This window comes from Pseudochelatococcus sp. (genome assembly GCF_050946405.1).
Taxonomy (GTDB): domain Bacteria; phylum Pseudomonadota; class Alphaproteobacteria; order Rhizobiales; family Beijerinckiaceae; genus Pseudochelatococcus.
The window spans coordinates 1-114659 of record NZ_JBMNUS010000006.1; the positions used below are offsets into that span (position 1 = coordinate 1).

Consider the following 114659-nt stretch of genomic DNA (forward strand, 5'->3'; position numbering starts at 1 on the left):
GACGCAACCTAAAGAAAAACCAGTCCGTCGCCGCAAAACTCGTAAGCCGCAGCGCCGGTGTGACCCCTATCTAGATCACACAAATATCCATGTCAATCCAAAAATGAAACTTTCTTGACGAAAGGAAATGCGAGACGCCCAAAATCCTTGGCTGGCAACGAATCCGGCCCGATTTTTTGCGATCCGACCCTGCCGGAGAGCCGTCGCACCCGATATGAATGCGAGAATCGCGATTCCCGGAAGCGCATCGCACCCGCCCCGCAGATCAGGCGGCAAAGGCATGCTGGGCGGACGCCATTGCCTCGACATGCCACGGGCTCGCCTATATCTTCATCCATATGGAATATGGTGAGCGCAGGCGGGGAATGCCGGCGCCGGGTGATCGACGGGAGTGAGGCGCGCTGATGCTGCAAAGGACGCCGGTTGCGTTTCGGGCCGATGCGACGCCGCGTCAGCAGGCGATTCGTGCGCACGGACATTCCGAGCAGGCTTCCCCGGAAACGTTTCCGCCGCTGGACCCGAGCGGCATCGCCATCATCAATCAGGACCGGCGGCGTGTAAGCCTGCGCTGGCTTGTGGGCAGCGTTCTGACCGCCCTGAGCGGCGGCGCGCTTATCGGCGGCGCGATCATCATCGCCCTTCAGGGGGAGATCGACCATGTCGCCCGCCCCCAGAAGGCCGCGACGCCCGGCAGCAGCGAATCACGCGCAACTGTCGGCAAGGCCGACAGGCTGGTCCGCCGGGAAATCGCCGTCAGCTCCGCCCGGCACGAATTCAAGGCCCCCATAACGGTGCGGGTCGGCGACCGCGAGGTCATCAAGACGCGCGACTTCGTGCGAATCAGCGCCCCGTTGTCGCTCACCGCCGGCACCCATGCGCGCGCGATTCCGCCGTTCAACCCGCTGAACATCTTCGCGGAAACGGACGATGGCCGCGAAACGGCGCTGAGAGGGGCCGCGCCCGACACTGCCGATGTCGATGTTTCCGTCCTCAAGCATCCGCTCGCCGGCATGAATTTCCCGCCTGATTCGCCCGGCCTCGACGCCGAGGAAGCGCTGGCGCAAATCCTGGCCGAAGAACGCCTGATGCACAGCATCGGCGGCGCTTCCCAGCCGGAAACGGCACGCATGATGCTGTCCTATTCCCTGCGGCAGACGACCGCCGCGCCGGTGCAAATGGCTTACACCGCCTTGTCCGATGCGCCGTTCAACGACATCGACGTGCGTGTCATCCCGGAAAACGTCACGCTCCTGCCCAAGCGCGAGGCAGTTCTCCTTCCCCCGGCGGCGGAACGTGACATGGAGGAACGAATCGCCGGGCGTCCGGGCGACGTCATCCTCAAGATCATTGCCGATCAGGGCGCGGAGCGGGGCGCCGCGCGCGCCATTCTCGCCGCACTCGAACTCAAGGAGCGCGACCGGCTACGGGAGGGCCAAAGCCTTGCCATCCTGCCCGTTTCCGGGCCTGCATCCGATGATTCGAGCGCTGGGGAGCGGATGATGATCGGCCGCGTGACCTTGTGGGACAACGGGGCGATTCGCGCCGGGGCTGCGTTGACGGATGACGGCCGCTATGTCCCGGTCTCCTTGCCGCGCGACGCATCGGTTGCCGCGAGCCACCGCGGCGAATCGGGCGCCGAGCCCGTGGATGGCCCCGGCGCCCCGCTTTACGAAAGCCTGCACGAAACGACGGCGCGTCATGAAGTGCCTGCCGAACTGGCGCGGGAGATGATCCCGCTGTTCGCTGCCGATGTGGATTTCCAGCGCCGCGTCGGCACGGGCGAATCGCTCGAAATGCTTTACACGGCCGCCGAAAACGGCGGTGCGCCGGAACTGCTTTATGTAGCGCTGACCGTCGAGGGCGAAACCAGGCGGCTTTTCCGCTTCCAGTCGCCGAACGGCGGGGAAATCGCGTTCTACGACACTGAAGGGCGTTCGCTGCAAAAATTCCTGTTGCGCAAGCCCATTGCCGAAGGGCGGCTGACCTCCGGCTTCGGCATGCGCTATCATCCGATCACGAACTACGCCAAGATGCACACGGGCGTGGACTGGGCCAACCGGATCGGCACGCCGATCGTCGCCGCCGGCGACGGCACGATCGTCAAGGCCCAGTGGGATTCGGGCTATGGCCGGCGAATCGAACTTCAGCATGCCAACGGCTATGTCTCGACCTACTCGCATATGTCGAACTTCGCTCGCGGCATTCAGCCCGGCACGCGCGTGCGGCAGGGGCAGGTGATCGGCTATCTGGGCAATACCGGCCTGTCCACCGGGCCGCACCTTCATTACGAGGTCATGGTCAACGGCCGCTTCGTCGATCCGATGAAGATCAAGCTGCCGCGCAGCCACGAACTCGATGGCGCGGACCTGGCCGAGTTCGCCCGCCAACGGGAACAGGCGCAGGATCTGCTCGCCCGCGCCCAGATGCCGACGCCGACCGTCGCTACCCCTTAAGAGCGCGCTCCGATCAAATGAAAGCAAGCATCCCGATGAATGCGGAGCGCTCCCGCCATCGTCAGCCCGTCCCGTCTTTTTCGACGGTGTCCGCGCCTTCCCGATCCAGACCGAATTCCGCGCGGAGATCCGCCGCACGCACGCCCGATTCGCGCAGCGCCCGCAACGAAAGGGAACCGCGCGACTTCGCCAGCTTGTCGCCGCCTTCATCCTGAATCAGCGCATGATGGTGGTACACGGGAACGGGCAGGCCGAGCAACGCCTGCAACAGGCGATGAATATCGGTCGCCGCCTCGAGGTCGCGCCCGCGAATCACATGGGTGATGCCCTGAAGCGCGTCGTCGACGACCACGGCAAGATGATAGCTCGCCGGCACGTCCTTGCGGACCAGCACGACATCTCCCCAGCGCGCCGGCTCGGCGATGCGCCGTTCGACGGCTGCCGTCTCCGACAGCGCGGGAAAGGCGAGATCCTCCGCATGCGCCGCCACGACGGCAAGCGCGCGGCGCATGTCGAGACGAAGGGCGAAAGGCGCGCCGGCCAGTTCGCGACGCTCCTCCTCCCGCCGCGTCAGAACGGGAATGTCCCGCCGGCGCAGCGGCGCGCCGTCTGGATCGTGAAGGCCATCGGCAGCGGCCGCAATCTCGGCGCGCGAGGCATAGCATTGATAAAGCAGGCCCTGCGCGCGCAATTGCATCGCGGCAGCGGCATAATCGGCAAAGTGCCGCGACTGGCGGCGCACTTCCCCGCACCAGTCGAGGCCCAGCCATCGCAAATCCTCGATGGCGGCGGCGGCGAGCGAATCGGAGCAACGCGCGACATCGATATCCTCGATCCGCAACAGGAAGCGCCCGCCCCACGAATGCGCCAGATGCCGGTTGAGAAGGGCGGAGAAGGCGTGGCCGCGATGCAGAAGCCCGTTGGGGCTCGGCGCAAATCGCAGCACCGGCGGGCACGGGCCGCCGCCCGGCGCCGCGCCCGCGGCGGGCAGCAACGGCGAAAACGCCTTCCAACCCGATATCGCTCTCATCCCCACCCTGCCCGTTCCCTCAAGCGGCCGCCGCCTGAGCCGGAGGCCGCGGACCTGCCGCTGGCCTCTGCCCGGCGATTCGGCGCCCTATTTTTCGACACACGGATTTTCTTGCACACGGATTATAGTAGCCTTATCCAGATTCCTTTCCGCGATCGCCGCCCGCGAGGAAAGAGCTTTCAGGGGATTGCGCGGCAGGATGAGCATACCGGCATGAGCGATCTACCGCCCGCCGTCACGGTGGCCACAGCAGCGGGAGCGGCGCCTTCCACCCAACCGGCGCGCGCGCCTCGGGTCGCCGTGATCATGGGCAGTCAGTCCGACTGGCCGGTCATGCGCCACGCAACCGATACGCTGGCGGAACTCGGCGTGCCGTTCGAGGCGCGCATCGTCTCGGCCCACCGCACGCCCGAGCGTCTCTACGGCTTCGCCCGCACGGCGCGGGAGGCGGGGTTTCACGTCATCATCGCGGGCGCGGGCGGCGCGGCGCACTTGCCGGGCATGACCGCGGCAATCACCAGCCTGCCCGTGTTCGGCGTGCCGGTGGAGACGAAGGCACTCGGCGGGCAGGACAGCCTTCTGTCGATCGTCCAGATGCCGGCGGGCGTTCCGGTCGGCACGCTCGCGATCGGGCGGGCCGGAGCGGTGAACGCCGCCCTGCTGGCCGCCGCCGTTCTCGGCCTTTCCGATCCCGGTCTCGCCGCGCGGCTCGATGCGTGGCGGGCTGCGCGCACGGCCGCCGTGGCGGATTTCCCGGTGGACGAGACATGACGATGCTGCCTCCCGGCTCCACCATCGGCATTCTGGGCGGCGGCCAGCTTGGCCGCATGATCGCCCTCGCCGCGGCCGAGATCGGCATGCATGCGCATATTTATGCGCCCGAGAAAGAATCGCCCGCCTTCGAGGTCGCCGGCCGCCATACCGTCGCCGCCTATGACGACGGAGCGGCGCTGGTGGCGTTCGCCGGCGCGGTCGATGTCGTCACCTACGAATTCGAGAACATTCCGGCGCAAACGGCGACCTTGATCAGCGCGCACGCGCCGCTGCGGCCGGGGGCGCAGGCGCTGGCCATCACCCAGGACCGGCTGGCCGAAAAGACCTTCGTCGCCGGACTCGGCATCGGCACCGCGCCTTTTCGCGCCGTCGGCGACGGGACGGATCTCGAATCGGCGCTCCGCGATCTCGGCCGCCCCGCCGTGCTCAAGACGCGGCGATTCGGTTACGACGGCAAGGGGCAGGCCATCATCCGCGCGGAAGACGATCCGGCCGCCGCGCTGGCGGGCCTTGGCCGCGCGCCGGCGATCCTCGAAGGGTTCGTGCCGTTCCTGCGCGAGATATCGGTGGTGGCCGCGCGGGGGCAGGATGGCTCTTTCGTGGCTTATGAACTGTGCGAGAACAGGCATCGCCACCATATTCTGGATGTCACCAGCGTGCCGGCCCATGTCTCGCCCGAGGCGCGCGCGCAGGCGCTGGATGCCGCGCGGCGCATCGCGGCGGCGCTCGATTATGTGGGCGTGCTGGCGGTGGAATTGTTCGTGATCGCCGACGGCAGCGGCGAATCGGTGCTGGTCAACGAGATCGCGCCGCGCGTGCACAATTCCGGCCACTGGACGATCGAGGGCGCGCGCACCTCGCAATTCGCCCAGCATGTCCGCGCCGTCTGCGGCTGGCCGCTCGGTCCGGCCGGGATGACCGGCGCGCAGGCGACGATGACGAACCTGATCGGCGACGACGCCGGCCTCTGGGCCCGGATCGCCGCGGAACCCGGCGCCAGCCTGCATCTTTACGGCAAGCGCGAGGCGCGGCCGGGGCGCAAGATGGGCCACGTCACGCGCGTGACGCCGGCCTGAGCCATGCTTGTTGTGGACAACGCCGACCTGATCTGTTATCGGCAAGGATCGATCATCGGCGCGCTCCTCGCGCCAAGGGGCTTTGTGCCCTTTTTCATCTTTCAAGACTACGGGAAGACAAAGCGTGCAGGTTCTCGTTCGCGATAACAATGTCGATCAGGCACTCCGTGCCCTCAAGAAGAAGATGCAGCGTGAAGGCATCTTCCGCGAGATGAAGCTTCGCGGCCATTATGAAAAGCCGTCCGAGAAGAAGGCCCGCGAGAAGGCGGAGGCCGTGCGCCGCGCCCGCAAGTTGCAGCGCAAGCGTCTCCAGCGCGAAGGGCTGCTGCCTTCCAAGCCCCGCACGGTTACGCCGCGCTGAGATCGGGGCGGCCGGCAAGTCGGCGGCGCGGCAGCGGCAAGGGATGCGTGACGCCCCTTCTGTTTCGGGTTTGCGTTCCGGTCGATGAGCGCGGCGGCGCAAACCGTTCTCGTTGTTTACTGTTTTGCGCGACTCGCGTTCAGTTTGACGATCGGATTGAACGTGAGCCGCCTTGGCGTTCGTCTGCCGGCAGGTTCATGCCGACTTGAACAGGACCGGTGTCAGATGCGCTGCATCCGCGGCGTAACGGATTCCGCAACATGGACTTGGGCCATGACTGAGCGTTGGGCCATGACTGAGCGATTGGCGTTCGAGAGAAGCGGGTTCGGCCTGTCCTTCGCGTCGCGGAGGATTCCGGTCGTGTTGGCGTTTGGCATGGCGGCGCTGTCGGCCGCCTGCGGAACGGTCGGCTCGTTGGCGCCGACGCAAAACATCGCGGTGGTCGACAAGGCCAACCCCGACTCGCAGGTGAATATCGCTTCGCTGTCGAATGTCATCAAGGCGAACCCGCGCGATCCCGTCGCCTACAACACGCGCGGCGCGGCCTATGCGCGGCAGGGGCAATATGCGAACGCGATCCGCGATTTCTCGCAGGCCGTCGCTCTCGACGCCAATTATGCCGCCGCCTATACCAACCGGGCGCTGGCCTACCGGCAGACCGGCAAGGACGACGCCGCGCTGGGGGATTTCACGCAGGCCATCACCGCCGATCCCCGTTATGCGCCGGCTTATGTCGGCCGCGCGAATTTGCTGCGCGCCAGGGGGGATACGAATCAGGCGCTGGCCGATCTGTCGCGCGCCGTCGCCATCAACCCCGAAGCCGCCGAGACATTCCATGCCCGCGGCCTGGTCTATCAGCGCCTCGGGCAGCATCAGAACGCGATCCGCGATTTCGACGCGGCCATCGACCGCAATCCTTTCGTCGCGGCGCCCTACACCGCGCGCGGCCAGAGCCTGATCGAGGTCGGGCGCTACGACAAGGCGGTCGAGGATTTCAACGCCTCGTTGAATGTCGACAATCAGAACGCCGACGCATGGGCGGCGCGCGGCGTGGCGCTCGAACGGCAGAGCAAAACGCGGGAAGCGCTCGAATCCTACCAGCGGGCATTGAGCATCGCACAGGACAATGCCGTCGCCCGCGACGGCGTGTCGCGCCTCAGCCGCGGCGCGCGGCTGCTCTGACCGCGCACGAGCCGGTCGCGCGGAGTCGACGCAACGGCGAAACTCTGGCAGGATGCCGGCAAGTCATTGTTTGCAGCCGGTGCAGTTCGCGGCGGTGTATGTTAGTCCGCTCGTCCTGTCGGCGGCGATGGTAATCTTTAGGTAACGATGCGCGGCTAGAATTCGCAGGTTGGGTGCGTTCCTGCATCGACGCAGAGATCGGGTGTCCGAATGTTGAAGCGGCTTGTCTTGTTCGTTGGCGTCGGCATGGCCCTTGCGGGGTGCCAGGAGAATGCCAAATTCAGCAGCAATGCCCGCGCCCGCGCGCCGATCCCGGCGGAAACGCAAGCGCTCATGCGGGAAAAGAACATGAGCCAGGCGTCCCCGATCCTGGTCCGCATCTTCAAGAAAGAATCCGAGCTTGAAGTGTGGAAAAAGGGCAACGACGGACGGTTCGCCCTGCTCAAGACCTATCCGATCTGCCGCTGGTCTGGCCAGCTCGGCCCGAAGAAGAAGGAAGGGGACCGGCAAGCGCCGGAAGGGTTCTACACCATCACGCCGGGGTTGATGAATCCGAACTCGTCCTATTATCTCTCCTTCGACATGGGCTATCCCAACGCGTTTGATCGCGCCAATGGCCGCACCGGCAAATATCTGATGGTGCATGGCGCCTGTTCCTCCGCCGGCTGCTACTCCATGACGGACGAGCAGATCGCGGAGATTTATGCGCTCGGGCGTGAGGCTTTCAACGGCGGACAGCGCAAGTTCCAGGTGCAGGCCTATCCCTTCCGCATGACGCCGGAGAACATGGCCAAGCATCGGCTCGATCCGAATATCGCATTCTGGCGCAATCTGAAGGAAGGCTCGGATCACTTCGAGACCACCCGCCTCGAACCTGCCGTCGGCGTGTGCGGCAAGCGTTACGTCTTCAACGCGCGCAACGGCAATGCGCTGAACCCCGCCGGCGCGTGCCCCACGCTTGATATCGACAGCGACGTCAGGCAAGCCGTGGCGTCGAAGCAACAGGCCGACGAGGCGAAGATCGCCGATCTGCTTTCCAAGGGCACGCCGGCCGTCCGCGTCGTCTATCAGGACGGCGGACAGCATCCGGTATTTCAGGGTGGCCGCCACCCCGAATCGGCCGTCTTCGCGCTCTCCCGCCGCGTTCCCGGCTACGACCCCACGCTCGTCAGCCGCCCGGATGCGCTGGCCGCCGGGCCGCAGGAGATCGTCATGAACGACGAAGCGCCTGCGCGCCGCGCGCCGGTCACACAGGTGGCCACGGCCGTATCGGAACCGGCGCGAACCGTGACCGCACAGCCCGCCCGCGTGCCGGCCGTCGCTCCGGCGGCGGTTCCCGTGCCCGCTCCGCGGCCTGAGGCTGTCGCCGTCGCGGATGCGCGACCGACGACCGGCGCCACGCCGACCGGTGATTCGCAATCGCTGCTGCGCCGCATGATGTCGTTTTCCGGCTTCGGCATCGGCGGCGGTTCATCGGCCGACGCAGCCGCACCGGGCGCAACCCCGGCCGCTGACGCGATCGTGACCGCCGCCACGCCGACGCCTGCCGCGGCGGACCTGCCGCCCGCGCCCGTCCGCCCGGCCGATACGTCGCCGACCGGCCTGTGGTAAGCCTGACGGCGCGGATCAGATATATCCGATCGACCGACAGATGCCCTGCGGCCGGTAGACCTCTATTTCCTGCTCGAAACCATCGAGACGAAAAGCCCCGAGGTGAACCGTGTTCTCCCGGAGATGGTCGCTGAAGGCGCGCGACATCAGCAGCGGCTCGTCGAGCACCTTGTTGAGCTGCGCCAGGCGGCTCGTCAGGTTGACGTCGCGGCCGACGACGGTGAAATCGAGCCGCGCGCCGGACCCCACATTGCCATAGGCGGCCTCGCCATGATGCAGCGCGACGCCGGCACGGATAGCGGCGCCGAATTCGGTGCCGATCCGTCCGACGCGGGCAAGCGCCTCCACGGCCGCCGCCAATGCGGACCGGGCGGCGGCGCCCGTATCGTCGTCGCGATCGCGAAAGATCGCCAGCAAGCCGTCGCCCATGTATTTGAGCACTTCACCGCCCTCCGCCTCGATGGGCGGCACGAGGCAGTCGAAATAGCGGTTCAGCAACTGCACCGCTCGTTCCGGCTCGATGGCCGAGGTAATGCGCGTGTAGCTGCGCATGTCGGCGAAAAGGATGGCCGAACGGATGCGGCTGACCTGCCCGCGGCCGATGCGCCCCGCCAGAATGGCGCGGTGGGGCTCGTCGCCGACATAGATCCGCAACACCTCGTCAAGCGATTTGTATCCCGAGAGGATTTCGAGCGTCGCGGTCAGGGCCGGCAGCAGCGCCGCGATCACGGCGCAGGCCGCCGATGGAAAACCGTTCCCGCTGCGGGTCGCGAAGGTGACGGCATTGTTGTGCCCGTTCGCGAAAAAAACGGGAAAGCACAGGTAATGCTTGTAACCTTCCCGCCGCAGATCCGGCACGATGCCGAAGCGCTCGTCGGGCGTCTCGTCGATCCACAAGACGACGGGGAGGCCAGAGCGGTGCGCCGCCGCCAGCGGGCTGCTCTCATATCCCGCAGCGTCGTCGCTGCCATGGGCGCGCAGCTTCCACACGCCGGGATCGTCCTTGGTCCATGTTCCCGACACCGCCGCATGCTCGGAATGCAGCGCCTTGGCCGAAAAGGTCAAGCGGTCGACGGGAACGCCGGCGGCGTTCAGCCGGTCGGCAAGGCCCGCCACGGCGCTGCTGATGTCGGCCGTCATGCGCGCCTCGGTCAACAGCCAGTCGCGAAGGCTCGCCACCACGATATCGGCTGAATCGATGGCAAGGGCAGGCGAAAGTTCCACGGTTCATCGCCTCTTGGTGACTGCGGCAACGCACCGCGACGGCACATCGGCCGTCCCGCCGTCCGTATTGTTGAAGCGCCCGGCCCGGACATCCTGTCGCACCGCGACTCCGTCATCCGCATGGCCGGGGCTTGACCGACTTCCGGCACGGTGCGCCCATCGAAACCCGTATAGAGCGACTTTGCGGCGGCGTGAAGGCTTTCCACCCCACCGGAAAATCGCATTCGGGGGGCTGGATATTTATCCGACGAAAGCCTAAGTTCCTCATGCGGGCTCTGCGAGGTTCGTCAGGAGACACATTCCCCGGGGCCTTATTGATCCCTTGGGAGCTGTCCCTGCCCCGGTCCGAGGACTTGGGCACATGGCGCCCACCTACGTTGTAGGTTCCCGGGATCTTTCTCCAACGGCCATCGTGGACCCGCACCCCTTTTGCCATCCTTTCCGCCTCGCCGCGCGTCGTCACCCATGGACACCTGCCTCGATACCGGCCCGTCAGCGCTGGCCGACGAAAAGAAACGGCTGCGGCGGGAAACGCTGGCGCGGCGCGATCTTTTCGCCGCCGACAGCGAACGCGCGGCAAGCGCCGCACAGGCGCTGCGCCGGCTGGTGTTGTCCGACTTTCCACTGCTCCTGCAAAACGGCGTCGTCGCCGGATACTGGCCCATCCGCAACGAAATCGATCCCCGCCCGCTGATGGCGGCGCTTGATGCGCGCGGCGTGCCGCTGGCGCTGCCGATCGTTGCGCCGCAGGGGCTCGTTTTCCGCCGCTGGCGGCCGGGCGCGCTTCTCGCCGGCGCCGGCTTCAGCACGCAGGGACCCGGCGCGGATCAACCGGAGGTCGATCCCGATATCCTGCTCGTTCCGCTTGCCGCATTCGACCGGCGCGGCAACCGGCTGGGTTACGGACGCGGCTATTACGACGCGGCCATCGCCCGCCTTTCGGCCCAACGGCCGCTCGCGACCATCGGCCTCGCCTTCGACGTGCAGGAAGTCGGGCAGGTTCCCGCCGAGCCTCACGATCGGCCGCTTGACGCCATCGTCACGCAGATGCAATCGATCAGGATCAGGTAATCATAGGCGAATGTCCCGGCGGCGAGACCGGCCGCCCGCGCACCTACCGGAGGTTTCATGCGTCTGTTGTTTCTTGGCGATGTCGTGGGACGGCCGGGACGGACCGCCATCGTGGACCAGCTCCCCGATCTTCGCGCACGGTGGAAGCTCGATCTCGTCGTCGTCAACGGCGAGAACGCCGCCGGCGGCTTCGGCATCACCGAGGCGATCTGCGACGAGCTTCTCAACGCCGGCGCCGATGTGGTGACGCTCGGCAACCATTCCTTCGACCAGCGCGAGGCGCTTGTTTTCATCGAGCGCCAGCCGCGCCTGCTGCGGCCGATCAACTACCCGCCCGGCACGCCGGGGCGCGGCGCGACGGTGGTGGAGGCCGCGAACGGCGGCCGCGTGCTCGTGATCAACGCCATGGGCCGCATTTTCATGGATGCGCTCGACGATCCCTTCGCCGCCGTCGACCGCGCGCTCGGCGAATGCCCGCTGGGCGAAGCCGTCGACGCCACGCTGATCGACATGCACGCGGAGGCCACCAGCGAGAAAATGGGCATGGCGCGCTACGTCGACGGGCGGGCGAGCGTCGTCGTCGGCACCCATACGCACGTTCCCACCGCAGACGAGCAGATTCTTCCCGGCGGCACCGCCTATCAGAGCGATGCCGGCATGTGCGGCGACTACGATTCGATCCTCGGCATGCAGCCTGACGAGCCGATTCGCCGCTTCATCGAAAAAACGCCCGGCTCCCGCCTCGAGGCCGCCACCGGCCCCGGCACGCTGGCGGGCCTCGCGGTGGAGACCGACGACGCCGCCGGCCATGCGCTGCGCGTGTCGCCCGTTCGCATCGGACCGCACCTCAGCCCGGCCCGGCCGCATTTCTGGGAAGCATGAAGCGATACGCCGCAGGCGCCGTTCCGCCTCCGCCGGAATGCCCGAGCGGCCTTTCATCCATGCCGTTTTCAAAGCGAGACGTTTCATGACCGACGGCCCGGCGCAACATTCCGCTTCGCGGCAATCCGATCCGGCCCGCTTCGACGTGGCCAACCGCCTGTTCTTCCGCCTTTATCAATGCGCCAACCTCATGCACAAGGCCGGCGCGCATTTCATCGGCGATTTCAACAGCACCACCCAGCAATGGGCGGTGCTCGGCGCGCTCGCCCGGCCCGACCCGCGCGAACACGGCATGACGGTGAAGGATCTCATCGGTTTTCTGCTCGTCAGCCGCCAGAACATCACGCCCGTGCTGGACAGGCTGGAGACGCGCGGCTGGATCAGGCGCGTCAAGGATGCACAGGACGGACGCAGCCGCCGCGTCGTCCTGACCGAGGACGGCGATACGGCCTGGGCGCAAATGCAGGTGGCCATCGACATCTTCTACCGCGAAGCCCTCGACGGCCTCACCATCGATGAACAGGTACTGCTTTTCCGTCTTCTCGATCGGCTGAAGTCGCGTCTCAACACGCTCTGATCGCCGCAGGCGCGAGCCCTCCGGGTCGCCGCCGGCTCGCAGTCCCCTGTCCTTGCCTAAATTTACATTATATTTTTGTTGTTTAATTTATTTGACATGCAAATTTGAATGATAGACTATAATTCCCATCAAAATGCATCAGATTGGGAAGTGTCGTTTATTTCCCGGTGAAATTCGATGCAACGACCGAGGAGACGGAGCGGCGTCCCTGCGCCCGGATTGAGGCCAGCCGCTCCGACGGATGTTTTCGTCGGCTGATGAAGACGCTGCCCGGACCGCGATCCTGTCGGACCGGCCGCTGCATGATTGGGGGGTCACATGAAATCCGTCGTAACCATATTGTCATCCGGCGCGTTCGCGCTGCTTCTGGCGGCGACAGCCGCCGTGCTGCCCGCCAGGGCCGAAACGCCGGCCGGGCCTCTCGTCACGACAGAGTGGCTTGAAAAGAATATCGACGATCCGACGCTGCGCGTCGTCGAGGTGAGCGTGGAACCCGGCCTGTTCGAGCGCGGGCACATTCCGAATGCCCAGAACATCGTCTGGCACACCGATCTCGTGGACACCGTGCGTCGCGACATCGCAAGCCGCGAGGACTTCCAGGCGCTCGTGCGCAAGCTGGGCATCGACAAGGACAAGACCGTCATTCTCTACGGCGACAACAACAACTGGTTCGCCGCGTGGGGCGCGTGGATTTTCGACACCTACGGCATCGACGCGAAGCTGCTCGACGGCGGCCGCAAGAAGTGGGAAGCTGAAAAGCGCCCCCTGTCGACGCGCGCGGCGACCGTGGCGGCGAGCACCATCGCGCTGCCGGAGGCGAATGCCGCCATCCGCGCCCGCCTTGCCGACGTGATCTCGGTCGTCGATGGCAAGAGCGACACCGCGCTGGTCGACATCCGCTCGGCCGACGAATATTCCGGCAAGCTCTTTTCCGCTCCCGGATCGCAGGAACTGGCCATTCGCGCGGGCCACGTGCCCGGTGCGAAGAACGTGACGTGGAGCAAGGCCGTCGCCGAGGACGGCACCATCCGGCCGGTCGAGGAACTGAAGAAGCTCTATGCGGATGCGGGCATCGACGGCAGCAAGCCGATCATCGTCTACTGCCGCATCGGCGAGCGCTCCAGCCACACCTGGTTCGTGCTCTCCAAGGTGCTGGGCTACGACGTGCGCAACTATGACGGCTCGTGGACCGAATACGGCAATACCGTCGGCCTGCCGATCTCCAACCCCGCGGGCACCGTGTGGGGCGTGAAGTAACGCGACCGCTTCGCCGCACGTACCGCGCTGTGAACGGCGGCCCAGGGCCGCCGTTCTCGCATTGACGACCCTTTGCAGGTTGCGTTCGTTCCACCGCAGGAAATCCGCCGTGTCGCAAACCTCATCCGGCGCAACGCCGCCCGCCGCCACCGGACGGGCCGGCATCATCGCCGGCATTGCCCTGTTCCTGGCGCTGGCCTTTTTCGCGCATCGCCTCGCCGGCGACGGAGCGGGAACCGATCCGCTCACCACGTCGCTCGTGCTCGGGGCGTTCTTCGGCTTCGTCCTCCAGCGCTCGCGCTTCTGCTTCTTCTGCGCCATCCGCGATTTCCTGGAAGAGCGCAAGGCCGATGGCGTTCTGGGCATCGTGACGGCGCTCGCAACCGGCCTGCTCGGCTATGCGGTCGTTTTCGGCGCGTGGCTGCCGGACCCCGCCACGGGAAGGCTGCCGCCGGACGCCTTCATCGGCCCGGTCAGCATCGTGCTGGTGGCGGGGGCTTTCGCCTTCGGCGCCGGCATGTCCGTTTCCGGCTCCTGCGTCAGCGCCCATCTTTACCGGCTCGGCGAAGGATCGCCCACCGCCCCCTTCGCCCTTGTCGGCATCGTGCTCGGCTTCGCCGCCGGCTATGCATCGTGGAACACGCTCTATTCGTCGTTCGTCGCCGATGCGCCGGTCATCTGGTTGCCGAACCATCTGGGCTATGCGGGATCGCTCGCCGTCTCGCTCGGCGTGCTGGGCGCGCTGGCGCTGTGGCTGCTGAAGCGCGACCGGGGCTACGCACCCTCGCCCGCCACGACGGCGCGCCCGCTGCGCGCCGTCTTCACCGGGCGCTGGCCCGGATGGCTGGGCGGCGCCGCCGTCGGGGCGATCGGCACGGCCGCCTATCTGCGCGTCGCGCCGCTCGGCGTCACCGCCGACCTCGGCGAACGCGGGCGGCAGCTCGGCGCATATCTCGGCTTCGTCCCCGAACGCCTGAGCGGACTCGACCGGCTGCGCGGCTGCGCCGCCATCGCGCAGGACGCGCTGATGACGCCGAACGGCCTCTTCGTCGCCGGCATGGTTGTCGCGGCGCTGGCCGGCAGCCTGATCGCCGGCCAGTTCCGGCCCTCCGTTCCCACTGGCGGGCAGGTCCTTCGCGGTCTCGGCGGCGGCTTCCTGCTCGGCTGGGGCGCGATGGTGGTGCTGGGCTGCACCGTCGGCACCCTGCTCTCCGGCATCATGGCGGGCGCTGCGTCCGGCTGGGTGTTCGCGCTTGCCATGCTGGCCGGGATCATGGTCACGCAGCGCATCAAGCGTGCATTCGCCGGCGCGTGATATCTCATACCGACATTCCCGGTCCGCGACCGGCCGCGTGCCGACCGTGCTCAAGCGCCGCACGGGCTTGACCTTGTCCCGATGAGGCATGCTGATCGAGACAAGGTATCAGCCGCCGCGCCGGTCGAGCACGGCCAGCAGCGCGTCGAGTTCTTCCGCCGTCAAGGTTCCGATCTCGCCGGCGAGGCGATTGGCGAAAAGCGTCGCCGCCGGAGACAGGCCGGCCGTGTCGATGACCACGCGCGGATCGGACATGTCGGCGAGCTTGATCAGCGCATCGGCATCGTCCCAGATCAGGTTGAAGTAGTTGAGGATCGCCTGGATCAGCGCCCAGGTCGGCTTGCCGCGCTTGCCATGCTCGAGCGCGGAAAGATAGGCGCTCGATACGCGCAGCGCCTGCGCCATTTCCTTCTGGGTGACGCCGCGCGCCGCCCGCAAGGCCCGCAGCCGCATGCCGAACGGCGTCATCAACTCTCTCCGCCTGCGGAATCGCCGGCAGCCCGGCGGCCTTTGGCACTTCGGCGCAACCTGACATACAGCGCACCCTCGCCGCCATGCTCCCGGCCGGCCGTGGAGAACCCGACGACCACCGCCCGCAACTCCGCCAGACCGAGCCAGTGCGGCACGAGGCGGCGAAGCACCCCGCGCTCGCTGAACGGATCGGCGATGGCGGCCGAACCGCTGCCCTTGCCCGTCACCACGAGCACGACCCGCGCATGCCGCACCTGTGCCCGGCGCAGGAAACCCGTGAGGGCGTGATAGGCTTCCTCCTGACGCATGCCGTGCAGATCGATGCGCGCATCGATGCGATCGACCCCGCGCCGCAGATCGCGCATCAGCCGACGTTCCAGCGGCACCAGGGGCGGCGGGGCGGGCGGGCGGCGCTCGATCTTGGCGGGCGACGGCAACGGCTTTTCAACCGGCGGCGTCTCCGGCGCGCCGGTTTGCGGCGGCGGCGGAGCGGGCGCCGGCGCATGCCCCGGAAGCGGCCTGACGCTGCGGATGACGTGGTGCCACAGCTTCGCCTCTTCCTCCGACAGGCGTCTGCCGCCGCGCCGTCTCATGTTCCCCGCTCCCCTGCCCCCGGCCCGCCGTCGGCGGGCAGGAGCACCACGAACTTTTCCGGCGCATGACGCACCACGCCGGCCCGTGCGCCCGCTTCCCTGCCGGAACCGAAGAAGATATCCGCCCTCGCCGGACCGACGATGGCCGAGCCGGTATCCTGCGCGATCATCAGCCGCCGCAGCGCATAGGCGCCGGCGTCGGCATGCGGCAGCCGTGCCTCGATCCACACCGGCAGGCCATAGGCCCAGACACGCCGGTCGACCGCGAGCGACCGCCCCGCCGTGAGCTGCACGGACGCGCCGCCGACAGGGCCGTCATCCGGCGACAGTTCGTCGGCGGGGCGAAAGAAGATGTAGGAGCGGTTGCGGCGCATCAGGCGGCGGGCGGCATCGGAATGCGCGCGCAGCCAGGCGACGAGCCGGGGTGCGGTGAGATCCCGCGGCGCCATGCCCGTTTCGGCGACGACGAGCCGCGCCACGGACGTGTAGGGATGGCCGTTGCGCCCCGCATAGGCGAAACGGCGCACCGCGCCATCCACTCGCACCCGCACGGAGCCCTGGACATGGGCCATGAACGCATCGACGGGGTCGAGATAGACGAGCGCACGGGCCGCATTCCCCAAAGCGCCGTCCTCGATCGCCGCCCGTTCGGGAAAGGGCTCGAAGCGCGCGCCGGCCGGCGTCGCGACCCGGCGCGCGGCCCGCAATTCGGGATCGAGGCCGCCGATGCTCTCGCCTTCCGCGATGGTCACGAGATCGTCGGGGCGCGCCAGCAGCGGCGCATCGAAACCCGCAGCGGGCGCAAGCCGGCCGGGAAACTCCGGTTCATAATAGCCGGTGAGGAAGCCGCCGCCCGTCGCGGGGCGCACGATGAAGGGATGGAAATGACGCTCGAAAAAATGCCGCGCCCGCATGCGATCGGGAGCAGGCGTCAGGGCAAGCGCCGCCGCGCAGGCGGTGCGCAGCGCGGGCGGCGTGGACGCACCCCGGCGCACGACGGCCGCGTCTTCCACGACGGTCGCACAGGTTTTTCGAAAAGCGGCGAAAGCGGCGGCATGATCGTCCTCCCGCCATCCTTCAAGCGCGTCGAAGGTCAGCCGCTCGAGCGCCGCGCCGTCAATGGGCGGCGCGGCGGGCGCGGCGGTGGTTGGCATATGGACCTGCGTGGCGGCGAACATGGCGGCGACGGCAAACACCAGAGCATTCCCGGATCTCGTCGAAACGAGGAAATGCCCTCTCTCCCTGTTTAGACGCGGCATGCGCCGAGCCGGCGCGCAAGGGCCGTACCAGCCGGCGCGCGCCGCAGTCATGGCCTACTGGCCGGATTCGGTCGCGATCAGCAACCAATTGGGATCGCGGCTGCGCAGGGTCCGCGAGAAGGTCCAGGTGTCGCCGACATCGGCCACCTCGTCGGGCGCGCCGTCGATGACCTTGCCCTCCACGTCATAGGTCGCCGTGATCAGCTTGGAGGAGAAGCGCACGGTGATCTGCGCAATCTGGTTCTGGACGTCGACCGCCTGAATATCGGCATTGTCGACGGACACGAACGTGGTGTTGACGACCTCGCCGCGACGCTCGCGCTCGCCGATGGCGCGGTCGAAGCCATCGAACACCTCGCGGGACAGGAGCCCCTTCAGCGTCTTGCGATCACCCTGCGCGAAGGCAGTGACGATGATCTCGTAGGCGGCCTTCGCCCCTTCCTGAAACCCCTTGGCATCGAAAGCCGGTTCGAGGGCGGCGATCGCATCGAGCCCGGCCGCAATCGGCGAGCCGGCTTCCGCGACGCCCTTCCAGCGGTCGGGATCGGCGGGCCGCTCCGGGCCGGTCACGTCGTTGGCGGGGCCGGGCAGATGCACGACATTGCCGCCGTCGCCATTCGCCGGACGCACGGCCCGCTCCTGCTGGCCGGCCGGCGCGCCCTTGCGCGCGCCCGGCTCGCCGTTGCGGGCATCCCGCCGCGCGAAGGGATCGACCGGCGGCCGCTCGCTGCCGGTGCGCTGGCCGAGCACGGAGCGCAGCCTCCAGATGACAAACACCGCGAGGCAGAGAAAGACAATGGTCACGATATCAAAACTGTCCTGCATGTCTCTGTCGTCTCTCTCTATCGCTCGGAACCAGGTTCGCCCGCCCCGCTATATGGGGCTTCATGCTCGTAACATCCACATCCCGCGCGAACAAGAACGCGGTGCTTCGCGGCGATAGACATATCGGCGCCGCATAGTCTTCTTCGTAACACATCGTAGCCTGTGAAAGGCATTCGGAAAACGCTTTTGTCGCCGGAATCCGCACCCTTCGCCCGGCAGGTCTGACGACCCGGCGGACGCGCCGACGGAAATGACGCGCACGCCTCCCATAACCGGCTTGCGTTCAACGGCATTCCGCGTCACACGTCTAGGGGACCCATGAACGGCGATGATTCTGATCAGCGGAGAAAAGCCATATGACCGACGCAGCAATCAACAGTGAGGCAACCGGGGGGCCGGTGGTCAACGCTCTCGCGCAGTATATCAAGGACTTCTCCTTCGAGAATCCCAATGCGCCCCGCTCCCTGGCGCCGCAGGAAAAATCGCCCGAGATCTCCATTCAGGTGAATGTCGGCGGCAACCAGATCGGTGAGGAAGACTACGTCGTCGACCTGACGCTCGAAGGCAAGGCCGCCGTCGGCGATGAGGTGCTGTTCGCGTTCGAGCTCGTGTACGGCGGCGTCTTCCGCCTGCGCAACGTGCCGGCCGAGCACATTCACCCCACGGTCATGATCGAGTTCCCGCGCCTGCTGTTCCCGTTCGCGCGGCAGATCATTGCGGACGCCGTGCGCAACGGCGGCTTCCCGCCCCTGTTCATCGATCCGATCGACTTCGCGGCGCTCTACCGCCAGAAGATCGCTGAGCTGCAAGCCGAACAGGCGGGCGCCAGCGTTTCCTGATATCGATCCGACAATCCCGCATCGCTGCCGGACCGGCGCGATGCGAACCATTTCAGGCCGAAGCGGAGTTGAATGCTCCCTTCGGCCTTTTTGGTGGCCATTTTGGTCCTGCCGCCGGTTCCGCTTTCCGACCGCTTGCGTGCGAGCCTTGCCCGGACGCCGCACCGTCTCAGCGGTCTTTCTTCTCCTCGTTTTCCCCGAGATACTTTTGCCACAGGCTGCCGCTGCCGAGACCGGCGACGAACGCCGCGTGGGCCTGCCGTTCCGCCGCGCTCAGGCGCGGCGGCAACGGTACGGGCCGCGGCGGCGCGGCGGTGCTGCCGCCCGCGCGCGCGGCGATGCGGGTGGCGGGGGCGATGCTCAGGTCGAGGCCGGCCTGCCGCCCGCCGAGCAGCTCGATATAGACCTCGGCCAGAATCTCGGCATCGAGCAACGCCCCGTGCTTGGTGCGCTTCGTATTGTCGATGTTGTAGCGCGCGCAGAGGGCATCGAGGCTGTTGGGCGCGCCGGGGTGCTTTCGGCGCGCGAGCACCAGCGTGTCCACGAGCCGGCCCGGCGCGAGAGGCGCGAGAGACAGACGCTGGAACTCGGCATTGATGAACATGGCGTCAAAGCTGGCATTATGGGCCACCAGCGGCGCATCGGCGATGAAGGCGATGAAGGCATCCGCGATGGCGGCGAACACCGGCTTGTCGGACAGGAAGGCGTCGGACAGGCCGTGGACGCGAAACGCTCCCTCGCTCATCGGCCGTTGCGGATTGATGTAGGCATGGAAGTGGCGGCCGGTGGGCACGGCGTTCACCAGTTCCACACAGCCGATTTCGACCACACGGTCGCCGGTCGCCGGATCGACGCCGGTCGTTTCGGTATCGAAAACGATCTCGCGCGACACGATCACGCCTCCCCGCGGCCCGTGCGGCCGGCCAGCGCCCGGATGACGTCGCCCACCTGCCGTTCGGCCGCGTCCAGTCCTCCGGAGCTGTCGACGATGAAATGCGCACGGCGGCGCTTCTCGGCATCCGGCATCTGTTTCACGTGAATCCGCTCGAATTTCTCCGGCGTCATGCCGGGGCGGGAAAGGACGCGCGCGCGCTGCACCTCCGGCGGCGCGCTCACCACCAGCACGGCGTCGCAGCGGCCGGCCTGTCCGGTCTCCAGAAGCAGCGGACTGTCGATGACCGCGAGCGGCGTCGCCTTCTGCCGCGCCTGCGCCAGAAAGGCTTGTTCCGCTTCCCACACCAGCGGATGCACGATCGCCTCGAGACGCTTCATCGCCTGCGCATCGCCGATGACCCGCGCGCCGAGTTTGTCGCGATCGACCGCACCATCCACGACGACGCCCGGAAAAGCCCGTTCAACGGGGTCCGCCGCCTTGCCGCGATAAAGTTCATGGACGGTGGCGTCGGAATCGTGCACCGGCACGCCATGCTTGCGGAAAAAATCCGCCGTCGTCGACTTGCCCATGCCGATGGAGCCCGTCAGCCCGAGAACGAAGGTCATGCCTTTCCTCCCTTCGCCGCTTCCTGAAGATCGGCGACGACATGATCCTGGAGCGCCTGCGAGACGACCGGCATGACGCCGAACCAGCGCGCAAAGCCGGACGCCGCCTGATGCAGCAGCATGCCCAGCCCGCCGACCGTCCGCAGTCCGCGCCGCCGCGCCGCCACGAGCAACGGCGTTTCGAGCGGCACATAGACAGCATCCGTCACGACCGCACCGTCCGGCATCGGATCGGGATCGACAGGCAGCGGCGGCTGGCCGTGCATGCCGAGCGAGGTCGTGTTGACCAGAAGGGCCGTATCCGGCAGCAACCGGGCGAGACCGTCCCAATCCGCAGCTTCGATCCGCCCGCCGGACAGACCTTCGAAATGATCCACAAGGGCCTGCGCCCGCGCAAGGGTGCGGTTGACGATGACGACACGCCCGACGCCGCGCGCCAGCAGACCGTAGACGACGGCGCGCGCGGCGCCTCCCGCCCCCAGCACGGTGGCGACTGGCGTCGCCTCCTGCCATCCCGGCGCGCCCGCATCGAGATTGGCGAGAAAGCCGGCGACATCCGTGTTGTCGCCCCATAGCCTCCCGTTCTCGAACCACAGCGTATTCACCGCCCCGAGCGCCCGCGCCGTATCGGTCGCCTCATCCACCAGCCGGAAGGCGGCTTCCTTATGAGGCACGGTGACATTCGCGCCGACACGGCCGCCCGCCGCCAGATTGCGAATGAAGGCGGGAAAATCATCCGGCGATACTTCGGCGATGTCGTAATCCCCGGCAATGCCGTGCTCGCGCAGCCAGAAGCGGTGAATGAGCGGCGAACGGCTGTGCCGCGCCGGAAAACCGATGATGCAGGCTCTGGGAAAGGATTGCGGCGACGATTGCGTCATGAAAATGATCTCGACAAGAAGAAACGCCCCTGTAGATCGGAGGCGAACAACGGCTTTTTCGACGATCGCCTATTCGGCCAGGCATCCCTATTCGGCAAGGCATCCCTGTTCACGCAGGAACGTGAGAATGGGCAGCAGGGGCAGACCGAGAATGGTGAAATGATCGCCGTTGACCCGCGAGAAAAGCTGCACGCCGATCCCTTCGATCTGATAGCCGCCGACGCTCGACAGAACGGCATCGCCCACGGTCTCGATGTAGCGATCGATAAAGGCGTCGCCAAGCGGGCGCACATCGAGATCGGCCGTCGAGATCACCTCGAACACCGCTTCGCCGTCTTGCGCCAGCACCGCCGCCGAATGAAGATGATGCGTTTTTCCCGACAAGGCGGCGAGCTGCGCGCGTGCGCGAACGGCATCGGCCGGCTTGTGGAACTGGCGCCCTTCGCATTCGAGCGTCTGATCCGCACCGAGCACCAGACGCCCCGGTTCGCGGCGGCTGACGGCAAGCGCCTTCTCCCGCGCCAGCAGCGCGGCGAGATCCTCGATCGGCGCGCCGGAGGCGGCGAACGGCTCCTCTATCGCCCGCTCGTCGACGCCGGGCTGGCGCGTTTCGACGACGATACCCGCAGCCTCGACGAGGTTGCGCCGGGTGCGGCTGGTGGAAGCCAGAATGAGCGGTTGGTCCGCTATCCAGAGAGTTGAAGGTGCCGGCTCGGTCATCGGTGTTCCCTCCTTTGCACACTTGGCCAGATTCCGGCTTCTGCTTCCGCGCGTCAAGATGTCGATGCCGCCCGCCCCCGGTCAGGACAGCGCGATGAACTGCATGCGATGCGTGCGCAGCAGATCCATGATGGCGGCGGCGGTTTCCTCGATGGAGCGGCGGGTGACGTCGATGACGGGCCACCCGTTGCGCGCGCAGAGTTTTCGCGATTCGGCGATTTCCGTGGCCACGGCATCCCGGTCGACATAGGCCGTGTCATCGTCCGCGTTGAGACTGAGCAGGCGATTCTGCCGGATCTGGACGATGCGATCGGGGCTTGCCACGAGGCCGACGATCAACGGCTTCCTGATCTTCGCCAGCGCTTCGGGCAGCAAAACGCCCGGCACCATCGGCACGTTGGCGGTCTTGATGCCGCGGTTGGCGAGATAGATCGCCGTCGGCGTCTTCGACGTGCGGCTGACACCGACCAGTATCACGTCCGCCGCGTCGAGATCGCCCGCCGTCTGCCCGTCGTCATGGGCGAGGGTGTAATTCATCGCGTCGATGCGCTTGAAATACTCGGCGTTGAGCGTGTGCTGCGCACCGGGGCGATCGATGGTTTCCGTCCCGAGATAGGACTGGAACAGGTTGACCACCGGATCGAGCACGGAAAGCACCGGGAGGCCCTCGGCGCTACAGGCGCGGTTGAGCTTGTCGGCCAGTTCGTCGTTGACGAGCGTGTACAGCACGATGCCCGGCTCATCCATGATCGCAGCCATCGCCCGGTCCAGCTGAGCGCCGGAACGCACCAGCGGATAGATATGCTCGATCGCGGAGATGCCTTCATATTGCGCCGCAACCGCCCGGCTGACGGCGAGAAGCGTTTCTCCGGTCGAGTCGGATACCAGATGCAAATGGAAAAAACTGCGGCTCACCTGATCCCCCATCGGTTCCTTCCTTTCGTTTAACACCTGCAAGCGCGGGAGCGAACACCTTATTGACGCGCCGGCGCGTCGCAGGCGCCACCAGGGGCGGATTCACGTGAAACAGGGCGGAGGCGGCCGGGTTTCCAACAGGGGAGTCGATGCGTGTGGATAACAGACCGTTAACGGGCCGCCGGAAACCGGGCCTGTGGATCACCCGCCAAACGTTCAACACGCCCGTCGATGTGCCCGGATTCAGTCACCGGAATCTCGCGGCCGTGGACAAGATCCGCGTCCGCGATCCCGCGAGAAGGTTAACGGTTCCTAAACGTTAACGATTCGTTAACGATTCGGCGAGTCAAGCGCCCATGGCCGCAACCCCCTTTCATCCGTGCGCGGCATGAGCGAATCTGGGGATGGCATGTGGAAGGCGCTGGGGCGCGACAATCCGCAGCCTAACAAGAACAACAGAATCCTATTAATAGACATTCTTTGATTCAAAACAGGAGGTTAGGACTGTGAGCCATCCCTCTGGACCTGCCGGTCCTGCCTTCGGCCAAACCGTGTCGCAGGCTGCGCCTCTGCTGCGGGTGTTGTCCGGCGAAACCCGTGAGAAGCCGCCGCTCTGGATGATGCGCCAGGCAGGGCGCTATCTGCCCGAGTACCGCGCGCTGCGGGAAAAGGCGGGTTCGTTCCTTGATCTCTGCTACGATCCCGAAAAAGCCGCCGAGGTGACTCTTCAGCCGATCCGCCGTTTCGGCTTCGATGCGGCGATCCTCTTCAGCGACATTCTGGTCGTGCCCGACGCGCTGGGTCAGCGCGTGCGCTTTCTGGAGGGCGAAGGCCCGCAGCTCGATCCGCTGACGCCTGAAACGGGTCTCGCGCCGCTGGCCGGCGAACTCGATGCCGAACGGCTTGCGCCCGTCTATGAGACCGTGCGGATGGTGCGCGCCGCCCTGCCCCCGCAAGTGGCGCTGATCGGCTTCGCCGGCGCGCCCTGGACGGTGGCGAGCTACATGGTCGCCGGCAGGAGCACGCCGGACCAGGCGCCGGCCCGTCTGTTCGCCTACACTCACCCCGTGCTTTTCGGCGCGCTCGTCGACAGGCTCGTGGATGCCACGGCAAGCCATCTTCTGCGGCAGGTCGAGGCCGGCGCGCAGGTGCTGCAAATTTTCGAGAGCTTCGCGGGCGCCCTGCCCCCGCCCCTGTTCCGCCGCTGGTCGCTGGAGCCGGTGTCGCGCATCGTTTCCCGCATCCGCGCCCGATATCCCGCAATCCCGGTCATCGTCTTCGCGCGAGGGGCCGGCGCAGGCGTGGAGGAACTGGCGCAATCCGGCATCGCGGATGGCGTGGGGCTGGACTGGACCATCGACCCCTGGCGCGCGAGCGACGCCATTCAGGTCCATCGTCCGGTGCAAGGCAATCTCGATCCGCTGGCGCTGGTCGCCGGCGGCGACGTTCTCGCGCGGGCCGTCGACGATATCCGCGCGGCGCTCGGCGGCGGACCGCACGTCTTCAATCTGGGGCACGGCATCCTGCCCCAGACGCCGATCGCTCATGTGGAACAACTGGTCGCGAGGGTTCGCGGATGACGATCGAAGGAAGGGGCGGCGCTCCCCCATCCGTGTTTTGTCGCAATAAAGTGTTCGGATCGCGCTTGCGGGAAACCGCCATTCGCGGAAAATGGCTGGTCAGCGTGGACGGGCGATCGATTCTGAAGGGCGCACGATGCTTTATGAATGGCTGAAAGCCTTGCATATCATATCGGTCATCGCGTGGATGGCGGCGATGCTCTATTTGCCGCGCCTCTTCGTCTACCATGCCGAAGCAATACCGGGCTCGGACCGCATCTCCGCGTTCAAGGTCATGGAGCGCCGGCTTTACAAGGCGATCATGACGCCGGCCATGATCGCGACGTGGATTTTCGGTCTCGTCATTGCCTATCAGGGAGGCTGGTTCGTGTCGGGATGGCTGCACGCCAAGCTGTTGCTGGTCGTCATTCTCTCCGGTCTGCACGGGTTTTTCGGCGCCGAGCTGCGCCGCCTCGCGAATGACACGGCGCCGCGAAAGCCGCGCTTCTACCGCATCGTCAACGAAGTGCCCACGCTTCTGATGATCCTGATCGTCATTCTGGTGGTGCTCAAGCCTTTCTAGATTTTTCGTATTCCGACTGAATCGGGAAGCGGGAAACTTTTAAACCTGAGCGGCAATCGGGCATTGAAAAGAAGCGCTTTTTTGCAGGCGGACCATCATGCCGGTGTGCTTTCGTCTCGATGGGAAACGCGCCGGCATTTGCCTTTGGCGGAAAAAGCGCCGTGGCCGGGCTTGTAACCGGGGGGCAAATCCTTTATACAGCTCCTGCCTTCCTTAGAGCAGGATGGCGGGCACGCGATCTGTATGCAAAAGTTCGCCCCGCGTAGCGTTTTCATGCGCTTTAACCTGCAATTCTTCATAATCCTTCCGGCTGCCTCGTCAGCCCTTATCGATCGAGAGTTTTTCCCCGATGCGGGAGATCAAGCTTCAGGATCTCAAATCCAAGACGCCGACCGAGCTTCTGGCCTTTGCCGAGGAGTTGTCGGTCGAAAACGCCAGCATCCTGCGCAAGCAGGAACTGATGTTCGCCATACTCAAGCAACTGGCCGCCGCCGATACCGAGATCATCGGGGAAGGTGTGGTCGAAGTATTGCAGGATGGCTTCGGTTTTCTGCGCGCGCCCGATTCCAATTACCTGGCCGGGCCAGACGACATCTACGTCTCCCCTTCCCAGATTCGCCGTTTCGGATTGCGTACCGGCGACACGGTGGAAGGCACCATTCGGGGACCCAAGGACGGCGAACGCTATTTCGCCCTGCTCAAGGTCAACACGATCAATTTCGAAGACCCCGAAAAGATCCGCCACAAGGTTCATTTCGATAACCTGACGCCGCTCTATCCGAACGAGCGCCTGCGTCTGGAGACCGAGGAACCGTCGAAGAAGGACTTTTCGTCCCGCGTCATCGATATCGTGGCGCCGATCGGCAAGGGGCAGCGTGCCCTGATCGTCGCGCCGCCGCGCACCGGCAAGACCGTGCTGTTGCAGAATATCGCGCAGTCGATCACCACCAATCATCCCGAATGCTATCTGATCGTGCTGCTCATCGACGAGCGGCCCGAGGAAGTCACCGACATGCAGCGGTCCGTGAAGGGCGAGGTCATTTCCTCGACCTTCGACGAACCGGCGGCCCGCCATGTTCAGGTGGCCGAGATGGTGATCGAAAAGGCCAAGCGGCTCGTGGAACATGGCCGCGATGTGGTCATCCTGCTCGATTCGATCACGCGCCTCGGTCGCGCCTACAACACGGTGGTGCCGTCTTCGGGCAAGGTGCTGACCGGCGGCGTGGACGCCAATGCCCTGCAACGTCCGAAGCGGTTTTTCGGCGCGGCGCGCAACATCGAGGAAGGCGGCTCGCTGACCATCATCGCGACGGCGCTGATCGATACCGGCAGCCGGATGGACGAGGTGATTTTCGAGGAGTTCAAGGGCACCGGCAATTCGGAAATCATTCTCGACCGCAAGGTTTCCGACAAGCGCGTGTTCCCCGCCCTCGACATCACACGCTCCGGCACCCGCAAGGAGGAACTCCTCGTGCCGCCGGATATTCTCAAGAAGACCTACGTTCTGCGCCGTATCCTCAACCCGATGGGCACCGTGGATGCAATGGAATTCCTGCTCGACAAGCTGCGCCAGACGCGCCGCAACGCCGACTTCTTCGATTCCATGAATACGTGATCGCACAAGACGGCATACGGCGCGGAAATTTTCTGGCGCTTTAAGCCGAAAGAGCGCGTATTTTTCGATAAACGATCGTTTTTCAGATCGGCTCATGCAAGGGTCCTTCGCGTTGGTGGAGGGCCCTTGCTGCTTTTCGTGCTATATCTGATCATTGCCTGAATGAAGAGACGGCTATCATTCTGTTGTTTCAGCGCATGAAGCCGGAAATCGGAGATGCATTTGTGAATCGAGTCGATACCATCGTCGCGCCGGCAACCGGCGGCGGGCGTGCCGCTATCGCGGTTTTGCGTCTGTCCGGCAGCGGGATACGGCGGATTCTGGAGGCCGTGACAGGCTCGGTTCCGATGCCTCGCGTTGCAAGCCTGCGTGCGATTCGGGATACGGACGGCGCCGTGCTCGATCGGGCGCTCGTGCTCTACTTCCCTGCCCCGGCCAGTTTCACCGGTGAGGATGTCGCGGAACTGCACCTGCACGGCGGTCAGGCGGTGGTATCGGCGGTCATGTGCAGGCTTTTGGAAACGAACCTGTGCCGCCTTGCGGAAGCGGGCGAGTTTTCGCGGCGCGCCTTCCTCAATGGCAAGCTCGATCTCTCCGAAGCGGAAGGTATTGCCGATCTCATCGATGCCGAGACGGAGGCGCAGCGACGGCAGGCCATGCGTCAGCTTGAAGGCGCATTGTCGTCGGCGGTGGAAGATTTGCGAGAGCGCTTGCTGAACGTCATGGCGCTTGTGGAAGCATCGCTGGATTTTTCCGATGAAGGCGACGTGCCGACCGATCTGATGGCGGAGGCCATATCGGGTGCGCGCCGGGTTCATGACGAGATTACGGCTGCGCTTGATGACGGCCGGCGAGGCGAGCGTCTTCGCGACGGTTTGACGGTGGCCATCGCCGGCCCTCCGAACGTGGGCAAGTCGACCCTGCTCAATCGTATTGCAAGGCGCGATGTCGCAATCGTATCGCCGATAGCGGGGACGACGCGCGACATCATCGAACTGAGGTGCGATCTCGGCGGCATGCCGGTTGTGTTTCTGGATACGGCTGGACTTCGCGAGACCGATGATCCGATCGAAAAGGAAGGCGTGGAGCGCGCCAGGAGGCGCCTGCGCACGGCCGATCTGGTTCTTCTTCTATCGTCCGGTGATGACGTATCGGAGGATCATGAAGCCATTGAGTTGTCTTCCGGCGCGGTGATGAAGGTTCGCACGAAATCCGATTTGCTTCCGGTGGAATCGAGAGACGCGGGGGAATGGGCGATCTCGGCGAAAACCGGCGCCGGGATCGACGATCTCCTGGCGGAGGTCGAGCGCCGTCTGAATGCGGGATATGATGCGCGCGTCGCCGTCATTACACGCGAACGTCACCGCTCGGCGCTATCGGATGCCGCGTCGCATCTTGAGCGTGTATCCGCATACCGGCCTGATGCGTTGCCGGAGTTGGTCGCCGAGGATATTCGTCTCGGCATGCGTGCCCTGGGCCGCATCACCGGACGGGTGGGTGTCGAAGAGATTCTGGATCGTTTGTTTGCGGGTTTCTGTATCGGAAAATAGGCGCGATCGCCCGCAGGCGCGTTTCACGTGAAACGTTGCGGGACACCATGCAGAGCGGATATAAGATGATCGTGAAATGTAATCTCGGTGCATGCAAAAATGGGTGAGTCGAGGAACGGGGTGGGCCGGCGGGCCGATCATTCACGTCGTTATGACGTCATTGTCGTTGGCGGCGGACATGCGGGAACGGAGGCCGTCGCCGCTGCCGCGCGGATAGGTGCGCAAGTGGCGCTGGTCACGCATCGCTTCGCAACGATCGGAGCCATGTCGTGTAATCCTGCAATCGGCGGGCTCGGCAAAGGCCATCTGGTGCGCGAGATCGACGCTCTCGATGGAGTCATGGCGAGAGCGGCAGATCTCGGCGGCATTCAGTTTCGCGTGCTCAACAGACGCAAAGGACCTGCCGTTCGTGGTCCGCGTGCGCAGGCAGACCGCAAGCTTTATGCGCAGGCCGTGCAGAATGCGATCGAGGGTATTGCCAATCTGACCGTGATCGAAGGCGAGGTTTCCGATCTGGTCATACGGAATGGATACGCGGCAGGCGTCATTCTCGCGGATGGCCGCGAGTATGACGCCGGCGCGGTCGTGCTGACGACCGGAACCTTTTTGCGGGGTTTGATCCATATCGGTGAAAAGCAGTTTCGGGCCGGCCGTATCGGCGAGGCGCCGGCCGATGCCTTGTCGGCGACGTTGCTCCGTCACGGTCTGGCGCTGGGTCGTCTGAAAACCGGCACCCCTGCCCGCCTCGATGGACGGACAATCGATTGGAACAATCTCGAACATCAGGCCGGTGACGAACAACCAGAGCCGTTCTCACTTTTGACGGAAAGCCTGCCGAACAGACAGATCGCCTGCGGGATCACGCGGACGACGGCTGAAACGCATGCCATCATTCGTGCCAACATCCATCGTTCCCCGCTTTATGCGGGCGTGATCGAAAGCCGCGGGCCGCGTTACTGTCCATCCATAGAAGACAAGGTCGTTCGATTTGCAGATCGGGAAAGCCATCAGGTTTTTCTGGAACCGGAGGGCTTGGACGATTTCACGGTATATCCGAACGGGATTTCGACATCTCTGCCGGAAGACGTCCAGCAGGCTTTCATCCGTTCCATGCCCGGACTGGAGAACGTTACCATTCTGCGGCCGGGATATGCGATCGAGTATGATTACGTCGATCCCCGCCACCTGGATGCAACGCTGGAAACGCGGGTGCTGCGCGGTCTGTTCCTTGCCGGGCAAATCAATGGCACAACCGGTTATGAAGAGGCAGCGGCTCAAGGCGTCGTCGCCGGTATCAACGCTGCCCGTAAGGCCGGGGGTCGGCCGTGTGTGACTTTTGATCGCGCCGATGGTTACATCGGTGTCATGATCGACGATCTGGTGACGCATGGCGTCAGCGAGCCGTATCGGATGTTTACGTCCCGATCGGAATACCGGCTCAGTCTGCGGGTCGACAACGCGGATGAACGTCTGACGGGCAAAGGAATAGATCTTGGTTGTGTGGGGTCACGGCGCCAGGCGCTTCATGCCGAGCGAATGCAGCTTGTCGAGACGTGGAGAACGCGCTTGCAGCAGCTGGAAGTGACGCCTCAGGCTGCATCGAGGCATGGCCTGCAACTGAATCGGGATGGGCAACGGCGTTCGGCATTTCAACTGCTCTCGTATCCCGATATATCGTTTGAAACGCTTGACCGCGTCTGGCCGGAGCTTGCGTCAGTACCCGCTTGGCTCAGGGAGCGTCTGGCAACGGATGCTGTCTATGCCGTCTATCTCGACCGGCAGCGGGAGGATATCGCAGCCTTTCGCCGTGATGAGCAACTCGAACTTCCGACGGAGCTGACCTTCGATACGCTGCCAGGTCTGTCCGGCGAACTTCGGCAAAAGCTGTCTCAGGTTCAGCCCCGGACATTGGGGCAGGCAGCGCGTATCGAAGGCATGACGCCGGCGGCGCTTGCCATTCTGTCCGGCCACGCCGGCAAACAGCGCTGGAAGAAGCAGCAACAGGGATATACATGACGGAATGAATGCCAAACTTGAGTCGCCCCATGTGGACAGAGGGAAAGCCGAAGCTCTCGCGCCTTTTTTTGTTTCACGTGAAACATCAGATCGCCTGACGATCCTTGTGCATGAATTGCGACGCTGGCAGACGATCAAGAATCTCGTCGGTCCGGGGACGTTGGATGATATCTGGACGCGCCACGTCGCGGATTCATTGCAATTGTTCCGCTGCGCGCCGGAGACGCGAAATTGGCTGGATCTTGGCTCCGGCGCCGGGTTTCCCGGTGTCGTGCTGGGAATTCTGTTGCGGGAACACGGCGAGGGGCAGATTGATCTTGTCGAAAGCAACGGTCGCAAATGCGCGTTCTTGCGCCATGCCATTCGTGCGACCGGCGCCAGCGCAAAGGTGCATCAAGGGCGAATTGCCGATATCTTGCCGATGATGAAGGCCGGGCAGATCGAAGTTGTAACGGCGCGGGCGCTCGCACCTCTTCATGACTTGCTCTCCATGGCGAAAGACCTGTTGAGAAGTGGAGCAACGGGGGTGTTTCCGAAGGGGCAGGATTGGGAAGCTGAATTGACGGAGGCCCGCAAATACTGGAGAATCACAGTGGATGTGCAGCCGAGCCTAATTGATTCCCGCGGCCGCATCCTGGTGGTGAGGGAACTGCAAGAGGTTGATGGCGATCATGGCCGACGTTAGTCAGCTTACGGGGCCTGCCGGGGGTGGTCCTTCGACGCGTATTCGCGTGCTCGCGCTCGCGAACCAGAAAGGTGGCGTCGGTAAAACCACGACTGCCATCAATCTGGGTACCGCACTGGCCGCGATTGGCGAGCGCGTGCTGATCATCGATCTCGATCCGCAGGGTAACGCGTCGACGGGACTCGGGGTTGATCGGAAAAGCCGCAAGATCTCCACCTACGACGTGATGGTGGGGTCGGCGACGTTGCAGGATGCTCTGCTGGAAACGGCCGTGCCGGGGTTGGCGGTCGCGCCTTCGACATTGGATCTGCTGGGTGTGGAACTGGAAATCGCTTCCGCCAAGGACAGGGTGCATCGGTTGGAGCGCGCCATCGATGTTCTCGGTCGCGACATCCAGCCGGATGGCTTCACCTATGTGCTGATCGATTGCCCGCCTTCCCTCAATCTGTTGACCATCAATGCGCTGACGGCGTCAAATGCCGTGCTGGTGCCCTTGCAATGCGAGTTCTTTGCGTTGGAAGGTTTGAGTCAATTGCTCCGCACGGTGGAACAGGTGCGCGTATCGCTCAATCCGGGTTTGGGGATTCACGGCATCGTGCTGACGATGTTCGATCCGCGCAATAATCTCTCCAATCAGGTTGTGGCCGATGTGCGCGAGTTCATGGGCGCCAAGGTTTACGATACGATCATTCCTCGCAATGTTCGCGTTTCGGAAGCTCCTTCTCACGGCAAGCCCGTGTTGCTTTACGATCTGAAATGCGCCGGATCGCAAGCCTATCTGAAACTGGCTTCTGAAGTGATTCAAAGAGAGCGGGCTTTACGCGCCGCTTGACGAAGCGATTGCCTGCGCGATTCAACGGCTCGCATGACTTGAAGGCACATGCTTGGCGGGTGTGTTCCGGCGCATGTCTGTGCCTGAATGCTTGTCGGCAGGCTGCATCGACGCATGCGGAAATTGACGGGCCGATTACGGGTTTTGGTGATGGAGATAGATATGGCCGAGGATTCCAACCGTTCCCGTCTGGGGCGGGGGCTTGCCGCGCTGATTGGCGATGTCGGGGATGAATTCTCGGCGCAGGCGCGTCAGGTCGGCGCGAGCACGCAGAAGGTTCCGATCGAGTTCTTGCGCCCCAATCCGCGCAACCCGCGCAAGATATTCAACGCCGAAGCGCTGGAGGATCTCGCCGCGTCCATTCGCGAGCGCGGCCTTATTCAGCCCATCATCGTCCGCGCGGTGACGGGGGTTGCGGATGTTTATGAAATCATCGCCGGCGAACGACGCTGGCGGGCCGCGCAGCGCGCCAATCTTCATCAGGTGCCGATCATCGTCGTGGAAGCGGATGATCGCGTTGCGCTGGAAATCGCCATCATCGAGAATGTGCAGCGGGCCGATCTCAATCCGCTGGAAGAGGCCGCCGGTTACGAACAACTGATTGCGGAGTTCAGTTACTCGCAAAATGATCTCGCGCAGGTCATCGGCAAAAGCCGCAGCCATGTCGCCAATACCCTGCGGTTGACGCGCTTGCCGGATTCCATCAAGCAGCTCGTGAATGACGGCACGCTTTCGGCCGGGCATGCGCGGGCGCTGTTGACGGTGGCGGACCCCGATGCCGTGGCGCGGCAGATCATCGCGCAGGGGCTTACGGTGCGCGATGTCGAGAGGATCGCGCAACGGGAGACGCAGGGAGATGCGCAGGAGAGCGGTGCTCGTCGCGCCGCGCGTGCGAAGCCCGAAAAAGACCCCGATACCCGCGCGCTGGAACAGGCGTTGGAGGAGGTGCTGGGGCTCGTGGTGTCCATCGAGCACAAGGCCAACGGCGGCGGCGAGGTGAGGGTGCGATACAGGACGCTCGATCAGCTCGACAGCCTTTGCCATCGGCTGCGCGGATAAATCCTTGCGCTGATCGGGTGGGCGACGGGCATTGCGAGGATGCCCGCATACCTGACGCATCGCCGCCCGTCTACGGGCCGCAGCATTCCGAATGACTGCGGCCCGTTCGGTGTGAGCCGGGTGGTTTCGGCTTACTTTTCCGCGGTTGCGCGTTCGATGGCTTCGAGAATCAGCGTGCGTGCTTCCTCGGCGGTGCCCCAGCGGATGATCTTGACCCACTTGTTGGGCTCAAGATCCTTGTAATGCGCGAAAAAGTGCTCGATCTGCTTGAGCGTGATTTCCGGCAGGTCGGTGTAGTCCTGCACCCGATCATAGCGCTTGGTCAGCTTGGAGGAGGGAACGGCGATGATTTTTTCATCCTGGCCGGATTCGTCTTCCATGATCAGCACGCCGACCACACGCGAGGAAATGACCGCGCCGGGGATCAGCGCGCGCGTGTTGACGACGAGCACGTCCGCCGGATCGCCGTCGCCGGACAGCGTATGCGGGATGAAGCCGTAGTTCCCCGGATAGCGCATCGGCGTGTAGAGAAAGCGGTCGACGAAAAGGGTACCCGATTCCTTGTCCAGCTCGTATTTGATGGGTTCCCCGCCGATCGGCACCTCAATGACAACGTTCACGTCGTGGGGGGGATTCTTGCCGATGGCAATAGCGTCGAGACGCATGTCGAAAACTCCTTGCAGGAAGGATCATGATACGACGTTCCGGCAGCGCGTGCGGTGATGGCCCGACGGCGACCGCGCGGACGCAGGTGGATACGGCGTGCCGCGAGACCAAGCGGGTATTTCGCCGCATGGTACCGCCGCGACGACGGCGGCTTCTTACTACAGCATCGGCTATAAAAGTGAAATCAGCATTTTGGCGCGGTTTGTGCCGATCCCGACGCCGGATCAGGGAAACATGAATGCGGTGCGAACCAGTGAGATGCCGCTGACGCGGATGGTTTCGTGCGCTTGCGCGCGCCCTCCGAGCCGCTCATAGAAGCGTGCCGCCCGATCATTGTCCCGCAAGGCCCACACCACGAGCCCCTTGCGGCGTTGCGCCGCGAGTTCGCGCCGGGCCGTGGCGAAAAGTTGCGTGCCGAGACCCAACCCCTGAAACACGGGGTCGAGATAGAGTTCGTCTATTTCGCCCTGCTGGGGCAGGGAGAGGCTGCGGCTTGCGCCGAAGCTGGCATAGCCGGCGATGCGGTCGCCGATGTCGAGCACGATGAGGGAACGGGAGCGGTTGACGGCCTTCTGCCACCAGCCGGGGCCGCGATAGGCGATCATCCGTTCAAGCGCGACGCCGGGAATGATGCCCCGATACGCCTCGCGCCACGAGACGTCGTGGACCGCCGCCAGAGCCGTAGCGTCTGACGGTCGTGCGGGGCGGATGCTGATGACGACCTCGTTCATGGGGGAAAGTCTAGGATGCCGCGTCGTTCGCGGCAAGATACAAAGCTGTTGCGGATTCGAACATGGACAAGATTTCATACGTGTTGTCGCACCGCGCGCGTCCTGCTATGGCGTTGGGTGACCGCAACGACATCCGGGGCCCCGTGTTCAATCGTTTTCTCAAGCCTGAAGTGCGCTATGCGCGGCGCATGGCCCGTATCAAGCGCTGGGATGCCCCGCTTGAGGGCCGCTGGGCGCGCGTCAGGGCCTATGCCAACATGCTGTTTGTCGATCACGGCGTGTTCCGGGCGCTTTATCTCAACCGGCATCGGGTAACGCATCGTTTCTGGCGGGCGGCGCAGCCCTCGCCGCGTGATATCGACGCCATCGCCCGGCTTGGCGTGCGCACGGTCGTCAATCTGCGCGGCGGGCGGGAGTACGGGTCATGGCCGCTCGAGCGCGACGCCTGCCGCCGCAACGGGCTGACGCTTGCGGAGTTTGTGGTGCGATCGCGCGAGGCGCCTTCCAGGGAAACGATTCTGGCGGCGAAAAGGTTCTTCGAAACGGTGGAATATCCGGTTCTCGTGCACTGCAAGTCCGGGGCCGACCGGGCCGGTTTCATGGCGGCGCTCCATCTCGTGTTGCAGGAAGGGCGCTCCGTCGACGAGGCCGCGGCGCAACTCTCGCTGCGATACGGGCATTTTCGTTTCGCCAAGACGGGCATTCTCGATGCTTTCTTCGCGCTCTACAAACAGGAAGGCGAGGCGGCGGGGCTGGATTTCATGACATGGGTCAGCGAGGTTTATGAGCCGGATCGCCTGCGGGCGCGCTTTCGTCCTTCCTTCTGGTCCGCGCTGCTCGTCGATCGCGTCTTGCATCGCGAGTGATTTTCGGGACAACCGGTCATTCGCCGCCGGCTGATGGAGACAAGGTTGGTCGTTCAGATGGGTGATGCCGATCCCGACGAGAATGAGGGCCACTCGCCGCATCTCGTGTTTCTGGTGACGGAGGATTGGTTCTTCGTCTCGCATTTCCTGCCGATGGCGCGGGCGGCGCGCGAGATGGGCCTGCGCGTGACGGTGATCACCCGTGTGCGCGATCATGCCGCCGCTATTTCCGCCATCGGCGCGCGGGTGGTCCCCATGCAGGCGGAGCGGCGCAGTCTGAACCCGCTGGCGGTTGCGGCGACGCTCCGTGCGCTGCGTCGGATCCTTTGCAGGGAACGCGCCGACATCCTGCATTGCGTCGCGCTGCGTTCCATCGTTCTCGGCAGTCTGGCGGCGCCGAGGGGCACGCCGGTCGTGCATGCGCTGACGGGCCTCGGCTTTCTCGGCGCGCGCGCCGATGCGGTCGGCCGCGCGGCGCGGGCGGGGCTGCGTCATTTCCTGCGCATCGTCGCCGATGGTCCCGCCGCCCGCTTCCTGTTCGAAAACGAGGATGACGCGCGGATGCTGGGTTTCGATCCCGGCGACCCCGGCAAGGTCGCCATCGTGGGTGGCGCCGGCGTCGATCCGGCGGCGTTTCCGGCCGCATCGCCCGAACCCTCGCCGTCGCTCAGGATCGCCGTCGTGGCGCGCATGCTGTGGTCGAAAGGGATCGATCTGGCCGTGGAGGCGGTGGGACGCGCGCGCGCGGCGGGTGCGGACGTCACGCTTTCGCTTTATGGCGCGCCCGATCCGTCGAACCCGCGTGCGGTGCCGGAGATAACGCTGCGGGAATGGGGTGCGCGGCCGGGCATCGCGTGGCACGGCGCAACGCGAGACGTTCCAGCCGTCTGGCAGGCGCACGATGTCGCCTGTCTGCCTTCGCGCGGCGGCGAGGGATTGCCGCGCACGCTGCTGGAGGCGGGGGCGAGCGCCCGCGCCATCGTCACCACCGACGTGCCCGGCTGCCGCCGGCTGGTGCGGGACGGCATCGAAGGGCTCGTCGTGCCGCCGGACGATGCCGGGGCGCTGGCCGACGCGTTTATTTTTCTGGCAAACAATCGTGATGCCGTTTCGCGCATGGGGCAGGCGGCCCGCGCGCGCGTGGAGGGCGGCTATACCGAACGCCACGTCATGGAAACGGTGAAGAGCCTTTATGGGGAACTGCTCGGGCAGCGCACATGACGATTGGCGATCACGATACGTTCATTCGCACGCACACGCGGTTGCTGCCCGTGCCGCATGCGCCGGAAATCAGCCTGTTCGTTGCCGACGAGGCCACGGCGCTGTGGCAGAAGACCGAGGATGAACTGGGCGCGATCGGCCTGCCGCCGCCGTTCTGGGCATTTGCCTGGGCCGGCGGGCAGGCGCTGGCGCGTTATGTTCTCGATCATCCGGGCGATGTCGCGAATCGGCGCGTGCTGGACTTCGCGTCGGGCTCCGGCCTCGTGGCCATCGCCGCCGCAAAGGCCGGCGCGGCGCATGTCGAAGCGGCGGACATCGATCCCTTCGCCATCAGCGCCATACGGATAAATGCGCTGGCTAATAATATCCGGGTGACGCCGCGCGCCGACGATGTGATCGGCAAGGACGAGCATTGGGATGTCGTGCTGGCGGGGGATATATGTTACGAGCGCACGCTTGCGGAGGCGGTTTTCGCCTGGCTGCTGCGTTTGCAGCGGCGGGGCGCGCGGGTGCTGATCGGCGATCCCGGCCGCAGCTATCTTCCGAAAGACCGGCTTGAATGCCTCGCCACCTATCGCGTGCCGGTCACGCGCGCGCTGGAGGATGCGGAGATCAAGACCAGCCATGTCTGGCGGCCGCGCGCCGCCGTGCTGAACCAATGACGCGAGTGCGCCCATGATCGATACGCCCCAGCCGCCTCGAGAAGCGCCGCGCCCGCCCGCGGGTTTTCCGCTGTCCCTTTTCAATCGCATTGCCGGCAAATCATCCATATTGACGCGCGGCGATACCGCGCCCACGATCCGGCGGTTGTGGCGGGAGCAGGTGCGGCCCCATCGCGGCGCGCTCGCGGTGGTGCTGGCGCTGATCGCGGTCATCGCGGGCACGTCCTCCCTTTATCCGATCCTGATCAAGGAGGCGTTCGACGCCTTCACCGCGCGCGACGCCCACGCCATTGCGCTGGCGCCGCTCTTCGTCATCGCGGTCACGAGCATCAAGGGTTTTGCGCTGCTGGGGCAGACGGTGCTGACCAACCGTGTGATCTCGCGCGTCGAGGCGGACATGCAGACCGCGCTTTACGCGCACATGATCGACGCCGATCTCGCACAGCTCGAACGGGAGAGCCCCGCGAGCCTGACGCAGCGTTTCACGACCGACTTCGCCTATATCAAGGAGGCGCTGACGCGGCTTTTCACCGTGCTGCTGCGCGACGGCGCGACGGTGATCGCGCTGGTGGGGGCGATGCTGTGGATCGATCCTGTGCTGACGATCGCCGCGGCGCTGGTGGCGCCCTTCGTGGCGCAGCCGGTGGCGCGGCTGGGCAAGAAGCTGCGCCGCGTCGCCACCTCCACGCAGGAGGAAATCGGGGCGATGGCGAATCTCGTGTCGGAAAGCCTCGCCGGCGCGCGCGTGGCCAAGGTTTTCGCGCTCGAAGGCTATCTGAAGGGCCGCGCCGCGCGCGCGTTCGAGCGGGTGCGGGAACTCAAGATGCGGGCGGCCAACGCGCGCGGCCGGCTCGATCCGCTGCTGGAGATCGGCGGCGGGCTTGCGGTCGCGGGTGTGCTGGTGCTGATCGGCTGGCGCATCGTGGAAGGCGGCAGCACGGTAGGCGAGTTCACCGGCTTCATCACGGCGCTGCTGATGGCGGCGCAGCCCGTGCGTTCCATCGGCAATCTCAACGCGATCGTGCAGGAGGCGATGGCCGCCCTGCGGCGCTATTACGACATACTCGATCTGCCGCCGACCATCGTCGACGCGCCGGATGCGCCCCCGCTGGCGGTGACGCGGGGCGAGATCGCCTTTCGCGGCGTGCGCTTCCGCTACCGCGAGGATGTGACGGCTCTCGACGGCATCGACGTCACACTGCCCGCGGGCAAGCTCACGGCGCTCGTGGGGCGCTCCGGTTCGGGCAAATCCACGCTGATGTCGCTTGTGCCGCGTTTGCATGACGTGAGCGAAGGCGCGGTTCTGATCGACGGGCAGGATGTGCGGCAGGTGACGCTTGCGGGCCTGCGGGCGCAGATCGCGGTGGTCAGCCAGGAAGTCGTGCTGTTCGACGACACCATCCGCGCCAATATCGGCTTCGGCCGCCCCGGCGCGTCGGACGCCGATATCGTCGCGGCCGCGAAGGCGGCGGCCGCTCACGGGTTCATCGCGGCGCTGCCGGAAGGCTACGACACCCGCGTCGGCGATCGGGGGTCCCGGTTGTCGGGCGGCGAGCGTCAGCGCGTTTCCCTCGCACGCGCCATTCTCAAGGACGCGCCGATTCTCCTGCTGGACGAAGCGACGAGCGCCCTCGACGCCGAGGCCGAGCGCATGGTGCAGGACGCGCTGGCGGTGCTGACGCGCGGGCGCACGACACTCGTCATCGCCCATCGCCTTTCCACCGTGCGGCGCGCCGATCTCATCCTCGTGATGGATTGCGGCCGCATCGTGGAACAGGGACGACACGACGATCTCGTGGCGCGCGACGGGCTCTATGCGCGCTTGCAGCGGTTGCAGTTGACGGATGATACGGAAAAGCACGATCTCGTGTGACGATGATTAGAGCGGCGTGCATTCAAGTGGAATCGTCATGCCGCTCCAAGTTCTATATTTTACCGCAACTTGCGTTCAAATCGATCAATCGGTTCGAACGCAAAATGCTCCGGAGCGGACTGAACCTGCTGAAATTTACAGAATTGTGACGTGGCTTGTCGACCGGCAGTGTTTCTTTTGCTGTAGCATTGGAATAAATTTGTGGTGCGAACGGCCTGCTCCCCTTAACGTTAATCCATCGCTAACCATGGGAGCTGTTCATGCTTGATGCAAAGAAGCTACTTGATGCGCTCATCGGTTCCGCCGCCGCCGGCCCTTCCGCCGCCGGCCCGGCCTCCGCACATGTCAACGCCGATACGCAGGCGACTTCCGGGGCCGCGTCGGCGGCTGCCGGGTTCGGCGGTGTCGGTGATCTGCTTGGCAGCGTCATCGGCCAGTTGACCGGCGGCGCCGGCAGCCGGCCGGGTTCTGTCGCCGAAACCGGCGCGGATCTGGTTGCCCAGGCGCGCCAGTATCTCGATACGCCTGAAGGGCGCAACGTGGCGAGCGCTGTCGCCGGCGGTCTGGCGGGCCTGCTGCTGGGCTCGCGCGGGGCCGGCAAGTCCGTCACCGCCTCGGCCGCCAGCCTCGGCGGCATCGCCCTGATCGGCGGCCTCGCCTACAAGGCCTATCAGGGCTGGAAAAGCGGACAGCCGGCCTGGGCCGATGCCTCCGCGATCGCTGCGCCGCCGCGCGATTCCGCCTTCGGGGCGGATGCGGTGTCGCAGGATACGGCGCTTGTGCTCACGCGTGCGATGATCGCGGCTGCGGCATCCGATGGCCAGATCGATACCGAGGAGCGCGGCCGCATCATCGGCAATCTGGCCAAGGCCGGTTTTCAGGCGGAAGCCGTGCAGTTTCTCGACCGCGAGTTCGCCAATCCCGCCTCGATCACGCAACTCGCCGCCGCTGCGACGAGCGAGGAGCGCGGCGTCCAGATCTATGCGGCGGCGCGCCTCGCCATCGAGCCCGATACGGAAGCGGAGCGGGCGTTCCTGCATGAACTGGCCGACGCGCTGTCGCTGTCGCCGGATCTCGCGGCCCATATCGATGCCGCCGCCGTCGGCGCGAAGGCCTGATCGCTCTCCACGGGGCGCATGCCGGTCGGGCGGCGCCCGTCCCGGCCTGAAGGCGTTTCCCGTCGTCATTCCGCAAGGCCGACGCGGCCTTCGGGAGCCGATGAAGCGTCAATGAATGGATGCAATGGCATGCGGGTGAAGCGTCCGTCTGTTCGCATGGGCGGAGCGCGCGGGATGAGCATGCCGGGCGGAAGCGCCGGATCGTTTCACCGTTTCACGGAAGCGCTGAAACGATCCATGCCTGTCCGCCTTGTTGCGGAACGTCTGACGACGCGCGCCGTGCTCGATCGATAAAAACACGTGAAATCAGTGAATTGACGTGCGTTTTATCGTTTTGCCGGGCGTCCTTCGCGCTGTCGCGATGTCTGTTCTATCGCGACAGCGCAACCGTGAACAGCGCTGCGCGCATCGCTCCGGCGGTTGATTTGCGCGGCTGATGCGCGCAAAGGTGTTGACGGACGGAAACATGACAAGGGCACGGCAAAGCGCCGGGAAAACGCCAATGACGCCGGTGCTTCCTTTTGCCCAGCCCGTTTCCGCCGCCATCGCCGGCGGGCAAGGCTTGCTTCGTCCGGCATCTCCCATTTTCCGGCGACGCACGCGGATGACGTGACAATTGATTGCTGCATCGGGAAACGACGGACAGGTGAGGATGGAACAGATCGCAGACCGGCGCTGTTTCGGGCGAGATATCGGGCAAGGTATCGGGGATGCGTCCCGATGGTGGAGCGGGCCGGGAATGACAGCATGGGGGGAATGGGCGGCATGAGCACCATTCACGAGCGCCGGCGCGCATTTCGCAAGCTGCATGAATCCTCCGGCACCCATGTCCTGCCGAATCCCTGGAATGTGGGCACGGCGCGCTATCTGGAGCATCTCGGTTTCAAGGCGCTGTCGACCACCAGCGCCGGCATCGCCTTCGCGGACGGCTTCCCCGATACGGATTGGGCCGTGCCGCGCGGCGTCATGCTCCAGCATATCCGCGACATCGTCGAGGCGACGGATCTTCCCGTTTGCGCCGATTTCGAATCCGGCTACGCGAACGAGCCGGAGGACGTCGCCCGCAACGTGGTGATGTGCATCGAAACCGGCGTGGCCGGCATCATGATCGAGGACACGACGCCCGACCACCAGCATCCTTTCTATCCGCTGGAACTGGCGGTCGACCGCGTGCGGGCGGCCCGCGCCGCGATCGACGCGAGCGGCACCGGCGTCGTGCTGACGGCGGGCGTGGAGCGCCTGACGAACAATCACGAGGAATCGCTCGCCGGCATCATTCGCCGCCTTCAGGCTTACGTGCAGGCGGGGGCCGAGGCGGTTCACGTGCCCGGCGTCGTCAATCCGGCGGATATCACCGCCATCGTGAAGGCTGTCGCGCCCCATCCGGTCAGTATCGTCGTGGAACCGGAATGCGGGTTGAGCATGCGCAATTATGCCGATCTCGGCGTGCGCTGGCTGAGCAGCGGGTCCGGCATGTGCCGCGCCGCATGGGGCGGCTTCATGCGCGCCGCCGAGGAAATCGCAACACGCGGCACGTTTTCCACCCTCACCGACGCGGTTCCGTTTCCACAGATCAACCAGTTCTTCCGGCAGGATCTGCGCAAGGGGCGCAAGCGCATCTCGTCCTGACGGCGGGCAACGGCGTGAATTGACGGGTGCCGCGCCTTCGGCGATAGTTGTTTCGCTGAGGGCGCTTTCCGATCGAACGGGATCGTTCGATCGACGAGAAGTGGCTCGAAATCAAAAACCTGGAGGATTCTCGCGTTGCAACGAAACGCGGAAAGCCTCCATGTCTTCGGCCCTCGCGCCGGTTGTGCGAAAGGCCCGCAGGCTCTCGGAGAGGAGAGACGCCATGGTTCTGGAGCGTGCTGTGCTTGCCGGCGGTTGTTTCTGGGGCATGCAGGATCTTTTCCGGCGGCTGGACGGCGTCGCCTCCACCCGCGTCGGATACACCGGCGGCGACGTGCCGCATGCGACGTATCGCAATCATGGCACTCACGCCGAGGCCATCGAGGTCGTTTTCGATCCCGCCCGCATCAGCTACCGCGACATCCTCGCGTTCTTTTTCCGGATCCACGATCCCACGACGCCCGGCCGGCAAGGCAACGACATCGGCCCGAGCTACCGCTCGGCGATCTTCCCCGAAACGCCCGAGCAGGAAGAGGCGGCGCAACAGGCGATCGCCGATGCCGACGCCTCCGGCCTCTGGCCGGGCAAGATCGTCACCGAGATTGCGCCGGCCGGGCCGTTCTGGGAGGCGGAGCCGGAACATCAGGATTATCTGGTGCGCAATCCCGGCGGCTATACCTGCCATTTCATCCGGCGCGACTGGAAATTGCCGCCTGCCGCCGAATGACATCGGGAAACCGGATGTCGCGCCGGGCGAAGCATCACGCTCATTTGACATCGGCGCGCATGACTTTGCCGCTTTCACCTGCCAACAATGGGCCGTTCCATGACGGGAGACGGTCATGCAGGGTTCCAGAAGATCTTTTCTTGCCTCGGTGGTTGTCGGCGGAGCGGCCGCGGGAGGGGCGGCGCTCCTGTGGCGCCTGCCGTCGCCGGCATCCGCCGGCCCGCCCGACGACGCGCCCGCCGGCGATGTCTCCTTTGCCCTGACGGACGCGCAATGGCGGGCGCGTCTTTCTCCGGCTCAGTATTATATCCTGCGGCAGCATGGCACCGAACGGCCCCATACGAGCCCGCTCGACAAGGAGCGCCGCGCCGGCACGTTCCGTTGCGCGGGCTGTGACGGGCCGCTCTTCGCGTCGGAAACGAAGTTCGACAGCCGCACCGGCTGGCCGAGCTTCTGGCAACCGCTCGATGGGGCCGTGGGCACGTCGCTGGACACCGGCTACGGCATGGTGCGCACGGAGGTGCATTGCCGGCGCTGCGCCGGCCATCTGGGGCATGTCTTCAACGACGGTCCGCCACCCACCGGCTTGCGCTACTGCATCAACGGCGTCGCGCTCGTTTTCGCGCCCGCGCAAGCCTGAGAGGCGGACATGACCATCCTGCTATCGTATCTCGGCGGCGTCCTCACTATCGCGAGCCCCTGCATCCTGCCGGTGCTGCCGTTCGTTTTCGCCGGGGCGGGGCGATCCTTTCCGCGCTTCCAGCTTCCCATGCTGGCGGGCATGGCCGTTGTGTTCGCCGCCGTCGCGTCGCTGGCGGCGGTGGCGGGGAACTGGGCGGTGCAGGTGAATGTCTGGGGCCGCTGGATCGCCCTCGCCCTGATGGCGCTGTTCGGCCTCGCGCTGCTCGTGCCCGCGCTGGGCGCGCGTCTGGCGGCGCCTTTCGTGGCGCTCGGCGACCGGCTGAACAGGCAGGCGGGGCAGGGCGACAGCCCTGCCGCCGCCCTTCTGCTCGGCGCGGCGACGGGCCTGCTGTGGACGCCGTGCGCGGGGCCGATTCTGGGGCTGATCCTGACCGGGGCGGCCTTGCAGGGCGCGAGCGCGCAGACGTCGCTGCTGCTTCTCGCCTATGCGGCCGGCGCCGCGACGTCGCTGGCGGTCGCCCTGTTGGCCGGCGGGCGGGTGCTCGCGGCGCTGCGGCGGCGCATGGGTCAGGGCATGGGTCAGGGCATGGCGGCGGTCGAGTGGCTGCGGCGCGGCGCGGGCGTCGCCGTGCTGGCGGCGGTGATCGCGATCTTTCTCGGCCTCGACACCGGCCTGCTCGCCCGCCTGTCGACGGCCGGCACGACGCGCATCGAACAGACCCTGATGGACGGCCTCGGTATGGACGGCGCCGGCGAACAGGCCGGGGCCATGATGGCCGCCGGGCCGGCGATGATGGCCGGCAATGCGATGATGATGCAGGGCGGGGCCATGATGGCGGCGCAGACACCCGAGGGCGCGCCCGCCGGCCTGCCGGTGGAAGGGCGCATGCCCTCGCTGTCGGGGGCGGTGGAATGGTTGAACAGCGAGCCGCTGACCGCGGCGCAGTTGCGCGGCAAGGTCGTGCTGCTCGATGTCTGGACCTATTCCTGCGTCAACTGCCTGCGCACGCTGCCCTATGTCCGGGCGTGGGCGGAAAGATACCGCGAGCGCGGCCTCGTCGTCATCGGCGTCCATGCGCCGGAATTCGCCTTCGAGAAAAACATCGGCAATGTGCGGGAGGCGGTGCGCCAGCTCCGCATCACCTATCCGGTCGCCATCGACAACGATTACGCCATCTGGCGCGCGCTGGACAATCGTTATTGGCCGGCTCACTATTTCATCGACACGCAGGGCCGCATCCGCCATCACCATTTCGGTGAGGGCGAATATGAAAAGTCGGAGCGGGTCATTCAGCAATTGCTTGCGGAAACCGGTACGGTTTCCACGCAGCAGGACGCGCCCGTCTCGCTTGCGCCGCAAGGCGTCATGATGGCTGCGGACTGGGCCAACGTCCGCTCGCCGGAGACCTATCTGGGGTATGAGCGCATGGCGCAGTTCGCTTCCGCCGGGCCGGTGGCGCGGGACGAGGCCGCGGATTACGCGCGGCCGGCGGAACTCGCGCTCAACCGCTGGGGGCTGGAGGGGCGCTGGACGATCGGCGGCGAGGCCGCGCGGGTGGTCGCGCCGGGCGGGCGGATCGTGTTCCGCTTCCATGCCCGCGATCTCAATCTCGTGCTGGGCGGCGAGGGCGCCGACCGGCCCGTGCCGTTCCGGGTGCGCGTCGACGGCGGGCCGCCGGGCGCGGATCACGGGCTCGATGTCGATGAGGAAGGCAACGGCGTGGTGCGCCAGCAACGGCTTTACCAGCTCGTTCGCGCGCGAGGCGATGTCCGCGAGCACACTTTCGAGATCGAGTTTCTGGAACCGGGCGCGAGCGCCTATGCATTCACCTTCGGCTGAGGAGAAGCTGACATGTCGCGCGTGGTCGGATCGGCGAGCGGGTTGCTGGCGGCGCTCTGGCTCATGTTTGCCGGGGCCGCTTTCGCGGCGGGGCAGGTGCGGATCGACCCGCCGCATCGCGACCTGCCCGCGGGCGAGGCGCGCTCCGCCAGCATCGTGCTGGCGGGCGGATGCTTCTGGGGCGTGCAGGGCGTTTTCCAGCATGTGAAGGGCGTGACCGCCGCCGTATCGGGCTATGCGGGCGGCACGGCCGCGACGGCGCGTTATCCGCTCGTCGCCAGCGGCCGCACGCGCCATGCCGAGGCGGTCGAGGTGACTTACGACCCCCGGCAGATCAGCCTGGGGCGCATCCTGCAAGTGTTCTTCTCCGTCGCCCACGATCCGACTCAGTTCATGCGCCAGGGGCCGGATGTCGGGCCGCAATACCGCTCGGCGGTCTTTCCCGCCAATGACGATCAGCGCGCGGTCGTCGAGGCGTATATCGCGCAGCTCGCAGCGTCCGGCGCGTATCCGCAGCCGGTCGTGACCCGTGTGGAGACGCAGGGCGGCTTCTTCCCCGCCGAGGACGAGCATCAGGACTACATGACGCGCCATCCCGCCCAGCCCTATATCGTCATTCACGATGCGCCCAAGGTCGCCAACCTGTCGAAGCTGTTCGCGGATCTCTATCGGGAAGAGCCGGTGCTGTTCTTCGCCCGCCGGTGAAGAGCGTCCGGGATCATGAGGCGGCCCCGATGTCGCGCGCCAGCAGCTCCGACAGCCAGTCGGTAAACACCTGAAGGCGGCGGGAGAGATGCTGACGGTGCGGGTAGAGCAGCGTCAGCGGCATGGGCGGGGCGCGGTGATCGGGCATGACTTCGACCAGTTCGCCGGCCGCGATATGCGCCTTCACGTCATAGGCCGGAATCTGGATCAGGCCGAGGCCCGCGAGGCAACAGGCGATATACGCCTCCGCGCTGTTGACCGTGACGCGCCCGCGCAGGCGCACGGCGCGCGCCTCGCCGTTCTCCATCCACTCCCAATCCTCGACCCGCCCGCTGGACGGCGAGGCGTAGTTCACCGGCCAGTGCCCGGCGAGGTCGTCCGGCGTGCGGGGCGTGCCGTGGCGCGCCAGATAGCCGGGGCTCGCCACGTTGATGAGCGGCAATTCGCCGAGCGGGCGGGCGATGAGGCCCGAAATCTCCAGCACGCCGACGCGCAGCGCGCAATCGATGCGGTCTTCGATCAGGTCGACGGTCCGGTCGGTCACGCCGAGTTCGATGTCGATTTCCGGGTAGAGATCGAGGAACGTCGGCAGGGCGGGGGCGAGAATCAGGCGGCCGATGCGCCCCGGCACATCGATCCTGAGCTTGCCGGAAGGCGTCGTCGCCCGCCGGAACAGGCTTTCCGTCTCCTCCACCTCCGCGATGAGGCGCAGGCAGCGCTCGTAAAAGGCCGCGCCGTCGAGCGTCGGCGAAACTTTTCGCGTGGTTCTGTGCAGCAGCCGCGCGCCGACCCGTCCTTCCAGCTCCTGCACCGCCGCCGAAACCGACGAGCGCGGCAGCCGCAGCGTATCGGCGGCGCGCGTGAAGCTCGAACACTCGACGACGCGTGTGAAGATACGAAACAGGTCGATGCGGTCCACGATGGAACGAAGCTCCCGATTGGTCGAAACAACCGACAGGTGAAACCATAACCTGTATCTTTATCCGTTATTCGTAGACGATATCGTGCGAAGCCGAAAGCGGCCGCGCGGCGGCCGCATGACGAAAGGCGAACGCCATGACCGCACATAATGCAACGAACCCCCACGGCATCGAGGGCAAGACCGTCATCATCGCCGGCGGCGCGAAAAACCTCGGCGGGCTCATCGCCCGCGACTTCGCCGGACGAGGCGCGAAGGCCGTTGCTATCCATTACCACAGCGATTCCGCCGGGGCGGACGCCGAGGAAACGCTCGCGGCGGTGCGCGCGTCGGGCGCGGAGGCCGTCGCCCTTCAGGCCGATCTCACCTCGGCCGGCGCGGTCGAAAAGCTGTTCGCCGATGCGGTGGCCGCTATCGGGCGCCCGGATATCGCCATCAACACCGTCGGCAAGGTGCTGAAGAAGCCGATCCTCGACATTTCCGAAGCCGAATACGACGACATGAGCGCCATCAACGCGAAATCGGCTTTCTTCTTTCTCAAGGAGGCGGGGCGTCACGTCAACGACAACGGCAAGATTCTCACCGTGGTCACGTCGCTGCTCGGCGCCTATACGCCGTTCTACGCCGCCTATGCCGGCCTGAAGGCGCCGGTGGAGCATTTTACCCGCGCGGCGTCGAAGGAGTTCGGCGAGCGCGGCATTTCGGTGACGGCCATCGGGCCGGGGCCGATGGATACGCCCTTCTTCTACGGACAGGAAAGCGTCGAGGCGCAGGCTTACCACAAGACGGCGGCGGCGCTGTCCGCCTTCTCCGGAACCGGCCTGACCGATATCGAGGACATCGTGCCCTACATCCGGTTCCTCGTTTCCGAAGGGTGGTGGATGACCGGCCAGACGATTCTCGTCAACGGCGGCTACACCACGAAGTAAGCTACACCACGAAGCAAGCATGGACGCGGCCGGCCCGTGGCCGGTCGCGGACATTTTGCGCATCGGACGCCCGGCGCGCTTGCGGATCATACGGGCGTCATTTATCGATCATTATAATGGTTGTTGTTCTCCAGAAACGGGTTCCGTATGTCACTTTCCGATCATGACGACCCGCTTTCCCTGACCTGGTCGGCCGGGGAACTCGCACTCTACCGCTTCTGCGAGCGGTTCGATCCTTGGCTTCTGTCATGGGTGCCCGGCGAGGCGTGCCCGCCCGATCTGTCCGCCGTCGCTTCCGCGCCGGAGGCGCTGCGCCTTGTTTTCACCGGCGCGCGGGCGCGGCGGGTGCCTGTCGGCGTGATCGGCCCGCGCGTCGCTTCCGAGAAGGAATACGCCCTGGCCGAGGCGGTGGGGCGGGCGCTGGGCGAGCATGGCCTGCAACTGATCTGCGGCGGCAAGAGCGGCGTGATGGAAGCTGCCTGCAAGGGCCATCTGGCGGCCGGCGGTTTGCCCGTCGGCCTGCTGCCCGATACCGAGTGGCGGGAGTGCAACGATTATGTCGCCGTTCCCATCGCGACCGGCATCGGCCCGGTGCGCAACGCCATTCTCGCCCGCGCGAGCATGGTGCTGGTGGCCATCGGCGGCGGCTACGGCACGCTGACGGAAATGGCCTACGGCCTGCACTTCGATCGCCCCGTGCTGGCGCTGGGCGACGCCCCTTTCGTGCCCGGCGTCCTGGCGTGCGAAACGCCCGCCGATGTCATCGCCCATATCGCGCAACACCTGCTGCAAGATGCGCCGCGCGTGATCGACTCCGCCCCGCGCGCGCTCTGACCCCGCGCCGCGCGGAGACCGGCTGGCTGTAAAGAATATGTCATGAAAGCATCGTGAACTTCATCTATGTAAGATTTCGATCAAGCATGAAATTGGCGCTGCCGGTATCGTTCATGCAAAGATGATATCTTTCGGTGGAGCGGGTGTCTTTCAGCGGAGCTTGTGCCGTGGGGCTGGTGGCGGTTCTTTATCTGGTGTTTCTGGCCGCGCCGATCGCCCTGCTGCTTGTCGGCTCGGTGGGGGAGACGTGGACGAACACGTTGCTGCCCCGGGGCTTCACGGGCCGCTGGTATGCCGAGTTGCTGGCCGATCCGAGTTTTCGCCGCGCGTTCTTCACCAGCCTGCGGGTGGTGGCGCTGGTGTGCGTGCTGAACGTGCTGGTCGGCCTGCCGCTGGCCTACGCCATTCACGCGGCGGCGCGGCGCGGGGTGCGGCTTGCGGCGCGGCTCGTTTCGCTGTTGCCGATCGCGGTGCCGGAACTGGTGCTGGGGTTCGGTTTCGTGCTGGTGTTCTCGTCGGATGCGCTGCCTTGGCTCGGCACGTTCTGGATCGTTGTGGCGGGTCATCTGGTGCTCACGCTGCCCTACACGGTCAACGCCTTGGTGGCCGACATGCAGCAGCTCGGCCTGCCGGCGCTGGAACAGGCGGCGGCGGGGCTGGGGGCGCCGTTCGGATCGCGCTTCGTCGACATCGTGCTGCCGATGCTCGCCACGAGCCTCACCTCGGCCATGCTGACGGTGGCGGCGCTGTCGATCGGCGAATTCCAGCTTTCCAACCTCGTGTCCGGCTTTCTGTCGCGCACCTATCCGGTGGTGCTGTTGCAGGCGTTCTACGGCGCGACCGGTTTTGCCTGCGCCGCGACGGTGGTGCTGCTGGTGCTCGCCGTGCTCGCCGCGCTGGCGACGGCATTGACGGGGCGCGCCGGCGCGCCCGTGCGGGGGGCATAGCATGAGTGTCGTGTTCGAGGCGGTTTCCTATACCTATCCCGGCACCGGCATCGGCGTCTTCGACATCGATCTTTCCATTGCCGACGGGGAACTGCTGGCCATCATCGGCGCATCGGGATCGGGCAAATCGACGTTGCTGAAGCTTCTGGCGGGCTTCATCGCGCCGGATGGCGGGCGCATTCTGGTGGACGGCAGGGATGTCACCCGCCTCGGGCCGGAGGAACGCCAGCTCGGCATCGTATTCCAGAACTACGCGCTGTTTCCGCACATGAGCGCGGCGCGGAACGTCGCCTATCCGCTCAAGATGCGCGGTGTCGGGCGATCGCAGCGGCTGGAGCAGGCGCGCGCGGCCCTGGCGCGTGTCGGGCTCCGGGATTTCGCGGATCGTCGCCCGGCGACGCTCTCGGGCGGGCAGCAGCAGCGGGTGGCGCTGGCGCGGGCGCTGGTTTTCTCGCCGCGCGCCCTGCTGCTCGACGAACCGCTTTCAGCGCTCGACGCGGCGCTGCGGGTGGGCATGCGCGACGAAATCCTCAAGGTGCAGCGTCAGGCCGGCATCGCCACGCTGCATGTCACCCACGATCAGGAGGAGGCGCTGTCGCTCGGCGATCGCGTGGCGGTGATCGCGGGCGGGCGCATCGCGCAAGTCGCGCCCCCGCGCGAACTTTATGAGCAGCCCGCCACCCGCGCCGTCGCGGCCTTCGTGGGCGAGGCCAATCTCTGGGAGGGGCGCGTCGCCGCGCCCGGCCGCGTCGCGCTCGCCGGTTTCGACCTCGCGGCGGAGACGGGAGGGTTCGCGCCCGGCATGGCGGTGACGGCGATGGTGCGCCCGGAGCGGATCGGCCCGGCGGCCGCGGGCGGCGTCCCGGCGGGCTGCGTCAACGTGTTCGCCGGCACGGTTGCCGCCGACAGGTATCTTGGTCCCGTGCGCCGCGTCGATTTCGTCGTCGGCGGTGTGAGCGTGCGGCTCAACACCCATGTTCGGGAGGCATTTTCCGCCATCTCGATTCCGCCGGACGCGGTCCGGCTTCTGCCTGCGGATTGACCGCTGCGACTTGAGAGGTACCGAAGATGAAGAATTGGCTGTTCGGAGCCCTGCTGGCGGCTCCGCTCGCTTTTGCTGCGCCTGTCCTCGCTTTCGAGGGGCCGGAGCTTTACGAGGGCGAAAAGGCGCTTTACGAGGCGGCGCAGAAGGAGGGCATCGTCGTGTCCTTCGACACCGGCCCGACCTGGGCCAACTGGGCGGCGCAGTTCAAGGCGTTCCAGAAGCGCTATCCGGGCATCGAGCTCGTCTATAACGACATCGGTTCGGCGACGACCGTGGTGACGCTCGACAAGTCGCGCAACCGCCCGCAGGCGGACACCGCCTATTACTTCGCCGCCTCCGCCCTCGACGCGGCCGCCAAGGGGCTCGTCGCGGACTTCAAGCCCGTGAACTTCGACAAGCTGCCCGTGCCGTTCCGCCATCCCGAGGGCCAGTGGTTCACCATCCACACGCTCAACGTGGCGTTTCTCGTCAACAAGAAGCTTGTCAAGGACGTGCCGGAAAACTGGGCGGACCTGTTGAAGCCGGAATACAAGAACAGCATCGTCTATCAGGATCCGCGCTCGACGGGGCAGGGGCAGGTGATCGCGTTCGCCGCCTCCTTCGCCAACGGCGGCAGCGAGGACGACGTTGCGCCCGGCATCGATTATCTCGGCAAGCTGGCGAAGTCCGGCAACGTGCTGCGCAATGTCGGCACCACGCCCTACGCGCAATTCGTGAAGGGCGAGATTCCGATCTGGATCGGCTATGAAAACGACGGCCTGAAGGCGAAGTACATCGACGGCCTGGGCGACGATATCGCCGTGGTCATCCCGAAGGAAGCCTCCGCCGCCGCGCCCTACGCCATCAGCCTCGTCAAGAACGGCCCCAACCCGAACGCCGGCAAGCTGTGGCTGAACTTCATCACCACGGATTTCGGACAGGGCATTTTCGCCGAGGGCTTCGTGCGTCCCGCCGTGCCGGGCGTCGAGCTGCCCGCGAGCGTGGCCGACAAGCTGCCCGCCGCGCCGCAGATCCGCCCGCTCGACATCGCCAAGGCGACGGCGAAGAAGGCCGAAATCGACGCCGGCTGGGCCAAGGCCGTGCTGGGACAGTAAATTTTGCATCCTGCCCGGCGCTCCCCGCGCCGGGCAAACCCGGACGATCCCGATGCCGCGACACCTCGCAGCCCTGTTCGCCTTGCCCGGCGCGCTCGTTTTCGCGCTGTTCTTCGCGCTGCCCGCGACCTCGATTCTGCTGGAGGCGGCATCGGATGCGGGCGGTGCGGTGGCGCGGGTGTTTTCGGACCCGGTGTTCCGGAACGGGCTGCGCGGCAGCCTCCTGATCGGCACGCTGGCACCGCTGGTCTCGCTGGCGGTCGGCGTGACGGTGGCGATCGCGCTGGCGCGCTTCGCACCGCGCCTGCGCACGGCGACGCTCGTCGCCATCACCCTGCCCCTGACCTTCTCCGGGCTGATCGTGGCCTACGGCTTCATTCTGGTGTTCGGGCGCGCGGGCTTCGTCACGCTGCTGCTGGCGGAACTGGGGTTCGATCCCGCCGTTGTCGGGCGGATGATCTATTCGGTCTTCGGTCTCGGGCTCGCCTATTCCTATTATCTCATTCCGCGCGTCGTGCTGATCGTGCTGCCGGCGATCATGAATTTCGATCCGGCGCAGATCGCGGCGGCGCGCTCCATGGGCGCCTCGCGCCTGCGGGCGCTTCTGGGCATCATGCTGCCGCAGATCGCGCCGAGCCTCGCCGCCGCCTACGCGCTCACCGCCTCCGTCGCCATCGGCGCCTACGGTACGGCGCTGGCGCTGGTCGGCACGCAGGTGAACATCCTGCCGCTCGTGCTCTACAGCAAGATTTCGGAAACCGGCACCGACATGCCGGCGGCGGCGGTGATTTCCATCGTGCTGATGGCCATCTGCTCGGCCGTGATCGCGATGGCGGAACTCATGCTGGGGCGGCGCTGATCCGCAAGGAGCCGCATCCGATCTTCCGTCAGGTGAGGGAAGGGCGCCATCTTCCCGCCTCCGGGCGAAGTGTCGGCGTTTCAGATCATTGTGGACAGGGCGAATTTCACGCTTCACGATGCTGGACCTTGTAGCCGGGTCCTGCCATCTTTATGATTCGGACGATGTCATAAGCTGAACGGATCGACCGCGCGCAAGGGTGGCCGGCCGACATGGAGTCGAATAAAGATGGGCGTGCGACTACACGCGGAAGCGGGGCAGGAACTCTCGGCGCGTCAGGAAGAGATACTGGCTATCGTCCATCATCAAGGGTTCGCCACCATCGATGCGCTTGCGCGCCACTTCGACGTTTCCACCCAGACTGTCCGGCGCGACATCATTTATCTTGACGAGCAGCAGTTGTTGCAGCGTTTCCACGGCGGCGCCGGGGTGCGGGAGGCGACGGTGCGGCTCGGCTACGCCGAGAAGCGGATCACCGCCGCGGAGGCCAAGGAGCGCATCGCCCGTATCGCCGTAGGGCTGATCAAGCCCGGCGAGACGGTTTTTCTCGATGTCGGCACGACGGTCGAGGCGGTGGCGCGGGCCTTGCGGGGCCGCAGCGGCCTGCGTGTGTTCACGTCGAGCCTGGCCGCCGCGACGATCCTCTCCGCCGAGCAGGATGCGGAGGTGTTCGTGACCGGCGGCATGTTGCGCGGGCCTGACGGTTCGCTCACGGACGAATGGGCGCGCGATGCGGTGTCGCGGTTCCGCTTCGATGTCGCGATTCTGGGCTTTTCCGGGATCGACGACGATGGTGCGCTGATGGATTTCGACCTGCGCAAGGTAGCCGTCAAGCAGGCGGTTGCGGCGCGGGCGAGCCGCACGGTCGCCGTGGGCGAGAGCAGCAAGCTGTTGCGCCCCGCCATCGTGCGGGTGCTGGATACGGACAGGATCGATACGCTCGCCACCAACGACGCCCCGCCGCCGCTCGTCGCCGAAACGCTCGCCAAGGCCGGCGTCGAGGTGCTTTTCCCGCAAGGGTGATAAACGGCACAAGGGTGACAAACGGCCGGCGAAGCGTGCCCGCCGGCCATCGTCGTTTCAATTGTCGAGGAAGCTGCGCAGCTTGCGCGAGCGGGACGGGTGCTTGAGCTTGCGCAGCGCCTTGGCCTCGATCTGGCGGATGCGCTCGCGCGTCACCGAGAACTGCTGGCCGACCTCCTCCAGCGTATGATCGGTGTTCATGCCGATGCCGAAGCGCATGCGCAGCACGCGCTCCTCGCGCGGGGTCAGCGAGGCCAGCACCCGCGTCGTCGTCTCGCGCAGGTTGGACTGGATGGCGGCGTCGATGGGCAGGATGGCGTTCTTGTCCTCGATGAAATCGCCGAGGTGGCTGTCTTCCTCGTCGCCGATGGGCGTCTCCAGCGAGATCGGCTCCTTGGCGATTTTCAGCACCTTGCGCACCTTTTCCAGCGGCATGGCGAGCTTTTCGGCGAGTTCCTCGGGGGTGGGCTCGCGGCCGATCTCGTGCAGCATCTGGCGCGAGGTGCGCACGATCTTGTTGATCGTCTCGATCATGTGCACCGGGATGCGGATGGTGCGCGCCTGATCCGCGATGGAACGGGTGATCGCCTGCCTGATCCACCAGGTCGCATAGGTCGAGAACTTGTAGCCGCGCCGGTACTCGAACTTGTCGACCGCCTTCATCAGGCCGATGTTGCCTTCCTGAATGAGATCGAGGAATTGCAGGCCCCGGTTGGTGTATTTCTTGGCGATGGAGATCACGAGGCGCAGGTTGGCCTCGATCATTTCCTTCTTCGCCTGCCGCGCTTCCTTCTCGCCCTTTTGCACGAGGGTGACGATCTTGCGGAATTCGAGGATTTCGAGGCCGGTTTCCGTGGCGAGCACCTGAATTTCCTGCCGCAGCTCGCGGATGCGGTCCTTGTCGTGTGCGACGAATTCCCTCCAGCCCCGCGTGCCGAGCTTGGACACGCGCAGGATCCACTTGGGATCGAGCTCGGAGCCCTGATACTGGCGCAAAAAGTCCTCGCGCGTGACGCCGTAGCTCTCGGACAGGCGCATCAGGCGGCCTTCGAGACCGATGAGGCGCTTGTTGATGTCGTAGAGCTGCTCGACCAGCGCGTCGATGCGGTTCTGGTTCAGCGACAGCGACTTGACGTCGCCGATGATGTCGTCCTTGAGCTTGCGGTACTTGCGCTCCTGCGCCGGCGAGAGCTTCATGTTCTGCAAGCGGTTCTCGATGTCCTGATCTTGCAGGCGGCGCAGTTTCTTGTAGTTGTCGGCGATGCGGTCGAACGTCTCCAGCACGCGCGGCTTGAGCTCGGCCTCCATCGCGGAGAGCGACACGTTGTTCTCGATGTCGTCTTCGTCGAGCTCGCCCTCGGGCACGGGGTCCTTTTCGTCCTCGCCGTCGCGCGCCGGCGCGGAACCGGGCCGCACGCCGGGCTCGGCCGCCCCATCGGTTTCCGGTCCGGCAGCTTCGCCGTCGGCCTCGCCGTCCTCCGCCGCGCCCCGGCCTTCCGGGTCGGCATAGGTGGCCTCCAGGTCGATGATGTCCCGCAGCAGGACCTTGCCTTCGTTCAGTTCGTCGCGCCAGATGATGATGGCCTGAAACGTGAGCGGGCTTTCGCAAAGGCCGGCGATCATGGCCTCGCGGCCGGCCTCGATGCGCTTGGCGATGGCGATTTCGCCCTCGCGCGACAGCAACTCCACGGAGCCCATCTCGCGCAGATACATGCGGACGGGATCGTCGGTGCGCTCCGCCGGCTCCGTGGATTTTTCCGCCTTGACCGGAAGCACGGAACGGGTAGCCTCCACGAGATCGCCGCCGTCTACCTCGTCTTCAGCCGGCTCGGCGCCTTCGGCCGTCTCGGCGTCCGCCTCTTCGGACTCGATGACGTTGATGCCCATCTCGCTGAGCTGCGAGAGGATATCCTCGATCTGCTCGGAGTTGAACTCCTCGGAGGGCAGGACGTCGTTCAGTTCGTCATAGGTGACATAGCCGCGCTTTTTCGCGAGCTTGACCATGCGCCGCACGGCGGCGTCGCTCAGGTCGAGCAGCGGGCTGTCGGCAGGCGCTTCGGCCACTTCCTGATTGTCGTCGCGCTCCGTCGTCTTCGTCGCCATGCGTATGCTCCACTCAACACCGACCGCTTGCGGTCGCCATGCCCGCCGGTTCGCCCGCTCACATCATCACGTCGCCGGTTTCGCTTTCACACAGGTTATCCCCGGAGAATCGCCGTCAACCTTCACTTATACCACCCTACCGCAATATCCATAGCGGGCCGCGGTGTCCATCTCCGCGCAGGGGGCGCGGCGCCGGTCGGCCATTTTCGTCACCGGGCGCCGGTCTGCGAGGATTCTTCGTCCGCCTCCGCGCCTTCGAGGGATGTCACCTGCACCTGAACGTCCACGAGCCATGCGAGATTGGCCTCGCTGTCGTCTTCGGCGAGGGCGTTGGCGGCGGCCCTGAGTTCGCTATGTAGCGTGCGTGCGCGTCTTTGCAAGGTGACAGCCTGCCGGATTGCCGTCGAGACGTCGTCCGTGCGGCTGTCGCGGGTGAGAATCCAGCGGTCGCCGGGCACGAGGATGCGGGCGAGGCCGGCCGCCGTCTCGGCTATTCCCGCCGCTTCCGCCCGCTCGCGCAGGGATGGGAAATCGCCGCCTGCGGCCGCGTCGACCAGCCTTTCCCGCAGCCGGCGGGCGAGCGGGCCGGTGAAATCGAGCGCGGCGATGTCTTCCGCGAAAATGTCGAGCAGCGAGGGGTGGGCCAGCAGCCCGAGCATGATCAGCGCCTCGCGCGGTGATTCGTTTCGCACCGGCGCGAAGAGCGGGTGGCTCGCAAGCGCCGGCGATGCGCGCAACGCCGTGGAGGATGTCGCAGGCGCGCGCGCGCGTTCGGGCGAGAATGCGGCGCGCGCGCGTCGCCGGTCGGTGAAATCGCCGCCGAAACCGGTCCGGCCCGCCGCCGCTGTCGGATTGCGGCCGCCGGGAGCCTGAAGCAGGCCGCGCAGGCGGTTCAGCATGTCGGCGCGGTAGTGGCGGCGGATGGTTTCGTCGGCGATGGTGGCGACGGCGTCGTCGAGGCGCCGCTCCAGCGCCGCGCGCCGTTCCGGCGTGTCGAGCGGCCCGAGTTCGTATTCCCGCGCCCACAGCATGTCGGCCAGCGGCCGTGCCTGATGCAGCACGGCGGCGATGGCCTGCGCGCCGCCGGCGCGAAAAAGGTCGTCCGGGTCCTGCCCCTCGGGCAGCAGCGCGAAACGCAGCGATTTGCCCGATGCGAGCAGCGGCAGGGCGGTGTCGATGGCGCGGAAGGCGGCGCGCCGGCCGGCCCCGTCACCGTCGAAGCACAGGATCGGCTCGTCGGCCATGCGCCACAGCAGCGTCGCCTGGTCGCCGGTGAGCGCCGTGCCCAGCGGCGCGACGGTATGCGGAAAACCCGCCATCGTCATGGCGATGACGTCGACATAGCCTTCGACGGCGATCACCGCGCCCGATTCGCCTGCGGCCTTGCGGGCGTTATGCTGGTTGTAGAGTACGCGCCCCTTGTGGAAGAGCGGCGTTTCGGACGAATTGAGGTATTTGGCCTGCACGTCCGCGCTCATGGCCCGCCCGCCGAAGGCGATGGCCCTTCCGCGCCGGTCGTGGATCGGAAACATCACCCGGTCGCGGAAACGATCATAGGGAACGGCGGCGTCCTCATGGACGATCAGCAGCCCCGCCTCGATCATCGCCTCGCGCGCTACGCCGGCGGCGGCGAGGTGGTCGCGCAGCGCGAAACGGCCGCCGGGCGCATAGCCGAGGCGAAAGGCGCGCCGCGTGGCGGCGCCGATGCCGCGCCGCTCCAGATAGCTGCGCGCCTCGCGTCCCGCCGCGCTTTCCAGCATCTCCTCGAAGAAGGCGGCCGCGCGCTCCACCACGTCGTAGAGGTCGTTGCGGCGTTCCTCCTCGCGCGTCATCTCCGGCGTCGTGGCGGGCAGCGGCACGCCCGCCTCCGCCGCCAGCCGCTCGACGGCCTCGGGAAACGGCGTGCCTTCGGTTTCCATGAGGAAGGCGAAGATGTCGCCGTGCTTGCCGGACGAAAAGCAGTGATAAAAACCCTTCTGGTCGTTGACGAAGAAGGAGGGCGTCTTTTCCGCGTTGAACGGCGACAGCCCCTTCCACTCGCGCCCGGCCTTGACGAGCCGCACCTTGCGGCCCACCACGGCCGAGACCGGCAGGCGCGCCCTGATCTCATCGAGCAGCGAAGGCGGATAGCGCATGGTCTTTGGGTTCACCGGACGGATGACAATAGGCCACACAAGCACAGACGGCCGGAAGAATCACCCGCAAACGATACCAGTCCCCGCGATCCCCGCAATCCCCCGGGAAAAGGAAAAGGCGAAGCGAGAGGGCAGGCGGGATTTGTTCGCCGGTCCGGATATTGCAATATGGCGACATGAGATGGATGAACGGGAGGGTAGCAGCGCCGCCGGGCCTTGCCGGCACCGACTTCGAGCCGCCGCGTTCGCGCGATCTGCCGCGCCTTGCATTGACGCCTTTAATAAATGTGGATACAAATAATAAATGAAGATCACCTTCGATGAGGTGAAGCGGGCGAAGACGCTGGCCGAGCGCGGACTCGATTTTGTTTCGGCGGCGGAGGTGTTCCGTGGCAGGCATATGACCGTCGCCGACGACCGGCAGGATTACGGCGAGGCGCGCTATATCACGGTCGGGTTCCTTGAAGGGCGGATGATGGTTCTAGTCTGGACGCCACGCGAGGGTGCCCGCCGCATCATTTCCATGAGGAAGGCCAATGAACGCGAGCAGGCAGCCTATTCAGACAGACTGGCAGGATCGGGATGACGCGCCGGATCTTTCCACGGCGACATGGCAGGAGAAGTTCGCCGCTGCCGATGTGAGGGAAGGCGACAAGGTCATATCCCGCGGCAGGGGGCGTCCGCCCGCGGTGAAGCCCAAGGAACACATCAACATCAGGCTGTCGCCGGATGTGGTCGCGGCATTCCGCGCTACCGGTGCGGGGTGGCAGACGCGGATTGATGCCGTGCTCAGGGAATGGCTCGAAACGCATGAGAAAATATAAGGGCGAGGGCAGGCCGCCCGCGCAGTGAAGGCATCGGCGCGATGCCTTCCACAAGACAACGACGGCCCCGCCGGATGCGCGCCGTAACCGTCTTACTGCGACAACTTCGCCTTGACGAGGCCGCTCGCCTTGCCGAAATCGAGCCGGCCGGCGAAGCGTTCCTTCAGCAGCGCGATGACGCGGCCCATGTCCTTGACGCCTTCCGCGCCCGTCTCCGAAATAGCGGCGGCGATGGCGGCGGCGACTTCCTCCTCGCTCAACTGCGCGGGCAGGAATTCCGTGATGATGGCCGCCTCGGTGTTTTCCTGGTCGGCGAGTTCCTGGCGGCCGGCGTCGGCGTAGATCTTCGCGGATTCCTGGCGCTGTTTGATGAGCTTTTGCAGCAGGGCGAGGATTTCCTCCTCGTTCGCCTTTTCGCGGCCCGCGCCGCGCGCCTCGATGTCCTTGTCCTTGATGGCGGCCTGAACGAGGCGAATGGTCGACAGGCGCGGCTTGTCGCCCGCGCGCATGGCTTCCTTGAGGGCGGTGGTCAGGCGTTCACGCATGCTTGATCCTTAACGTTAACGTTTGTCATAAAACCCGGCATTGACGACGCGGCCCTTCCTTCTCTAAAGAACGGGCCGGAATGACGGACGGGCCGCGGGCCCTGCCGGAGCCTGTTCACGCCGCGACCGCGGCGTCTTGCGGCGCGTGGCCGCCCGGACATCGGCACCGGAACTCCGAATGATCTAGAGAGGCTTTATACCGATCATGGTGACGCTGCAAGAAGGCAACCGGCGGGATGACGACGCGGATCGGTTGGCGCAAGGTTCCGGAGAAGCTCCCGGGCAGGCTCCCGGCTGGCGCGACGAGGCGGCCACGGCGCTGCTCGTGCTCGCCGACGGCACGGTGCTGGAGGGCGTCGGCTTCGGCGCGGCGGGCGAGGCCACCGGCGAGGTCTGCTTCAACACCGCCATGAGCGGCTATCAGGAAATCCTCACCGATCCCTCGTATCTGGGCCAGATCGTCACCTTCACCTTTCCGCATATCGGCAACGTGGGCGCGAACGACGAGGATATCGAATCGCTGTCGCTCGCGGCGGGCAACGGCGCCAGCGGCGTCATCGTGCATGCGCGGGTGACGGAGCCCGCCAACTGGCGCGCCACCCGCAGCCTCGATCAGTGGCTGAAGGCACGCGGTATCGTCGGGCTGTCGGGCATCGACACGCGCGCGCTCGCCATCCGCGTGCGCGAGAAGGGCATGGTGAACGCCGTCATCGCGCACGATGCGCAAGGCCGCTTCGACGTGGAGGCGCTGAAGGCGAAGGCAGCCGGCCTGCCGGACATGGCGGGGCTCGATCTCGTGCCCGCCGTCACCACCGCCCAGCGGGTCGACTGGGACGAGACGGCCTGGGTGCTCGGCGAGGGCTACGGCCGGCGCGCAGAGGCGCGGCGGCGCGTCGTCGCGGTCGATTACGGCGTCAAGCGCAACATCCTGCGCCTGCTGGCCGAGCGCGAGTGCGAGGTGATCGTGCTGCCCGCCACCGCCACGGCGGCGGAGGTGCTGGCGCTCGCGCCCGACGGCATCTTCCTTTCCAACGGTCCGGGCGATCCTGCCGCGACCGCCGAATACGCCGTGCCGGTGATCCGCGAGTTGCTGGAAAGCCGCGTACCGCTGTTCGGCATCTGCTTCGGCCATCAGTTGCTCGGGCTGGCGGCTGGCGGGCGCACCGTCAAGATGACGCAGGGCCACCACGGCGCCAACCATCCGGTGAAGGATGTCACGACGGGCAAGGTGGAAATCGTCTCCATGAATCACGGATTCGCGGTGGACCGCGAATCGTTGCCCGACCATGTGCGGGAAACGCATGTCTCGCTGTTCGACGGCTCGAACTGCGGCATCGCGCTCACCGACCGGCCGGCGTTTTCCGTGCAGCACCATCCCGAGGCGTCGCCCGGCCCGCAGGACAGCCACTATCTGTTCGACAGGTTCGTCGAAATCATCGATCGCGAGAAGGCCGCCCGCGGCTGAGCGGATCGCCCGACGCGAAGCTTCCCGTGCAGGGAGCCTCCCGCGATTGAAAGGGGGTTCCCATGCCGGCGCGCAACGTGTAAACGACGCCTTTAAGTTTCATTCCAGACCGGCGGCCCGCCCGCCGCGCCGCGTGCCCGAAGGCGTGCGGCGACGGCAGGCGGGATGCGGTCTGCCGCGCGAACTTCGCGCGCCTCTTGCAAGGCTATTCAAGGTTTCTCCATGCCCAAACGCACCGATCTGTCCACGATACTCATCATTGGCGCGGGGCCGATCGTCATCGGCCAGGCGTGCGAGTTCGACTATTCCGGCACGCAGGCCTGCAAGGCGCTGCGCGAGGAGGGCTATCGGGTCGTTCTGGTCAACTCCAATCCCGCCACCATCATGACCGACCCGGAACTGGCCGACGCCACCTATGTCGAGCCGATCACGCCGGAAGTCGTGGCGAGCATCATCAGGAAAGAGCGCTACAAGGCGCCGGGCGGCTTCGCCTTGCTGCCGACCATGGGCGGGCAGACGGCGCTCAACTGCGCCCTGTCGCTGCGCAAGATGGGCGTGCTGGAGGAACTCGACGTCGAAATGATCGGCGCCACCGCGGAGGCCATCGACAAGGCCGAGGACCGCGAGCTGTTCCGCGAGGCGATGACGAGGATCGGCCTCGCCACGCCGCTGTCGCATCAGGTGCGCACGCTTGGCGACGCGCTCAACGTGCTCGACGAGATCGGGCTGCCAGCCATCATCCGCCCGTCCTTCACCATGGGCGGCACGGGCGGCGGCATCGCCTACAACAAGGAAGAGTTCATCGACATCGTCGACCGCGGCATCGACGCCTCGCCCACCAACGAGGTGCTGATCGAGCAGAGCGTGCTGGGGTGGAAAGAATACGAGATGGAGGTCGTCCGCGACAGGAACGACAATTGCATCATCGTCTGCTCCATCGAGAACATCGACCCGATGGGCGTGCATACCGGCGATTCGATCACGGTGGCGCCGGCGCTGACGCTCACCGACAAGGAATACCAGATCATGCGCGACGCATCCCTCGCGGTGCTGCGCGAGATCGGCGTCGAGACGGGCGGCTCCAACGTGCAGTTCGCCGTCAATCCGGCCGACGGCAAGATGATCGTCATCGAGATGAACCCGCGCGTGTCGCGCTCCTCGGCGCTTGCATCGAAGGCCACCGGCTTTCCGATCGCCAAGGTCGCGGCCAAGCTCGCGGTGGGCTATACGCTGGACGAGATCGCCAACGACATCACCGGCGGGGCGATGCCGGCTTCCTTCGAGCCGACCATCGATTACGTGGTCACGAAGATTCCGCGCTTCGCCTTCGAGAAATTCCCCGGCGCGGAGCCGACGCTGACCACGGCGATGAAATCGGTCGGCGAGGCGATGGCCATCGGCCGCACCTTCGCGGAATCGCTGCAAAAGGCGCTGCGCTCGCTGGAGACGGGCCTCACGGGCCTCGACGAGATCGAGATTCCCGGCATCGGCCAGGGCGACGACCGCAACGCCATCAAGGCGGCGATCGGCACGCCCACGCCCGACCGTCTGCTGTTCGTGGCGCAGGCGCTGCGGCTCGGGCTGACGAAGGAGGAGATTCACGCCTCCTGCCAGATCGATCCGTGGTTCCTGGCGCAGATCGAGGACATCATCGCCCTTGAGGCGCGGGTGAAGGCGCACGGCCTGCCGCCGACGGCGAAGGCGTTCCGGCAGCTCAAGGCCGCCGGCTTCTCGGACGCGCGCCTCTCGGTGCTGGCGGGCAAGACGGAAGCGGAGGCGCGCGCCGCGCGCCGGGCGCTGGGCGTGCGTCCGGTCTTCAAGCGGATCGATACTTGCGCCGGTGAGTTCGCCGCCCCCACCGCTTATATGTATTCGACCTACGCCATGCCCTTCGGCGATGCGCCGGCGGACGAGGCGTTTCCCTCGGAGCGCAACAAGGTCGTCATTCTCGGCGGCGGGCCGAACCGCATCGGGCAGGGCATCGAGTTCGACTATTGCTGTTGCCACGCCTCCTTCGCGCTGCGGGCGGCGGGCTACGAGACGGTCATGGTCAACTGCAACCCCGAGACCGTCTCCACCGACTACGATACTTCCGACCGGCTCTATTTCGAGCCGCTGACGGCTGAAGACGTGCTGGAAATCATCGAGACGGAGCGGGAGAAGGGCACGCTTCACGGCGTCATCGTGCAGTTCGGCGGCCAGACGCCGCTCAAGCTCGCCAGGGCGCTGGAGGAAAACCGCGTGCCGATTCTGGGCACCTCCCCCGACGCCATCGACCTTGCCGAAGACCGCGACCGCTTCAAGCGCCTCCTGGAAAAGCTCAACCTGCGCCAGCCGACGAACGGCATCGCCTATTCGGTCGAGCAGAGCCGGCTGGTGGCGGCGGAGGTCGGCCTGCCGCTCGTGGTGCGCCCGTCCTACGTGCTCGGCGGGCGGGCGATGGCGATCATCCGCGATGAGGAGACGCTGAACGACTACCTGCTCGGCACCCTGCCGGCGCTCGTGCCGCAGGATATCAAGGCGCGCTACCCCAACGACAAGACGGGGCAGATCAACACGCTGCTCGGCAAGAACCCGCTGCTGTTCGACAGCTACATCTCGGACGCCATCGAGGTCGATGTCGACGCCCTCGCCGACGGCGAGACGGTGTTCATCGCCGGCATCATGGAGCATATCGAGGAAGCCGGCATCCACTCCGGCGATTCCGCCTGCTCGCTGCCGCCGCGCTCGCTGCCGCCCGAGATCCTCGCCGAGATCGAGCGCCAGACGCGCGACATGGCGCTGGCGCTTCGGGTCGTCGGGCTGATGAACGTGCAATACGCGATCAAGGGCGGTGAAATCTACGTGCTGGAGGTCAACCCGCGCGCCTCGCGCACGGTGCCCTTCGTCGCCAAGGTGATGGGCGAGCCCTTCGCGCGCATCGCCTCGCGCGTGATGGCGGGCGAATCGCTGTCGGACTTCGGTCTGAAGCCGAAAATCCTCAACCATATCGGCGTGAAGGAGGCGGTTTTCCCCTTCGCCCGCTTCCCCGGCGTGGATATCCTGCTCGGGCCGGAGATGCGTTCGACCGGCGAGGTCATCGGGCTGGACACCAGTTTCGGCGCGGCCTTCGCCAAGAGCCAGCTCGGCGGCGGCACGAAGGTGCCGCTGGAGGGCGCGGTGTTCGTCTCGGTGCGCGACGCGGACAAGCTGCGCATTCTGCCGACTGTCAAGCTTCTGGTGGAGCTGGGCTTTTCCGTCATCGCCACGGATGGCACCGCCCGTTTCCTGCGCGAGCACGATGTCGCGGCGACGCGCATCAACAAGGTGCTGGAGGGGCGGCCGCATATCGTGGACCTGATCAAGAACGGCCGCGTGCAGCTCGTGTTCAACACGACGGAAGGCGCGCAGGCGCTGGCCGATTCCCGTTCGTTGCGCCGCGCGGCCCTCTTGCATAAGGTGCCGTACTACACCACTCTAGCGGGAGCGATCGCCGCAGCCGAAGGCATCCGCGCCTGGAAGGGCGGGGCGCTGGAAGTGCGGGCATTGCAGGACTACTGGCCCTCCCCGGCCTGAACGGGGGCGGTTAAGAGATGGTTTTCTTGACGCGGGGCGCCGTTCGTGCGCCCCTTGTTTACATGTGACGACGGAAACGGAAACAATGGAAAAGATCCCCATGACCGCCGCGGGCTACGCGGCTTTGGAGGCAGAACTCAAGCGCCGTCAGCAGGAGGATCGCCAGCGCATCATCGAAGCGATAGCCGAGGCGCGCGCCCACGGCGATCTTTCGGAAAATGCCGAGTACCACGCCGCCAAGGAACAGCAGAGCCTCAACGAGGGCCGCATTCTCGAGCTGGAAGGGTTCATCTCGCGCGCCGACATCATCGACGTATCGAAGTTGAGCGGCAACAAGATAAAGTTCGGCGCAACCGTCAAACTGGTCGATGAGGACACCGAGCAGGAAAAGGTGTATCAGATCGTGGGTGAGCCGGAGGCGAATGCGAGTCTCGGCAAGGTTTCCATCGCCTCGCCCATCGCGCGCGCGCTGATCGGCAAGGCTGCCGGCGACAGCGTCGAGGTGGTGACGCCCGGCGGCAGCAAATCCTACGAGATCGTTGACGTCGTTTTCAAATAGGGGCGTACTGCCTGGAGCGAAACGCATTCGGCCTGAATCTGAATTTTGCTTCGGCACGTCGTTCCTGCATCGGGTTTGCCCCACAAACGGGCGCCATTTCAGGGTTTGATGCAGTCGGGGGTCGTCATGGAAAGCGCATTTTCACGCCGGACATTCCTGATGACGGGGGCAGCGCTCGCCGCCGCCGCCGTCGGGGGTTGCGTCACCTCCCGCGACGTGCCGCTGCCTGCGGGTGAGGCGGCGGCGCTGCGTCTGCGGTCTGTCCGCGTCGACGCCGGCCCCTTGCGGGCGCGCGGTCTGGCGCCGTGGGCCGATCAGGTTCGGGCCGCGATGCAGCCGGAGCTGGAAACGCTGTTCGCGGCGCGCCTCGCTCCGGGCGACAGGCAGGCCGACACGCTCGTGGCGCGTGTCGACAGCATCAGCCTCGCCTCGTGGGCGGGCGGCGGTGGCGGCGATCGCTGGTTCGGCGGCGGCGGCTCCGATACCGATTACATGGAAGGCTATGCGCTCGTTATCGGGGCGAACGGCGCCGAGCGCGCCCGCTACCACATCCTGCTCGCGCTCCCCGCAAGCTCGGCCGGGGCGTGGTACCGGCCCGACATCGACAACCGCCGGATCGCAGGACTCGCGCGCACTTTCGCCGGCTGGGCGCATCGCCGGGTGATCGGACGCTAGAGCGTTTTCAAGCAAAGCGGATACCGCTTTGCGTGAAGAAAACGCGTCAAGTCAATAAGATAGAGCATTTCTGCGTTTCAACGAAACGCCGAAATGCTCTGGAGCGGCTTGCGTTCAAGCCGATCCATCGAATTGAACGCAAGTTGCGGTAAAATATAGAATTTAGGGAACGCCGATCGCGCCGCCGCTTTCGCTGTGGCTCCTTTTCGTGCCCGCTACCGCACCGATTCCAGCGGGATCGGCGGCGCATCCTTGACCTGGGCGACGGTGAGTGCCGTGCGGACGTTGCGCACGTTGGGCAGGGCGGTGAGATCGAGAACGAGCTTCTGAAAGGAATGCAGGTCGCGCGCCACGCATTTCAGCAGGAAATCGATGTCGCCTGACAGCGACCAGCACTCGCGCACGATGGACCAGTTGCGGACGTGGTTCTCGAACCGCGCGAGGTCGCTGCCCGCCTGGCTCGAAAGCTGCACCATCGCGAAGCAGGTGATTTCGAAGCCGAGCCGCTTGCCGTCCAGCAAGGCCCGGTAGCCGCGGATGATGCCCGCCTCCTCCAGCGCGCGCACGCGCCGCAGGCAGGGCGGAGCCGAAAGACCGGCGCGGCGCGCCAGTTCGACATTCGTCAGGCGGCCGTTCTCCTGCAATTCCTTGAGGATTTTCCAATCGGTGGCGTCGAGTTCGAGGGGCAAGCGTCACATCCTTGATAAGCCGTTGCGCGCTCCGTGTCTTTCATCCGCAGCGTTCAGGCATGGCCCGCTTCGCGCGGACGAAGCGGACGCCGCCTTCCATACGAAAGGAAACCGTCTATACTGGGACACAATAGCGAAGTTCAATCAACATGCTATCACGTTTCGTCCCGCATGCGTCCCGCGGCTTCGGCCTTATCCCCATCTGCCTTTTCCCGGTTTGTCATGGCACTCGAGAGCAACAGGTCCGCCGATCGGCATTTCTCCGGGGAGCCGGTCGCGCTCGGCGGCGGCGTGTCCTGCTGGGTGTTGACCGACGGCAAGGCGGGAGACGAGTTGCAATGCGTCGGCGTGGCGCGGGCGCTGGGATGCCCTGTGGAGGTGCGCCGCGTGCGTCCCCGCCCGCCGTTCGTGTGGATGATGCCGCGCGGCTGCATCGATCCGCGCGAGGCGCCCGCCCGCCCCGGCTCGCCGATCGCGCCGCCGTTTCCCGATATCCTGATCGCATCCGGCCGGCGGGCGGTGGCCTATGTGCGGGCCGTCAAGCGCGCTTCCGGCGGGCGCACCTTCACGGTGATCCTCAAGGACCCGCGTATCGGCGCGCGGGCCGCGGATCTCATCTGGGTGCCGGCGCATGATCGGCTGCGCGGGCCGAACGTCATCACGACGCTGACGGCGCCGCACCACGTTTCGCGGCAGCGTCTGGCCGCCGCCCGCGCCGCGCCGCCGCCCGCCCTCGCGCGCCTGCCCCGGCCACGGGTCGCGGTGCTGGCCGGCGGCGACAGCCGCCATCACCGTTTCACCCCGGCCGATGTGGCCCGCTTCCTCGATCTCCTCGCGGGGCTGACGGAGGAGGGCGCGGCGCTGATGGCGACGACATCGCGGCGCACGCCAGAGGCGCTTCGCGAGGGGCTCGGCGCGCTGGTGACGCGCACCGGCGGCTATCTCTGGGACGGGCGCGGGGAAGCGGCGGACAATCCCTACATCGCGCTGCTGGCGCTGGCTGATTCGGTCGTGGTGACGGCCGATTCGGCCAATATGCTCGGCGAGGCCGCCGCCACCGGCGCGCCGCTGCTGGTTTTCGAGCCCTCGGGCGGGCATCGCAAGCTTACAATGCTTCTGAACGGGTTGGAAAAGTGCGGCATCGCACGCCCGCTGAGGGGAAGACTTGAAGGAAACGCATACCTGCCGTTAGATACCACAGTGACCGTCGCGGGCGAGATCATCCGCTCGTTTCATGCGCACCGCGCGCGTCTCGCGATCGTTGCCGACCAAGCACACCGGACGGAAAATCCATGACAACGCCCTCCTTTCCGCAATCTCCCGCCCCGGATTCTTCCGCTCCCGCGCCGATCTCTCCGGTTCGGGGCGGCGTCAGCCACACGCGGCTGCTGGTCGTCGGCGCGGGGCCGGCCGGTTACACGGCGGCGATCTATGCGGCGCGTGCATTGCTGGAGCCGGTGTTGATCTCCGGCCTACAACCCGGCGGACAGCTCACCATCACGACCGACGTCGAAAACTATCCGGGCTTCGCCGATCCGATACAGGGGCCGTGGCTGGTGGAGCAGATGCGGTTGCAGGCGGAGCATGTCGGCGCGCGCCTCGTTTCCGATGTGATCGTGTCGGCCGATCTGTCGGCGCGTCCTTTCCGGCTCACGGGCGACAGCGGCCACGTCTATACGGGCGATGCGCTGGTGATCGCCACCGGCGCGCAGGCCAAGTGGCTCGGCCTGCCGTCCGAGCAGGCGTTCCAGGGCTTCGGCGTCTCGGCTTGCGCCACCTGCGACGGCTTCTTCTTCCGCAACCGGGAGGTCGTCGTCGTCGGCGGCGGCAACACGGCGGTGGAGGAAGCGCTCTATCTGTCGCAGATCGCGTCGAAGGTCGTGCTGGTGCACCGGCGCGATTCGCTGCGTGCCGAACGTATCCTTCAGGATCGCCTGTTCGCCAGCCCGAAGATCGAGGTGGTCTGGAACAGCGCCGTCGAGGAAATCGTCGGGCAGGATCTGCCGCGTTCCGTCACGGCGGTGCGGCTGCGCCATGTTTTGACGGGCGAGGTGAGCGAGCGGGCGGCGGACGGCGTATTCGTCGCCATCGGGCACCGGCCGGAGAGCGGGCTTTTCGCCGGGCAGATCGAGCTGACGCCCGCCGGCTATATCCGCACCGAGCCGGGCGGCACGCGCACGAGCGTGCCCGGCGTCTTCGCCGCCGGCGATGTCGCGGATGAGGTCTATCGGCAGGCGGTGACGGCGGCGGGGCTCGGCTGCATGGCGGCGCTCGACGCCGAGCGCTGGCTTGCCGCCCAGGAAAGCTGACGCATGCGCCGGGCGGGCGGGGCGGCCTTTCGCCTCGCCGCCGCCTTGCGCCGTCCACTCGCTGTCGGGCGTTTTTTCGGAAAGGCGGCATCCGCTGTTGCCGGCCGTGCAGGCTGGCTTGCAGAGCGCGTTCCGTTCGGGCGATTCCGTTTGGACGATAAGAATTCGCTCCAAATCAATAAGTTACAGCATGTTGTCGTTTTCACGAAAAGACAGCATGCTCTATGAATGCAACCCGGCGGGGTGTGGCCGGGAAAACACGATAATGCCAGGGTAGGGGACGGGCCGTGGATTGGGATAAGGTCAGGATATTCTACACCGTTGCGGAGGCCGGCAGCTTCACGCGGGCGGGCGAGGATCTGGGGTTGAGCCAGTCGGCGGTGAGCCGGCAGGTGAGCGCGCTGGAGCGGGAGCTGAAAGCCCCGCTGTTCCACCGCCACGCGCGCGGGCTCATTCTTACCGAGCAGGGGGAGCTGCTGTTCCGCGCGGCGCGCGACATGACCATGCGCCTCGAGGCGACCCGCGCGCGGCTGTCGGAGTCGCGCGAGCGGCCGTCCGGCACGCTGCGGGTGACGACGACGCCGGGGCTCGGCACGCACTGGCTGACGCCGCGTCTGGGCGAGTTCATGGATATCTACCCGGATATCCGCGTCGAGCTGCTGCTGACCGACGACGAGCTCGATCTGTCGATGCGGGAAGCGGACGTCGCCATCCGCCTGCGCCAGCCGGTGCAGGGCGACCTGATCCAGCGCCGGCTGTTCACCGTGCATTTCCATGTCTACGCCTCGACCGAATATCTCAAGCGCTTCGGCCAGCCGGAGCGGCTTTCCGATCTCGACAACCACCGCATCATGAGCTTCGGCGGCCCGGTGCCGCACTACCTGCTCGCCGTGCACTGGCTGGCAACGGCGGGGCGCGACGCGCGCGACCCGCGCAGCTATCACCTGCTGGTCAACAACGTCACCTCGCTGAAAAAGGCCGTCGAGAAGGGAGCCGGGATCGCCGTGCTGCCCGATTTCATCGTCGAGCAGGGGTTGGGCCTCGTGCAACTGCTGTCCGACGTCGAAATGCCCTCGCTGGACAGCTATCTGGTGTTTCCCGAGGAAATGAAGAACGTCGCGCGCGTGCAGGTGTTTCGCGATTTCCTCATCGGCAAGGCCCAGCGCTGGACCTATTGACGCGGATTTCCGCCGAGGCGGAATTTGACCCGGCCGTTCGCTTCCGTATCCGATGTTTCCGGCAGGCGCGCAATTCCCGGCGCGGGCGGGCCGAAGCGGTTGCGCGGGCAGCGCGGCCGCGACCTGCCGAGAAAACGGGCAGAACTGACCGGAATTCCATCGCCGGGATGAAGCATGCGCCATACGCATGCCTGTTATGTAGTCTGTTGCGTTGCAAAAACGCAGCGCAACGTGCATTCTGACTGCGGTTGAGACTGATGAGCTCCGCACCTCCTCCCGGCGTAGAGCTTGTTTCAACCGTTCCCCTCTGGAAGTTCCAGCTATGCTGGAGCTACTTTCAGGCCGAGTTCCCTCGTGGAATTCGGCCTTTTTTTTATCTCGCCACATCGTTTCTCTTGTTACCGTTACGCGTGCATTCAATGGCGCGGCCGGCGGTTCGGTTTCGCCGGGAAGCCCGGCCTTAAAAAACACACAAAGATAATGTTGATATGGAATATTGTTTTAATTCCATGTGTTTTATGCAAAGATTTTATCGGCTGGGGCGGCGGTGCATTTTTTGTGCGCTGCGGCATGGGTGGCGCGCGTCCCGCGCATAACGATGTCTCGTGCGGCATCGGCAAACCATCGACGTGTCCGATATCCGCGCCGCCGCCGTTCAGCATTGGAGCAAGCCCGATCCTGCCGGGCGGGCTCTCGTTTCCCGACCGGGATCCGCTCGAAGCGGAGAATCGCGAAGCAAAAGCCGATCCGGTCGGATCGGCTTTTGCTTCGGAACGGATTTCATGGCGAACGGTGCTTCGGCGAACGGTGCTTCAGGGGCGTGACGGTAATGTCACGATGACGGCTTCGTCTTCTGCCGGCTGCGCTTCTTGGGCGTCGGTTTGCCGGGCCAGCCGCCGGTGGAGCGGGGCTGGAAATGTTCCGCGCCGAGCGGCACCGCCTCCTGCTTCGGGCCCATTTCGTCCAGCGTCGGCTTGCGGGCGCGGGCGGCAGGCGGCGGCAGATTGGCCGCATCGCCGTATTTGCGCGCGCCGGCATAGGCGCCCGCGCGGTCCTCGACCTCGCCCTGACGCGCCAGCGGATCGTCGGCGATGGCGAGTTCCGTCGCTTGCAGGCGCTTGATCTCGTCGCGCAGGCGCGCGGCGGTTTCGAATTCGAGATCGGCCGCTGCGGCCCGCATGCGTTTGTCGAGATCGGCCAGAACCGTCTTGAGGTTGTGGCCGACGGCGGCCTTTTCGGTGAGCCCGGTGTCGACGGTGACGTGATCGCGCTCGTAGACCGATTCGAGAATGTCGCCGATGCGTTTCTTCACGCTCTGCGGCGTGATGCCGTGTTCCTCGTTGTAGGCCATCTGCCGGTCGCGGCGGCGTGTCGTTTCGGCGAGCGCGCGCTCCAGCGAGCCGGTGATGTTGTCGGCGTAGCAGATGACGTGCCCCTCGGCGTTGCGCGCCGCGCGGCCGATGGTCTGCACGAGCGATGTTTCGGAGCGCAGAAAGCCTTCCTTGTCCGCGTCCAGAATGGCGACGAGCGCGCATTCGGGAATGTCGAGTCCCTCGCGCAGCAGGTTGATGCCCACCAGCACGTCGAAGGCGCCGAGCCGCAGGTCGCGGATGATCTCGATGCGCTCCAGCGTGTCGATGTCCGAGTGCATGTAGCGCACGCGCACGCCGTTTTCGTGCAGATATTCCGTGAGGTCCTCGGCCATGCGCTTGGTGAGCACGGTGACGAGCGAGCGGTAGCCGCGCGCCGTCGTCGCGCGCACCTCGCCGAGCAGGTCGTCCACCTGGCTGCGGGCGGGGCGGATTTCCACCGGCGGATCGACGAGGCCCGTGGGGCGGATGACCTGCTCCACGAACACGCCGCCGGTGCGCTCCAGCTCCCATTTTCCCGGCGTCGCCGAGACATGCACCGATTGCGGGCGCATGGCGTCCCATTCCTCGAAACGCAGCGGCCGGTTGTCCATGCACGAGGGCAGGCGGAAGCCGTATTCGGCCAGCGTCGCCTTGCGCCGGAAGTCGCCACGGTACATGCCGCCGATCTGCGGGATGGTGACATGGCTCTCGTCGGCGAAGACGAGCGCGTTGTCGGGCAGGTACTCGAACAGCGTCGGCGGCGGCTCGCCCGGCTTGCGCCCGGTGAGATAGCGCGAATAGTTCTCGATGCCGGCGCAGGAGCCGGTGGCCTCCATCATCTCCAGATCGAACACGGTGCGCTGTTCCAGCCGCTGCGCCTCCAGCAGGCGGCCCATGCGCGTCAGTTCCTCCACGCGCCGCGCCATCTCCTCCTTGATGCCCTTGATCGACTGGAGCAGCGTCGGGCGCGGCGTGACGTAATGCGAATTGGCGTACATCTTGACGAAGCCGAGATCGGCCGTCTTCTGCCCGGTGAGCGGATCGAACTCGGCGATGGCCTCCACCTCGTCGCCGAACAGCGAGAGGCGCCAGGCCCGGTCCTCGTAGTGGGCGGGGAACACCTCAATGACATCGCCGCGCACGCGAAAGGTGCCGCGGGTGAAATCGGCGCCGGTGCGCTTGTATTGCAGCGCCACGAGATCGGCGATGAGCTGGCGTTGCTCCACGCGCTCGCCGACCTTCACCGAAAACGTCATCGCCGTATAGGTCTCGACCGAGCCGATACCGTAGATGCACGAGACGGAGGCGACGATGATCACGTCGTCGCGCTCCAGCAGCGCGCGGGTGGCGGCGTGGCGCATGCGGTCGATCTGCTCGTTGATCGACGATTCCTTTTCGATATAGGTGTCCGAACGCGGCACGTAGGCTTCGGGCTGGTAGTAGTCGTAATAGGAGACGAAATACTCGACGGCGTTGTCGGGAAAGAAGCTCTTGAACTCGCCGTAGAGTTGCGCCGCGAGCGTCTTGTTGGGGGCGAGGATGAGCGCCGGGCGCTGGGTTTCCTCGATGACCTTGGCCATGGTGAACGTCTTGCCCGAGCCCGTGACGCCGAGCAGCACCTGATCGCGCTCGTCGTCGCGGATGCCCTGCACCAGTTCCGCGATGGCGGTCGGCTGGTCGCCGGCGGGCGCGAAATCCGACTGCATGCGGAAGCGGATGCCGCCTTCCGATTTCTCCGGCCGTTCGGGCCGGTGGGGCGTCCAGACCTCGCCGTTCTTGATGAACGGGTTGCCGTCCTCCAGCAATTGCGTCAGCGCCGATACGGTGGCGGAAACGCCCGATCCCTCGCCTGCGAGATCGGCGGCGCGCGCGCCCTCCGTCGCCTTGCCGCGTTTGCGCGCGGGTTTGGGGGCGGGGCGGCCGTCGCCCTCGAGGGACACGGACAAGCGCGCGGCGAGTTCGGGGTCGTTCGTCGGCGTGGCATCGACGGCATAGCCGCTTTGCGGCGCTTCCTCGAAGCCGCGGCCGCGGTTGAGGGCGGGATTGAGCAGATCGGCCAGGAAAGGATCGAGCGGCACCAGTTCCGGCCGGGATGCTTTCCCGAGCTTTCGTCCGCGGGTTTTGCCGCCTTCCGCGCCGCGTGCGGCCGCCGCCGGCGAGGGCGCGGAGGCCGCGTCTTCCTTCGCCGGTGCGCCGGGTTTGCCGGAATTGTCGGATGATCCAGTCGTGCGCGCCATGCCCGGAATATGGCGCGCCTCGCGCCGGGATGGAAGACGGCGGCGGGAATTTTTGCGTTGCATTCTTTCCGGTTTCGGCGGGCGGAGGCACGCCGTTCGGTTCTCACGCCTTTTTTCCCGGCGTGACTTTACCGGGAAATGTCATTTTTCTTGATGCTGCATATGCAATATTCCCGGCACTTGATCTCGACCAATTGGGGGCCGTTGATATGATTGATCTGTCCAACAAGCGTGCGCTCGTCGTCGGTGTGGCCAACGAGCATTCCATCGCGTGGGGTGTCGCGAAGGCGTTGCATCAGGCGGGCGCCGAGGTGGCGATGACCTACCTCAACGAGAAGGCCAAGCCGTATGTGCAGCCGCTGGCGGAATCGATCAACGCGCCGATCTTCCTGCCGCTCGATGTCCGCAATGAAAGCGAGGAAGAAGCGCTCTTCCGGCACATCGCGGAAAAGTGGGGCACGCTCGATATCGTGATCCATTCCATCGCCTTCGCTCCCGCGAAGGATCTGCATGGCCGCGTCATCGACACGTCGCTCGAAGGCGTGGAACTGTCGATCGACATTTCGGTTCACTCCTTCGTCCGCCTGCTGCGCCAGGCCGAGCCGCTGATGAAGAACGGCGGCTCCGCGCAGACCATGAGCTTCTACGGCGCGGAAAAGGTCGTGGAGCATTACAACATGATGGGGCCGATCAAGGCCGCGCTCGAGGCCACCAGCCGCGAGCTGGCTTCCGAGCTGGGGCCGAAGGGCATCACCGTCAACACGCTCTCGCCCGGTCCGATGCTCACGCGCGCCGCGTCCGGCATCGGCGACTTCGACGATCTGCTCAAGCAGGCCATCGAGCGCTCGCCCATGCGCCGCCTCGCCACCATCGAGGACGTGGGCGCCGTCGCCGCGTTCCTCGCTTCGGATCTCGCGCGCAACATCACCGGCGAAACGATCTATATCGACGCCGGCTACCACATCATGGGCTGAGAAAGCCCGAGGATGCCGCGCCGATCCGTTGGTCGGCGCGGCATCCCCGGTTGCACAAGCGCGCCGATGCCGCGGCGGGAAGTCCACCGCCCGAAGCCGTCGGCTGCGTGTATTCATATACATATGATATCGATTTGGTTGCATTTCACTGCCGCCCCGCCGTCCGGGCGGGCGCGCCGTCTTGCCGGGCGCGCTTTTTTCGGAGCCGCCGCGGCTCTATTGCTCCGCGAGCGGGCATATTGTCGTCAAGCCTATTGTTCGCGTGGAGCGTGGCTGATATGAGCGCGTGAAACCTTGCGTGATGCGCTGTGGGTGTTCCATAACGTCGCGCGATGGCGCCGCCTGCGCGGGCGCGCCGGTGTATGGCGGGCGCATTGCACCCTATGTAAGGAAATGGCCGGATGAAACCCTCGATCAAGCTCGTCGCGGGCAACTCGAATCGCCCTCTGGCTGAGGCGATCGCCAAGTATCTCGAAGTGCCGCTGGCGACATGCCTCGTGCGCCGCTTCGCGGACATGGAGATCTTCGTCGAGATTCAGGAGAACGTGCGCGGCGAGGATGCGTTCATCATCCAGTCGACCTCCTTCCCCGCCAACGACCACCTGATGGAATTGCTCATCATGACCGATGCGCTGCGCCGCTCTTCCGCGCGGCGCATCACGGCCGTGATTCCCTATTTCGGCTACGCCCGGCAGGACAGGCGTTCCGCGGGGCGCACGCCCATCTCGGCCAAGCTCGTGGCGAATCTCATCACCCGCGCGGGCGCCGACAGGGTGCTGACCGTCGATCTGCATGCCGGGCAGATCCAGGGCTTTTTCGACATCCCCACCGACAATCTGTTCGCCGCGCCGGTGATGGTGCGCGACATTCTCGAACGGCTCGACCTGTCGAACACGATGGTGGTGTCGCCGGACGTCGGCGGCGTGGTGCGCGCCCGCGCGCTCGCCAAGCGCATCGACGCCCCGCTCGCCATTGTCGACAAACGCCGCGAGCGCCCCGGCGAATCGGAGGTGATGAACATCATCGGCCATGTCGAGGGCAAGAGCTGCATCCTCGTGGACGACATCATCGACTCCGGCGGCACGCTGTGCAATGCGGCGGATGCGCTGCTGGCCAAGGGCGCCAAGGAAGTCTACGCCTATTGCACCCACGGCGTGCTCTCGGGCGGCGCGGTGGCGCGCATCGCCTCTTCCCGCCTCAAGGAACTGGTCATCACCGATTCGATTCTGGCGACGGAGGCGGTGAAGGTCGCGCACAACATCCGCACCATCACCATCTCGACCTTGCTCGGCGAGGCCATCGGCCGCACGGCGAGCGAATCGAGCGTGTCCAGCCTGTTCGATTGAGGTTGCCGGATCGCCCGCCGATCTGGACTTGCCCCTCACGCCTTGATAAAAGGCGGGAATTCCCTCGCCTGGGCGTGGGCTCGGCCGGGACGACCCGGCCGCGATGACGCCGGAAGGGGACGGCCCCGACAGGGGAAACAATGTCCTCGGGTCTCCTTCAAGCCGCCGCTTCCGCGATATCGCCGGGAACCCTGCTGCGGCTTTCCGCCGCGTGGCTTATCGTCGCTCTCTTCCAATGGAGCGGTCATTCCTGGTTGTCACCGTCGATGACGCCGGTCGTGGCGATCGTCTGTTTCGCCGCGTTGTTCGCAACCATTCTCATGGCCTCCTTCGGTGTCGTCGCGCAAGCCGATGTACTGGCCCATCGGCTCGGCGAACCATACGGCACCCTCATCCTCACCCTGTCGATCGTATCGATCGAAGTCATCCTGATCGCCGCCGTCATGTCGGGGCCGGGGGAAACGCCCACGATCGGGCGCGACTCGATCTTCGCCGTGATGATGATCATCCTCAATCTCGTGACCGGCGTCTGCCTCGTGGTCGGCGCGGCGCGATACGGCGAGCAGGAGTACAACGCGCAAGGGGCTCTCGCTTTCATCTCCATGACGGTCGTCCTGGCGGGCGTCGCCCTTCTGTTGCCCAACACCCTCGGCACCGGCGACGGCACCTTCCTGCCGTCGCAGGCGGTCGCCCTTTCGGCGCTGACCTTTATTCTCTACGGCGCTTTCCTGTTCTTGCAGATGCGGCGGTATCGCTATCATTTCATTCAGCCGGAGCCGGGCCAGCTCTCGATCCGGCCCCAAACCGCGGCTTCCGATATCGCGGCTTCCGGGGGTGGCTCGCCGCCGGCGGCGGAAAGCGGAGCGGGGACCGGCGGGAGCATCGCCCGTGCCGTCGTTCTGGTGGCGCTCATGCTGCCGATCGTGCTGCTGGCCCACCACCTCGCCATCGTGATCGATTACGGCGTGGCGGAGGCCGGGGCGCCGGTGGCGCTCGGCGGCGTGCTCATCGCGATCATCGTGTTCACGCCCGAATCCATTACGGCCGTGAAGGCCGCCTTCAACAACGAAACGCAACGAGCGATCAATCTTTGTCTCGGCGCTTTCGTGTCGACGGTGGGGCTGACCGTGCCTGCCGTGCTGACGGTCGGTCTGGTGACGGGTAAAACCGTCGTGTTCGGGATTTCCGCCAGCGAGACGGTTCTTTTCGTCCTGACGCTGGCGCTGACCACCCTGACCTTTCTGGGGCAAAGAACGTCCGTGTTGCAGGGGCTGCTGCATCTGACCCTTTTCGGCGTGTTTGCGCTGCTGCTTTTCACCCGCTGACGCCTCGGTGTTTCTCGCCTGCGCCATCGTTGATGATCGGAAGGGCGATTTCGGCCGATTCCGAAATCACCCGGCGGACCGGTATCCGCCCGAAACCGGCGAGGGCGAAGACAATGTCCTGTCGAGGCTTTCGGAAGACGCGCCCAGAAAGCAATTGACGAATTCCTCGACCAGAGGCCGGTGGCGGCGCGCCTGTGTCCGGTAGATCGAAAACTCCACCATGATCGACGGCTCGAACGGCCGGATGTGAACGTTGTCGGCCCAACTCGCCGCGACGAGCGGGTGCATGAGCGATACGCCCAGGCCCGCCTCCACCAACTGACAGAGCGAGGACATCAGCGAGACCTCGATGGTGCTCGAAACGGAGATGCCCGCCGCGTCGAACACATCCCGCACGCGGCCGGGCAGCCGGCTGTCGTCGGTGAGGCAGATGAGATTCTCGCCGGCCAGAAGCGCCGGCGTGATCACGCGGTGCCCGGCGAGCGAGTGACCGCGCGGCAACGCGCACACCACCGGCGCGCGCATCAGGCTGAGCCGCTCCAGACCCTTTATCTCCGTGGCGTGGCTTGCGATCAGCAGATCGAGCTTGCCGTTCTCGATCCAGTCGCTGAGGAAATACGATTCCCTGATTCGCAGCGATAGCCTGGTTTTCGGCCTTGCCGACAGATACCGGCGCACCGCCTCCTGCAACACGCGCCCCGACAACGCGGGCAGAACGCCGATCCGCAGCACGTCAAGCTCCTCGCGCCGGATCTCGCTGACGGCGCGATGCAACTGGTCGAGCCCCACGAAGATGCGGTCGATCTCCGAATAAAGCCGCCTGCCGCGATCCGTCAGCACCAGCCGTCCCTTCTCCCGCTCGAAGAGGACAAGCTCTATGTCGCGCTCGAGGTTGGCGATGAGCTTGCTGAGGGAAGGTTGCGAAATGGACAGCGCTTCCGCCGCCGCGCTGACGGTTCCATGCTCGACGACAGCCTTGAAAGCCTCGATCTGGCGTAAACTGACAGGGCGCATCCATAGCCTTTTTTGGCATCACGAAGAAGATAACGAATTTGACTGAATAGCATAATTATATAATTTTCATAGACTAACTTTAACGACCAATCCATTTCAGGTGCCGCATGGCTTGTTTCCCGTTCCCCGACCGCGCCGCCGGAAGATGCCCGGTAACGGAAAGATGTCGCTTTCGTCATGCCGGCTTCCGGCGTGGCGTCGTCGTCGCCCGGCCGGCATCTGTCATGCGGGGGGCTTCGTCGTGACTTCGGCAGCCAACCGTGAAACCGGACGAGGCCGGACATTGGCCGGCTACGTCGCCGGCGCGCGCGGCCGGGCGCTTCCCGGCGTCGTGGTTCACGAGGCCCGCCGTGCGCTGGTGGATCATCTCGCCGTTACCGTCTCGGGGGCTTTCGACGCCGCCGTGTTGCCGGTGAGGCGGATCGCGCGGCGCTGGCCGGCCGCCGGCAAGGCGCGCATCGTTCTCGGCGGCACGACGACGCCGGCCGTGGCCGCGTTGATCAACGGCACGGCGGCCCACGCCGCGGATTTCGACGACGTTCACCATCTCGGCGCCGGGCACCCCGGCGGCCCGTGCTGGTCCACGGCGCTGGCGCTCGCCGGACACGGCTCGCTGGACGAGGAAACGACGCTCGCCGCTTTCGTCGCCGGTTTCGAGGTGATGGCTCGTCTCGGCGGCGGAGGCGTGCCGGGTGTCGGCCGCTCCCTGCAACGCAAGGGCTTTCATCCGACTTCGGTCGTCGGGCGGATGGGCGCGGCCTCCGTCGCGGCCGTGCTCTACGATCTCGAAGCGGCGCAGGTCCTCAACGCGCTGGCGAACGCCGCCACGACGGCCGGCGGGCTCGTCGGATCGTTCGGCACCCACGGCAAGCCGTTTCATGCCGGCAAGGCCGCCATGGACGGCATTCTCGCCGCCGATCTCGCGGCGGAAGGCTTCCTGGGGGCCGATCATATTTTCGAGCGCGAGAACGGCTGGCTGGACGCCTTCATCCAGGATCGCGACGTCGAGGTGCCGCCGCTGGATTTCGACGAACAATGGGAGTTGCTGCGCAACGGTTACAAGCTGTTCGCGAGCTGCCGCGCCACTCACGCCGCTTCCCAGACGGCGATCGGCCTTCTCGGCAGGATCGGGGGCCGGCCGATCGAGCGCGTCATCGCCCGCGTCCATCCCGGCGCGCTGGTGACGGCAGGCAAGACGGCGCCCCGGACGGCGCTCGAAGCCAAGTTCAGCGTTTCGTTCTGCGTCGCCATGGCGCTCGGCGGTTACAAGTTGGCGGCCAACGATTTCGACGACCGGATTCTTGCCGACGAACGCGTGACCTCCCTGCTGCCGCTCGTCGAGGTTGTGCCTGTCGCGGGGCAGATACCGTCCTCCGCTTTCGTGACCGTCGTCTTCAGCGACGGCAGCCGGATCGAGGGGCATACCGAGGTCGTTCTGGGACACCCCGAAAACCCGGTGGGCGATGCCGGGCTGGAGGAAAAGTTTCTCGGTCTGGTCGAGCCGGTTCTCGGCGAGCGCAAGGCCGGCGTGTTGCTGGAGGCCGCCTGGAATTTCGGGCGGCCGGGCACGCTCGCCGCCATCGGCGAAACACTCGCCGGACAGGATGACGGCGCGCGTGCGGCATGAATGCGATTTCGGGAAACGGACGCCGTTTCCCGAAAAAGATGACGTGAGAACAATCGTCGGGAACAGCGATGATGTCAGGTATCGCGCCGTTCCGGCGATCGCATCCCTCCTGATACGTGAAGTTCAGAGAACGCAATGACACAGAACAACCGGCAAATTCATCTGGGAGTTTCGCTGCTCGGCGCTGGCGGGCTTGGCGCGTGGCGGCTGCCGGACAGCCGCTCGGGGGAAGTGACTTCCCTCGATCTTTACAGCGATATCGCCCGCAAGGCGGAGCAGGGCAGGCTGGACGCGGTGTTCCGCGCCGACGGCCCGTGGATCGATGTCAGGCGGGTGCGCAGCGCGCCCTCGGCTTCGTTCGATCCGATCCCGCTGCTGTCGGCCATCGCCGCCCGCACGGAACGCATCGGCGTGATCGGCACGATCTCCACCACATTCACCGATCCCTACAACGTCGCGCGCCAGCTTGCCACGCTGGATCACCTCAGCAACGGGCGGGTGGGCTGGAACCTCGTGACATCCTCGCAGGGTGAGGCGAATTTCGGTCTCGACAAGCTGCCGGATCAGCTTGCCCGATACGCGCGCGCGGAAGAATATCTGTCGGTCGTCCGCGCGCTGTGGGATAGCTGGGACGACGCCGCCGTCATCAACGACCGCGCGCGCGGGGTTTACGCGGACCCGGACAAGATCCGCCCCATCGATCACAAGGGCGAGCACTTCTCCGTCCGCGGCCCGCTCAACATCCAGCGGCCGCCGCAGGGGCATCCGGTGCTGGTGCAGGCGGGATCGTCGGAGGAAGGGCGAACCTTCGCATCGAAATATGCGGAACTGATCTTCACGGCCGCGCAGACGCTGGAAGAGGCGCAGGCGTTCTACAAGGATATCAAGCAGCGTGCGCAGGGGCATGGCCGCGATCCCGACAAGATCAAGGTATTGCCGGGAATTTATCCCTACATCCGGGATACGGAGGAAAACGCCCGCCGTTTCCATGAGGAAATCCGGGATCTCATCGATATCGAAACCGGCATTTCCAATCTGGAAAAGACGCTCGGAGGCATCGACCTTTCCGGGCTCGATGTCGACGAGCGCATTCCGCCCGAGCGCCTGCCCGACATCGACAGCCTGACGCGGCGCAAGAGCCGTCCCGCCCTGTTCAAGAGCCTCGCGCTCGACAAGGGCTACACGATCCGCCAGTTGATCCACGTCCAGCTCAGCTCGAACGGGCATTGGTCCATCGTCGGCACGCCCGAGCAACTCGCCGACGGCTTGGAAACGTGGTTCCGGGAGCGTGGAGCGGACGGATTCAACCTGGTGCTGCCCGTCTACATTCCCGGCACCATCGACATCATCGTCGAGGAAGTCGTTCCGATCTTGCAGAAGCGCGGGCTGTTCCGCCGGGAATATGCCGGCAGGACGCTGCGCGAAAATCTGGGGCTGGACCGTCCGGCTTCTCCCGCCGCCTGAAACCGCGCCGGCCGGCGCGACGGGGCGCATGCCGCATCCATCTGTTCTGAAGACACAACGGACAATACAATGGCCCGCAAACCCTTTCATCCGGTCAAAAGCCTGTCGCTCGGCATCACGCTGCTCTGCGCGGTCGGGGCGCACGCCGTCCATGCGGCATCGCCCGAAAAGACGCTCGTCTATGGCGTGGGCAGCGATATCCTGTCGCTCGATCCGGCAAACCACGCCAGCAACGCGACGGCGGCGGTGCTGATCAATATTTTCGATCAGCTCATCGCGACGGATTTCACCTCCGGCACGCTGGAATTCAGGCCGAGCCTCGCGGAAAAATGGCAGCAGACCTCGCCGACGACGTGGGTGTTCGATCTGCGGCAGGATGTCAAATGGCACAACGGCGATCCCTTTACCGCCGAAGATGTCAAGTTCACAGTCGAACGCACGCAGGGAGACAAGAAGCTGCGCAGCTCCTCCAAGTTCGCCAGCATCAAGTCGGTCAAGGTTCTCTCGCCATACCGGATCGAGGTCGAGACCAACGGCCCGGATGCGCTGTTGTTGCACCGGTTCGTCGGCAACGGCCCCAACATCATCCCGAAGAAAGCCTTCGAGGCGGCGGGTTCGGCCGAGAAATTCTTCGCCAATCCCGTCGGCACCGGGCCGTACAAGCTTGTCGCCTGGGACAAGGCTGACCGGGTGACGGTCGAGGCCAACGGAAACTGGTGGGGCGGCAAGCCGAAATGGGAGAGCGTCGTCTTCCGGGCGCTGCCGGAGGTGTCGACGCGCGTGTCCGAACTGCTGACCGGGGGCATCGATATCGCCACCGCCGTTCCGCCCGAAGATTTCGACCGCATCAACGCCAATCCGTCCACCGGGACGGCGAACTCGAACATCGCGCGCAACTGCATGCTGGCGGTGCGCACCTCCCCGGAATGGAAGACGGGCGACGTGCGGGTGCGCGAGGCCATCGACATCGCCATCGATCGCGATGTTCTGGTCAAGGACGTTCTTTCCGGTCTCGCCCTGCCGACGCGCGGTTTCTTCCCGCCCGAAATTCCGGGCTCCAACCACGAACTCGACCGCGACTATCGCTATGACCCGGAACGCGCGCGCAAGCTGCTTGCGGAAGCCGGCTTTCCCGATGGCTTCGAAATCGAGCTGGCAACATCGAGCGGCCGATTCCTGAAGGACAAGGAAGTGGCGGAAGTCGTTGCGGGCTACCTTGAGGATATCGGCCTGCGCGTCAAATTGCAGGTGCTCGACTGGACCGTCTACAAGGACAGGCAGCTCGCGGACAAGTTCGGCGAACTCTATTTCCGCTGCATGGGCAGCTATACGGATGCGTCGTCCTTCTTCAACCGGAACTGGGACGAGCATCACAAGTGGAATAGCGCCGGGTTCAAGGCCGCCGCGGACAAGGGCCGCGTGGAAACGGATGACGAAAAGCGCGACGCGCTGGCGCGCGAGGTGCAGGCGATCGTCGCGGACGAGCGTTCGCAGATCGGGCTGTACTTCCCCAAGGCGAGCTACGGCTACAACAAGCGCCTCGATTTCAATCCGCGTTTTGACGAGCAGTTCGTCGTCGAGGAGATATCGCTCAAATGATACGCCGACATCTGGTGTCGTCGCTGTTGCAGATGCTGCCGGTGCTGTACATCGTCTCCCTGATCGTCTTCATTCTCGTCTATCTCACGGGCGATCCGGTGGCGCTCATGCTGCCGGAGGACGAATACGGCGAGGAGGCGCGCAGGCAGCTGATCGAGGCCCTCGGTCTCGATCAACCCTGGTATGTCCAGTACTACATCTACATGAGGAATATCCTCACCGGCGATTTCGGCATCTCGTACCGATACGGCAGTTCGGCGCTGCCGGTCGTGCTGGAACGTATTCCGGCGACGCTGGAGCTGACGTTGGGCGCGCTGGCCGTGTCCATCGTCATTTCGGTTCCCCTCGGCATCCTCTCCGCGCGGTACAGGAATTCCTTCGTGGATATCGGCGCGACGGCGCTTTCCGTCGCCGGCAAGGCCATGCCGAATTTCTGGATCGGCATCATGCTCATTCTCGTCTTCAGCGTGATGCTGCGCTGGGTTCCGGTTTCCGGCAGGGGCGGGATGGAGCATCTCGTGCTGCCCGCGCTGACGCTCGGCACGGGGCTCGCCGCGGAGATGACCAAGATGATCCGCGCCAGCCTGATCGAGGTGATGAGCCAGGACTACATCAGGACCGCGCGGGCGAAGGGGCTGTCCGAGTTCGCGGTGGTGTGGCGTCACGGCCTGCGCAACTCGCTCATCCCCGTCACGACCATCACGTCGCTGAACGTCGTCGGCCTGCTGGGCGGGGCGCTGGTGACGGAAACGGTGTTCGCCTGGCCCGGCATCGGGCAGCTCATCGTGCAGGCGGTCTACACCAAGGACATGGCGGTGGTTCAGGTGTCGGTCTTCATCATCGGCGTCATGGCCATGCTGCTCAGTATCGCGACGGATCTCATCTATCACGCGCTTGATCCGCGCATCCGCTACAGCCGATAAAGGAGGCCCGGACCATGAGCGCGCTGGAACTCACCAACGCCGGTGAAAAGAGATCGCGGAGCGGTCTCCGCCAGCTTCTGCGGTCGCTGTCGCGCAGCCGCACGGGCCTGATCGGCGCCATTCTGGTATCCCTGTTCGTCGCGACGGCGACATTCGGCGCGTGGATCGCGCCGCACAGTCCGACGCAGCGCAACCTGTCGCAAAAGTTCACCCCGCCCGCCTGGGTGGAAGGCGGCACCACGAAATTCCTTCTCGGCACCGACCAGCAGGGGCGCGACATCGTGAGCCGCATCGTCAGCGGCTCGCGGGCATCGCTGATCGTGGGCGTGACCGCCGTGGCGCTTTCGGCTTTCATCGGTCTGATCCTGGGGCTGATCGCAGGCTATGTCGGCGGCATCGTCGACACGGCGATCATGCGCGTCGTCGACGCGATGCTGGCCATCCCGACCATGCTGTTCATGCTCGTCATCGTCCTCGTCTCCGGCTCGGGGCTCGTTCCGCTCATCATCGTGATCGCGGTGACGAACTGGGTGGCCTACACGAAGCTGGTGCGCGGCGAGGTGCTCTCCATCCGGGAGCGGGATTACATCAAGGCCGCCCGCATCGCCGGCGCCGGGGTGCCGCGCCTGTTGTTCCGCCATATCACGCCCAATCTCCTCTCCGCCTTCGTGGTGGTGGCGACGCTCAACGTGGGGTCGGTAATCCTGTCCGAGGCGTCGCTCAGCTTCCTCGGGCTGGGAATCCAGTCGCCCGACGTCTCCTGGGGCCAGATGTTGAGCGACGGCAGGCAGTACATCGCCACGAGCTGGTGGGTGGCGACCTTTCCCGGTATCGCGCTCTCGCTGACGGTGCTCGGCATCATGTATCTGGGCGACTGGCTGCGCGATTATCTTGATCCGAGGCTGACGTGAGCACGTATTCGCATCACATCCTTCCCTTTCCGGAGCCGTCGCCGGCTCCGTCTGCGCCCCGCGCCGTCCTCGAGATCGAAGATCTCACGATCGCTTTTCCGGGGGCGCCGGAGCCTGTCGTCCGCAATGCGTCGCTGTCCGTGGCCGAGCGGCAGATCGTCGCGATCGTCGGCGAGTCGGGAAGCGGCAAGACATTGACATCTCTTTCCGCCGTGGGCCTGCTTCCGCCGTCCGCGCGGATCGGCGGCCGCGTCAGGGTCGGGGGCGTCGATGTCATCGGGGCGGAGGAGCAGGTCCTGCGGAAACTGCGCGGCGGCACCGTCGGCATGATCTTTCAGGAGCCGATGACCTCCCTCAATCCGGTCATGAAAATCGGCCGGCAGATCGCCGAAGTCGTTGAGCTGCACGGCGGCCTCGATCGTCAGCAGGTCAGGCCGCGCGTGATCGAGCTTCTCGATGCCGTCGGCATAACGAGACCGTCGCTGGTCGCTAACCAGTATCCGCATGAATTGTCCGGCGGCATGAAGCAGCGCATCATGATCGGCATGGCGCTCGCCGGGCGGCCCAGGCTGCTGATCGCGGACGAGCCGACGACGGCGCTCGACGCCACCATCCAGGTGCAGGTGCTGGAACTCATTCTGAAGGTGGCGCGAGACCTCGATGCGAGCGTGTTGCTCGTCACCCACGATTTCGGCCTTGTCGCGGAAGTGGCCGACGATGTCGTCGTCATGAACCGGGGCGAAGTGGTGGAGCGCGCCGGCGTGTTCGACATTTTTCGCCGGCCCCGGCATTCCTACACGCGCCATTTGCTGGATTCGCTGCCCCGCATCGACAACGGGCCCGAGCCCGTCGCGGCGGTTCCGTCCGGCGAAACGGCGGCTCCGCCGCTGCTGAAGGTGGAAGGACTGTCGAAAACATACCGGAGCAAGGCGAACTGGCTCGCGCCGGCGGAATCCACGGTGGCGCTGGCCGATATCGATCTGCGCCTGGAGGAAGGGCGGACGCTGGGCATCGTCGGCGAGTCGGGCAGCGGCAAATCCACGCTCGGGCATCTGATCGCAGGTCTTGTCGCGCCCGATGCCGGCAGCATCGTATACGAGGGAGCGCCCGTCCGGCCTTCGGCGGTGGCGCAGCGCTCGGCGTTCCGCGCCAACGTGCAGTTCATGTTTCAGGATCCGTACAGCTCCCTCAATCCGAGGATGACCGTTCGCGACATCGTGACGGAGCCGCTGATCGTCCAGCACCTGATCGCACCGCGCGAGACCGCGGACCGGGCCGCGGATCTGTTGCAGCAGGTCGGGCTTCCCACCCATTTCGGCGATCGCCTGCCGCATGAACTGTCCGGCGGACAGCGCCAGCGCGTGGGGCTTGCCCGCGCGATATCGACCCATCCGAAGCTCGTCATCTGCGACGAGCCGGTGTCGGCCCTCGACGTTTCGGTCCAGACGCAGATTCTGAAGCTTCTGAAGAAGCTTCAGGAAGATCAGGGCATCGCCTACATCTTTATCGCGCATGGACTGGAGGGCGTACACTTCATGAGCAACGATATCGCCGTCATGCGGCATGGAAAAATAGTCGAATATGGCCCGCGATATCAGGTGTTCAACGATCCGCAACATCCCTACACCCGCCGGCTGCTGTCCGCCATGATGGTCCCGGACCCGGAAAGGAGCCGCTTTCGCGGCGCTGCGGATGGCAGGCGGGCCATTTAAGGCGTCTCGGGAAACGCATGAATACTTTGACGATCATGATACAGTGAAAGACAATGGCATGAGCAGCGCACCAAAACTGCATCTGGGTTTGTTCAACCAGCCGCTGGGCAGGCATGTCGCAGGCTGGCGACAGCCGGAATTCAAGGGCAGCAGCACGGATATCCGCTGGGTGGCGGAACTGGCGAGCCTTGCCGAGCGGGGCAAGTTCGATTTCTACTTCCTGGCGGATTCGCTGGTCGGTCCGGCTCCGGGATCGACCAAGCGCGCGGGCAATCTCGAACCGTTGACGGTGCTGTCGGCGCTGTCGGTCACGACGAGCCGCATCGGTCTGGCCGGAACGGCGACGACGACCTTTTCGGAGCCGTATAATCTCGCCCGTCAGTTCGCTTCCCTCGACCACATCAGCGGCGGCCGGGCGGCATGGAATGTCGTGACGTCGACCTGGAACGCCGCCGCGGGCAACTTCGGCGCCGACAAGCTGCCGGACCACGCGGCGCGCTACGAGCGGGCGCGGGAATTCGTCAAGGTCGTCAAGGGCCTGTGGGATAGCTGGGATGACGGCGCCGTCATCGCCGACAAGGAGAGCGGCCATTACATCGATCCGGCGCGCATCCGCCAGCTGGGGCACGACGGCGCGCACTTTTCCGTTGCGGGAGCGCTCAACGTGCCGCGCCCGCCGCAGGGGCACCCGATCATCATTCAGGCCGGCGCATCCGACGACGGCCGCGATCTCGCCGCCGAAACGGCTGACGTGATCTTCTCGGCGCAGGACAATATCGAGGATTCGCGCAAGTTCACCGCCGATCTGCGTCAGCGCGCCAGTGCGAAGGGGCGTTCCGTGCCGCCGTTCGTCATGCCGGGGGTGCTGCCCATCGTGGCCCGGACGCGCGCGGAGGCGGAGGATATCTACGCCGGGCTGGAAGAGAAGACCGACATTACGGAAGGCCTCGATCAATTGTCGCAGCGCTGGGGGTTCGATCTTTCGGCCTATCCGCTGGATGAGCCGCCTCCCGCGCCGGTGTTTTCCGGCAATCTGTTCAGCGACGGCTACAGCCGCCGCGTCCTGCTGGAAGAACGCGCCAGGCGGGAAGGGTTGACCCTGCGCCAGCTCGCCCGCGTCGCGATCGCCTCGCGCGGCCACCGGCTGTTCGTGGGTTCGGCGAAGGAGCTTGCCGACGATTTCGAAGCCTGGTTCACGACCGGGGCGGCGGACGGGTTCAACATCATTCCGCCCTACCTGCCCGGCTCCCTTCACGCATTTGTCGATCTCGTCGTGCCCGAGTTGCAGCGGCGCGGCCTCTTCCGCCAGGATTACACCGGCACGACGCTGCGTGAGCATCTCGGGCTGGAGCGGCCGGCGCGCCGGTGACGCATCGGCGCCGGCGCCCGTATTCCCCCTGTTCACGCGAAGCGCGGCGCCGGCCGCGTGAGGCCGAGGAGGCCGCGCAGCGTTTCGGCTTCATAAGCGGTGCGGAAGAGGCCGCGCCGTTGCAACTCGGGCACGACGAGATCCACGAAATCGTCCAGACCGTCCGGCATGGTGGCGGGAATGATGTTGAAGCCGTCGGCGGCGCCGGACCGGAACCAGTGTTCCAGATCGTCGGCCACTTCCTGCGCCGAGCCGACGATGATCCGGTGGCCGTGCGAGGCGATGGCCAGCGCCGCGAGGTCCCGCAGCCTGTAGCCCTCGGCGCGGGCTTTCTTCAGCAGCAATTGCACGCGGCTTTGCCCGTGCACGGAAGGGCCGGGTTCGGGAATCGGCCCGTCGAGGTCGTAGCCCGAGAGATCGTAGCCCCAGCGGCCGGACAGTTGCCGGATGCCGGCCGCGACGTCGGTCCTTTCCTGAAGGGCGGCGAACTTCCCCGCCGCCGCCTCGTGCGTCTCGCCGACGATGGGCATGACACCGGGAAAGACCAGCGGGCCGGGCGAGCCCGGCGCATGCGTCGCCGCGGCGGCGCGCAGCGCTTCGCGGTAGACGAGCGCATCCTCGATCGTATCCTGCGCCGTGAAGGCGACATCGGCATGGGTTGCGGCCAGATCGATGCCGTCAGCCGACGAGCCGGCCTGAAAGATCACGGGATGGCCCTGCGGGGGGCGCGAGACGTTCAACGGCCCGCGGACGGTGAAGAAGCGCCCCTTGTGGTTGAGTTCCCTGACCCTGTTCCGCTCCACGAAAACGCCGCGCTGCTTGTCGAGGGAAAGCGCGCCGTCGTCCCAGCTATCCCACAGTCCTTTCGTCACGCTGAGGAACTCGGCGGAGCGCGCGTAGCGCTCGGCGTGGTCGAGCAGCTTGTCGGCGCCGAAATTCTGCGCGGCGCGGTCGGACTGGGAGGTGACGACATTCCAGCCGCTGCGCCCGCCGCTGATGTGATCGAGCGAGGCCAGCATGCGGGCCACGTTGAAGGGCTCGGAAAAAGTCGTCGAGACGGTGGCGACGAGCCCGACATGCGTCGTGCTGGCCGCGACAGCGCCGAGCAGCGTCAGCGGCTCCAGCCCGCCGGCCTTGCCCTGCTCCTGCGGATTGGGGCCGACGAGCCCGTCGGCCAGAAAGAAGACGTCGAACAGCCCTTCCTCGACCTTGCGCGCCACCCGGATCGCCCAGGCCGGATCTTCGGGATGGCCTTCCGCTTCCGCGCGCCGCCATGCGAAGGGATGCCTTCCGACAGGTTGATGGAAGTATCCCAGATGGATCTGCGGCGACGAAGACGGGGATGGTGACGAAGACATCAGGGGCGTTCCTTGTACTTTTCAGATAAGCAGCGAAGCATGGTCGGGGCCGGGACCCGTTCTCCCGTTTCGCGCCGCCGGTCCCTGACCGGCCGCCGGCTCCGTCTGCGCGCCGCGGTGGCGGAACCGGCCGGAGCGCGGGTCGGAATCCAGCATCGACGCCAGCAACTGGCGGGTATAGGGATGGCGGGGATTGCCGAAAACCGCGTCCCGCTCGCCATATTCCACGATGCTGCCGCGCTGCATGACCGCGACATGGTGGCTGATGGAATAGATCGTATCGAGCCCGTGGGCGATGAACAGATAGGTGACGCCGAACAGAGGTTGCAGGCTTCTGAACAGCGCCAGAATTTCCGCCTGTATCGATACGTCGAGCGCCGATACCGGCTCGTCGCACACGAGCAGCCGGGGCTTCACGCCGAGCGCGCGCGCGATGCCGACGCGCTGGCGCTGGCCGCCGGAAAGCTCGTGCGGATATCGCCGGATCATGCGGGCGGGCAGTCCCACGGCCTCGATCAGTTCGGCGGCCGCGTCCTCGGCCGATTGCCGCGTCAGCAGCCCGAAGGCGCGCATGGGCTCGGTGACGATTTCGGCGATGCGCATGCGCGGATTGAGCGACGAGAAGGGGTCCTGGAACACCATCTGGATATCCCGCCCGGCGCGCATCGCCGCGCGCCCTTCCGGCGATGCGATATCCCGTCCCTCGAAGAGGATGCGGCCGCTATCCGGCTTCGTGAGTCCGGTGATGACGCGGGCGAGCGAGGATTTGCCGCTGCCCGATTCCCCGACGAGCCCCAGCGTCTTGCCCGGCCAGACGGGCACTGACACGTCGTTCAGCGCCGCGACCGTCGCCCCGTGCGGGGAAGCCCCGCCGCGCGGGGCGTAGCGCTTCGTCACCCGCTGCACTTCGAGCAGCGGCGCGGCGCCGGGCGCGGGCGGCGGTTCGGCCGCCCGCGGCGTGCCGTGCCGCACCACGGCGGGAATCCGGGGAGCGAGCGAGACGAGCTTGCGCGTATAGGCGTCGTCGGGAGCGTCGAAAATCCGGGTGATCGGCGCGCCTTCGACCACGCCGCCATCCTTCATCACCACGACCCGGTCCGCGATCTGCGCGACGACGGACAGGTCGTGCGTGATGAACAGCACCCCGACATGGGACCGCGCGGCGGTCTCCACGATCAGTTCGAGCACCTGGTTCCGGATGGCATTGTCGAGGGCGGTCGTCGGCTCGTCGGCGATCAGCAGCTTCGGTTCGCCGGCCATCGCGATCGCGAGCATGACGCGCTGGCGCATGCCGCCCGAGAGCTGGTGCGGATAGGCGTTCACCACCTGCTCCGGGGAAGCGATGCCCATGGTGGCGAGCAGCCCGATGCTGCGGGCCAGCCGTTCCGCACGCGGCAGGCGCTGCTTGTAGTACAACACCTCGCCGATCTGGTCGCCGATGGTCAGCACCGGATTGAGCGACGACAGCGGCTCCTGAAACACGATGCCGACGTCGGAGCCGCGCAGGTCGCGCCATTGCGCGTGCGTCAGGCGGGTGAGATCCTTTCCCCTCACGGTCGCGGCGTCGGCGCTGAAAACGGCGTTGCGCGGCAGGAGGCCGAGCGTGCTCAGGGCCGTGAGCGTCTTGCCGCTGCCGGATTCGCCGACCAGCGCCACGATCTCGTTGGGAAAGACGTCGAGGTCGACGCCCCTCACGAGTCGCAGGTCGCCGCCGTTCTTCGGCAACGTGACGGACGCGTTGCGATAATGCAGGATCGGGGTGTCGGAAGAAAGCGCGCTCATGTCAGCCTCGGGTCCAGATAGTCGCGCAGCCAGTCGCCGATGAGGATGATGGAGAACACCGTCAGCGTGAGCGCGATGCCGGGAAAGGTCGCCACCCACCAGCTCGTCGCGAGCGACTGGCGGCCCTCGCTGAGCATCTGCCCCCAGGAAATTTCCGGCGGCTGGATGCCGAAGCCGAGAAAGCTCAGCGAGGATTCGGCCAGGATGACGGAACCGATGTTGAGCGTGGCGACGACCACGAAGGACGAGACGACGTTCGGCAGAATGTGCCTGAACACGATGCCGGCCGGGCTGACGCCGCCGATGCGCGCGGCGCTGACGAATTCCAGCTCCTTCACATGGAGCACCTCCGCCCGCACGAGGCGCGCATAGACCACCCAGTTGGTGACGGCGATCACGACGACGAGCGGCAACATGCCGCTGCCCGCCACCAGCGCCACCACGAGCATGAACAGCATGGTCGGAATGGCGAGCATGGCGTCGATCACGCGCATCAGCAAGAGGTCGAACAGCCCGCCTCGAAAGCCGGCGATGAGGCCGAGCACGAGGCCGATGGCTCCCGACAGGACGACGGCCGCGAGGCCGACGAAAAGCGATGTCCGTGCGCCGTGGACGATGCGCGAGAGGATGTCGCGCCCCTGTCCATCGGTGCCGAGCCAGTGGCCCGCGATGCCGCCGTCGCTCCAGACGGGCGGAATGAACTTCAGTTCGAGATCGCGCTTGCGCGGGTTTGGCAGCGGCAGCACATCCGCCAGCAACGCCGCGATGACGATGGCCAGCAAAATGGCGACGCCCGCCGCTCCCGCCCTGCTCGACAGCAGGGAGCGCAGGAGGGCCGCAACCCGTAGATGTTTCTCTTGCGGCAGGGTGGCGATGTTTTCCATGGCTGATGGCCCGTTCGACGCATGATCAGGGGGATGGAACGCGCTCTAGATCCGAATCCGCGGGTCGAGGACGCGGTAAAGCAGATCGGTGGTGAAGTTGATGGCCAGCGTCAGCAGGGTGATCACGAAGACGGCGATCTGGATGACGGCCATGTCCTTGGTGTAGATCGCGTTGACGATCAGTTGTCCGAGCCCCGGCCAGGAGAACACCGTTTCCGTCACCAGAGCGCCGCCGAGCAGCGCGATGGTGTGCAGGGAGGTCATGGTCAGCGCGGGGATCAGCGCGTTGCGGAATACGTGCCTGAGCACGATCACATGGTCGGGGATGCCCTTGGCGAGAGCGGTGCGCACGTAATCGCGGCCCAGAACCTCCAGCATGCCGGAGCGTATCAGCTTCGTCATGTCCGCCGCGAAACCCGTTCCCAGCGTCACCGCCGGCAGGATGAGATGGGCGAAACTGCCGCTGCCGGACACCGGCAATACGCGCAGCCAGACGCCGAAGACGAGGATCAGCATGATGCCGACCCAGAAGTTCGGCATCGCCTTGCCGAGCACGGCCGCGCCGGAAACCACGAAATCCGAGGTCGAATTATGGCGCAGCGCCGCCAGAATCCCGGTCGGCACGGCGATGGCGATCGCCACCGCCATCGCCCCCGCCGTCAGGATCAGCGTGGCGGGAATGCGCTCCAGCACCACCGGCAGCGCCGCGCTGCCGTAGCGATACGAGACGCCGAAGTCGCCGCTGAGGATGTTCCCCATATAGGTGACGTACTGGATGTAGAAGGGCTGATCGAGGCCCCACGCCGCAACGAGCGCCAGCCGGTCTTCCTCGGTCGCATCCTCGGGTATCAGCAGGGCGGACGGATCGCCGGTCAGATACACGAGGATGAAGACGATGAGCGAAACGATGTAGAGCACCGGGATGGCCTGCGCCAGCGCGCGCAGGGCGTGGCGAAGGATCATGGGCGGGTCACTTCTTCCGCGAAGATCATTTCATCGAAGCGGCCTTCGAACCTGACGCGATCGTTCACGCCGTAGATCGCCTGCGGGTAGAGGATGCCGATCCGCACACCCTGCGCGGCGACGATTTCCTGCGCCCGGCGCACCAGCGCGAGGCGTTCCTCCTCGCTGCCGGGGTTGCGGATCTTCGCGCGGATGTCGTTGAACTCCGCGTCGACCCATTCGTAGTGGCGCTTGAACTGGTCGTTGAACAGGGACGAACCGTCGGTGTAGGAACCCATGCCCCACAGATAGAGCTCTCCGAAGCCGTCGGAGGCCAGCCGGCTGTTGTAGATCGTCCAGTCGAGCACCTCGAACTGCACCCGGATTCCGACATCCTCGAGATAGCCGACGATCGCTTCGGAGATTTCGCGATCCTTCACATAGCGGCCGCTCGGCGTGCTGAACTTGACGGTGATTTCCTTGCCGTCTCCGGCTTCCTGCACCAGCGCGCGGGCGCGCTCGGGATCGAACCGCAGGTCCCGGCTGAGCGCGGGGTTGGAGCCCGGAATCTTCGGCGGGAAGAAGCCGCGCGTGGGAGAGCCGAATGCGCTCACCACCTTGCGCGCGATCGCGTCACGGTCGATCGCCAGGTCGATGGCCTCGCGCACGCGCGGATCGCGGGTGGCCCATTTCTCGCCGGTGCGGACATGGAGCGCGAGATTGCGGGCGATGTCGAACGAAATCACTTTCGTGCCGGCGTTCGCCTTGATGCGCTCGATGTCTTCCGGGGGAATGTTGACGGCGATATCGACGCCCCCGGTGATGAACTCCGACACGCGTGTCGTCGTTTCGGGAATCGAGCGAATGACCACCGTATCCCACTTCGGTTTGCCGCCCCACCAGTCGTCGTTCTTCTCCAGAATGACGCGGTCGGCCTTGCGCCATTCCTTGAACCTGTAGGGGCCGGTGCCGATCGGTTGCCTGAAGAAAGCGTCCTTGCCGCCGGCGGCCTCGAAGGCGTGTTTCGGCAGGATGCCGGCGCCGTTGCCCACGAAACGATGCAGCAGCAGCGGGTCCGGGCCGTCGGTCTCGATTTCGAGCGTATGGTCGTCGATCACCCTGACGCTCTTGACCGTGCTGAATTTCGAGGCGCTTTTCAGCTTCTTGTCGCCCTGGGTCCGCTCGACGGTGAACTTCACGTCATGGGCGGTGAAGCTGGTGCCGTCGTGCCATTTGATATCGTTGCGAAGCCTGAACACCCAGCGGATCTGATCGTCGGTGGACCAGGAAGTCGCCAGATTGGGCTTGAAGACCAGCGTGTCGCCCGAAAAATCTTTCGCCACCAGATAGTCGTAAATATTGACGAGCGTCGATTCGGTGCTGTTGTTGCCGTGATCGGCAGGGTCGAGAGAGAGGATGTCGTTGCCCTGCGCAATGGACAATACGTTGTCCGAGGCCGTGCTCGCATATGTTGCGCTTCCCGGGGAGGCATAGGCGGCGAGGGAGGCCGCAAAACCAAAAGACAATACCTTGATAAAAGTGCGGCGATCAGAATGCATTGCGTACTCCCGACAAATCTCTTTTCCTGGGATTGCGGATTCGATTTCGGGATCTTTGCGGCGCGCTGCCGGTCTCAGGGGCATCCGGGCATGAAAGTCCGGGAGCGCGTCACCCGCTGAAATCCCGTCGAAACAGGGCGAACTCCGAAAAGATCTTGCGTTATCAAAAAGACGATCTGACTCGGCAAAGCCGGCCAACCCTGCGCGCTTGCCCGATGGCTCCGGCGGAGCATTCTATCGGTCAATTCGATAGAATATATATACTATGTTTTGCGGCAAGCAAACCCCTTTTTTGCCGCGCGAATGCGCGGCGGTTCGCGGCGCGGCGGATTCAGGATTGTCGGTCTGCGGCGATCGAGCGGGGATCGGACAGATGGCGCAGCGCGGGAAAAGCCCATGCGCAGCCGGCGGCGATAGCGACGGTGCATAGCCCGCCGATCGCGGCGGCGGGCGCCGCGCCCAGCCATCCCGCGACGGCGCCGGCGCGGAAGTCGCCGACTTCGTTCGAGGCGCTGATGAAGACCTGCGCGGCTGCGTTGACCCTTCCGCGCATGGCGTCCGGCGTGCCGAGCTGGAGCACCGTCTGGCGCATGACCACGCTGACCATGTCCGCGACGCCGCCGACCGCCAGGGCGATCAGGGATAGCAGGAAGATCTCCGAAAGGGCGAAGACCGTTGCCGAGATGCCGAACAGCGCGCTGAAACCCAGCATGACGGCGCCCGCGCCGCGCCGGGGCATGGCGCGGGCGAGGAAGAACGCGGCGGCGGTCGCTCCCACGGCGGGGGCGGCCCGCAACGCGCCGAGGCCGGCGGGTCCCACGTCGAGGATGTCGCGTGCGAAGACCGGCAGCAGCGCGACGACGCTGCCGAACAGCACGGCGAACAGATCGAGCAGCACCATGCCGAGGAGGACCGGCGTGCTCCAGATATAGCGGATGCCCGCCAGCATATGCCCCGGCGTCCTGTCGCGCCGTTCCGCGCGCGCGGCGCCGGCCGCCGCGGGAATCATCAGGACGGCGAGCCCGATGGCGATGAAGGTGATGACGGCGATGCCGGCGTAGCCGACCGTCAGGCCCGCGAGGAGCAGAAGGCCCGCGAGCGCGGGGCCGAAGATGGTCGCGACCTGACCCGCTCCGGTCGACAGGCTGACGGCGGCGGGAAAGCGGCGCGCCGGCACGACCTGCCCCAGCAGCGCCCACAGCGCCGGCTTGGATACGGCGATCGCCGTGCCGAACAGGCCGGCGGCGATATAAATGTGGGCGATGTCGGGCGTGTCGGCGAGCGACAGCAGCAGCAGGCCGGCCGAGGCGAGAAAGGCCGTGAAAGAGCCGGCCGCGACCACGCCGGCGCGGTTGAACCTGTCCGCCAGATCGCCGGCCGCGAGGCCCACCGCGAGCACTGGCGCGAACATCGCCAGGCCGACATATCCCAGGTGCAGCGGATCGTTCGTGAGGCCGTAGACATGCCAGCCGAGGACGACGACCAGCATGCGGTTCACGAGGTGGAAGATGAACCGCGAAGCCAGATAGACACGGTAGCCGGGCGTGCGCCATACGTCGCGCGGCCCGTCGCCGGCCGCCGCGGTCTCGCTCGTCATTTTTCTTGCAGCCTTTCGTTTCTCGTCGCCGGCGTGCCCCGGAAAGCCGCGCGGTCGCGATCGCACGGGAATGCCGGAGGTTGGACATGCAACGGGGGTGGGTGAAAGCCGGATGCCGGGCCGCGCATGGTTGCCTCGTGCATGGCGCCGGCAGCCTCAAGGTTCGACGTATGGTTTGAGCCGAGGTCAAAAGTCAAGTTTTCGCGGCCGGTTTTTTCTTTTATCCCGTTTTCCCATGCAAGCGCCGGCTTTCCATACATGCGATCCTTCATGCATCGGTGCGTTTGGCGGTCTTTTTTCTGGAGAGAAAAGCCGGTTCCATAGTTTTTATTGAGAGCGTCATGCCGATAATGCATGAAGTAATCGAAATCCCGCTGAAAGTGCCGTTTCAAATCTTCGGATATGCCCTTGACGGATATCCGGCTCATTTTATAAAGTGTTTCTATCGAAATTATAATTTGTGTGCGGCCGGTGTTTTGCCGATCCGGCCGCGCACGCTCTCGCGCACCCCGAAAAGCCCGGACTCGGGAGGCGAATGCTGTTTCCCGGAGCGTTGCAAGCTTCCGTTCCCGAGGATGATCAATGACCGTATCCCAGTCTATCGCGCGCAATCTTCTGGCGTTCGCCGGGCGCGACTATCCTGAAGAGAGCTATCATATTGCGCGGGCCGCGATCATCGACACGATCGGCGTTATTCTGGCGGGCAGCGCGCATGAGGGGGCGCGCATCCATCGGCGGACCGTCTTGCCGCTGGCCGGCGCCGGCCGCAGCCGCGTGTTGGGGACGGATCGCCGCGTCGACGCCCCCAACGCGGCCTTTCTCAACGGCGCGGCCGCGCACATGCTCGATTTCGACGATTCCAGCCCGCTCGTGCGCGGACATCCCACGGCAAGCATCCTGCCGACGATTCTCGCTCTGGCGGACGAGCATGACCGCGACGGCCGCGTCATCCTGCAAACGTTCATCGCGGCCTTCGAAACCTCCGCGCGCGTCGGGGAAGCGGTCGGCGCCTATCAATATACCCACGGCTGGCACCCCACGGTGACGATCGGCATCTTCGGCGCCGTCGCGGCGGCGGCGCTGCTGCTCGGCCTGACGGAAGCGCAGACCGCCGCCGCACTGGGCATCGCGACATCGTTCGCTTCCGGCGTCAAGTCGAACTTCGGCAGCATGACGAAGCCGCTGATCGTGGGCCATGCCAACCGCAATGCGATCACGGCGGCCCTGCTGGCGAAGAACGGCTTTTCGTCCGGCCCGGCCGCCTTCGAGCATCATCACGGCTATTTCAACGTCTTCAACAACGGCCCCGGCAATTATGACGCGACGCCGGTGAGCGAGGATTGGTCCGGTCCGCCGAAGATCCTCGATTCGGAGCGCGGCATCCTGCAAAAGCGCTATCCGTGCTGCCATGCCATCGCCGCCCCGCTGGACGGCGTGCTGGCGCTGCGCGAGGCCGGCGGGCTGAGGCCGGAGGATATCGTCCGCATCGAGATCGACGTCCATCCGATCCGCTTCCCCCACATCAACGTTCCGCAGCCCGAAACGCCGCTTGCGGCGAAGTTCAGCCCGCACTACAGCGCCGCGCGCGCCATCGTGGCCGGCAAGGTCGTGCTCGACGATTATGAGGACGAGACGGTTTTTCAGGACCCCGCCACCCGCGCCGTCATGGCGCGCGTGCAACTCGGCCGGCATGAGCGCGACGACGCGCAAGGCGCCGTCGTGCGCATCGAAACCGCCGACGGCCGCCATCTCCGGCACGAGGTGGAGAAGCTGCCCCGGCTGCGCAACGACGGCCCGCGGCCGGAGCCTGCCGTCGAAGTCAAGTTTCTGGACACCGCCGCGCGGGCTATCGGCCGCGATCGCGCGGCGAGCCTCTACGGCGCATTGGTGGCTGACCGCTACCTGTTCGAGGGAGCGTGACGGGGCTGGCCGGAAGGCGCTCCGACCTCGCATTATCAGGGATGTAGAAACATCATGGCCAGATCGTTTATCGCGATGACCGTCGCATGGTCTCTCGGTTTCGCCGCCGTCTCCGCCCACGGCGCCGGGGCGGGGGAGCGCGGCGATACGCTCACCATCGGAACCGGGACCGACATCATTTCTCTCGATCCCGGCAATCACGGCACCAACGCGACGTCGGCTGTCCTGATCAATCTGTACGATCAGCTCGTGAATGCCGATTTTTCGACGGGAACGCTGGAGTTCAGGCCCTCTCTCGCGGAGAAGTGGGAACGCACCTCGCCCACGACATGGGTCTTCGATCTGCGCCGGGATGTCAGGTGGCATAATGGCGATCCCTTCACCGCCGAGGACGTGAAGTTCACCATCGACCGGCTGCAAGACGACAGGAAACTGCGCAGCAACGGAAAGTTTTCGACCGTCAGGGAGGTGCGCGTGCTGTCGCCGCACCGGGTCGAGATAGAGACGGACGGCGTTGATGCGCTGTTGCTGCACAAGTTCGTCGGCGTCGGCCCGAACATCCTGCCCCGGAAGGCTTTCGAGGCGGCGGGAACGCCGGAAAAGTTCTTCGCCGAGCCTGTCGGCACCGGGCCTTACAGGTTCGGCGAATGGGCCAAGGCCGATCGCGTGACCCTGCTGCGCAATGACCAGTGGTGGGGCGGCAAGCCGAAGTGGGAGAAGGTCGTGTTCCGCGCCCTGCCGGAAACCACGACCCGCGTTTCCGAACTCATCACCGGAGGGGTCGACATCGCCACGGCCGTGCCGCCGGAGGACATCGCCCGCATCAACGCCAACACGGCCACCCGGACCGCGGCGTCGAACATCGCCCGCAATTGCATCCTGCTGCTGCGCACGGCGCCCGATACCCCGACCGGCGATCCGCGCGTGCGCGAGGCCATCGACATCGCCATCGACCGCGACGTGATCGTGAAGGATGTGCTGTCCGGGCTCGGCGTGCCCACGCGCGGCTTCTTCCCGCCGGAAATTCCCGGCGCCAATCCCGATCTCGACAAGGATTATCGCTTCGATCCGCAGCGGGCGCGACAATTGCTGGCGGAAGCCGGCCATGCGAACGGATTCGAGCTGGAATTCGCCACGCCGAACGGCCGTTACATCAAGGACAAGGAAGTGGCGGAGGTGATCGCCGGCTATCTCGAGGACATCGGCATCCGCGTGAAACTCCAGGTGCTCGACTGGACCGTGTACAAGGATCGGCAGCAGGCCGACAAATTCGGCGAAGCGTATTTCCGCTGCATGGGAAGCTACACCGACGCATCGAGCTTCTACCGCCGGGACTGGAACGAACATCACAAGTGGAACAGCGCGGAATACGACGCGCTCGCCCGCGAGGGCGGCGTCGAGGCGGACGACGCCCGGCGCAACGAGATTTCCAGGAAGACGCAGGCGATCGTCGCCGATGAACGGCCCCAGATCGGCATCTATTTTCCGAAAGCCAATTACGGGATCAACAACCGCATCGACTTCGCGCCGCGCTTCGACGAGCTGTTCATCGCCGAGGACATCAGCCTGAAGTGACGCCCTTTCGCGAAACCACGACGGGACCGATCGTTTTCCGGCAACAATCAAGGAGGAATCTTATGGGTACGGGACCAGCGGGAAGAATATACGACGAATTTTCGCAATTGATCGGCAATACGCCGCTGCTGGAGCTGCATCGATACCGGAAAAACCGGGACTTGCCCGGCCGCCTTGTCGCGAAGATCGAATATTTCAATCCGGCCGGAAGCGTGAAGGACCGTATCGCCTGGGCCATCATCAAGGATGCGGAGGAGACCGGCAGGCTCAAGCCCGGCGACACCATCGTCGACGTGACGAGCGGCAATACCGGCATCGCTCTCGCCGCCATCGCCGCTTCGCGCGGATACCGGGCGAAGTTCTACGCGAGCGACAACATCAGCCCGGACAAGATCAGGATTCTCGACCTGTTCGGCGTCGAGGTGGTGCCGGTGAGGAACGAGTTCTTCCTCGATCCCGAGGCGCTCGAAAAGATCACGAACCGGATCAGGGAAGAGAATCCCGACGCCTACTTTACCGATCAATTGGCCAATCCGGTCAACCCGCAGGCTCATTTCGACAATACCGGCCCCGAGATATGGCGGGATACGAACGGCGAGGTCGATTTCCTCGTCGCCGGCGTGGGCACGGGCGGAACGATTTCAGGCGCCGGCAAGTTCCTGAAGTCGAAGAAGCCGGATGTAAAGGTCGTCGTCGCGGAGCCCGCGGAGGGATCGCTGCCGACGGAAGAGAATCCCTATCCCGATGAAATCGACGGCGTGCACAAGGTGAGCGAGATCGATCCGCAATTGTTGCCGGGCAACTATGACGGCTCCGTCGTGGACGAGATCATCGCCCTGGAAACGGCGGACGCGCGTCGGACGGTGCGCGCCCTCGCCTCCGAGGAAGGCGTTTTCGTCGGCACATCTTCCGGGGCGACGTTGTGGGCGGCCACGCAGATCGCCTCGCGCCCCGAAAACGCCGGCAAGACCATCGTCGTCGTTCTGCCGGATACGGGCGAGCGCTATCTGACCCTCCCGTCGGATCATCGCGGGTAATGCGGCCGGCCGGGCGCACGATCCGATTCCGTCACGACACCGGACCTGGCGCGCGGCCTTTCCGCCAACCTTCGGCAGCGAAGCATTCCCGGCAAGGGCGGCCTGCGCCCTTGCCGGGAATGGCGTCAGAACAAGGAAGCAGAACATTTCCGCGTTTCAGGGAAAAATCAAAATGCTCTGTTCACCATCATGAGCAATGCGCAGCTCCCTTCCGATGCCGCGGGGCCTCGGGTCGGGGATTTCGTTCTTTATGCGGCCGCCCATTGCATCAGCTTCGGGGGCACCCTGATGCAGAAGGCGGCCGTGGGCTGGCTGATCTGGGAGCTGACGCGTTCGGCGGCGTGGGTGGGGGCGATCGCGCTGTGCGATCTGGTGACGGCCTTCTGGGTTGCGCCGCTCGCGGGCGCGGCGACCGACCGCAGCAACCCCTACCGGCTGATCCTGTCCACGCAATCCGCCTCCCTCGCGAGCAGCCTGCTGCTCCTGGCCATCGTGGCGGCGGATATCGCCACGCCATGGCTTCTTCTCGCCTGGGCGGCCCTCAATTCCAGCGCGCAGGGCTTCAATCAGCCGGTCCGCATGCTGGTGATCGGCTTCATCGCGCCGAAGGGCCGCACGCCCCAGGCGATCGCCGCCAATTCCATGGCCACCAACGTGGCGCGCGTCGTCGGGCCGGCGCTCGGCGGCATCGTGATGCTGCATGGCGGCATCGAATATGCGATCTTGCTGAATGCGCTGTCGTTTCTGCCGTTCATGCTGGTGATCGTGCATATCCGCCGCTGGATCAGCCAGCCGCGCGCGCAGGTGAAGGACAAGCCCCTTCTGTCCGATATCGCCTCCGGGTTTTCCTATATCCGCCGGACGCCGGAAATCGCGCTGCTGTTTCTGCTCACGGCGACCTTCGCTTTCATGGCGCGTCCGTTCACGGAGCTTTTTCCGGCCATCGCCGGCGAGACGTTCGGGGGCGGTCCCGAGATGCTGGCGCTGCTGCTGACGTCGCAGGGCGTCGGCGCCCTGTGCGGGGCGGGCTGGATGCTGAGGACCCGGAGCCCGCGGGCGCTGGTGATCACCACATTCGGCGCGGCGCTGGGCATTGCGGTGGCGCTGATCGCGTTCGCCCTCACGAGCCGGCCGGAATACGGACTGGCGGCGATTTCCTTCGCCGGCCTGTTTCATGTCGTCTGCAACATCGGCATGCAGTCGATGGTGCAGACCATGAGCGCCCTTCACATGCGCGGGCGAGTGCTGTCGCTTTACGGCCTGTTCTTTCGCTCGGGGCCGGCCGGCGGCGCTTTCATCATCGGCGTCCTGGCCCACTGGGGCAGCCTTCAGGTGCTCATCGGCCTGTTCGCGGCCGCGTTCGGCGTGCTGGTCCTCGCCATCCTGCCGTCCGTCGGCCGCGTCTATCGTCTGCAACGCGGGGAGCCCGACAAGGGCCGCGACATCGCCGCCGATGCCGCGGAACCCTGACGAACACCTGCATCGGCCGTCGGCGTCAGGCCGGCTTCCCGTCCGGGAGCCCGGCCCGCGTCATCACCAGCACATCGGCGCGGCCTTCCTGCACGACCTCGCCGTGCTGGTTCTTCAGCCGGAAAAGTCGCCCGATCCGTCCGGTCCTGCCGCTTCGCCCCGGCTCCTTCTCGATGATTTCGAGTTCGAGATGCACCGTCATGCCGATGGTCAGGGGGCGCAGGAAACGCCAGTTGTCGACGGAGAGCATGGCCACCACCGTGCCGTCGAAAATGCCGAGCGGATGTAGCATGCCGATGCACAGCCCGATGCCGAGGGTGCCGTGCAGCAGCCGTTCACCGAACCGCGTCGTCGCCGCGTATTCGGCATCGCTGTGGATCGGATTCCAGTCTCCCGTCAGCATGGAGAACATCTGAAGGTCGGTTTCCGTCAGGGTGCGCCCGGCGGTGGTGAACACCTGGCCGGGGGCGAAATCCTCGTAGCAATATCCCTTGCTCATGCTTCCGCCCCTTCCTGCGCCGATTCCTCTTCCTTCAGGCGCGCCAGCGCCCATTGCCGCAGCGCGGTGCGCTGGATCTTGACCCCGTTCGCCGAGGGGACCGTGGGAAACGCCTCGATTTCCCAGATGCGCGCGGGCAGCTTGTATGCGGCGATCCGCGGCTTCAGCGCCGCCATCACGGCCGCGATATCGAGGGGCGCGTCGGGATCGCGCCGCACGAAGGCGGCGGCGCGGGGCTGGCCGTCGATCTCGACGCCGATCACCTGCACCTCGCGCAGGCCGCCGTGAACCTTGAGCGCCTCCTCGATCTCGCCCGGATCGGTGAGGAAGCCCGAAAGGCGGATGGCGTCGCCCGTCCGCGCCACATAGACGAAACTGCCGTCCTCGCGCCGATAGGCCATGTCGCCGGTGTTGAAGAACCCCTCGTCATCGACCGCTTTGGCCGTGGCTTCGGGATTGGCGAAATAGCCGATGAAGTTGCTTCGCGCCGCGATATGCAGATGTCCCGTCTCGCCGGCGGCGCAGTCCGCGCCGGTATCGGGATGGACGATGCGCACGCGCGGCTCGTCCAGCACCGCCGTCATGCCGCCGCCCCGGAGCCTCTCCGCGACGGGCAGGTGCGGCGGCTGAATGGCGAAAATGGCGTTGACCTCGCTCGATCCGTAGACGCCGACGAGCGGCGCGCCGGCCGCCGCCGCTGTTTCCAGCACCTCCGCGCATCCGGGCGTGAAGGCGCCGAAGCCGCATAGCGTCATTGTCGGCAGCACCGCGGCGTCGTGCTCGAAGATGCGGCGGTACATCTCGTCGCTGCCGACCATGTGGCTCAGTTCGCGCTCGCGGATCAGGCGCGCGGCGAGAGCGGCGTCGAACAGGGTCACGAGCTGGACGGGCACGCCGAAGCCGATGGCCGCCATGGCCGGATTGAGGCCGAATACGCCGCAGAAGGGCAGGGCCGCGAGGTAGCCGCGCGGTGGAAGTTCCTCGAAACGCAGCGTCTCGCGCGTGGCGACGGCATGCAGGCCGATGGTCTTCTGCGCATGCGCGACGAGCTTGGGCAGGCTGGTGGTGCCCGACGTGGTGAACAGGATCACCGGATCGGACGGCGCGCTTTCCGCATCGGGGCCGGGAGCGCGGGGCGTGACGGCGAGCGCATGGCACGGACGCCCGAGCAGCGTGCCGGGCGGGTTTTCCCCCACGATCGCGAAGGCTTCGAGAGCGGGCAGATCGTCGCCGGGCACTTCGGCGACGATGGAGAGGAAATCGGGCTTCTGGCCGTCATGCTGGAGGACGAAGAGCTTCGCCCCCGACGATTTCAGGATGTGATGCACCTCGCCGGCGCGGTAGCGGGTGTTCACCACCGCGACCGCCGCGCCGATGCGGGCGGCCGCGAACAGAATCGCCAGCCATTCCACGCGGTTGAGCATCATCACCGCGATGCGGTCGCCCCGCGCCACGCCATGGGCGCGCAGCCAGTCGGCCGCACCGCCGATCAGCCCCTCGAACTCGGAAAGCGGCACCTCGCGGCCGTCCTCGCGCCAGCACACCACCGATTGCGGGCCGCGGGCGCGATGGATGGCCAGAAGATCGTCGAAGCGGATATCGGCAGATGTCATCAGTAAAGCTCCATCAGCAATTTGTCGTCCGACAGGGCGTCAGGCCGTCCCTCCCAGATCATGCGCCCGGATTTCATGACCTCCACGCGGTCGGAAATCTTGAGCGCCTCGCGCACGTTCTGTTCCACGATCAGGATCGACATGCCCGTTTCCTGCTGAAGGGCGCGGATCGGGCGCAGGAGATCCTGAAAAAGCTTGGGCGCGAGGCCGATCGACGGTTCGTCGAGGATCAGGATGCGCGGCTTGCTCAGGAGCGCGCGGCCGATGGAAACCATCTGCTGCTGCCCGCCGGAGAGCGTGCCGGCGCGGCGCGTCCAGAACTCGCGCAGCATCGGCAGGATGCCCAGCACCCAGTCCACCCGCTCATGGCGCTCGCTCTTCGGGATATCGCCGGCCCAGGTGCCGAGACGGAAAATCTCGTCCACCGTCAGGCTGGGAAAGATGCCGCGCCCCTCGGGAACCATGGCGACGCCGCGCGCCGCGATGGCGCGCGGCGAGAGGCCCGTCACGTCCTGCCCGTCGAGAAGCACCTGCCCCTTCGCCGGCGCCAGCAGGCCGAACAGCGTCTTGAGCAGCGTCGATTTGCCGGCTCCATTGTGGCCGAGAAGGCACAGCACCTCGTTCTCGCGCAGCGAGATGGCGATATCCTCGATGACCGGGCGGCCGCCGTAGCCGACGGAGAGGCCGCGCCCTTCCAGATACACTTTTGCGCTCATGCTGCGCGGTCTCCGAAATAGATGGCGGCGAGAGCCGGGTCGTCCAGCACGCTGCGCGGATCGCCGTCGGCGAGAAGCTTGCCGCGATCGAGGAAGCAGATGCGGTCCGAAATCTGCACCACGATGTCGAGATTGTGCTCGATGATGCAGACGGTGACGCCCTTCGCGACCTCCTCGCGCAGAATGCGCAGGAACAGGTCGTAGCTGTTGGGATCGAGGCCGGAGGCCGGTTCGTCCAGAAGCCAGAGCTTCGCGCCCGCGGCCATGATCCGCGCCATGGACAGGAACTTGCGTTCGGCATAGGCCAGATCCGCCGCAAGGACGCGGCGCTTGCCGGAAAGCCCGAGGCGGGTCAGGATCTCGTCGACGCGCGCGCGCTTCTCTGCGCGGGAAGGGCCGGCGAAGCTGAAGGGCAGCGCGTTGTGCTCCATCACGGTCAGCACGTTTTCCTCGACCGTCATCTCATGGAAGAGGCGCAGATCCTGAAAGGTGCGTGCGATGCCCTTGCGCGCGATCTCGTAGGGCTTGCGCCCGAGGATGGAATCGCCGAGCCAGACGATTTCGCCGCCGTCGGGGGTCAGATGGCCGGTGATCTGGTTGAACAGCGTCGTCTTGCCCGCGCCGTTCGGCCCGATCAGTGTCGTCACGATGCCGGCGCGCAGATCGAGGGTCACATCGTCCGTCGCCTTCACCCCGCCGAAGGAGAGGTTGAGATGGCGGATCGAGAGCAGGACGTCGCCCGGCTGGTTGCTGTTGTCCGTCTGTCGGCTGTTCATGTTTCGGCTGCTCATGGTGGCGCCTCAGCCGCGGTTCACGAGGCCGCCGGGGCGGAAGATCATCAGAAGCGCCATGCCGAGACCGTAAATGATCTGCTGGATCGATCCGATTTCGGTCTGGGGCAGGAAACTCAGGTAGCTCAGCGCGTTGGGAAGGATCAGCAGGAGCGCCGCCCCCACGATCGGGCCGGCGATCGTGCCGGTGCCGCCGATGATCACCATCGCCATGATGAGCACGGAGGTATCCAGCATGAAGCTTTCGACATTCACGAAGCTCATGTAGCTGCCGTAGAGCACGCCCGCGATGGCGGTCATCGCCGCCGAGATCATCACCGAATAGGTCTTGATGAGCGCCACGTTCTTGCCGAAGGCCAGAGCGGCGGATTCGCTGTCGCGGATGGCCATGAGGGAGCGGCCGAAACTCGAGTGGGCCAGCGCGCGCACGATCAGGACCACGGCGGCGAGGCAGGCCAGGGACACGAGCAGAAACTGGCCGGGCTGATAGAACTCGACGCCGAACAGGCTGACCGGCGGCACGCCCACCAGCCCGCCGACGCCGCCGGTGAAGGATTTCCACTCGGAAAAGATCGTCACGCCGATCACCTGCAACCCCAGCGAGGCGGCGACGAAGTATTCCCCCCGCACCCGCAATGCCGGCAGCGCCAGCGCGATGGAAACCAGGGCGGAGGCGACGGCCGCGGCCGGCAGCGTCACGAACAGCGATGTCGATACGTTCATCGCCAGCCACGAGCCGACATAGGCGCCGATGCCGAAGAACACCGCATGGGCCAGCGAGAAGATGCCGGCGTAGCCCATGATGAAGTTGAGCGTGGTGGCGAGGATCGCGTAGATCGTGATCAGCACGCCGATGTTGAGCAGATAGGCTTCCATGTCGTCGGCACCTCAGTGCGCCTGCGCACGGCCGAACAGGCCGGAGGGAAGCAGCAGGATGAAAAGGAACAGGATGGCGAAGGTGACGGCCTCGGTCCATTGCGCGGCCACCCAGATCAGGGAGAGGCTTTCCGCCATGCCCAGGATGAAGCCCGCGAGCAGCGCGCCCCGGATGGAGCCGATGCCGCCCACGATGGTCGCGGCGAGCGAGATCAGCATCACATGATGCCCCATGGCCGGATTGAGGCCGGATGTCGCGCCGGTGATGATCGCCGCCGGCACGACGAGCAGCGAGCCGATGGCGAAGGCGCAGGTCGAGAGCCGGCGCGGATCGAGACCGTAGACCCGGATGTTCTCGGGATTGTCCGCAAGGCCGCGCAGCGCCAGCCCGATGTGGGTGTGATGCAGCATCCACTGGAGCGCCACATAGAACAGCGCGGCGGCGGCGATGGCGATCCACGCCAGCGGCGAGACGTAGAGCCCCGGCAGCATCTCCACCGATTGCGACAGCGGCGTGTCGATGGTGACGAAGCTGCGGCCGAAGACCATGCCGATGACGTTCTGGACCACGATGCCGATGCCGAAGGAGGCCACGAACACCGTGAAGAAGGAGCCCTTGTCACGCTGGATCGGGGCGTAGACGAGACGGTCCATGCCGACGCCGAACGTCACCGCCGCGACCGCCGCCGCCAGGATCGACAGCACGACGGGCAGGCCTTGCAGGTTCGCCCAGTAGAAGACATAGGCCGCCAGCACGCAGGTCGCGCCATGGGCGAAGTGAAAGATCCGGGTCGAGCCGAAGATCAGCGAAAAGCCGACCGCGGTGAGCGCGTAAGTCGCGCCCACCTGAAGCCCCGTGATGGCGAGCTGAAGCCAGAGCATGGCGGATCACTCGGCGAGGTCGAAGGTCTTCACGACTTCCGACGACCCTTTCGCGATGCGGTTCACCTGAATGGGCGCCAGCAGCGTGCCGTTTTCCTCGAAGCGGACCGAACCGCCGACGAGATTGAAAGCGCCGATTTCCCGGCGCGCGGCGAGCAGGTTCTCGCCCGTCACGGGCTTGCCGTTTTCCTCGAGGTGTTTCGCCAGAAGGCCGAACAGGCGTACGGAATTATAGTAATTCACCGTGTATGACGACGGAAGCCGGTCGTATTTCTGCTTGAAATCGCTGATGAAGCGCTTGCTGACGGGATCGTCGGATTCGAAATCGATGGCCTGGGACGTGTACAGAAGCCCCTCGGCCTGCGGAAGCGCCATGACATCGGGAACGCCCATGCCGGAATAGGATGCGAATTGCGCATTCACGCCGTTCTCGCGCAGTTGCTTGACGATCTGGATCTGCTGCGAGCCGTAGGAGGCGATGTAGACCACGTCGACATTCGCGGCGCGCACCTTGGCCGCGATGCCGGCGAATTGCTGGGCCGTGGTGGGCACGGCGAAGCTGTCGACGAACTCCCCGCCGGACTTCGGCAACTGGGTGGCGAGTTCCTCCTTGGCCGACGCTCCCAGCGGATCGTCGACATAGACGAGCGCCCAGCGCTTTCCACCCTCGCCGACGAGGTGGGGCACGAGGGCGCGGATCTCGAAATTGGCGAGCGGGATCACGTTCCAGAAGTAATCGCCCAGCTTCGCGAGATCCGGCCCCACGCCGCCGCCGTTGATCGCGACGACGCGGTTGCGCGTGGCGAGGGTTGAAATCGCCTTCGATACGCCGGTGAACGCGGAAAGCACATATTGCGCCTTGTCGACGTTCACGAGCTTCGTCATGCCGACGACGGCCGGCTGCGGCATCGCCTGGCTGTCCTCGTAGCGCATCACGACCTTTTCCTTGAGAAGGCCGTCTGCATTGATGTGAGAAGCGGCCATGTCGGCGCCGGACATGAAGATGTCGCCATAGGTCGCGTTGGTGCCGCTCAGGGGAAAGAGCGCGCCGATGGTGTAATCGGCCGCGGCTTCACTCGCGCAAAGCGCCACCACGGCGGCCGAGGCCGCCAGTCTGAAGAAACGCATTTTTACCTCCCAGGGTGTTGCCCGTTGGTCGAGCTTATTTCTCCATTTAGAATATCATTCTGTATTCGTCAATCAAAAGTGCTTTCCATGCGCAATTTTTGACGATAGCTTACACAGATTGGCTTGATTTTGGCGGTGGCGCGTGATGTTGATCACGGCAGCGCTATCTTCTGACGGAAAATAATTCTCCATGCAGAAAAACGATGATGCGGCAGGCAACCCAAAAACCTTTGTCGGGGCAGTGAGCAATGCGGTGTGCATCCTGCGCTACCTCGCTCATGCGCCCGCGCCCGCCGGCGTGGCCCAGATCGCCCGCGCGACCCATGTCAATACGAGCACCTGTTTCAACATTCTGCGCACGCTCGCAGCGGAGGGGCTGGTCGATTTCGACGAGACCGGGAAGACATATGGCCTCGCCATGGGCGTTCTCGAATTTGCCCTGCCCCTGCTGGCGGCGGACCCGGTGGATCTGATCCGCCCCGTCATTTCCGATGTCTCGCGCGGACAGGATACGCTGGTCGCGCTTTGGAAGATCACCGCCTTCGAGCGCCTCGTGCTCATCGATCGCGTCGTCGAGAACCGCATCGTGCATATCGACATGCAGCTTGGCACCCGCCTGCCTTCCTTCATCGGCGCGGTGGGCCGCTGTGTCGCGGCCAGCCGCGCGCTGGGAGAGCTGGAGCTCAGGCGCAAGTTTCAGGAACTGCGCTGGTCGCAGCCGCCCGGCTTCGATCAATACGCCGCCGAGGTGAGGCAGGCGAACATCGACGGTTACGCCTTCGACCTCGGCAATCTCTATCGTGCGATCGACATCGTCGGCGCGGTCGTGTGCGACCACTCCGGGGCGGCGCGCTTCGGCCTTTCGGCGATCGGCATCGCCGGGATGAAGAGCCCCGATCAGCTCCACGAGGTCGGCCGCAGTCTCCGGCAGGCGGCTGAACGCATCTCCCTCAATCTCTTCGGCCGGAAAGCGGCTGTCGTCCGGGAAGCGGCCGCCGTCGTCTGAGCCGTCCCCGCGCGGTCGCCGCCGGCAAGCGCGTTTCCGGGGAAGCGTCATGCCCGCACGAGGCCCTCTTGCGGCAGGGCCGCGGCGGCGAGGCGGGCAAGCGTCTCCCGCCTTTCGGCGACGATGCGGGCGATCTGCGTGCCGGCGGGTTCGATCTTCGCGATATTCCCCACGCCGTGCCCCGCCCCGTAGATATCCCGCCAGGCTTTCGGCTTGGGGTGGCCGTCGCCGAAATCCATCCTGCGCGCCTCGGCCCGCGCGGCCTCGGCCGGGTCGATGCCGGCGGCGGCGATGCTGCCTTCGAGATAATTGCCGTGCGTGCCGGAGAACATCGGCGAATAGACGATGTTCGCGGCCGTGCTCTCGACCACGAGCTGCTTGTGGCGTTCCGCGACCTGCGCCTCCTCCGAGGCGAGGAACAGCGTGCCGATATAGGCGAAATCGCATCCGAGCGCCTCGGCCGCGACGACGCCCCGGCCGGAGGTGATGGCGCCCGCCAGCGTCAGCGCGCCGCCGAAGAACCGGCGGGCTTCCTCCACCAGCGCGACCGGGTTGATGCGCCCCGCGTGCCCGCCCGCGCCCGCCGCCACGAGAATGAGACCGTCGACGCCCGCCTCGGCCGCCTTGCGCGCGTGGCGCATGTTGATGACGTCGTGAAACACCAGCCCGCCGTAATCGTGCGCGCGGCGGACGACTTCTCCCGGCGCCGACAGCGACGTGATGATGAGGGGCACCTCATGGCGCGCGATGGTGTCGAGATCTTCGGCAAGGCGGGTATTGGAATCGTGCACGATCAGATTGACGCCGAACGGCGCCGCCTTGCGGCCCGTCTCCGCCTCGAACGCCGCGAGCCTGCTCCTGATCTCGCCGAGCCATCGGTCGAGGTCGCCGGGCTGGCGCGCGTTGAGGGCCGGGAACGTGCCGATGATCCCCGCGCGACATTGCGCCACCACCAGTTCCACGCCGCTGGCGATGAACATCGGCGAGCCGATGACCGGCGCGGACAGGTCCGCCTTCAGTCGTTCCACAGTCCACATGCACTTTCCTCCCGGCCGTGATGTGCGCGGCCTTGTTTTATGCATGCAGGATAGTTTGCCGTTCTTGCCGAACGCCAATAGGATTTGCGGGGTGGCTGCCATAACGAAATGTGATGTCCGGCGCATCAGGCCGGGCGGCGTGGCGCGCCGGAGTCAGCCGGGTTCCTCGGGCAGGATCGTCGCGCCCACCCAGCGGCCCGTGCGGGCGAGGTCGCGCAGCACCTCGCGCGTCAGCGCCTCGATGGCGGCGACGGCGTTCGTCATCGGGCGCTCCAGCGCATGCGCCAGACGGACGGAACGCTGGAGCGCCGGCCGGGAGATCGTCCAGCTTCGAAGATCGCCCGCCGCCACCTCGCGCGCGATCGCGTTGAGCGGCAGGATGGAATAGCCGAAGCCGGAGGCGACGAGCTCCTTGATGTTGGAATAGGAATCGACATCGATCGCCGTGTTCAGCTCGAACCCGGCCATGAGCGCCTGCCGTTCGAGAAGCTCGCGCAGGCCGTGCGCCTCGCCCGGCAGAATGAGCGGCAGGGCCGCGATCAGGCCATAGTCGAGCGCCTCGCCTTCCACGGATATCTCCATGGATATCTCCATGCCGGGCCGGGGCGTGGCGGGACCGAAAAAGACCAGCTCCTCTTCCAGAACCGGCACGGTGGCGATGCCGCTGTCGGCCGCGTCGCGGTAGAGCACGCCAAGATCGATCCGCGCCTCGCGCAGCCATCCCAGGACGAAGCCGCTCATCGCTTCGGCGATGCGCAGCTTGATGTTCGGATAGCGCGCCCGCGCCGCGGTGATCAGCGGCACGGTGAGGATCTGGCTGATGGTGCCGGGGAGCCCCAGGCAGACCTCGCCGCGCGGGTTGTTGTCGTGGACGCGGATTTCCTCCTCGGTCGTCGCGAGCTGGTCGAGAATGATGCGCGCGTTGCGCAGCAGGATTTCGCCCGCCTCCGTGGGCACCACGCCCCTGGGGCTGCGGAAAAGCAGCGACGTGCCGAGATCCGTCTCCATGTTGCGGACATGCATGGACAGCGCCGGCTGCGCGATGCGCAGCAGCGATGCGGCGCGCGAGAACGATCCCTGCTCGGCGATCGCGACGAAGTAACGAAGCTGGCGAATGTCCATCGCGATCCTGTCAGACAAGAACCCCATCATATGGTGAAAAATGATAGAGACGGTCCGGGCCGCACACAAGCGACGGCCTCGTCGTCATGTCTTTTCCTATCGCCGTTTCCTATCGCCGTGCGAGAAAAAATATATTTCCCCTATGCCGCCGCAAGGTCCATCCTTCGCGGCAGGCGGGATGAGCCGTCGCGCAGGCGCGGCCGGTCTTCATGCGCCGGTTCCCGGCCACAGGGGCGCTTCCCACCAGCGATTTCCGACCAGCGACGAGGTTCGATGCGATGTCCGTAACGCACATCATGGCCACCTTTGCAGCCGAAACGGCGACCGCCGACGTGCCGCAGGCCGTCTCCGAACGCGCGCTCGCCCTTGCGACCGACCTGATCGGCTCGACGATACGCGCCGCGAACGAGGTCGATTCCACCCCGTCGATCCTGGCGATGCTCTCGCGCCTCGGTCTCGACAGGGGCGACGAATGCATCGTCTTCGGCCTCAACCGCCGCTATCCTGCTGCCGCGGCGGCGCTTCTCAACGGGGCGCTCGGCCATTCGCTCGATTTCGACGACACGCATGCGGACAGTTCCCTGCATCCCAGCGCCCCGGTGGTGCCCGCCGCCTTCGCCGCCGCCGAGCTGACGCGCGCGTCGGGCGCCGATCTGCTCGCCGCCATCGCGATCGGCTTCGAGATCTGCTGCCGTCTCGGCGTGGCGCTCGATCCGGCCGTCCATTACGGGCGCGGTTTTCACCCCACCGCGACGGCGGGCGTTTTCGGCGCCGCCGCCGCCGCCGGCCGCCTGCTGGGGCTCGATGCGGCGAAAATCGCCGGCGCATTCGGCGTGGCCGCGAGCCAGGCGTCGGGATCGCTGCAATTTCTCGCCAACGGCGCCTGGAACAAGCGCTATCAGGTCGGCGAGGCGGCCATGAAGGGGCTGATGGCCGCGACGCTCGCCGATGCGGATTTCGTCGGCGCGGTAGATGCCATCGACGGCAAGCACGGCTTCCTGCGCGCCTACAGCGACGGCGCCGATCCGGCCCGCGCGGTGGAAAACCTCGGCGCAGAGTGGGAAACCCTCCGAATCGGCGTCAAACCCTATCCCGCCTGCCGCTATACCCATGCGGCGGTGGACGGCATTCTCGCGCTGCAAAAGCGGCATGCCTGGGCCGGCGGCGACATCGAGCGCGTCACCGTCGGCCTGCACGGCAACGGCATCACGCTGGTCGGGGCGCCGCTGGCGGGGAAACGGCGCGCGCGCAGCATCGTCGACGGGCAGTTCTCCATGCCCTTCGCGGCCGCCGTGGCCCTCACGCGCGGCCGCTTCGGATGGGACGACTACGACCTTCTCGGCCATCCCGAAATCGACGCCATCGCCGACCGTGTGGAGGTGGTGCGCGACGCGAGCCTCGAAGGGTTGCGCCATCCGTTCGGCGCCACGCTGGAGATCGTCGCGCGCGGGGAAAGCCACCGGCTGCGCGTGCCCGATCCGTCCGGCGAGCCCGAGACCTTTCCGTCGCCCGCCGATGCCGCGGCGAAGTTCCACAGTCTCGCGGGACCGGTGCTGAATGCGGATACGGCCGCTTTCCTCGACACGCTGCGGGCCGTGCCGGCGGCCCCGGACGTGCGCGCGCTCTTCCTGGAGCGTCAGACCTTCTAGAGCGTTTTCAAGCAGAGCGGATATCGCTTTGCGTGAAGAAAGCGCGTCAAGTCAATAAGATAGAGCATTTCGGCATTTCAACGAAACGCCGAAATGCTCTAAGCTTCATATTCTGTTGCAATGCATTCAAGTCGATGGATCGATTCGAACGCAAACTGCTCTACCCTCCGGTTTCAACGGCCACGGCCCGAGCGGCGTCGAGCAGCGCCTGCCGCTCTTCCGGGAGCTGTTCCTCGCCCAGATTGGCGATGGTGGTCATGACGCAGACGATCTCGTGCTGGGCGTCGAAGACCGGCACCGCCTGCCCGATGATCTGCGGCAGGAGGTGGCCCCGAAGCTCGCACCAATGCGTCGCGCGGATCTTTTCCAGCGTTTGCGCCGCCGGCGGCTTGCCGCGAAAATGCTCCGGCTGGCGCTGCCTCGCGGCCTCGATGCGGCTCGCCGGGAGAAAAGCCTGAAACATCAGGCCGCAGGCGGTGTTGTCGAGCGGCAGGATATCGCCCAGACCGAGGGAGCTGATGGAGAAATAGGCGCTCCTGTACCAGCGCACGAGCGTCGGCCCGCGTTCCGTCCAGATGGCGACGCCGCCGCTCGCCGCGATGCAGCTCGCCAATTGTTTCATGTGCCGGGCGGCGACCTCGACCGGCTCCACCCGCTTGAGCGCCGCGATCCCGATGCTCAGCGCCGCCGGCCCGAGATCGTAAAGCCCCGTGGCGGCATCCTGCGAGGCCAGCCCCTCCTTCACCAGACTTTGCAGATAGCGGTGCGCGGTCGAGCCCACGGTGCCCGCGCGCCGGGCCAGCACCCCCAGCGTCAGCGGCTCCTCGGCATTGGCGAGAATCGTCAGAAAGCGCGCGGCCATGGACACCGACTGGATGGTGCCGGCGCGCCTTTCGGCCTGCGGTGCAGATTCGGCATTTGCCGCGCCGGTTGAGGATGCTGCCAAGGTCGTCTCCCGCGATAGCGAAACAGCCGGTTCGGAAAGCCCGATCGTTCCGCCCGCCTCCGCCGCGAGGCTGCCGCCCGGCGGGTGCGAATCAGCGCCGGCTATTCGATCCAGAATGTTTGATTAGTTTAATTCCAGTATTTGGACAACATAAGCTTTCTCCGTGCGAGTGATCGCACGCGGTTGGCAAGTTGAATGTGGCAAAAAAGTCATAAGCGATCCCCGAATACGTTTTTGCCGGATGCGGCGGGCGCGTGCCGTTGCAAAAACGGAATGCGTTCTGCACTGTGGAAATCCGTGAAGGAATGATGTGCGGAAGCAAGCCGCAGGTATTGCCGAGGTGTCGGACGCCCGGCCGTTCAGATGATGAGGGTGAAAATGACGCTGCATGCGTTTGCGAGGAAGTTGTTGGGCGGTGCGAGCGTCGTGTCTCTTTCCGTTCTGGCGGCGACGGCGGGTTTCGCGCAGGAGCGGGAGGAGGCGACCGTCCTCGAACTGTCGGAGATCACGGTGAGCGGCGAAAAAATCGAGCGCAGCCTGCGTGAAACCGCAAGCTCCGTCACCGTGCTGACGGCGGAGGATATCGCGCGCAAGCCCGGAGCTGCATCCGTCTCGGATGCGCTCCAGGGCGTTCCGAACGTGATCTATCCGGATTCGGTCAGCGCCCCGGTCATCCGTGGCCAAGATACGCAAGGCCCCAACACCGGCGCCACCGCTTTCTTCGCCGGGACTGTGCCGCGCGCAACGATCAATCTCGACGGTCATTACCTGAATTTCAACGAGTTCTACTACGGCGCGACGTCGGTTTGGGATGTCCGCAGCATCGAGGTGTTTCGTGGGCCGCAGACAACCTCGCAGGGCGCGAATGCGATCGCCGGCGCCATCATCGTCAACACGAAGGACCCGACCTTCACGCCTGAAGCCGCCTACCAGACCGAGTTCGGCAGCTACAACACGAAGCGGGGCTCCTTCGCGCTCTCCGGTCCCATCGTCAAGGACGAGCTCGCGGCTCGCCTTGCGGTCGACTATTCGGGGCGCGACACTTTCATCGACTACATCAATCCGAACATGGTGCCCGGGGACACCGACCTGGATTTCAAGTCGCTGAACGCCCGCTTCAAGCTTCTTTGGCTGCCCTCCGCGATTCCGGGCTTCGAAGCGAAGCTCACCTATTCGTATACCAACACCAACCGGCCGAGCCAGGAGGCCGCAACACGGCCGTTCGGCTGGCTGAACAGCAATTCTGCGACGATGCCGTCATGGGAGCAGGACACCCACACCGGCATCCTCGACATAAGCTATGATTTCTCCAACGGCTTCAAGATCTTCAACCAG

At 65.7% G+C, this 114659-nt stretch carries 101 protein-coding genes and 1 other RNA gene (1 of these 102 running past the window's edge); 64 read left to right on the forward strand and 38 right to left on the reverse strand.

What is annotated here, in order from left to right:
- Positions 1-404: 404 nt before the first annotated feature.
- On the forward strand, positions 405-2453 hold the full coding sequence (locus tag ACOYJQ_RS10325; protein ID WP_433458203.1) for a M23 family metallopeptidase: 2049 nt from the start codon (positions 405-407) through the stop codon (positions 2451-2453).
- A gap of 61 nt (positions 2454-2514) precedes the next feature.
- On the opposite strand, the gene gluQRS is transcribed toward ACOYJQ_RS10325, so the two are convergent.
- Positions 2515-3483 carry a tRNA glutamyl-Q(34) synthetase GluQRS gene (gluQRS, locus tag ACOYJQ_RS10330; protein WP_433458205.1) on the reverse strand — a complete coding sequence of 323 codons (969 nt, stop codon included), beginning with the start codon at positions 3481-3483 and terminating at the stop codon, positions 2515-2517.
- Between the two features lie 213 nt (positions 3484-3696).
- Here gluQRS and purE point away from each other — a divergent pair, with 213 nt between their 5' ends.
- The 5 genes from purE to ACOYJQ_RS10355 all read left to right on the forward strand — a co-directional run bounded on the left by purE (position 3697) and on the right by ACOYJQ_RS10355 (position 8487).
- Positions 3697-4254, forward strand: coding sequence for a 5-(carboxyamino)imidazole ribonucleotide mutase (gene purE, locus ACOYJQ_RS10335; RefSeq protein ID WP_433458206.1), 558 nt, complete (start codon positions 3697-3699; stop codon positions 4252-4254).
- Positions 4251-5333, forward strand: coding sequence for a 5-(carboxyamino)imidazole ribonucleotide synthase (locus ACOYJQ_RS10340; protein WP_433458208.1), 1083 nt, complete (start codon positions 4251-4253; stop codon positions 5331-5333). The genes purE and ACOYJQ_RS10340 overlap by 4 nt, the downstream gene beginning before the upstream one ends.
- 124 nt (positions 5334-5457) lie before the next feature.
- A complete protein-coding gene (rpsU, locus tag ACOYJQ_RS10345; RefSeq protein ID WP_433458210.1) occupies positions 5458-5694 on the forward strand; it encodes a 30S ribosomal protein S21 in 237 nt (78 codons plus the stop codon).
- A 291-nt stretch (positions 5695-5985) separates the two neighbouring features.
- Positions 5986-6876 (forward strand): tetratricopeptide repeat protein, encoded by an 891-nt coding sequence (locus ACOYJQ_RS10350; RefSeq protein WP_433458211.1) that lies wholly within the window; start codon positions 5986-5988, stop codon positions 6874-6876.
- A 348-nt stretch (positions 6877-7224) separates the two neighbouring features.
- On the forward strand, positions 7225-8487 hold the full coding sequence (locus tag ACOYJQ_RS10355) for a L,D-transpeptidase family protein (protein WP_433458212.1): 1263 nt from the start codon (positions 7225-7227) through the stop codon (positions 8485-8487).
- Between the two features lie 15 nt (positions 8488-8502).
- Here the strand turns inward: ACOYJQ_RS10355 and ACOYJQ_RS10360 are convergent, their stop codons facing one another.
- Positions 8503-9711, reverse strand: coding sequence for an adenylate/guanylate cyclase domain-containing protein (locus tag ACOYJQ_RS10360; protein WP_433458213.1), 1209 nt, complete (start codon positions 9709-9711; stop codon positions 8503-8505).
- 269 nt (positions 9712-9980) lie between these two features.
- Here ACOYJQ_RS10360 and ssrS point away from each other — a divergent pair.
- The 6 genes from ssrS (at position 9981) to ACOYJQ_RS10390 (ending at position 14813) form a co-directional block, all read left to right on the forward strand.
- Positions 9981-10134, forward strand: a non-coding RNA gene (gene ssrS / locus ACOYJQ_RS10365) — 6S RNA.
- Between the two features lie 42 nt (positions 10135-10176).
- Complete coding sequence (locus ACOYJQ_RS10370) at positions 10177-10782, forward strand: 5-formyltetrahydrofolate cyclo-ligase (protein ID WP_433458214.1); 606 nt, start codon at positions 10177-10179, stop codon at positions 10780-10782.
- A 57-nt stretch (positions 10783-10839) separates the two neighbouring features.
- Positions 10840-11664, forward strand: coding sequence for a TIGR00282 family metallophosphoesterase (locus ACOYJQ_RS10375; RefSeq protein WP_433458215.1), 825 nt, complete (start codon positions 10840-10842; stop codon positions 11662-11664).
- Positions 11665-11749: 85 nt separating this feature from the next.
- Positions 11750-12241 (forward strand): MarR family winged helix-turn-helix transcriptional regulator, encoded by a 492-nt coding sequence (locus ACOYJQ_RS10380; protein WP_433458216.1) that lies wholly within the window; start codon positions 11750-11752, stop codon positions 12239-12241.
- A gap of 318 nt (positions 12242-12559) precedes the next feature.
- The gene (locus ACOYJQ_RS10385) at positions 12560-13498 is read left to right on the forward strand and encodes a sulfurtransferase (protein ID WP_433458217.1); all 939 of its coding nucleotides are present in this window, start codon (positions 12560-12562) and stop codon (positions 13496-13498) included.
- Positions 13499-13607: 109 nt separating this feature from the next.
- Positions 13608-14813, forward strand: coding sequence for a YeeE/YedE family protein (locus tag ACOYJQ_RS10390; protein WP_433458218.1), 1206 nt, complete (start codon positions 13608-13610; stop codon positions 14811-14813).
- A 108-nt stretch (positions 14814-14921) separates the two neighbouring features.
- Here ACOYJQ_RS10390 and ACOYJQ_RS10395 read toward each other — a convergent pair whose 3' ends face one another.
- The 4 genes from ACOYJQ_RS10395 to ACOYJQ_RS10410 form a co-directional block, all read right to left on the reverse strand.
- Entirely contained in the window at positions 14922-15281 is a 360-nt protein-coding gene (locus ACOYJQ_RS10395; RefSeq protein ID WP_433458220.1) for a helix-turn-helix domain-containing protein, read from the reverse strand.
- Positions 15281-15877 carry a Smr/MutS family protein gene (locus ACOYJQ_RS10400; RefSeq protein ID WP_433458222.1) on the reverse strand — a complete coding sequence of 199 codons (597 nt, stop codon included), beginning with the start codon at positions 15875-15877 and terminating at the stop codon, positions 15281-15283. The genes ACOYJQ_RS10395 and ACOYJQ_RS10400 overlap by 1 nt, the downstream gene beginning before the upstream one ends.
- Entirely contained in the window at positions 15874-17073 is a 1200-nt protein-coding gene (gene mltA / locus ACOYJQ_RS10405; RefSeq protein ID WP_433458224.1) for a murein transglycosylase A, read from the reverse strand. Before mltA ends, ACOYJQ_RS10400 begins: the two co-directional genes overlap by 4 nt.
- A gap of 117 nt (positions 17074-17190) precedes the next feature.
- A complete protein-coding gene (locus ACOYJQ_RS10410; RefSeq protein WP_433458226.1) occupies positions 17191-17961 on the reverse strand; it encodes a Tim44/TimA family putative adaptor protein in 771 nt (256 codons plus the stop codon).
- 356 nt (positions 17962-18317) lie between these two features.
- On the opposite strand from ACOYJQ_RS10410, the gene secB reads away from it, so the two are divergent.
- Positions 18318-18800 carry a protein-export chaperone SecB gene (secB, locus tag ACOYJQ_RS10415; protein WP_433458228.1) on the forward strand — a complete coding sequence of 161 codons (483 nt, stop codon included), beginning with the start codon at positions 18318-18320 and terminating at the stop codon, positions 18798-18800.
- Positions 18801-18969: 169 nt separating this feature from the next.
- Here the strand turns inward: secB and dnaQ are convergent, their stop codons facing one another.
- The 5 genes from dnaQ to ACOYJQ_RS10440 form a co-directional block, all read right to left on the reverse strand.
- Complete coding sequence (gene dnaQ / locus ACOYJQ_RS10420) at positions 18970-19692, reverse strand: DNA polymerase III subunit epsilon (RefSeq protein WP_433458230.1); 723 nt, start codon at positions 19690-19692, stop codon at positions 18970-18972.
- A gap of 2 nt (positions 19693-19694) precedes the next feature.
- Entirely contained in the window at positions 19695-20300 is a 606-nt protein-coding gene (gene coaE, locus ACOYJQ_RS10425) for a dephospho-CoA kinase (RefSeq protein ID WP_433458232.1), read from the reverse strand.
- Positions 20297-21181 (reverse strand): shikimate dehydrogenase, encoded by an 885-nt coding sequence (locus ACOYJQ_RS10430; RefSeq protein ID WP_433458233.1) that lies wholly within the window; start codon positions 21179-21181, stop codon positions 20297-20299. Before ACOYJQ_RS10430 ends, coaE begins: the two co-directional genes overlap by 4 nt.
- A gap of 87 nt (positions 21182-21268) precedes the next feature.
- A complete protein-coding gene (locus tag ACOYJQ_RS10435) occupies positions 21269-21901 on the reverse strand; it encodes a Maf family protein (RefSeq protein ID WP_433458234.1) in 633 nt (210 codons plus the stop codon).
- 81 nt (positions 21902-21982) lie between these two features.
- Positions 21983-22816, reverse strand: coding sequence for a pyruvate, water dikinase regulatory protein (locus tag ACOYJQ_RS10440; RefSeq protein WP_433458539.1), 834 nt, complete (start codon positions 22814-22816; stop codon positions 21983-21985).
- Positions 22817-23322: 506 nt separating this feature from the next.
- On the opposite strand from ACOYJQ_RS10440, the gene hemE reads away from it, so the two are divergent.
- The 8 genes from hemE (at position 23323) to ACOYJQ_RS10480 (ending at position 32715) form a co-directional block, all read left to right on the forward strand.
- Positions 23323-24396 carry a uroporphyrinogen decarboxylase gene (gene hemE, locus ACOYJQ_RS10445; protein ID WP_433458235.1) on the forward strand — a complete coding sequence of 358 codons (1074 nt, stop codon included), beginning with the start codon at positions 23323-23325 and terminating at the stop codon, positions 24394-24396.
- Positions 24397-24532: 136 nt separating this feature from the next.
- On the forward strand, positions 24533-24958 hold the full coding sequence (gene hemJ / locus ACOYJQ_RS10450; protein WP_433458540.1) for a protoporphyrinogen oxidase HemJ: 426 nt from the start codon (positions 24533-24535) through the stop codon (positions 24956-24958).
- A gap of 349 nt (positions 24959-25307) precedes the next feature.
- Positions 25308-26573: a transcription termination factor Rho gene (gene rho / locus ACOYJQ_RS10455; protein WP_433458236.1), complete on the forward strand. Its 1266-nt coding sequence runs from the start codon at positions 25308-25310 to the stop codon at positions 26571-26573.
- A 197-nt stretch (positions 26574-26770) separates the two neighbouring features.
- Positions 26771-28123: a tRNA uridine-5-carboxymethylaminomethyl(34) synthesis GTPase MnmE gene (gene mnmE, locus ACOYJQ_RS10460; RefSeq protein WP_433458542.1), complete on the forward strand. Its 1353-nt coding sequence runs from the start codon at positions 26771-26773 to the stop codon at positions 28121-28123.
- Positions 28124-28222: 99 nt separating this feature from the next.
- A complete protein-coding gene (gene mnmG / locus ACOYJQ_RS10465) occupies positions 28223-30139 on the forward strand; it encodes a tRNA uridine-5-carboxymethylaminomethyl(34) synthesis enzyme MnmG (RefSeq protein ID WP_433458237.1) in 1917 nt (638 codons plus the stop codon).
- Positions 30140-30143: 4 nt separating this feature from the next.
- Positions 30144-30824 (forward strand): 16S rRNA (guanine(527)-N(7))-methyltransferase RsmG, encoded by a 681-nt coding sequence (gene rsmG, locus ACOYJQ_RS10470; RefSeq protein WP_433458238.1) that lies wholly within the window; start codon positions 30144-30146, stop codon positions 30822-30824.
- Complete coding sequence (locus tag ACOYJQ_RS10475; protein ID WP_433458543.1) at positions 30811-31656, forward strand: ParA family protein; 846 nt, start codon at positions 30811-30813, stop codon at positions 31654-31656. Before rsmG ends, ACOYJQ_RS10475 begins: the two co-directional genes overlap by 14 nt.
- A 162-nt stretch (positions 31657-31818) precedes the next feature.
- Complete coding sequence (locus ACOYJQ_RS10480; protein ID WP_433458240.1) at positions 31819-32715, forward strand: ParB/RepB/Spo0J family partition protein; 897 nt, start codon at positions 31819-31821, stop codon at positions 32713-32715.
- 131 nt (positions 32716-32846) lie between these two features.
- Here ACOYJQ_RS10480 and ppa read toward each other — a convergent pair whose 3' ends face one another.
- Together ppa and ACOYJQ_RS10490 are read right to left on the reverse strand one after the other, a co-directional pair.
- Positions 32847-33380 (reverse strand): inorganic diphosphatase, encoded by a 534-nt coding sequence (ppa, locus tag ACOYJQ_RS10485; RefSeq protein ID WP_433458241.1) that lies wholly within the window; start codon positions 33378-33380, stop codon positions 32847-32849.
- 225 nt (positions 33381-33605) lie between these two features.
- Positions 33606-34112: an N-acetyltransferase family protein gene (locus tag ACOYJQ_RS10490; RefSeq protein WP_433458243.1), complete on the reverse strand. Its 507-nt coding sequence runs from the start codon at positions 34110-34112 to the stop codon at positions 33606-33608.
- A 143-nt stretch (positions 34113-34255) separates the two neighbouring features.
- Here ACOYJQ_RS10490 and ACOYJQ_RS10495 point away from each other — a divergent pair, with 143 nt between their 5' ends.
- From ACOYJQ_RS10495 to msrA (ACOYJQ_RS10540), 10 genes are all read left to right on the forward strand, one after another.
- Positions 34256-34978, forward strand: a complete 723-nt coding sequence (locus ACOYJQ_RS10495; RefSeq protein WP_433458544.1) for a fused DSP-PTPase phosphatase/NAD kinase-like protein — start codon at positions 34256-34258, stop codon at positions 34976-34978.
- Between the two features lie 57 nt (positions 34979-35035).
- On the forward strand, positions 35036-36199 hold the full coding sequence (locus ACOYJQ_RS10500; protein WP_433458244.1) for a glycosyltransferase family 4 protein: 1164 nt from the start codon (positions 35036-35038) through the stop codon (positions 36197-36199).
- Positions 36196-36861 (forward strand): class I SAM-dependent methyltransferase, encoded by a 666-nt coding sequence (locus ACOYJQ_RS10505; protein ID WP_433458245.1) that lies wholly within the window; start codon positions 36196-36198, stop codon positions 36859-36861. Before ACOYJQ_RS10500 ends, ACOYJQ_RS10505 begins: the two co-directional genes overlap by 4 nt.
- 13 nt (positions 36862-36874) lie before the next feature.
- On the forward strand, positions 36875-38734 hold the full coding sequence (locus tag ACOYJQ_RS10510; protein ID WP_433458246.1) for an ABC transporter ATP-binding protein: 1860 nt from the start codon (positions 36875-36877) through the stop codon (positions 38732-38734).
- 260 nt (positions 38735-38994) lie between these two features.
- The gene (locus ACOYJQ_RS10515; protein WP_433458248.1) at positions 38995-39852 is read left to right on the forward strand and encodes a tellurite resistance TerB family protein; all 858 of its coding nucleotides are present in this window, start codon (positions 38995-38997) and stop codon (positions 39850-39852) included.
- 765 nt (positions 39853-40617) lie between these two features.
- Positions 40618-41481, forward strand: a complete 864-nt coding sequence (locus tag ACOYJQ_RS10520) for an isocitrate lyase/PEP mutase family protein (protein WP_433458249.1) — start codon at positions 40618-40620, stop codon at positions 41479-41481.
- 223 nt (positions 41482-41704) lie between these two features.
- Positions 41705-42208 carry a peptide-methionine (S)-S-oxide reductase MsrA gene (gene msrA, locus ACOYJQ_RS10525; protein ID WP_433458250.1) on the forward strand — a complete coding sequence of 168 codons (504 nt, stop codon included), beginning with the start codon at positions 41705-41707 and terminating at the stop codon, positions 42206-42208.
- A 115-nt stretch (positions 42209-42323) separates the two neighbouring features.
- Positions 42324-42848, forward strand: a complete 525-nt coding sequence (msrB, locus tag ACOYJQ_RS10530; RefSeq protein ID WP_433458251.1) for a peptide-methionine (R)-S-oxide reductase MsrB — start codon at positions 42324-42326, stop codon at positions 42846-42848.
- A 9-nt stretch (positions 42849-42857) separates the two neighbouring features.
- Positions 42858-44690 carry a cytochrome c biogenesis protein DipZ gene (locus ACOYJQ_RS10535; protein ID WP_433458252.1) on the forward strand — a complete coding sequence of 611 codons (1833 nt, stop codon included), beginning with the start codon at positions 42858-42860 and terminating at the stop codon, positions 44688-44690.
- Between the two features lie 12 nt (positions 44691-44702).
- Positions 44703-45395, forward strand: a complete 693-nt coding sequence (gene msrA / locus ACOYJQ_RS10540; RefSeq protein WP_433458253.1) for a peptide-methionine (S)-S-oxide reductase MsrA — start codon at positions 44703-44705, stop codon at positions 45393-45395.
- A 13-nt stretch (positions 45396-45408) separates the two neighbouring features.
- Here msrA (ACOYJQ_RS10540) and ACOYJQ_RS10545 read toward each other — a convergent pair whose 3' ends face one another.
- Positions 45409-46314, reverse strand: coding sequence for a LysR family transcriptional regulator (locus ACOYJQ_RS10545; protein WP_433458254.1), 906 nt, complete (start codon positions 46312-46314; stop codon positions 45409-45411).
- Positions 46315-46451: 137 nt separating this feature from the next.
- Here ACOYJQ_RS10545 and ACOYJQ_RS10550 point away from each other — a divergent pair, with 137 nt between their 5' ends.
- The 7 genes from ACOYJQ_RS10550 (at position 46452) to ACOYJQ_RS10580 (ending at position 53045) form a co-directional block, all read left to right on the forward strand.
- On the forward strand, positions 46452-47243 hold the full coding sequence (locus tag ACOYJQ_RS10550; RefSeq protein ID WP_433458255.1) for an SDR family oxidoreductase: 792 nt from the start codon (positions 46452-46454) through the stop codon (positions 47241-47243).
- Positions 47244-47390: 147 nt separating this feature from the next.
- Entirely contained in the window at positions 47391-48077 is a 687-nt protein-coding gene (locus ACOYJQ_RS10555) for a TIGR00725 family protein (protein ID WP_433458257.1), read from the forward strand.
- A 143-nt stretch (positions 48078-48220) separates the two neighbouring features.
- Entirely contained in the window at positions 48221-49024 is an 804-nt protein-coding gene (locus tag ACOYJQ_RS10560) for an ABC transporter permease (RefSeq protein ID WP_433458258.1), read from the forward strand.
- A 1-nt stretch (position 49025) separates the two neighbouring features.
- A complete protein-coding gene (locus ACOYJQ_RS10565; protein ID WP_433458260.1) occupies positions 49026-50066 on the forward strand; it encodes an ABC transporter ATP-binding protein in 1041 nt (346 codons plus the stop codon).
- Positions 50067-50092: 26 nt separating this feature from the next.
- Positions 50093-51163 (forward strand): extracellular solute-binding protein, encoded by a 1071-nt coding sequence (locus tag ACOYJQ_RS10570; protein WP_433458262.1) that lies wholly within the window; start codon positions 50093-50095, stop codon positions 51161-51163.
- 52 nt (positions 51164-51215) lie between these two features.
- A complete protein-coding gene (locus ACOYJQ_RS10575) occupies positions 51216-52022 on the forward strand; it encodes an ABC transporter permease (protein ID WP_433458264.1) in 807 nt (268 codons plus the stop codon).
- 228 nt (positions 52023-52250) lie between these two features.
- On the forward strand, positions 52251-53045 hold the full coding sequence (locus ACOYJQ_RS10580) for a DeoR/GlpR family DNA-binding transcription regulator (RefSeq protein ID WP_433458265.1): 795 nt from the start codon (positions 52251-52253) through the stop codon (positions 53043-53045).
- A gap of 57 nt (positions 53046-53102) precedes the next feature.
- Here the strand turns inward: ACOYJQ_RS10580 and rpoD are convergent, their stop codons facing one another.
- A complete protein-coding gene (rpoD, locus tag ACOYJQ_RS10585) occupies positions 53103-55148 on the reverse strand; it encodes an RNA polymerase sigma factor RpoD (RefSeq protein ID WP_433458267.1) in 2046 nt (681 codons plus the stop codon).
- Between the two features lie 209 nt (positions 55149-55357).
- A complete protein-coding gene (gene dnaG, locus ACOYJQ_RS10590) occupies positions 55358-57283 on the reverse strand; it encodes a DNA primase (RefSeq protein ID WP_433458268.1) in 1926 nt (641 codons plus the stop codon).
- 304 nt (positions 57284-57587) lie between these two features.
- Here dnaG and ACOYJQ_RS10595 point away from each other — a divergent pair, with 304 nt between their 5' ends.
- Positions 57588-57869, forward strand: a complete 282-nt coding sequence (locus ACOYJQ_RS10595; protein WP_433458270.1) for a BrnT family toxin — start codon at positions 57588-57590, stop codon at positions 57867-57869.
- The gene (locus ACOYJQ_RS10600) at positions 57820-58107 is read left to right on the forward strand and encodes a BrnA antitoxin family protein (RefSeq protein WP_433458271.1); all 288 of its coding nucleotides are present in this window, start codon (positions 57820-57822) and stop codon (positions 58105-58107) included. The genes ACOYJQ_RS10595 and ACOYJQ_RS10600 overlap by 50 nt, the downstream gene beginning before the upstream one ends.
- A gap of 92 nt (positions 58108-58199) precedes the next feature.
- On the opposite strand, the gene ACOYJQ_RS10605 is transcribed toward ACOYJQ_RS10600, so the two are convergent.
- A complete protein-coding gene (locus ACOYJQ_RS10605) occupies positions 58200-58652 on the reverse strand; it encodes a GatB/YqeY domain-containing protein (RefSeq protein ID WP_433458273.1) in 453 nt (150 codons plus the stop codon).
- A gap of 205 nt (positions 58653-58857) precedes the next feature.
- Here ACOYJQ_RS10605 and carA point away from each other — a divergent pair, with 205 nt between their 5' ends.
- The 4 genes from carA (at position 58858) to ACOYJQ_RS10625 (ending at position 64906) form a co-directional block, all read left to right on the forward strand.
- Positions 58858-60117, forward strand: a complete 1260-nt coding sequence (gene carA, locus ACOYJQ_RS10610) for a glutamine-hydrolyzing carbamoyl-phosphate synthase small subunit (protein ID WP_433458274.1) — start codon at positions 58858-58860, stop codon at positions 60115-60117.
- 222 nt (positions 60118-60339) lie between these two features.
- Complete coding sequence (gene carB / locus ACOYJQ_RS10615; protein WP_433458276.1) at positions 60340-63672, forward strand: carbamoyl-phosphate synthase large subunit; 3333 nt, start codon at positions 60340-60342, stop codon at positions 63670-63672.
- Between the two features lie 85 nt (positions 63673-63757).
- The gene (greA, locus tag ACOYJQ_RS10620) at positions 63758-64231 is read left to right on the forward strand and encodes a transcription elongation factor GreA (RefSeq protein ID WP_433458277.1); all 474 of its coding nucleotides are present in this window, start codon (positions 63758-63760) and stop codon (positions 64229-64231) included.
- Between the two features lie 159 nt (positions 64232-64390).
- Positions 64391-64906: a hypothetical protein gene (locus ACOYJQ_RS10625; protein ID WP_433458278.1), complete on the forward strand. Its 516-nt coding sequence runs from the start codon at positions 64391-64393 to the stop codon at positions 64904-64906.
- Positions 64907-65121: 215 nt separating this feature from the next.
- Here the strand turns inward: ACOYJQ_RS10625 and ACOYJQ_RS10630 are convergent, their stop codons facing one another.
- A complete protein-coding gene (locus tag ACOYJQ_RS10630) occupies positions 65122-65595 on the reverse strand; it encodes an Lrp/AsnC family transcriptional regulator (RefSeq protein ID WP_433458279.1) in 474 nt (157 codons plus the stop codon).
- A 222-nt stretch (positions 65596-65817) separates the two neighbouring features.
- Here ACOYJQ_RS10630 and ACOYJQ_RS10635 point away from each other — a divergent pair, with 222 nt between their 5' ends.
- The 3 genes from ACOYJQ_RS10635 (at position 65818) to ACOYJQ_RS10645 (ending at position 69082) form a co-directional block, all read left to right on the forward strand.
- Positions 65818-66891 carry a mitochondrial fission ELM1 family protein gene (locus ACOYJQ_RS10635; protein ID WP_433458280.1) on the forward strand — a complete coding sequence of 358 codons (1074 nt, stop codon included), beginning with the start codon at positions 65818-65820 and terminating at the stop codon, positions 66889-66891.
- On the forward strand, positions 66888-67904 hold the full coding sequence (trxB, locus tag ACOYJQ_RS10640) for a thioredoxin-disulfide reductase (protein ID WP_433458282.1): 1017 nt from the start codon (positions 66888-66890) through the stop codon (positions 67902-67904). The genes ACOYJQ_RS10635 and trxB overlap by 4 nt, the downstream gene beginning before the upstream one ends.
- Positions 67905-68191: 287 nt before the next feature.
- The gene (locus tag ACOYJQ_RS10645; protein ID WP_433458283.1) at positions 68192-69082 is read left to right on the forward strand and encodes a LysR family transcriptional regulator; all 891 of its coding nucleotides are present in this window, start codon (positions 68192-68194) and stop codon (positions 69080-69082) included.
- A gap of 416 nt (positions 69083-69498) precedes the next feature.
- Here ACOYJQ_RS10645 and ACOYJQ_RS10650 read toward each other — a convergent pair whose 3' ends face one another.
- The gene (locus ACOYJQ_RS10650; RefSeq protein ID WP_433458285.1) at positions 69499-69744 is read right to left on the reverse strand and encodes a hypothetical protein; all 246 of its coding nucleotides are present in this window, start codon (positions 69742-69744) and stop codon (positions 69499-69501) included.
- 170 nt (positions 69745-69914) lie between these two features.
- Positions 69915-72671 (reverse strand): excinuclease ABC subunit UvrB, encoded by a 2757-nt coding sequence (uvrB, locus tag ACOYJQ_RS10655; RefSeq protein ID WP_433458545.1) that lies wholly within the window; start codon positions 72669-72671, stop codon positions 69915-69917.
- A 209-nt stretch (positions 72672-72880) separates the two neighbouring features.
- Between uvrB and fabI the strand changes: the two genes are divergently transcribed.
- The 3 genes from fabI (at position 72881) to ACOYJQ_RS10670 (ending at position 76316) form a co-directional block, all read left to right on the forward strand.
- Complete coding sequence (gene fabI, locus ACOYJQ_RS10660) at positions 72881-73645, forward strand: enoyl-ACP reductase FabI (protein WP_433458286.1); 765 nt, start codon at positions 72881-72883, stop codon at positions 73643-73645.
- Between the two features lie 401 nt (positions 73646-74046).
- A complete protein-coding gene (locus tag ACOYJQ_RS10665) occupies positions 74047-74991 on the forward strand; it encodes a ribose-phosphate pyrophosphokinase (protein WP_433458288.1) in 945 nt (314 codons plus the stop codon).
- Positions 74992-75131: 140 nt separating this feature from the next.
- Positions 75132-76316, forward strand: coding sequence for a calcium:proton antiporter (locus ACOYJQ_RS10670; RefSeq protein WP_433458289.1), 1185 nt, complete (start codon positions 75132-75134; stop codon positions 76314-76316).
- Between the two features lie 66 nt (positions 76317-76382).
- Here ACOYJQ_RS10670 and ACOYJQ_RS10675 read toward each other — a convergent pair whose 3' ends face one another.
- On the reverse strand, positions 76383-77330 hold the full coding sequence (locus ACOYJQ_RS10675) for a LysR substrate-binding domain-containing protein (protein WP_433458291.1): 948 nt from the start codon (positions 77328-77330) through the stop codon (positions 76383-76385).
- Between the two features lie 241 nt (positions 77331-77571).
- On the opposite strand from ACOYJQ_RS10675, the gene ACOYJQ_RS10680 reads away from it, so the two are divergent.
- From ACOYJQ_RS10680 to ACOYJQ_RS10710, 7 genes are all read left to right on the forward strand, one after another.
- Positions 77572-78957: an MmgE/PrpD family protein gene (locus ACOYJQ_RS10680; RefSeq protein ID WP_433458292.1), complete on the forward strand. Its 1386-nt coding sequence runs from the start codon at positions 77572-77574 to the stop codon at positions 78955-78957.
- A gap of 135 nt (positions 78958-79092) precedes the next feature.
- Positions 79093-80421 (forward strand): LLM class flavin-dependent oxidoreductase, encoded by a 1329-nt coding sequence (locus ACOYJQ_RS10685; protein ID WP_433458293.1) that lies wholly within the window; start codon positions 79093-79095, stop codon positions 80419-80421.
- A gap of 69 nt (positions 80422-80490) precedes the next feature.
- Complete coding sequence (locus ACOYJQ_RS10690) at positions 80491-82020, forward strand: ABC transporter substrate-binding protein (protein WP_433458294.1); 1530 nt, start codon at positions 80491-80493, stop codon at positions 82018-82020.
- Positions 82017-82943 carry an ABC transporter permease gene (locus ACOYJQ_RS10695; RefSeq protein ID WP_433458296.1) on the forward strand — a complete coding sequence of 309 codons (927 nt, stop codon included), beginning with the start codon at positions 82017-82019 and terminating at the stop codon, positions 82941-82943. The genes ACOYJQ_RS10690 and ACOYJQ_RS10695 overlap by 4 nt, the downstream gene beginning before the upstream one ends.
- A 14-nt stretch (positions 82944-82957) precedes the next feature.
- Complete coding sequence (locus ACOYJQ_RS10700) at positions 82958-83854, forward strand: ABC transporter permease (RefSeq protein WP_433458298.1); 897 nt, start codon at positions 82958-82960, stop codon at positions 83852-83854.
- A complete protein-coding gene (locus tag ACOYJQ_RS10705) occupies positions 83851-85566 on the forward strand; it encodes a dipeptide ABC transporter ATP-binding protein (RefSeq protein WP_433458299.1) in 1716 nt (571 codons plus the stop codon). Before ACOYJQ_RS10700 ends, ACOYJQ_RS10705 begins: the two co-directional genes overlap by 4 nt.
- Positions 85567-85624: 58 nt before the next feature.
- Entirely contained in the window at positions 85625-86935 is a 1311-nt protein-coding gene (locus ACOYJQ_RS10710) for an LLM class flavin-dependent oxidoreductase (protein ID WP_433458300.1), read from the forward strand.
- Between the two features lie 32 nt (positions 86936-86967).
- Here the strand turns inward: ACOYJQ_RS10710 and ACOYJQ_RS10715 are convergent, their stop codons facing one another.
- From ACOYJQ_RS10715 to ACOYJQ_RS10745, 7 genes are all read right to left on the reverse strand, one after another.
- Positions 86968-88293, reverse strand: coding sequence for an LLM class flavin-dependent oxidoreductase (locus tag ACOYJQ_RS10715; RefSeq protein WP_433458302.1), 1326 nt, complete (start codon positions 88291-88293; stop codon positions 86968-86970).
- Between the two features lie 21 nt (positions 88294-88314).
- Positions 88315-90075, reverse strand: coding sequence for a dipeptide ABC transporter ATP-binding protein (locus tag ACOYJQ_RS10720; protein WP_433458303.1), 1761 nt, complete (start codon positions 90073-90075; stop codon positions 88315-88317).
- The gene (locus ACOYJQ_RS10725) at positions 90072-90959 is read right to left on the reverse strand and encodes an ABC transporter permease (RefSeq protein ID WP_433458305.1); all 888 of its coding nucleotides are present in this window, start codon (positions 90957-90959) and stop codon (positions 90072-90074) included. Before ACOYJQ_RS10725 ends, ACOYJQ_RS10720 begins: the two co-directional genes overlap by 4 nt.
- A 45-nt stretch (positions 90960-91004) precedes the next feature.
- Positions 91005-91922 carry an ABC transporter permease gene (locus tag ACOYJQ_RS10730; RefSeq protein WP_433458306.1) on the reverse strand — a complete coding sequence of 306 codons (918 nt, stop codon included), beginning with the start codon at positions 91920-91922 and terminating at the stop codon, positions 91005-91007.
- The gene (locus ACOYJQ_RS10735; RefSeq protein ID WP_433458307.1) at positions 91919-93343 is read right to left on the reverse strand and encodes an ABC transporter substrate-binding protein; all 1425 of its coding nucleotides are present in this window, start codon (positions 93341-93343) and stop codon (positions 91919-91921) included. Before ACOYJQ_RS10735 ends, ACOYJQ_RS10730 begins: the two co-directional genes overlap by 4 nt.
- A 448-nt stretch (positions 93344-93791) precedes the next feature.
- Entirely contained in the window at positions 93792-95057 is a 1266-nt protein-coding gene (locus ACOYJQ_RS10740; RefSeq protein WP_433458309.1) for an MFS transporter, read from the reverse strand.
- Complete coding sequence (locus tag ACOYJQ_RS10745) at positions 95054-95485, reverse strand: hypothetical protein (protein ID WP_433458310.1); 432 nt, start codon at positions 95483-95485, stop codon at positions 95054-95056. Before ACOYJQ_RS10745 ends, ACOYJQ_RS10740 begins: the two co-directional genes overlap by 4 nt.
- Positions 95486-95639: 154 nt before the next feature.
- Between ACOYJQ_RS10745 and ACOYJQ_RS10750 the strand changes: the two genes are divergently transcribed.
- The 4 genes from ACOYJQ_RS10750 (at position 95640) to ACOYJQ_RS10765 (ending at position 101059) form a co-directional block, all read left to right on the forward strand.
- A complete protein-coding gene (locus tag ACOYJQ_RS10750; RefSeq protein ID WP_433458311.1) occupies positions 95640-96977 on the forward strand; it encodes an MmgE/PrpD family protein in 1338 nt (445 codons plus the stop codon).
- Between the two features lie 54 nt (positions 96978-97031).
- Positions 97032-98552 (forward strand): ABC transporter substrate-binding protein, encoded by a 1521-nt coding sequence (locus ACOYJQ_RS10755; protein WP_433458312.1) that lies wholly within the window; start codon positions 97032-97034, stop codon positions 98550-98552.
- A 62-nt stretch (positions 98553-98614) separates the two neighbouring features.
- Positions 98615-99589 carry a PLP-dependent cysteine synthase family protein gene (locus tag ACOYJQ_RS10760; protein ID WP_433458313.1) on the forward strand — a complete coding sequence of 325 codons (975 nt, stop codon included), beginning with the start codon at positions 98615-98617 and terminating at the stop codon, positions 99587-99589.
- Positions 99590-99778: 189 nt separating this feature from the next.
- Positions 99779-101059, forward strand: a complete 1281-nt coding sequence (locus ACOYJQ_RS10765; protein ID WP_433458314.1) for an MFS transporter — start codon at positions 99779-99781, stop codon at positions 101057-101059.
- Positions 101060-101084: 25 nt separating this feature from the next.
- Here the strand turns inward: ACOYJQ_RS10765 and ACOYJQ_RS10770 are convergent, their stop codons facing one another.
- Genes ACOYJQ_RS10770 through ACOYJQ_RS10800 form a run of 7 tightly spaced genes read right to left on the reverse strand, consistent with a single transcriptional unit; the run spans position 101085 to position 107564 of the window.
- A complete protein-coding gene (locus ACOYJQ_RS10770) occupies positions 101085-101558 on the reverse strand; it encodes a MaoC/PaaZ C-terminal domain-containing protein (RefSeq protein WP_433458315.1) in 474 nt (157 codons plus the stop codon).
- Positions 101555-103171: an AMP-binding protein gene (locus tag ACOYJQ_RS10775; RefSeq protein ID WP_433458317.1), complete on the reverse strand. Its 1617-nt coding sequence runs from the start codon at positions 103169-103171 to the stop codon at positions 101555-101557. The genes ACOYJQ_RS10770 and ACOYJQ_RS10775 overlap by 4 nt, the downstream gene beginning before the upstream one ends.
- Positions 103171-103887: an ABC transporter ATP-binding protein gene (locus ACOYJQ_RS10780; protein ID WP_433458318.1), complete on the reverse strand. Its 717-nt coding sequence runs from the start codon at positions 103885-103887 to the stop codon at positions 103171-103173. The genes ACOYJQ_RS10775 and ACOYJQ_RS10780 overlap by 1 nt, the downstream gene beginning before the upstream one ends.
- Positions 103884-104678 carry an ABC transporter ATP-binding protein gene (locus ACOYJQ_RS10785; RefSeq protein ID WP_433458320.1) on the reverse strand — a complete coding sequence of 265 codons (795 nt, stop codon included), beginning with the start codon at positions 104676-104678 and terminating at the stop codon, positions 103884-103886. Before ACOYJQ_RS10785 ends, ACOYJQ_RS10780 begins: the two co-directional genes overlap by 4 nt.
- Before the next feature lie 9 nt (positions 104679-104687).
- Positions 104688-105554 (reverse strand): branched-chain amino acid ABC transporter permease, encoded by an 867-nt coding sequence (locus ACOYJQ_RS10790; RefSeq protein WP_433458322.1) that lies wholly within the window; start codon positions 105552-105554, stop codon positions 104688-104690.
- Between the two features lie 12 nt (positions 105555-105566).
- The gene (locus ACOYJQ_RS10795; protein WP_433458324.1) at positions 105567-106436 is read right to left on the reverse strand and encodes a branched-chain amino acid ABC transporter permease; all 870 of its coding nucleotides are present in this window, start codon (positions 106434-106436) and stop codon (positions 105567-105569) included.
- Between the two features lie 6 nt (positions 106437-106442).
- A complete protein-coding gene (locus ACOYJQ_RS10800) occupies positions 106443-107564 on the reverse strand; it encodes an ABC transporter substrate-binding protein (RefSeq protein ID WP_433458326.1) in 1122 nt (373 codons plus the stop codon).
- Positions 107565-107754: 190 nt separating this feature from the next.
- Between ACOYJQ_RS10800 and ACOYJQ_RS10805 the strand changes: the two genes are divergently transcribed.
- Complete coding sequence (locus ACOYJQ_RS10805; RefSeq protein WP_433458327.1) at positions 107755-108570, forward strand: IclR family transcriptional regulator; 816 nt, start codon at positions 107755-107757, stop codon at positions 108568-108570.
- A gap of 47 nt (positions 108571-108617) precedes the next feature.
- Here the strand turns inward: ACOYJQ_RS10805 and ACOYJQ_RS10810 are convergent, their stop codons facing one another.
- Both ACOYJQ_RS10810 and ACOYJQ_RS10815 read right to left on the reverse strand, forming a co-directional pair.
- Entirely contained in the window at positions 108618-109607 is a 990-nt protein-coding gene (locus ACOYJQ_RS10810; RefSeq protein ID WP_433458329.1) for an NAD(P)H-dependent flavin oxidoreductase, read from the reverse strand.
- Positions 109608-109760: 153 nt separating this feature from the next.
- Positions 109761-110747 carry a LysR substrate-binding domain-containing protein gene (locus tag ACOYJQ_RS10815; RefSeq protein ID WP_433458331.1) on the reverse strand — a complete coding sequence of 329 codons (987 nt, stop codon included), beginning with the start codon at positions 110745-110747 and terminating at the stop codon, positions 109761-109763.
- A 260-nt stretch (positions 110748-111007) separates the two neighbouring features.
- Here ACOYJQ_RS10815 and ACOYJQ_RS10820 point away from each other — a divergent pair, with 260 nt between their 5' ends.
- On the forward strand, positions 111008-112378 hold the full coding sequence (locus tag ACOYJQ_RS10820) for an MmgE/PrpD family protein (protein ID WP_433458333.1): 1371 nt from the start codon (positions 111008-111010) through the stop codon (positions 112376-112378).
- A gap of 160 nt (positions 112379-112538) precedes the next feature.
- Here the strand turns inward: ACOYJQ_RS10820 and ACOYJQ_RS10825 are convergent, their stop codons facing one another.
- Positions 112539-113324 carry an IclR family transcriptional regulator gene (locus ACOYJQ_RS10825; protein WP_433458335.1) on the reverse strand — a complete coding sequence of 262 codons (786 nt, stop codon included), beginning with the start codon at positions 113322-113324 and terminating at the stop codon, positions 112539-112541.
- 378 nt (positions 113325-113702) lie between these two features.
- Between ACOYJQ_RS10825 and ACOYJQ_RS10830 the strand changes: the two genes are divergently transcribed.
- Positions 113703-114659 carry the start of a TonB-dependent receptor gene (locus tag ACOYJQ_RS10830; RefSeq protein ID WP_433458337.1) on the forward strand. The gene runs 1125 nt beyond the window's last position, so the window shows 957 of its 2082 coding nt (coding positions 1-957); its start codon is at positions 113703-113705; the stop codon falls past the right edge of the window.

What these genes read in the sequence shown, in the direction of transcription:
- ACOYJQ_RS10730 (WP_433458306.1), bottom strand. Translation starts at nt 91,922, where the DNA reads ATGATCCTTCGCCACGCCCTGCGCGCGCTGGCGCAGGCCATCCCGGTG.
- ACOYJQ_RS10595 (WP_433458270.1), top strand. Translation starts at nt 57,588, where the DNA reads ATGAAGATCACCTTCGATGAGGTGAAGCGGGCGAAGACGCTGGCCGAG.
- dnaG (WP_433458268.1), bottom strand. Translation starts at nt 57,283, where the DNA reads ATGCGCTATCCGCCTTCGCTGCTCGATGAGATCAGGGCGCGCCTGCCG.
- ACOYJQ_RS10570 (WP_433458262.1), top strand. Translation starts at nt 50,093, where the DNA reads ATGAAGAATTGGCTGTTCGGAGCCCTGCTGGCGGCTCCGCTCGCTTTT.
- ACOYJQ_RS10505 (WP_433458245.1), top strand. Translation starts at nt 36,196, where the DNA reads ATGACGATTGGCGATCACGATACGTTCATTCGCACGCACACGCGGTTG.
- ACOYJQ_RS10670 (WP_433458289.1), top strand. Translation starts at nt 75,132, where the DNA reads ATGTCCTCGGGTCTCCTTCAAGCCGCCGCTTCCGCGATATCGCCGGGA.
- ACOYJQ_RS10725 (WP_433458305.1), bottom strand. Translation starts at nt 90,959, where the DNA reads ATGGAAAACATCGCCACCCTGCCGCAAGAGAAACATCTACGGGTTGCG.
- msrB (WP_433458251.1), top strand. Translation starts at nt 42,324, where the DNA reads ATGCAGGGTTCCAGAAGATCTTTTCTTGCCTCGGTGGTTGTCGGCGGA.
- ACOYJQ_RS10665 (WP_433458288.1), top strand. Translation starts at nt 74,047, where the DNA reads ATGAAACCCTCGATCAAGCTCGTCGCGGGCAACTCGAATCGCCCTCTG.
- ACOYJQ_RS10650 (WP_433458285.1), bottom strand. Translation starts at nt 69,744, where the DNA reads ATGCTGAACGGCGGCGGCGCGGATATCGGACACGTCGATGGTTTGCCG.
- ACOYJQ_RS10760 (WP_433458313.1), top strand. Translation starts at nt 98,615, where the DNA reads ATGGGTACGGGACCAGCGGGAAGAATATACGACGAATTTTCGCAATTG.
- ACOYJQ_RS10520 (WP_433458249.1), top strand. Translation starts at nt 40,618, where the DNA reads ATGAGCACCATTCACGAGCGCCGGCGCGCATTTCGCAAGCTGCATGAA.
- uvrB (WP_433458545.1), bottom strand. Translation starts at nt 72,671, where the DNA reads ATGGCGCGCACGACTGGATCATCCGACAATTCCGGCAAACCCGGCGCA.
- ACOYJQ_RS10325 (WP_433458203.1), top strand. Translation starts at nt 405, where the DNA reads ATGCTGCAAAGGACGCCGGTTGCGTTTCGGGCCGATGCGACGCCGCGT.
- ACOYJQ_RS10410 (WP_433458226.1), bottom strand. Translation starts at nt 17,961, where the DNA reads ATGCAGGACAGTTTTGATATCGTGACCATTGTCTTTCTCTGCCTCGCG.
- ACOYJQ_RS10380 (WP_433458216.1), top strand. Translation starts at nt 11,750, where the DNA reads ATGACCGACGGCCCGGCGCAACATTCCGCTTCGCGGCAATCCGATCCG.
- ACOYJQ_RS10685 (WP_433458293.1), top strand. Translation starts at nt 79,093, where the DNA reads ATGACACAGAACAACCGGCAAATTCATCTGGGAGTTTCGCTGCTCGGC.
- fabI (WP_433458286.1), top strand. Translation starts at nt 72,881, where the DNA reads ATGATTGATCTGTCCAACAAGCGTGCGCTCGTCGTCGGTGTGGCCAAC.
- ACOYJQ_RS10635 (WP_433458280.1), top strand. Translation starts at nt 65,818, where the DNA reads ATGGCACTCGAGAGCAACAGGTCCGCCGATCGGCATTTCTCCGGGGAG.
- ACOYJQ_RS10550 (WP_433458255.1), top strand. Translation starts at nt 46,452, where the DNA reads ATGACCGCACATAATGCAACGAACCCCCACGGCATCGAGGGCAAGACC.
- mnmE (WP_433458542.1), top strand. Translation starts at nt 26,771, where the DNA reads ATGAAGCCGGAAATCGGAGATGCATTTGTGAATCGAGTCGATACCATC.
- msrA (WP_433458250.1), top strand. Translation starts at nt 41,705, where the DNA reads ATGGTTCTGGAGCGTGCTGTGCTTGCCGGCGGTTGTTTCTGGGGCATG.
- ACOYJQ_RS10480 (WP_433458240.1), top strand. Translation starts at nt 31,819, where the DNA reads ATGGCCGAGGATTCCAACCGTTCCCGTCTGGGGCGGGGGCTTGCCGCG.
- carB (WP_433458276.1), top strand. Translation starts at nt 60,340, where the DNA reads ATGCCCAAACGCACCGATCTGTCCACGATACTCATCATTGGCGCGGGG.
- secB (WP_433458228.1), top strand. Translation starts at nt 18,318, where the DNA reads ATGACCGACGCAGCAATCAACAGTGAGGCAACCGGGGGGCCGGTGGTC.
- ACOYJQ_RS10700 (WP_433458298.1), top strand. Translation starts at nt 82,958, where the DNA reads ATGAGCGCGCTGGAACTCACCAACGCCGGTGAAAAGAGATCGCGGAGC.
- ACOYJQ_RS10510 (WP_433458246.1), top strand. Translation starts at nt 36,875, where the DNA reads ATGATCGATACGCCCCAGCCGCCTCGAGAAGCGCCGCGCCCGCCCGCG.
- ACOYJQ_RS10395 (WP_433458220.1), bottom strand. Translation starts at nt 15,281, where the DNA reads ATGACGCCGTTCGGCATGCGGCTGCGGGCCTTGCGGGCGGCGCGCGGC.
- ACOYJQ_RS10340 (WP_433458208.1), top strand. Translation starts at nt 4,251, where the DNA reads ATGACGATGCTGCCTCCCGGCTCCACCATCGGCATTCTGGGCGGCGGC.
- carA (WP_433458274.1), top strand. Translation starts at nt 58,858, where the DNA reads ATGGTGACGCTGCAAGAAGGCAACCGGCGGGATGACGACGCGGATCGG.
- ACOYJQ_RS10820 (WP_433458333.1), top strand. Translation starts at nt 111,008, where the DNA reads ATGTCCGTAACGCACATCATGGCCACCTTTGCAGCCGAAACGGCGACC.
- ACOYJQ_RS10500 (WP_433458244.1), top strand. Translation starts at nt 35,036, where the DNA reads ATGGGTGATGCCGATCCCGACGAGAATGAGGGCCACTCGCCGCATCTC.
- ppa (WP_433458241.1), bottom strand. Translation starts at nt 33,380, where the DNA reads ATGCGTCTCGACGCTATTGCCATCGGCAAGAATCCCCCCCACGACGTG.
- rpoD (WP_433458267.1), bottom strand. Translation starts at nt 55,148, where the DNA reads ATGGCGACGAAGACGACGGAGCGCGACGACAATCAGGAAGTGGCCGAA.
- ACOYJQ_RS10355 (WP_433458212.1), top strand. Translation starts at nt 7,225, where the DNA reads ATGAGCCAGGCGTCCCCGATCCTGGTCCGCATCTTCAAGAAAGAATCC.
- ACOYJQ_RS10490 (WP_433458243.1), bottom strand. Translation starts at nt 34,112, where the DNA reads ATGAACGAGGTCGTCATCAGCATCCGCCCCGCACGACCGTCAGACGCT.
- ACOYJQ_RS10435 (WP_433458234.1), bottom strand. Translation starts at nt 21,901, where the DNA reads ATGACCGAGCCGGCACCTTCAACTCTCTGGATAGCGGACCAACCGCTC.
- ACOYJQ_RS10790 (WP_433458322.1), bottom strand. Translation starts at nt 105,554, where the DNA reads ATGGAAGCCTATCTGCTCAACATCGGCGTGCTGATCACGATCTACGCG.
- gluQRS (WP_433458205.1), bottom strand. Translation starts at nt 3,483, where the DNA reads ATGAGAGCGATATCGGGTTGGAAGGCGTTTTCGCCGTTGCTGCCCGCC.
- ACOYJQ_RS10805 (WP_433458327.1), top strand. Translation starts at nt 107,755, where the DNA reads ATGCAGAAAAACGATGATGCGGCAGGCAACCCAAAAACCTTTGTCGGG.
- ACOYJQ_RS10625 (WP_433458278.1), top strand. Translation starts at nt 64,391, where the DNA reads ATGACGGGGGCAGCGCTCGCCGCCGCCGCCGTCGGGGGTTGCGTCACC.
- ACOYJQ_RS10600 (WP_433458271.1), top strand. Translation starts at nt 57,820, where the DNA reads ATGAACGCGAGCAGGCAGCCTATTCAGACAGACTGGCAGGATCGGGAT.
- purE (WP_433458206.1), top strand. Translation starts at nt 3,697, where the DNA reads ATGAGCGATCTACCGCCCGCCGTCACGGTGGCCACAGCAGCGGGAGCG.
- ACOYJQ_RS10580 (WP_433458265.1), top strand. Translation starts at nt 52,251, where the DNA reads ATGGGCGTGCGACTACACGCGGAAGCGGGGCAGGAACTCTCGGCGCGT.
- ACOYJQ_RS10695 (WP_433458296.1), top strand. Translation starts at nt 82,017, where the DNA reads ATGATACGCCGACATCTGGTGTCGTCGCTGTTGCAGATGCTGCCGGTG.
- ACOYJQ_RS10750 (WP_433458311.1), top strand. Translation starts at nt 95,640, where the DNA reads ATGACCGTATCCCAGTCTATCGCGCGCAATCTTCTGGCGTTCGCCGGG.
- ACOYJQ_RS10475 (WP_433458543.1), top strand. Translation starts at nt 30,811, where the DNA reads ATGGCCGACGTTAGTCAGCTTACGGGGCCTGCCGGGGGTGGTCCTTCG.
- ACOYJQ_RS10375 (WP_433458215.1), top strand. Translation starts at nt 10,840, where the DNA reads ATGCGTCTGTTGTTTCTTGGCGATGTCGTGGGACGGCCGGGACGGACC.
- ACOYJQ_RS10780 (WP_433458318.1), bottom strand. Translation starts at nt 103,887, where the DNA reads ATGAGCGCAAAAGTGTATCTGGAAGGGCGCGGCCTCTCCGTCGGCTAC.
- ACOYJQ_RS10370 (WP_433458214.1), top strand. Translation starts at nt 10,177, where the DNA reads ATGGACACCTGCCTCGATACCGGCCCGTCAGCGCTGGCCGACGAAAAG.
- ACOYJQ_RS10555 (WP_433458257.1), top strand. Translation starts at nt 47,391, where the DNA reads ATGTCACTTTCCGATCATGACGACCCGCTTTCCCTGACCTGGTCGGCC.
- ACOYJQ_RS10765 (WP_433458314.1), top strand. Translation starts at nt 99,779, where the DNA reads ATGAGCAATGCGCAGCTCCCTTCCGATGCCGCGGGGCCTCGGGTCGGG.
- coaE (WP_433458232.1), bottom strand. Translation starts at nt 20,300, where the DNA reads ATGACCTTCGTTCTCGGGCTGACGGGCTCCATCGGCATGGGCAAGTCG.
- rsmG (WP_433458238.1), top strand. Translation starts at nt 30,144, where the DNA reads ATGAATGCCAAACTTGAGTCGCCCCATGTGGACAGAGGGAAAGCCGAA.
- ACOYJQ_RS10515 (WP_433458248.1), top strand. Translation starts at nt 38,995, where the DNA reads ATGCTTGATGCAAAGAAGCTACTTGATGCGCTCATCGGTTCCGCCGCC.
- mnmG (WP_433458237.1), top strand. Translation starts at nt 28,223, where the DNA reads ATGGGTGAGTCGAGGAACGGGGTGGGCCGGCGGGCCGATCATTCACGT.
- ACOYJQ_RS10430 (WP_433458233.1), bottom strand. Translation starts at nt 21,181, where the DNA reads ATGACGCAATCGTCGCCGCAATCCTTTCCCAGAGCCTGCATCATCGGT.
- ACOYJQ_RS10710 (WP_433458300.1), top strand. Translation starts at nt 85,625, where the DNA reads ATGAGCAGCGCACCAAAACTGCATCTGGGTTTGTTCAACCAGCCGCTG.
- ACOYJQ_RS10605 (WP_433458273.1), bottom strand. Translation starts at nt 58,652, where the DNA reads ATGCGTGAACGCCTGACCACCGCCCTCAAGGAAGCCATGCGCGCGGGC.
- ACOYJQ_RS10535 (WP_433458252.1), top strand. Translation starts at nt 42,858, where the DNA reads ATGACCATCCTGCTATCGTATCTCGGCGGCGTCCTCACTATCGCGAGC.
- ACOYJQ_RS10385 (WP_433458217.1), top strand. Translation starts at nt 12,560, where the DNA reads ATGAAATCCGTCGTAACCATATTGTCATCCGGCGCGTTCGCGCTGCTT.
- hemJ (WP_433458540.1), top strand. Translation starts at nt 24,533, where the DNA reads ATGCTTTATGAATGGCTGAAAGCCTTGCATATCATATCGGTCATCGCG.
- trxB (WP_433458282.1), top strand. Translation starts at nt 66,888, where the DNA reads ATGACAACGCCCTCCTTTCCGCAATCTCCCGCCCCGGATTCTTCCGCT.
- ACOYJQ_RS10810 (WP_433458329.1), bottom strand. Translation starts at nt 109,607, where the DNA reads ATGTGGACTGTGGAACGACTGAAGGCGGACCTGTCCGCGCCGGTCATC.
- ACOYJQ_RS10565 (WP_433458260.1), top strand. Translation starts at nt 49,026, where the DNA reads ATGAGTGTCGTGTTCGAGGCGGTTTCCTATACCTATCCCGGCACCGGC.
- ACOYJQ_RS10785 (WP_433458320.1), bottom strand. Translation starts at nt 104,678, where the DNA reads ATGAGCAGCCGAAACATGAACAGCCGACAGACGGACAACAGCAACCAG.
- ACOYJQ_RS10775 (WP_433458317.1), bottom strand. Translation starts at nt 103,171, where the DNA reads ATGACATCTGCCGATATCCGCTTCGACGATCTTCTGGCCATCCATCGC.
- msrA (WP_433458253.1), top strand. Translation starts at nt 44,703, where the DNA reads ATGTCGCGCGTGGTCGGATCGGCGAGCGGGTTGCTGGCGGCGCTCTGG.
- ACOYJQ_RS10745 (WP_433458310.1), bottom strand. Translation starts at nt 95,485, where the DNA reads ATGAGCCGGATATCCGTCAAGGGCATATCCGAAGATTTGAAACGGCAC.
- ACOYJQ_RS10770 (WP_433458315.1), bottom strand. Translation starts at nt 101,558, where the DNA reads ATGAGCAAGGGATATTGCTACGAGGATTTCGCCCCCGGCCAGGTGTTC.
- ACOYJQ_RS10720 (WP_433458303.1), bottom strand. Translation starts at nt 90,075, where the DNA reads ATGAGCGCGCTTTCTTCCGACACCCCGATCCTGCATTATCGCAACGCG.
- ACOYJQ_RS10400 (WP_433458222.1), bottom strand. Translation starts at nt 15,877, where the DNA reads ATGAGACGGCGCGGCGGCAGACGCCTGTCGGAGGAAGAGGCGAAGCTG.
- ACOYJQ_RS10795 (WP_433458324.1), bottom strand. Translation starts at nt 106,436, where the DNA reads ATGCTCTGGCTTCAGCTCGCCATCACGGGGCTTCAGGTGGGCGCGACT.
- rho (WP_433458236.1), top strand. Translation starts at nt 25,308, where the DNA reads ATGCGGGAGATCAAGCTTCAGGATCTCAAATCCAAGACGCCGACCGAG.
- ACOYJQ_RS10675 (WP_433458291.1), bottom strand. Translation starts at nt 77,330, where the DNA reads ATGCGCCCTGTCAGTTTACGCCAGATCGAGGCTTTCAAGGCTGTCGTC.
- ACOYJQ_RS10740 (WP_433458309.1), bottom strand. Translation starts at nt 95,057, where the DNA reads ATGACGAGCGAGACCGCGGCGGCCGGCGACGGGCCGCGCGACGTATGG.
- ACOYJQ_RS10800 (WP_433458326.1), bottom strand. Translation starts at nt 107,564, where the DNA reads ATGCGTTTCTTCAGACTGGCGGCCTCGGCCGCCGTGGTGGCGCTTTGC.
- ACOYJQ_RS10715 (WP_433458302.1), bottom strand. Translation starts at nt 88,293, where the DNA reads ATGTCTTCGTCACCATCCCCGTCTTCGTCGCCGCAGATCCATCTGGGA.
- ACOYJQ_RS10755 (WP_433458312.1), top strand. Translation starts at nt 97,032, where the DNA reads ATGGCCAGATCGTTTATCGCGATGACCGTCGCATGGTCTCTCGGTTTC.
- ACOYJQ_RS10690 (WP_433458294.1), top strand. Translation starts at nt 80,491, where the DNA reads ATGGCCCGCAAACCCTTTCATCCGGTCAAAAGCCTGTCGCTCGGCATC.
- ACOYJQ_RS10350 (WP_433458211.1), top strand. Translation starts at nt 5,986, where the DNA reads ATGACTGAGCGATTGGCGTTCGAGAGAAGCGGGTTCGGCCTGTCCTTC.
- greA (WP_433458277.1), top strand. Translation starts at nt 63,758, where the DNA reads ATGGAAAAGATCCCCATGACCGCCGCGGGCTACGCGGCTTTGGAGGCA.
- ACOYJQ_RS10575 (WP_433458264.1), top strand. Translation starts at nt 51,216, where the DNA reads ATGCCGCGACACCTCGCAGCCCTGTTCGCCTTGCCCGGCGCGCTCGTT.